Origin of the sequence: Streptomyces hygroscopicus subsp. hygroscopicus (genome assembly GCF_030269125.1) — a bacterium.
GTDB classification, from domain to species: domain Bacteria; phylum Actinomycetota; class Actinomycetes; order Streptomycetales; family Streptomycetaceae; genus Streptomyces; species Streptomyces hygroscopicus_C.
In genome coordinates this window covers 1-112,430 of record NZ_BSSM01000018.1, presented here as the reverse complement: position 1 = coordinate 112,430, position 112,430 = coordinate 1, and the positions used below count along the sequence as shown (strand labels likewise).

Here is a 112,430-nt window from a genome sequence, read left to right as displayed (position 1 = left end):
GGAGGCGGCCGAGGAGGAACCGGCGCCGACGGCTCCCGCGGGGGGAGAGCCGGTACGTCGCCGGGGGGCGGTCTCGCTCGTCCAGGGCGCCCGGCCGGACTCCAACCGGGACACGCACACCTCGATGCGGGTACCGGCACCGGACGAGCTGGCCGGCGGCGCCCACGGGACGGCCCGCGCGCCGCGGCCCACGGGCGCGCCCCGGCCGGGCTCGGCGAAGCACCGCGCGGCGGTACGGCGGCGGCGCATCACGCTGGGCGTGGCCGGGGTGGCCGTGGCGGCGCTGGTGTCGGTCGGCGCGTGGTGGGCGACGTCGGACGGTCCGGACGGGTCGCCGAGGCCGGGGTCCACGACGTCGGCGCCATGAGGGGCGGCGGCGTCGTCCGCGCCGTCCGCGCCGTCTCCTGCGGTCCCGGCGTGCCCTGCCCCCTCTTGTCCCGCCCGCCTGCCGGTCCTGGTCGGCCGGGAGGCGTCGTCCTCCGGTGCGGCCGTGTCGTGTGTTGCGGGGTGCCCCGGCGTGCCTTGTCTCTCTCTTCCCGCCCGCCTGCCCGTCTCGGTCGGCTGGGAGGTGTCGTCCCCTCGGTGTGACCGCATCGTCTCCCGCTGCGTGCCCCGGCGTGCCCCGACCCTCTTCTCCCGCCCGCCCTTTGCCGCCGGAGCCCGGAGGTTCCGGCCCCGGCGCGACCGATTCGTCTCGTGAGAGGTACGCCACTCCGCCCTCGCCGTACCCCGCCCTCCCCTCCGGTCGAGGCCACGCGGCCCGTGCCCGGTCGGCCGGCCGGGCAACCCCCGCCTCCCACCCGGCCGGCCCGGACCCCCTCGGCCCCGGCTGTCATCTCCACCCGCCCGGTCGGACGGGCGGGTGGGCAGGGCCCCCGCGAGAGCAGCGCGGCGGATGTCGCTTGCCACAGCCGTTACGCTTGAACCGTGGCAGTCGTCGATGTTTCCGAAGAGCTGAAGTCCCTCTCCTCGACCATGGAGTCGATCGAGGCCGTCCTGGACCTCGACAAGATGAGGGCAGATATCGCCGCGCTCGAGGAGCAGGCGGCGGCCCCGTCCCTGTGGGACAACCCGGACGAGGCGCAGAAGATCACCAGCAAGCTCTCCCACCTCCAGGCCGAGGTCAGGAAGGCGGAAGCGCTGCGTGGCCGCATCGACGACCTCGCGGTCCTCTTCGAGATGGCCGAGGAGGAGGACGACCCGGACACCCGCGCCGAGGCCGAGTCCGAGCTGACCGCCGTACGCAAGGCGCTGGACGAGATGGAGGTCCGTACCCTCCTGTCCGGCGAGTACGACTCCCGTGAGGCGCTGGTCAACATCCGCGCCGAGGCCGGCGGCGTCGACGCCGCCGACTTCGCCGAGAAGCTCCAGCGCATGTACCTGCGCTGGGCCGAGCAGCGCGGCTACAAGACGGAGCTGATCGAGACCTCGTACGCCGAAGAGGCCGGCATCAAGTCGACCACCTTCGCCGTGAAGGTGCCGTACGCCTACGGCACCCTCTCCGTCGAGCAGGGCACCCACCGCCTGGTGCGCATCTCGCCCTTCGACAACCAGGGCCGCCGCCAGACGTCCTTCGCCGGTGTCGAGGTGCTGCCGGTGGTCGAGCAGTCCGACCACGTCGAGATCGACGAGTCCGAGCTGCGCATCGACGTCTACCGTTCCTCCGGTCCCGGCGGCCAGGGCGTCAACACGACCGACTCCGCGGTCCGCATCACCCACCTCCCGACCGGCATCGTGGTCTCCTGCCAGAACGAGCGGTCGCAGATCCAGAACCGCGCCACCGCGATGAACGTCCTCCAGGCCAAGCTGCTGGAGCGCCGCCGCCAGGAGGAGCAGGCCAAGATGGACGCCCTCAAGGGCGACGGTGGCAACTCCTGGGGCAACCAGATGCGTTCGTACGTGCTGCACCCGTACCAGATGGTCAAGGACCTGCGCACCGAATACGAAGTCGGCAACCCCGAGGCCGTGTTCAACGGCGAGATCGACGGTTTCCTGGAGGCCGGCATTCGCTGGCGCAAGCAGCAGGAGAAGTAACTTTGTCGACATGACAACTGCCGCCCGGGTGGCGGCAGTTGTTGTTTCGCCTGGGTTTTACGACATACTCACAGCTTGCAACTCCCCCGAAAGCCTCTTGTCGGACAAAGCGCCTGAAGCGCCCTTGACGTTGCTTTGAAAAACGGGAAGGGTGACTTTGGCATGCGTGTCTGTGGGGCGCATGTGAACCGGGGGGACCGAATCGCTCGACCTTGTTTCGGGCGTCATCAGCTGCCTCCGTCGATCACGGCCGGCCCCGCGCGCTGCCTCATCGACGAACCGCTACTGGGGGTAGCAACTACATGACTAGGAAGACGCGGATCCGGATCGCCCGGGTCGCCGCGGGCGCCGTGGTCGCGGCCGGCGCTTCGCTGTGTGTCGCGGGGGTGGCCTCGGCCGACCCCATCTGCGACATCATCGTCACTCCCGACTGCCCGGACCCGGGCAGCGGCGACCCGGGCACTCCGGGTGACCCGGGCACTCCGGGCGACCCCGGTGACCCGGGCACCCCGGGTGACCCCGGTGACCCGGGCGTTCCCGGTGACCCGGGCACTCCGGGCGACCCCGGTGACCCGGGCACTCCGGGTGACCCCGGTGACCCGGGCACCCCCGGTGACCCGGGCACTCCGGGCGACCCGGGCAACAACTCCGGCGGTCAGGGCAACTCCGGTGGTCAGGGCAGCTCCGGTGGTCAGGGCAACTCGGGTGGTCAGGGCAACTCGGGTGGTCAGGGCAGCTCCGGCGGTCAGGGCAGCTCCGGTGGCCAGGGCAGCTCCGGCGGTCAGGGCAGCTCCGGTGGCCAGGGCAGCTCCGGCGGCAACGGCACCGGCGGCAGCACCGGCGGCGGTTCCCACCACGGTGGTGGCACCAGTGGTGGCTCCGGTACCGGCGGTGGCTCCGGCACCGGTGGCGACAGCCCCCAGGGCGGTGGCAACGACAACGTGTCGCAGGAGGAGGGCTCCTCGGCCCTCACCGACACCGGTTCCGACAACCCGAAGCCGCAGACCGGTGGCAAGCAGCTCGCCGAGACGGGTGCCGGGCAGACCACGTTCCTGGTCATCGGCGCCGCGACGATGATCGCCGGCGGTATCGGCTTCCGGATCCTGCCGCGCCTGGCGCGCCGGGGCGGCGCGGCCGCCTGACGGTGACCGTGCGGTAGGCGCCCGCGTACACGCTGTACGCGCACGAGGGCCCGGAGCTTCCCGCTCCGGGCCCTCACGGGTTTCCCGGGCCGTTCCCGGCCTGTCCTACGACTCGGCTCCCACGGTCAGGCGGTCTGGCGCGCCAGCAGCACCACCGCGGCGATCAGCACCGCCAGCAGCGCGATCAGCGCCATCGGGTTGATCCCGCCGAGAAAGCCCTCCTGCTGGAGTCGCTCGCGGTTGGCACGGCACACCGGGCACCGGCCCTCGCTCACGGGCGCCGCGCAGTTCGCGCACACCAACCGGTCGTACGTCATGCGCTCGCCCTCCTCGCACCGGCCGTATCACTTCGTACAACGCTCACAGGAACGCGAACGTTCCCCTCCCACTGTGCCAGTATCCACCCGGCAGTGCGCGAGGCCCGTGCCGCGGTGCCCGGAACGGTCACCGCCGCGCCCGCGCCGACGACCGGTGCAAAAGCGTACAAGTCTTGCCCAACCTCGGCCTGCGCCTGCGCTTGCGCACCCGGTTCGCGTATGGTCACGCTCATCTACCCCCGGCGACCCGTGGTGCATCCGTGATCCGATTCGACAATGTCTCCAAGGTCTACCCCAAGCAGACCCGTCCCGCACTCAGGGATGTCTCCCTGGAAGTGGAAAAGGGCGAGTTCGTCTTCCTCGTGGGGTCCTCCGGCTCCGGAAAGTCCACCTTCCTGCGGCTGATCCTCCGCGAGGAGCGGTGCAGCCACGGCCAGGTGCACGTGCTGGGCAAGGACCTCGCCCGTCTCTCCAACTGGAAGGTGCCGCAGATGCGCCGCCAGCTGGGGACCGTCTTCCAGGACTTCCGCCTGCTGCCCAACAAGACGGTCGCGGAGAACGTGGCCTTCGCGCAGGAGGTGATCGGCAAGTCCCGCGGCGAGATCCGCAAGTCCGTGCCCCAGGTGCTCGACCTCGTCGGCCTCGGCGGCAAGGAGGACCGGATGCCCGGCGAGCTGTCCGGCGGTGAGCAGCAGCGCGTGGCCATCGCGCGCGCGTTCGTCAACCGCCCCAAGCTGCTGATCGCCGACGAGCCCACCGGCAACCTCGACCCGCAGACCTCCGTCGGCATCATGAAGCTGCTCGACCGGATCAACCGGACGGGCACCACCGTCATCATGGCGACGCACGACCAGAACATCGTGGACCAGATGCGCAAGCGCGTCATCGAGCTGGAGAAGGGCCGCCTCGTCCGCGACCAGACCCGCGGCGTCTACGGCTACCAGCACTGACCCCGCGCCCCAGTTCGTCCACGGAAAGGCACAACCCGACGCCATGCGCCCCCAGTTCGTCCTGTCGGAGATCGGTGTCGGTCTCCGCCGCAATCTCACGATGACCTTCGCGGTCATCGTCTCCGTCGCCCTGTCCCTGGCCCTCTTCGGCGGCTCCCTGCTGATGAGCGACCAGGTGAGCACCATGAAGGGCTACTGGTACGACAAGGTCAACGTCTCGATCTTCCTGTGCAACAAGCACGACGCCGAACAGGACGTGCACTGCGCCAAGGGCGCGGTCACCGAGGACCAGAAGAAGCAGATCCTCTCCGACCTGCACAAGATGCCGATCGTCGAGAAGGTGTCGTACGAGTCGCAGGACGAGGCGTACAAGCACTACAAGCAGCAGTTCGGGAACTCCCCGCTGGCCGGCTCGCTCACGCCGGACCAGATGCAGGAGTCGTACCGGATCAAGCTCAAGGACCCGCAGAAGTACCAGGTGGTCGCGACCGCGTTCAACGGGCGTGACGGCGTGCAGTCGGTGCAGGACCAGAAGGGCATCCTGGACAACCTCTTCCAGCTGCTGAACCTGATGAACCGGGGCGCGCTCGGCGTGATGGCGCTCATGCTGTTCGTGGCGCTGCTGCTGATCGTCAACACCGTGCGCGTGTCGGCGTTCAGCCGCCGGCGTGAGACCGGGATCATGCGCCTGGTCGGCGCGTCCGGCTTCTACATCCAGGCGCCGTTCATCGCCGAGGCCGCGGTCGCCGGTCTCATCGGCGGCGGCCTCGCCTGCGTCTTCCTGGTGGTCGGCCGGTACTTCACCATCGACCACGGCATGGACCTGTCCCACAAACTCACGCTGATCAACTTCGTGGGCTGGGACTCGGTGCTGACCAAACTGCCGCTGATCCTCGCGACCAGCGTGCTGATGCCGTCCCTGGCCGCGTTCTTCGCGTTGCGCAAGTACCTGAAGGTGTGACGCAAACCAAGGCAGTGGCGGAGACAACGGGCCGTGGCGACGGGCCCGTTGTCCTAGACTCACCGCCATGTCCGGCCGAGACCCGCTCTGTCCGCCTCACCGAGCCCGCCAAGGGGCCACGCTGACCTTGGTCTTCGCCGGAGTTCTCGTCGCCGGGGCCCTCACCGGGGCCTTCCCGGAAGCCGATCACCCGGCACGCCGTACCACCACCGTGCCCGTGGGCGCCGTACGCGACGAGGACGTGCGGGAGGCCGCCGCCCGCGCCATGGCCGACGGCACGTCCCCGATGGAGGCCGCCGAACGGGCCGTCAGCCGCAGCGGCGACCGCTGGGGGGCCGTCTACTCCGAGGGCGAGTACCAGGAGTTCCAGGACGCCCTCGACGGCCGCTACACCGGCGTCGGCCTCTCGGCGGCCCGCGGACAGGACGGCCGCATCGAGGTCACCGGGGTCCGGCCCGGCTCGCCCGCCGCCGCGGCCGGCGTCCGCACCGGCGACCGGCTGCGCAGCGTCGACGGTGCGCGTGCCGACGGCCTGCCGGTCACCGAGGTGGTCTCCCGGCTGCGCGGCGACGCCGACGACGCGCCCGCCGGTACGACCGTCACGCTCGGTCTCCAGCGCGGCGCCCGCGCGTGGACGGAGACCCTGCGCCGGACCACGCTGACCACCGACTCCGTGACCGTGCGCCGGCTGTCCGGGCACGCCACCCTGATCAGGATCGCCTCCTTCACCAGGGGCACCGGCGCGCGGGTCCGCGAGGCCCTGCGGGCGTCACCGGCCGACGGCGGCACCGTCCTGGACCTGCGCGGCAACTCCGGCGGCCTGGTCACCGAGGCCGTGGCCACCGCCTCCGCCCTCCTCGACGGCGGCCTGGTCGCCACGTACGACGTCGACGGCGCCCAGCGCGCCCTGCACGCCACGCCCGGCGGGGACACCGCCCGTCCGCTGGTCGTCCTGGTCGACGGCGGCACCATGAGCGCGGCCGAGCTGCTCACCGGCGCCCTCCAGGACCGGGGCCGCGCGGTCGTGATCGGGTCGCGCACCTTCGGCAAGGGTTCCATCCAGATGCCGACGAGACTCCCCGACGGCTCGGTGGCCGAGCTGACCGTCGGCCACTACCGCACCCCCTGCGGACACGCCGTCGACGGCCGGGGCATCACCCCCGACCTGGAGGCGGGGGACGGCGTCCTGCGACGCGCCGAGGCCGTTCTCACCGGCTTGGGCGACGCCGATTAAAGGCTGGCCGCAGGCCCCCCGCGTAGTGCGAAAATGGACGGCACTATGAGCAAGGGAATGTACGTACCCAAGGAGTCCCAGCCCAAGCAGGGCGGCGGGGCGGGCAAGGCGAGGGACGGCGAGAAGGGCGGCAAGCGCAAGATCGTCGCCCAGAACAAGAAGGCCCGGCACGACTACGCGATCATCGACACCTACGAGGCCGGGCTCGTGCTCACCGGCACCGAGGTCAAGTCGCTGCGCGAGGGCCGGACCTCGCTGACCGACGGCTTCGTCCAGATCGACCGGGGCGAGGCGTGGCTGCACAACGCCCACATCCCCGAGTACCACCAGGGCAGCTGGACCAACCACTCCGCGCGCCGCAAGCGCAAGCTGCTGCTGCACCGCGAGGAGATCGACAAGCTGGAGTCCAAGGCGCAGGAGACGGGTCACACCATCGTGCCGCTCGCCGTGTACTTCCGGGACGGCCGCGCGAAGGCCGAGATCGCGCTCGCCCGGGGCAAGAAGGAGTACGACAAGCGACAGACCCTGCGGGAGAAGCAGGACCGACGCGAGTCGGACCGCGCCATCGCGGCGGCGAAGCGGAGGCAGCGCGGCGTGTAGCCGGGGAATACGCTGGCACGGAGCTGCGTTGTTCCCGTACGATGGCGACAGCATCGGACGCGAGCCCGGTGCGCACCTTGAAAAAACAACATGGGGATGATCGGTTTCGACAGCGGCTGTCGAAGCAGGGGAAGCGTGTCGAGGAAGCGGCCATGATCTCGTAAACCACAGGCCGAAAAAAATAATCGCCAACACCAAGCGCGATTCCTTCGCCCTCGCTGCCTAAGTAGCGACTTGCGAAGTGTCAGCCCGGGGCTGTTCCCGACCCGGATCCTGGCATCAGCTAGGGAACTAAACCTTGATCCCGGTCACGGGGTGAAGAGGGAAACCAAACAGTGACTGAGCCCGTCGGCGACTTGTTCGCGTGATCGCCGGGGCTGAGAAAATCACAGCGAACTGCACACGGAGAAGCCCTGATTCCGCACCGTTGGACGCGGGTTCGATTCCCGCCATCTCCACGAACCCCTCCGGGGGTAACCCCATGTGGGCAAAGGCCTCGTCGCTCGGAGCGGCGGGGCCTTCGCCATGTGCGTGCCGGATACCCACCCCTGTGCGCGGCGGCGTGCCGGGGCCGCGCCGGGACGGTGCGCGCACATGCCGAGACCGTCGACCGCCTCACCGCCGCCGGAGCCGTGTGAGTCCTCTCGCCGACACCGGCGTCACGCGAAAGTCGATGGCGATCTCGGGGGATCGCGGTCGACTATGAGCCGCATGACTGACCGACCCGTGCGATGGACCAAGGCGACCCTCTACCCCGACATGTGGGTCGACCCGGACGACGATCCGCGCGAGAGCGTGGGGGACCGGGCGGAGGGGGAGGCGGCGACGCTGCGGGAGTACCTGGCCGGCTACCGCATGACCTTGCGGATGAAGTGCGAGGGGCTGGACGCCGAGCAGTTGGCGCGGAGGTCGGTGCCGCCGTCGACGATGTCGTTGCTCGGGCTGGTGCGGCACCTCGCCGAGGTGGAGCGGGGCTGGCGGAACTGGCTCGGGGAGGGGGAGCCGCTGCCGAAGCTGTACGGCGGGCGGGACGCGGATTTCGAGCACGCCGTCGGGGAGCAGGCGCAGGTCGAGGCCGCGTATGCCGATCTCGCGCGTGAGCAGGCCGCGACCGACGCCGCGCTGGCCGCGCACCCGGATCTCGGGGAGCGGCTGGGCAGGGACCGGATCTCGGTGAGGGAGCTGCTGGTGCACCGGATCGAGGAGTACGCCCGGCACTGCGGGCACGCCGACCTGCTGCGCGAGTGCGTCGACGGCAGGGTGGGGCAGTGAGCGCGCGGCGCGGCGCGGCGGTCTCCGCCGAGGAGCGGTCGGACATCACCGACCTGGTGTCGATGCACGGGCATCTGGTCGACGACGGGGATCTCGGCCGGCTGGAGGAGCTGTTCACGCCGGACGTCGTCTATGACGTGAGCGACCTCGGGGGCGGTCGGCTGCTCGGCGTGGCCGCCGTTCGGGAGGCCGCCCTCGCGCTGGGCGCGGGCAACCCCGTCGCGCACCATGTGACCAACGTCGTCGTGGGCGAGTCGGCGGACGGCCGGGTGCGGGTCCGATCCAAGGGGCTGGGCGTCATGGCGGACGGGTCCTGCGGGTCCGTCACCTACGACGACACCGTGGTGCGGACCCCCGAGGGGTGGCGGATCTGTCACCGGAGGGTGTCGGCGCGGCGGGTTCCCCTGTCGGGGCTCGGTCCCCCCGCTTCGTGACCGGCCCCGGCGCGAGGGGTTCCGGGGACTCGTTCGGGCGGGCACTGTGGGAGGAGGCGGTCTGCACACTCCCCGTATGCCTAGGCGGTGACAGGCACATGGCGCTGCGGTTCGATGCCGGACGGGTCTGTCTGGATCTGCTGGCGACCAGCCATCCCGGTGAACGGCTCGATTCCGTCGGGGCGTTGTGCGCCTGGATCGAGGAGGTCGGACTGGTGCCGGCCGGTACGGGGCTCGCGCACGCCGACGAGTCCTGGATCGTCCAGTTCCGGGAAGTCCGTGAGTCCGTGGGCCGGTTGGTGCGGCACGGCGGAGGGTCCGTGTCGTACGGGAGGGCGCTCGGGCGGATCAACGAGGTGGCCCTGGGGGCGCCGCCCGCGCCCCGTGCCGTACGACACGACGACGGACGTCTCGTGCGGGAGCTGGCCGCGCCACCCGGCCCGGCCGCCCTGCTCGCGCTGCTGGCCCGGGACGCCGTGGAGCTGCTCACCGATCCCGTCGCGCGGGCCGCCCTGCGGGAGTGCGAGGGGGACAACTGCCCCCTCCTCTACCTCGACACCTCACGGGGGCGCCGGCGGCGCTGGTGCTCCAGCGAGGCGTGCGGCAACCGGGAGCGCGTGGCCCGGCACCGACGGCGGGCGGCGCTCACCCGCGCCTGAGCGCCGCGCCCGGCCCCTCCGGGCGCGTCCGGGCGAACGCCCCGTTCGGCAAAGCGCCCGCCTCCCGTAGCCTCCGGCGCCCCCCTTCGCGTACGGTTGACGGCTGCCCAGCACGTCAGAAGGGGGCCCGGTGGCCGCTCAGGTTCAGCAATCCGCGGTCGGCTCGGTACACGACGCACAGGATTCCGTCCGTGACCGAGAGATCAGCGTCGAACAGGCACACCTGGACCGGGTGTACCGGCGCCTCGAGGAGAAGATCCACGAGGCCGAGTTCCTGATGAACGACGCGGCCCAGCGCGGCCAGGTCGGCACTCCCGGCGCGCTCGCCGAGCGGGACGCCCAGGTCTTCCGCGCCGGTATCCACCTGAACCGGCTCAACAACGAGTTCGAGGACTTCCTGTTCGGGCGGATCGACCTGCTGCTCGGCAAGGACGGCAAGAAGGGGCCCGACGGCGCCTACACGGCGGTGGAGCCCGCCGAGGGCGCCGTGCGCGACGACGACACCGCCGACATCGCCGAGACCCTGCACATCGGACGCATCGGCGTCCTGGACGCGGAGTACGCGCCGCTCGTCATCGACTGGCGCGCGCCCGCCGCCGCGCCCTTCTACCGAGCCACCCCCGTGGAGCCCGGACGGGTGGTACGACGGCGTGTCATCCGGTCCAAGGGGCGCCGGGTGCTCGGCGTCGAGGACGACCTGATGCGGCCCGCGCTCACCGCCTACCTCGACGGCGAGGAACTGCCCGTCATCGGCGACGGCGCCCTGATGGCCGCCCTCGGCCAGGCCCGCGGCCACACCATGCGGGACATCGTCTCCTCCATCCAGGCCGAGCAGGACCTCGTCATCCGGGCCCCCGCCGCCTCGATCACGTACGTGGAGGGCGGGCCGGGGACCGGGAAGACCGCCGTCGCGCTGCACCGCGCCGCCTACCTGCTCTACCAGGACCGGCGGCGGTACGCCGGGGGCATCCTCATCGTCTCCCCGACCCCGCTGCTCGTCGCCTACACCGAGGGCGTGCTGCCCTCGCTCGGTGAGGAGGGCCAGGTGGCGATCCGCGCCATCGGCTCGCTGGTCGACGGCGCGCAGGCCACGCTGTACGACTCCCCGTCCGTGGCCCGCGCCAAGGGCTCGTACCGGATGCTGAAGGTGCTGCGGAAGGCCGCCAGGGGCGCCCTGGAGCTGGGCCCGGCCGCTCCGGCGGGCCACGAGGACGACGACGGCACGCCCCGGCAGCCCTTCGACGCCACCCGGCTGCGCGTCGTCGCCTTCGGCCGCCGGCTCGAACTCGAGGCCGAGGAGCTGGACCGCGTCCGCCGTACGGCCCTCGGCGGCACCGCCCCCGTCAACCTGCTGCGCCCGCGCGCCCGCAAGCTGCTGCTGGACGCCCTGTGGGCGAAGTCCGGCGCCGGGTCCCGGCACACCGACCCGGAGCTGGCCGCCGAGCTGCGGTCCTCCTTCGACGAGGACGTCACCGGCGAGGACGCCTTCATCGGCTTCCTGGACGCGTGGTGGCCGGAGCTGACCCCGGCGCGGGTGCTCGCCGCCATGGCCGACGAGAAGCGGCTCGGCCGCTGGGCGCGCCGGATCCTGAACCCGGGCGAGGTGCGCAAGGTGGCCCGTTCGCTGAAGCGGGACGGCCACACGGTGCACGACATCGCCCTGCTGGACGAACTGCAGGCGATCCTGGGCGTCCCGGCGCGGCCGCGCAAGAAGCGGGAGCTCGACTCGCTGGACCAGCTCACCGGACTGGAGGAGCTGATGCCGGTGCGCGAGGAGAGCCAGCGGGAGCGCGCCGAGCGGCTCGCGCAGGAGCGCACCGAGTACGCGCACGTCATCGTGGACGAGGCACAGGACCTCACGCCGATGCAGTGGCGGATGGTCGGCCGGCGCGGTCGGCACGCCACCTGGACGGTGGTCGGGGACCCGGCCCAGTCCTCCTGGTCCGACCCGGACGAGGCGGCCGAGGCCCGCGACGAGGCCCTGGGCAGCCGCCCCCGGCGCCGCTTCCAGCTCACCGTGAACTACCGCAACCCGGCCGAGATCGCCGAGCTGGCCGCCAAGGTGCTCGCGCTCGCCATGCCCGGTGCCGAGTCGCCGAGGGCCGTACGGTCCACCGGGGTCGAGCCGCGCTTCACCGTCGTCCAGGAGTCCCTCCAGGCCGCCGTGCGGGCCGAGGCGGAGCGGCTGCTCGGCCTGGTGGACGGCACGGTCGGCGTGGTCGTCGCGATGAACCGGCGCGAGGAGGCGAGACGCTGGCTGGCCGGGCTCGGCGACCGGGTGGTGGCTCTCGGCAGCCTGGAGGCCAAGGGCCTGGAGTACGACGCGACGGTCGTCGTCTCGCCCGCGGAGATCGCCGACGAGTCCCCGGCCGGGCTGCGGGTGCTCTACGTGGCACTCACCCGGGCGACCCAGCAGCTCACGGTGGTCTCGGGGGAGCGGGACGAGCCGGACGCGGCCGGGGTTCCGGACCTGCTGCGCGACTGAGTTTCCGGTGAACCCGGCACTCGGGGAATGGCACCCGGCATCCGTTTGTTAGCCTGGGTACGGCACCGGCTCGATCCAAGCCCCCGGGCCCAACCTTCGTCCCTGCGAGGGACCACTTGCCGCGAGGCGAGCATGGCGGGTCGGTGTCATCAACGTGGGAGGCCCACGTCACGGAAGTGACGTGGGCCTCTTTCTTGCGCCCATCGGATCTCGTATGGTGGAAGCAATTTTCCGAAGATGCGCGTCCTGGGGAATCCCGCATGAACAAAACGTCCGCAACCGAGGGCGACTACCACGTACTGAGCGGTAGGTGCGACGATCGGACGGCACAACTCGCGACACGGTGAAAGCAGAGGAAGTCGGCCATGGCAACGGCGCCCAGCGTCTCCTACTCGATGACCATCCGGCTGGAGGTGCCCGCGAGCGGAACCGCCGTCTCGCAGCTCACCAACGCCGTGGAGTCCTCCGGAGGCTCGGTGACCGGCCTCGACGTCACCGCGTCCGGGCACGAGAAGCTCCGCATCGACGTCACCATCGCGGCCACGTCCACGGCCCACGCCGAGGAGATCGTCGAGAAGCTGCGCGGCATCGAGGGCGTCACCCTCGGCAAGGTCTCCGACCGTACCTTCCTGATGCACCTCGGCGGCAAGATCGAGATGCAGTCCAAGCATCCCATCCGCAACCGTGACGACCTCTCCATGATCTACACGCCGGGTGTCGCCCGGGTCTGCATGGCGATCGCCGAGAACCCCGAGGACGCCCGCCGTCTCACCATCAAGCGCAACTCCGTTGCGGTCGTGACGGACGGTTCCGCGGTGCTCGGCCTCGGCAACATCGGCCCCAAGGCCGCGCTGCCCGTCATGGAGGGCAAGGCGGCCCTCTTCAAGCGCTTCGCCGGCATCGACGCCTGGCCGCTCTGCCTGGACACCCAGGACACCGACGCGATCGTGGAGATCGTCAAGGCGATCGCCCCCGGCTTCGCGGGCATCAACCTGGAGGACATCTCCGCACCCCGCTGCTTCGAGATCGAGGCGCGGCTGCGCGAGGCCCTGGACATCCCCGTCTTCCACGACGACCAGCACGGCACCGCCATCGTCGTGCTGGCCGCCCTGACCAACGCGCTGCGCGTCACCGACAAGGCGATCGAGAACATCCGGGTCGTCATGTCCGGCGCCGGCGCGGCCGGTACGGCCATCCTCAAGCTGCTGCTCGCGGCGGGAGTCAAGAACGCCGTCGTCGCCGACATCCACGGTGTGGTGCACGCGGGCCGCGAGGACCTGGTGGACGCCCCGGCCGACTCGCCGCTGCGCTGGATCGCCGACAACACCAACCCCGAGGGCCTCACCGGCACCCTGAAGGAGGCCGTGCGCGGCGCCGACGTCTTCATCGGCGTCTCGGCCCCGAACGTGCTGGACGGCGACGACGTGGCCGCCATGGCGGACGGTGCGATCGTGTTCGCGCTCGCGAACCCGGACCCCGAGGTGGACCCGGCGGTCGCCCGCCAGACGGCCGCCGTGGTGGCCACCGGCCGCTCGGACTTCCCCAACCAGATCAACAACGTGCTGGTCTTCCCGGGCGTCTTCCGCGGCCTGCTGGACGCGCAGTCCCGTACCGTCAACACTGAGATGATGCTCGCCGCCGCGAAGGCCCTCGCCGACGTGGTCGGGCAGGACGAGCTGAACCCGAACTACATCATTCCGAGCGTCTTCAACGACAGGGTCGCGGGCGCCGTCGCCGGCGCCGTCCGCGAGGCCGCCAGGGCGGTCGCCGCAACCGCCTGACCAGGGCGGATCGACTTACCACGGCGCGTCGTAGGGTGCCAGGGGCTGTGAGGATCGCCACGGCGGCCCCCGCGACGGCGCGTCGTGGAACCACCTGGTGCCGAGCGCCCTCTAGGGTGACGCCGATCAGGCGCTTTTCGTGTGACTCCCCAGGGTGTTCTCACGACTCCTACGGGTGCCGGATTGGCTTTCCCGCCGCAGGTAGGGGCAGGATGCGTCCCTGGGCGCGAGCGCATCGGCATCGCAGTGCCGCGGGCATAACCGCCGCGTGGCACACCCCAACGGCAAGAAAACACGGGAGTAACAACATGAACCGCAGTGAGCTGGTGGCCGCGCTGGCCGACCGCGCCGAGGTGACCCGCAAGGACGCCGACGCCGTGCTGGCCGCGTTCGCCGAGACCGTCGGCGAGATCGTCGCCAAGGGCGACGAGAAGGTCACCATCCCCGGCTTCCTGACCTTCGAGCGCACCCACCGTGCCGCTCGTACCGCGCGCAACCCGCAGACCGGCGAGCCGATCAACATCCCCGCCGGGTTCAGCGTGAAGGTCACCGCGGGCTCCAAGCTCAAGGAAGCGGCCAAGGGTAAGTAAGCGCTCCGCGCAGGCGCTCCGCGTCCTCACGACGCCGAAAGGGCGGCCCCCTCCGGTCGGAGGAGGCCGCCCTGTTTGCTGTTTGCTCGGGGTCGGTCAGCCGAGGGCCTTGCCCGGGAGTTCGACCTTGGCGCCCAGTTCCACGAGCTTCTCCATGAAGTTCTCGTAGCCGCGGTTGATCAGGTCGATGCCGTGGACCCGGGAGGTGCCCTCGGCGGCGAGGGCCGCGATCAGGTACGAGAAGCCGCCACGCAGGTCGGGGATGACCAGGTCGGCGCCCTGGAGCTTGGTCGGTCCGGAGACGACCGCGGAGTGCAGGAAGTTGCGCTGGCCGAAGCGGCAGTCGGAGCCGCCCAGGCACTCGCGGTAGAGCTGGATGTGCGCGCCCATCTGGTTGAGCGCCGAGGTGAAGCCCAGCCGGGACTCGTAGACCGTCTCGTGGATGATCGACAGGCCCGTAGCCTGGGTGAGGGCCACCACCAGCGGCTGCTGCCAGTCGGTCTGGAAACCGGGGTGCACGTCCGTCTCCAGCGCGATGGACTTCAGCCGGCCGCCCGGGTGCCAGAAGCGGATGCCCTCGTCGTCGATCTCGAAGGCGCCGCCGACCTTGCGGTAGGTGTTCAGGAACGTCATCATCGAGCGCTGCTGGGCGCCGCGGACATAGATGTTGCCGCTGGTCGCGAGCGCCGCCGAGGCCCAGGAAGCGGCCTCCAGACGGTCCGACAGGGCCCGGTGGGTGTAGCCGCCCAGCTTGTCCACACCGGTGATGCGGATGGTCCGGTCGGTGTCCATCGCGATGATCGCGCCCATCTTCTGCAGCACGCAGATGAGGTCCTCGATCTCCGGCTCGACCGCCGCGTTGGACAGCTCCGTGACGCCCTCGGCCAGCACGGCCGTCAGCAGCACCTGCTCGGTCGCGCCCACCGACGGGTACGGCAGCCGGATCTTCGTGCCCCGCAGCCCCTTCGGCGCCTCCAGGTACTGCCCGCCCTCGCGCTTCTCGATGGTCGCGCCGAACTGCCGCAGCACGTCGAAGTGGAAGTCGATGGGCCGGCCGCCGATGTCGCAGCCGCCGAGGCCGGGGATGAACGCGTGCCCGAGCCGGTGCAGCAGCGGACCGCAGAACAGGATCGGGATGCGGCTGGAGCCGGCGTGGGCATCGATGTCAGCCACGTTGGCGCTCTCGACGTGCGTCGGGTCCAGCACCAGCTCGCCGGGCTCCTCGCCCGGACGGACCGTCACGCCGTGCAGCTGGAGCAGCCCGCGTACGACGCGCACGTCGCGGATGTCCGGAACGTTGCGCAGCCGGCTCGGCGCGCTGCCGAGCAGCGCGGCGACCATGGCCTTCGGCACGAGGTTCTTCGCACCGCGGACACGGATCTCGCCCTCAAGCGGGTTTCCGCCGTGGACAAGCAGGACATCGTCGTTGACGGTCATCAATCTCGCGTTCCGATCAGATGGGCAGGGGACCGCCGATCACCGGGCGGGCCGTGGGACAGGGTAATCGCCGATCACCCCCCGCCCGTAAGTCCGCGGACCGCCCTGTCGCGTCATGGGTGTGTCACAACACGAACCGTTTGCGATCGGGCACATGGGGTCACCGTGCGGCAGGCGTGCGCCGGGGCTGCTTCCACGCTCCCTGAGCTGCGTTCACTCCCGCACGCCGATTGGCTCCCCACTCCCGGGGAAGATGCGGGATCATGTCTGGCATGACCGAGGTGTCCTCGCTCACAGGGCGGCTGCTCGTGGCCACCCCCGCCCTGGCGGACCCGAACTTCGACCGCGCGGTGGTGCTCCTCCTCGACCACGACGAGGAGGGTTCCCTCGGCGTCGTCCTCAACCGCCCCACCCCGGTGGGCGTCGGCGACATCCTGGAGGGCTGGGCCGAACTCACCGGCGAGCCCGGCGTCGTCTTCCAGGGCGGTCCCGTCTCGCTGGACTCGGCGCTCGGCGTCGCGGTCATCCCCGGAGGGGCGAACGGCGAGCGGGCCCCGCTGGGCTGGCGGCGGGTGCACGGCGCGATCGGCCTGGTCGACCTGGAGGCGCCGCCCGAGCTGCTCGCCCCAGCCGTCGGCTCGCTGCGGATCTTCGCCGGGTACGCCGGCTGGGGGCCCGGCCAGCTGGAGGACGAGCTGGCCGAGGGCGCCTGGTACGTGGTCGAGTCCGAGCCGGGCGACGTGTCGTCGCCGGAGCCCGAACGGCTGTGGCGCGAGGTGCTGCGCCGCCAGCGCAGCGAACTGGCGATGGTGGCCACGTATCCGGACGACCCTTCGCTCAACTGATACCCGGGCGTTTCAGTACCCTGGGCGGTATGAGCACTCTTGAGCCCGAGCGCGGGACTGGTACGGGGACCCTCGTAGAGCCGACGCCACAGGTGTCCCACGGCGACGGCGACCACGAGCGCTTCGCCCACTACGTCCAGAAGGACAAGATCATGGCGAGCGCCCTCGACGGCACCCCCGTCGTGGCGCTGTGCGGCAAGGTCTGGGTGCCGGGCCGCGACCCGAAGAAGTACCCCGTGTGCCCCATGTGCAAGGAGATCTACGAGTCCATGGGCAGCGGCGGCGACGACAAGGGCAAGGGCGGCGACAAGGGCAAGGGCAAGTAAGGCCCCCCGCCCCCGTTGAGACGGCGGTTTCCGGGGCCCCGGCGCGCTTCGGCGTGCGCCGGGGCCCTCCGCCCTGCGCAATCCGCGCGGCCCGGTGCGCCGAGTGGTCGAGTCCTCTTGTGGCCGCGGACCGGCGGTCCTGGCCTCCGTACGGACCGGCTGGTCGTGCGGGGCGAACGGCTGGTGCGCACGGTGCGACACGGGGCGTGGAGGTCACATGGGTGACATCGGCGGCGGGGGGACGGTTCCGGCCGAGGACGCGGTGGCGCTGATCCCGGCACCGGGCGAGGTCTCGCTGTCGGGCGCCCGCTGTGTGGTCGACGCGAGGACCCGGATCGAGGCCGCGGAGGGTACCGAGCGGGTGGCGCGCTGGCTGTGGTCCGCCGTCGGCGCGGCGACCGGGCTGCCCCTCGCGCCGTACCGCGAGGGGGAGAGTCGTATACGGGACGGCCGGGTACGGCTGCGGATCGTGCCCGCTCTCGCGGACGGACCCGGCGGCCCCGAGGCGTACCGGCTGTCCGCCGAAAACCGGTCGGTCACCCTCGACGGGGCGAGCGAAGCCGGGCTGTTCTGGGCCGCGGGAACCTTCCGGCAGTTGCTCGGGCCCGAGGCTTTCCGGCGTGCTCCCGTCAGCCGTCGCGACACCTGGGAATTCCCCGCGGTCACCGTGCGCGACGGTCCCCGGTTCGGCTGGCGCGGGCTGTTGCTCGACGTGGCCCGGCACTTCATGCCCAAGGACGGGGTGTTGCGCTATCTCGATCTGATGGCGGCGCACAAACTCAATGTGCTGCATCTGCATCTGACGGACGATCAGGGCTGGCGGATCGAGATCAGGCGGTATCCGAAACTGACCGAGACGGGCTCCTGGCGGGCGCGGACGAAATGCGGGCACCGGGCCTCGCCGCGATGGGAGGAGAAGCCGCACGGGGGTTACTACACCCAGGACGACATCCGGGAAATCGTGGCTTATGCGGCCGAGCGGCATATCACCGTCGTGCCCGAGATCGACGTGCCCGGACATTCGCAGGCCGCCGTCGCCGCGTACCCGGAACTCGGCAACACCGACGTCGTCGACACGACCGCACTCTCCGTCTGGGACACCTGGGGGATCAACCCCAACGTACTGGCTCCCGCCGACACCACCCTGCGCTTTTACGAAGGGGTGTTCGAGGAGGTCCTGGAGATGTTCCCCTCACGGTTCATCCACATCGGTGGTGACGAATGCCCGAAGGACCAGTGGCGGAAGTCGCCCGCCGCCCGGAAACGCATCGCCGAACTGGGCCTCGCGAACGAGGACCAGCTCCAGTCCTGGTTCGTCCGGCATTTCGACGCCTGGCTCGCCGCGCGCGGGCGCCGGCTGATCGGCTGGGACGAGATCCTGGAGGGCGGGCTCGCGCCGGGTGCCGCGGTCTCCTCTGGCGCGGCTACGAGGGCGGTGTCACCGCCGCGCGGGCCGGTCACGACGTGGTCATGTGTCCGGAGCAGTACGTGTACCTCGACCACCGCCAGGCCCCCGGCGAGGAGGAACCCGTACCGATCGGCTTCGTGCGCACCCTGGAGGACGTCTACCGCTTCGAGCCGGTACCGGCCGCGCTCACCGAGACCGAGGCGCGGCACGTCCTCGGCACCCAGGCCAACGTGTGGACCGAGGTCCTGGAGGACGCCGGGCGCGTGGACTACCAGGCGTTTCCCCGGCTCGCCGCGTTCGCGGAGGTCGCCTGGAGCCGGCTGCCCGCGCCCGCGGCACGGGACTTCGCGGACTTCGAGCGCCGGATGGGCGTCCACTACCGGCGACTTGACGCCCTGGGCGTCGCCTACCGGCCGCCGGCCGGACCCCGGCCGTGGCAGCGGCGCCCGGGAGTGCCGGGCCGCCCGCTCGACGGACCGCCGCCGCGCAGGTAGAGCCCAACAGGCCGGACCGAACGGAGGGATCACGCCACGTGGACCCCAAGGGTCGGGTCGGCCAACGCGGAGGGAACAGCCGGAAACAGCCGGAAACAGCCGGGACAGCCGACAGCCGGAACAGCCGGAGCGGTACGGAGCAGACGGAACAGGTGGCGCGGATAGAACAGATAACGGAAAAACCCCGGCAGCATCACCGAAGAGTGGCAATTCGTATGCACCGGTGATGCGGTGCGAAACCGGCTCATCTCCTCGGTGAGGTGGGCGAACGCCTCCTAGCGGACCCCCGCGTTCGAGCCTTGCGAAGATGTGCCAGAGTTGCCACGTCCGCCCTGTCAGCACGTACCGTACGGCGCAACAGGCGGGACCATGTGGGGCAGCGGGAAGGGGCAGCCGGGTTGACCACGCACGCACCGCAGGCGGGGCAGGCCGTCACGCTGCCCACGACGCTGGACGAGGCGGTGGCGGCGCTCGCCGCGATGCCCACCGCGGTCCCGGTCGCGGGTGGCACGGATCTGATGGCCGCCGTCAACTCCGGACAGCTCAGGCCCGCCGCCCTGGTCGGCCTCGGCCGGATCAGCGAGATCCGCGGCTGGCAGTACCAGGACGGCCACGCGCTGCTCGGCGCCGGGCTCACCCACGCGCGCATGGGCCGCCCCGACTTCGCCGCCCTCATCCCGGCGCTGGCCGCCGCCGCGCGCGCCGCCGGCCCGCCGCACATCCGCAACGCGGGCACCCTGGGCGGCAACATCGCCTCCGCCGCGCCCACCGGGGACGCGCTGCCGGTGCTCGCCGCGCTGGAGGCCACGCTCATCGTCGCCGGGCCGGGCGGGGCGCGCCGGGAGGTCCCGGTCTCGCACCTGCTGGCGGGCGTGGAGATGCTGGGCGCCGGCGAACTCATCGGCTTCGTGCGGGTGCCGCTGCTGCACGCGCCGCAGGTCTTCCTGAAGGCGACCGGACGCACCGGACCCGGCCGCGCGCTGGCCTCCGTGGCCCTGGTCCTCGACCCCGCCCGGCGCGGGGTGCGCTGCGCCGTCGGGGCCATAGCGCCGATGCCGCTGCGGCCGCTGGAGGCCGAGCAGTGGGTCGCGCAGCTCATCGACTGGGACAACGACCGCGCGCTCGTCCCCGAGGCGCTGAGCGCCTTCGGCGAGTACGTCGCCGCGGCCTGCATCCCCGACCCGGCGCCGGAGGCGGACGGCACGGTGCCGTCGCTGCCGCCCGCCGTACTGCACCTGCGGCGCACCGTCGCCGCGCTGGCCCGACGAGCACTGGGGAGGGCGCTGTCGTGACCGACGACCAGCACGGAGAGGGCACCCCCGAGGGCGGCGGACGCTGGAACCCGCTGCCCCAGGGCGACTACGACGACGGCGCCACCGCCTTCGTCAAGCTCCCCGAGGGCGGCATAGACGCCCTGCTGTCCGGCGACAGCCCGCTGGCCGCGCCGGGCCACGGCTACGTGCCGCCGCGCATCCCGCAGGCGCCCGCGGGCGGCTGGCCCGCGGCGGAGGGCGGCGGCGGGTGGCCCGACCCGAACGGCGGTCAGGGCGGCGGCCAGTGGCCCGACCCGAACACCGGACAGGGGGCCACGCAGGGCGGCGACCGCTTCACGTACGACCCCGCGGCCACGCAGCACTGGAACTTCGAGGAGCCCGCGGCTCCCGCCGCGCCCGGCCACGACGTCACCGGGCAGTGGTCGATCCCCGTCGCCGGAGGGGAAATCCCCGACGAATCGGGCGAGTTCACGACGTCGTCCCTGGTGGAGCAGTGGGGCGGCACCCCGCCGGCCACGCTCCCGGGCGGCGCGGCGGCGCCCTGGGCCACGAACGCGGGGCAGCCCTGGGGGGACCAGGGCGAGACCGCGCGGGGCACGGATTCGGGGCCGGACGGCCTCGGGACCGGCGAGGGGTACGGCGCGGGACCCGGGGGACACCCCGAGGGCGGGACGTACGGGGCCGAGGCCGGCGGACACGCCGAGGCGTACGGCCCGCGCGGGCACGGGGACTTCGGTACCGGGCACGCGGAGGGCGAGGCGTACGGCGCCGGGGCGTACGACCCCGGGTCCGGCGGACACGCGGACTTCGGCGCCGAGGGCGCGGAGGACGCGCGGCGGCGGGCCGGGGGCGCGCGCAGGGCGCGCCGACAGGGGCGTGCGCAGGGCGCGTATGAGCAGGTGGGGCCCGGACAGGCCGGGCAGGACCATCCCGGCCACGAGCAGGGCGTGCGGGAGCAGGCGGACCCGGCGCCGTATGGGCACGGTGCCCACGGGCAGGCCGGGGTCGTGCCGGACGCGCCGGAGCAGGCCGGTCACGCGCGGGGCGCGCAGGGGCGAACGGGCGCTGTGCAGGGCGGGTACGGCCAGGACACGCCGGGGCGCGACGCGTACGCGCAGGGCGGCCTGGGGCAGGACGGGCCGGCGCCGGGTGCGTACGACGGTGCCGGGCACGTTCAGGACGCGTCCGACGGTGCCGGGCACGCTCAGGACGCGCACGACCATGCCGGGCACGCGCAGGACGCGTACGGCCAGGGCGGCTACGAGCAGGCGGGGCAGACGGACGGCGTGGCCGTACCGGGTCCGCACGGGGCGCAGGAGAGCGCCGCGCACGGGCGGGACGGTCGCATAGAAGGCCCGCTCGGCGAGGCCGGGCACGGGCAGCCGGGGCACGCGGAGGCCGCGCACGGCCAGGCGCCCCAGGCCGGTCCCGCGCCGGCCGCGCACCCGCAGGGGCCGGGCGCCCGTCCGGGGTCCGGGCAGGACCGGGCGGACGCGCCGCGGGGCGCGCACGGCCGGGAGGCCCACGAGCAGGGCGCGTACGAGCAGGCCGGTCACCCCGATTCCGCGCGCACGGAGCCGGGCCACACCGAGTCGGACCACACCCGGCCGGGCCACCCCGACCCCGCTCACCTCCCGTCGGCCCCCGGCGAGACGTCGTACCCCTCCCCGGGCGGCCACCCGCAGGCCGGGCAACCGGAGGAGGCGGACCGGCAGGGTGCCGCGGCGGAGCACCACACGCCGCCCGCCGGCGTCCCCGTGGACGGTGACCAGGCGGCCCCCGAGCACCCCGCGGACGGCCCCGCCGGACACGCGGACCCGGCCGCCGCGCCCGAGGCCGCGCAGCCGGGCGCGGCGCGGGACACAGCCCCCGACCCGGCCGCCACGCCGGCGTACGGGACCCCCTCGGCCACCGGCGACCCGGCCGCACCCCTCGTGCCCGAACAGCGCTCCGGCGCGCCCGTGCCCGGTGTCCCGGAGCAGCGGTCCGACACGCCCGCGCCCCCGGCCGCCGCGCCCGCGGTCCCCGCACCGGCGCACGACGGCGACACGCCGGCCCCGCCGTCGGACGCGGCCGGACACGCCGACGCCGCGGAGGCCGAGCGGCCCGAACAGCCCGAGGAGCCCGCCCCGCTCCCGCCCCACGACGACCATCCCCTCGCCTCCTACGTCCTGCGCGTCAACGGCGCCGACCGGCCCGTCACCGACGCCTGGATCGGGGAGTCGCTGTTGTACGTGCTGCGGGAGCGGCTCGGGCTCGCGGGGGCGAAGGACGGTTGCTCGCAGGGCGAGTGCGGAGCCTGCAACGTGCAGGTCGACGGGCGGCTCGTGGCCTCCTGCCTGGTCCCGGCGGTCACCGCGGCCGGTACCGAGGTGCGCACGGTGGAGGGGCTGGCCCAGGACGGGCAGCCCTCGGACGTGCAGCGGGCGCTGGCCCGTTGCGGCGCCGTGCAGTGCGGCTTCTGCGTGCCCGGCATGGCGATGACCGTGCACGACCTGCTGGAGGGCAACCCCGCGCCGACCGAACTGGAGACCCGGCAGGCCCTGTGCGGCAACCTGTGCCGCTGCTCCGGCTACCGGGGCGTCGTACAGGCCGTCCAGGAGGTCGTCGCCGAACGCGAGGCCGCGCACGCCACCGAGGCGGAGACGGACGCGGACGCCGACGACGCGCACGTGCCGCACCAGGCGGGCCACGGCGTCGGCCCGTCGCTGTTCGAGGCGCCGGGCGCGTTCGACACGCCGCCACCCACCCCTGACGGCTACGGCGACACGCCCGGCCCGTACGACCAGCACTACGGCCAGGACGGAGGCCAGGCGTGAGCAACGAAGCCGCCACCGCGACCACCGCCACCGAGTCCGCTCCCGAGCCCGAGGCGGCACCGCACGGCCTCGGCGTCTCGCTGCCGCACGCGGACGCCCGCGCCAAGACCGAGGGCACCTTCCCGTACGCCGCCGACCTGTGGGCCGAGGGCCTGCTCTGGGCGGCCGTCCTGCGCTCTCCGCACGCGCACGCGCGGATCGTGTCCGTCGACACCTCGCACGCCCGCGAGATGCCCGGCGTGCGCGCCGTCATCACCCACGAGGACGTGCCCGGCACCCCCCGCCACGGCCGGGGCGTCCCCGACCGGCCGGTGTTCGCCGCCGAGGTCGTACGGCACCACGGCGAGCCCATCGCCGCCGTCGCCGCCGACCACCCGGACACCGCGCGGATGGCCGCGGCCGCGATCATCGTCGAGTACGAGATCCTCGACCCGGTGACCGATCCCGAGCAGGCGTTCGAGGCCGAACCCCTGCACCCGGACGGCAACCTGATCCGGCACATCCCGCTGCGCCACGGCGACGCGGAGGCGGTCGGCGAGGTCGTGGTCGAGGGGCTGTACCGCATCGGCCGCCAGGACCCGGCCCCGATCGGCGCCGAGGCCGGTCTCGCCGTGCCGCGTCCCGACGGCGGCGTGGAGCTGTACCTGGCCTCCACCGACCCGCACCACGACCGCAACACCGCCGCCGCGTGCTTCGGGTTGTCCCCGGATCGGGTGAAGATCGTGGTCACCGGGGTGCCCGGCGCCACCGCCGACCGCGAGGACCAGAGCTTCCAACTCCCGCTCGGCCTGCTGGCGTTGCGCACCGGCTGCCCGGTGAAGCTCACCGCGAGCCGCGAGGAGTCCTTCCTCGGCCACCCCCACCGCCACCCCACCCTCCTGCGCTACCGCCATCACGCCGACGCCGAGGGCAGGCTGGTGAAGGTGGAGGCGCAGATCCTGCTGGACGCGGGCGCGTACGCCGACACCTCCGCGCAGGCGCTGGCGGCCGCGGTCTCCTTCGCGTGCGGGCCGTACGTCGTCCCGAACGCCTTCATCGAGGGCTGGGCCGTACGCACCAACAACCCGCCCTCCGGCCATGTGCGCGGCGAGGGCGCGATGCAGGTGTGCGCCGCGTACGAGGCCCAGATGGACAAGCTCGCCCGGAAGCTGGACGTGGACCCGGCCGAACTGCGGCTGCGCAACGTCCTTTCGACGGGTGACGTGCTGCCCATCGGCCAGACCGTGACCTGCCCGGCCCCGGTCGCCGAACTCCTCCAGGCGGTACGGGACTTCCCGCTCCCGGCGCTGCCCAAGGACACCCCCGAGGACGACTGGCTGCTGCCCGGCGGGCCCGAGGGCGCGGGGGAGCCGGGCGCGGTGCGCCGGGGCGTCGGCTACGGCCTCGGCATGGTGCACATGCTCGGCGCGGAGGGCGCCGACGAGGTGTCCACGGCGACAGTCAAGGTCCACGACGGCGTCGCCACCGTGCTGTGCGCGGCCGTGGAGACCGGCCAGGGATTCACCACGCTGGCCCGGCAGATCGTGCAGGAGACCCTCGGCGTCGAGGAGGTGCGCGTCGCCCCGGTCGACACCGACCAGCCGCCGTCCGGCGCGGGCTGCCGGGGACGGCACACCTGGGTGTCGGGCGGCGCGGTGGAGCGGGCGGCGAAGATGGTCCGCACCCAGCTCCTCCAGCCGCTGGCCCACACGTTCGGCATGTCGACCGAGCTGCTCCAGATCAACGACGGCAAGATCACGTCGTACGACGGCGTGCTGTCGACCACCGTCGCCGAGGCGCTGGACGGCAAGGAGCTGTGGGCGACCGCGCAGTGCCGGCCGCACCCCACCGAGCCACTGGACGCGGCCGGGCAGGGCGACGCGTTCGTGGGCCTCGCGTTCTGCGCGATCCGCGCCGTGGTGGACGTGGACATCGAGCTGGGCTCGGTCCGGGTGGTGGAGCTGGCCGTCGCCCAGGACGTGGGCCGGGTGCTCAACCCCGCCCAGCTGGCGGCGCGGATCGAGGCGGGTGTCACCCAGGGCGTGGGCATCGCGCTCACCGAGAACCTGCGCACCCCGCGCGGGCTGATCCGCCATCCCGACCTGACCGGCTACGCCCTGCCGACCGCGTTGGACGCGCCGGACATCCGGATCGTCAAGCTGGTGGAGGAGCGGGACGTGGTCGCGCCCTTCGGCGCCAAGTCGGTCAGCGCTGTGCCGGTGGTGACGTCCCCGGCGGCCATCGCCTCCGCCGTCCGCGCGGCCACCGGCCGCCCGGTCAACCGGCTCCCGATCCGCCCCCAGGCGGCCGTGGTCACCGCCCAGTGACCACCGGCGGGCAACGCGTCGGCGTCGTCTGACGTCCTTTCCCGCGAGGGGCGTTGTCAGTGGGGCGGCGTAGTGTGCTCAGCGGTGGGGGAGCCGCGCACGGGCGCCCGTACTTTGTCACGCACGGGCACGTCCGCGGGGGAGCGATGGGTACGACGACGGATGCCGGGACGGCGGCGATCACGCTGACCGAGGCCGAGCTGGACCGCCATGTCACGCATGCCGCGACGCGCGGCCTGCTCGCGGGTGCGGGGCTGCCCGCCGTCACCGATGTGCTGACGTTCTCCCCGCTGCGCGCGCACGGCCTGCGCACCCTCGCGGACGCGGCGGACGGGCCCTTCCACCTGGCGGAGGAGCTGCGGGACCGCCTGGTGATAGGCGAGCTGCTCAACCCGGCCGGCATGGAGCGGGAGTCGATCCTGCTCGACGGCGACACGGGCGAGGTCACGACGGCGTACCTGCGCGACCCGTCCGAGTGGCGCCCCTTCGCGCCCTCCCTGCCCACGCTGCTGCGCTTCGCGGCGGTCACCGAGGAACTGGCGGGCCTGCGCGGCCGGTTCGCCTCCCTGGCCGGCCAGTACGGCCCGAAGACGGTCGCCGAGGCGTCCCGCCGGCTGCTCGCGCTGTTCGAGGAGGGCACCGACGGCCGGGTGCCGCCGTACTGGAAGGCGGCGGCGCTGATCCGTCCGCTCGCACTGGTCGCGGGGCCGGGCACCGCGTCCGGGCTCACCCTGGACGTTTCCGCGCGCGTCCTCGACCAGGAGTTCGGGCACGGCCGGGTGGCGCGCTTCGAGGACGTCGACTTCCCGGCGACGCTCACCCACGAGCCGACCCGCCGCTTCCTGCGCGAGGCCGGACTGCCCGAGGAGGCCGTCCTCTTCTTCACCGACCCGGACGCCCCGCTGCCGACCCTGCGCGAACACTTCACCCAGGACCACGGCGACTACCGCCTCGCCGAACTCCCGGCCCACTGCGACCACTTGATCCGTCTGGGTTACCTGGTCGAGGACACCAGCCTGGTGGTCGACGGCCGCACCGGCGCGGTTCTCACCTTCTCCGAACCCGACGCCGCCCTGTGCCCCCTCAACACCGACGTCTCCACCCTCGCGTTCACCCTCTGGCTCCTCCACCACGAACGCACCATCGACCACCACCTCTCCCACGAGCTGACCACGGACGCCTACGACCAGCTGGCCGCCGCGATGCTCCACACCCTGACCACGATCGACCCCACGTCCACCCTGCCGGGCGCCACCTGGCACTACTGGACGGAGTCCTTCCAGGACGAGGCGGGCGGGGTGCTCTGAGAACACCCCGCCCGGACAGGACGCCGTGGCGGGACGCGAACCCGCGTGACTCCCCGCGGGCGGAGCCCGCTGCCGGATGCCGCGCGGGCGGGCCCTTCGGCCGCCCGGGTGCGTCCGGTCGCTGTTGTGAGGCCGTGGCGGGAATCGAACCCGCGTAACTCGCTTTGCAGGCGAGTCCCTGAACCACTCGGGCACACGGCCGTGCCGACGAGAAGACCGTAGGGCGGAGCGGAAGGGGGACTCAAGGGATCCGGCGCGGCTGCAATGTGACTGCCATACGGCGTTCACCGGAGGGGGACGTAGGTCCAAGGTCGCAGGGGAAGGGAGGCTTCGGACAGGGGTCATCCGAGGTTGCGCGCCTTACGCTGACGGGCATGAGTGTGCTGGGGTCCCGTGTCGAGGACGTGGTGGAAGGCGCCGTCGAACAGGACGGCGGAGTGCTGGGGCGGTCGTTCCGGGCGCTGAGTGTCGGCATCGTGTCCGTCGTGTTCCTGATCGCCTTCGAGGCGACCGCCGTCGGTACGGCGATGCCCGTCGCGGCTCGTGAGCTGGACGGCGTCGCGCAGTACGCCTTCGCGTTCTCCGGGTTCTTCACCACCAGCCTCTTCGGCATGGTCCTCGCCGGCCAGTGGGCCGACCGCCGCGGCCCGCTCGCCGCGCTGACCACCGGCATCGGCGCCTTCGCGGCGGGCCTGGTGATAGCCGGGACCGCGGGGACGATGTGGGTGTTCATCCTCGGCCGGGCCGTGCAGGGGCTCGGCGGTGGGCTCGTCATCGTCGCGCTGTACGTGGTCGTCGGCCGGGCCTACCCCGAGCGCCTGCGCCCCGCGATCATGGCGGCGTTCGCGGCCGGCTGGGTCGTACCCTCCATCGTCGGCCCCCTCGCCTCCGGCGCCGTCACCGAACAGCTCGGCTGGCGCTGGGTGTTCCTCGGCATCCCGGTCCTGGTCGTGTTCCCGCTGGCCCTCGCCCTGCCCCAGATACGCCGCCGGGCGTCCGGACCGGTCGACGCGGACGCCGCCGCCGCGCCCCTCGACCGCCGGCGCATCCGGCTCGCCCTCGGCATCGCGCTCGGCGCCGGCCTCGTCCAGTACGCCGCGCAGGACCCGCGTCCCCTCTCCCTGATCCCCGGCGCGGCCGGCGCCGCCCTGCTCGTGCCCGCCGTCCTCGGCCTGCTGCCCCGCGGCACCTACCGCGCCGCCCGCGGCCTGCCCTCCGTCGTGCTGCTGCGCGGTGTGTGCGCCGGTTCCTTCGTGGCCGCGGAGTCCTTCGTGCCGCTGATGCTGGTCACCCAGCGCGGCCTGTCGCCGACGCTCGCGGGCCTCTCGCTCGCCGCGGGCGGCGGCACCTGGGCGCTGGGCTCCTGGTTGCAGTCCCGCCCGCGCCTCGCGCCGTACCGGGAACGGCTGATGACCGCCGGCATGGTCCTGGTCGTCGCCGCGCTGCTGAGCGCGCCGAGCGTGCTGCTGCACTCCGTGCCGGCCTGGATCGTCGCCGTCGTCTGGGCCTTCGGCTGCCTCGGCATGGGCCTGGTGATCTCGTCCACCAGCGTCCTGCTGCTGCGTCTGTCCGCCCCGGAGGAGGCCGGCGCCAACTCCGCCGCGCTCCAGATCTCCGACGCCCTCTCCAACGCCCTCCTCCTCGCCGCCGCGGGCGCCGCCTTCGCGGCCCTCGGCGGGGGCACCTCCGCCACCTCGGCGGCCACCTCCGCCCATCCCGCCGCCTTCGCCGTCGTCTTCCTGTCGATGGCGGTGGTGGCGCTGGCGGGCGTGTGGGTGACGACGCGGTGCGGGAGCGGCGAGCGGGTGAGACGGGCGGCGCCGGAGGGCTCGTGAACCCGTGGCCGGTCCGTGACCACGCGTCTGCGGCGGCTCCCGTGCGGCCGCTGACCGTGACACGGTCCCACCACCCGCCAGGCCCTGTCCGCCCTCGCCGACGCGCAGGGGCGCACCCCGGAGCAGGCGGTGGCGGAGGCCGTACGCCGGTACCTGGCCGCGGAGGAGGCGGGCGTGCGCGGGACCGCCGAGCGGCTCGCCCCCGCCCCCGCCGCGCCGCTGCGCAGGCTCGGCGGACGACCGGCCGCAACACCCGCCGTCTTACCGTCGCCGACGGCATCACCTTCGCCGCGCTCGCTTCGCCGCGCTCGCTTCGCCGCGCTCGCTTCGCCGCGCTCGCTTCGCCGCGCTCGCTTCGCCGCGCTCGCCTTCGGCGGCCGGACGCCGCGGGCGCGGGAGCCGGGGCCGTTCGCGTCCGCCGTGCACCGGCCGCGCGCCCGGATGTCCGGCACGGCCGCCGACGAGGACCGGTACGAACAGGCCGCCACCCTGCCGCACGCCCTCGCCGCGAACCACCCGCTGGTGGACGGCGACAAGCGCACCGCGCGGCTCGCCATCGCCGCCTTCCTCGCCCTCGACGGGGTCGGTCTCGCCGGGGTCGACCAGGACGCGGCGTACGCGCTGGTCATCGATGTGGCGGCCGGGGGCGCGGGGCGGCGTGGGTCTGATCGCGGGGCGGCTGGGGCCGTTGTGACGTGAATCCCACCCCGAGGCGGCGCGGGGGCGTTCGGGGCCGGAGGGGCGGGCGGCGCCGGTAGGGTGGCCCGGTTGTCATACGTAGCCGACTGAACCTGACCACGGAGACCGTGACTACCACCGCCCGCCCGTCACCCACCACCGCCCTCAACGGAGGGCCCTCCGGGCCCGCCCCCATGTCTGCCTCCGCGCACTCCCACCATCTGTCCCCCGCCTTCCCCGGCCGCGCGCCGTGGGGTACCGCCAGCAAGCTGCGTGCCTGGCAGCAGGGGGCGATGGAGAAGTACATCCAGGAGCAACCGCGTGACTTCCTCGCCGTCGCCACACCCGGCGCCGGCAAGACCACCTTCGCGCTGACGCTGGCCTCGTGGCTGCTCCACCACCACGTGGTGCAGCAGGTGACCGTGGTCGCGCCCACCGAGCACCTGAAGAAGCAGTGGGCCGAGGCGGCGGCGCGCATCGGGATCAAGCTCGACCCCGAGTACAGCGCCGGGCCGCTCGGCCGCGAGTACGACGGGGTCGCGGTCACGTACGCCGGTGTCGGTGTGCGGCCCATGCTGCACCGCAACCGCGCCGAGCAGCGCAAGACCCTGGTGATCCTGGACGAGATCCACCACGCCGGCGACTCCAAGTCCTGGGGCGAGGCGTGCCTGGAGGCGTTCGAACCGGCGACCCGGCGGCTCGCGCTGACCGGTACGCCGTTCCGGTCCGACACCAACCCGATCCCGTTCGTGACCTACGAGGAGGACAACGCGGGCATCCGCCGCTCCTCCGCCGACTACACCTACGGGTACGGCTCCGCGCTCTCCGACGGCGTCGTGCGGCCGGTCATCTTCCTCTCGTACAGCGGCCAGATGCGCTGGCGCACCAAGGCCGGCGACGAGATCGCCGCGCGGCTCGGCGAGCCGATGACCAAGGACGCGGTCAGCCAGGCCTGGCGCACCGCGCTCGACCCGCGCGGCGACTGGATGCCCAGCGTGCTGCGCGCCGCCGACCAGCGGCTCACCGAGGTCCGGAAGGCCATCCCGGACGCCGGTGCCCTGGTCATCGCCTCCGACCAGGACTCCGCCCGCGCCTACGCCAAGCTGATCCGCGAGATCACCGGCACGAAGGCCACGCTCGTCCTGTCCGACGACGCGGGTGCCTCCAAGCGCATCGACGACTTCAGCGCGAGCCACGACCGCTGGATGGTCGCGGTGCGCATGGTGTCCGAGGGCGTCGACGTGCCCCGCCTCGCGGTCGGTGTGTACGCCACGACGATCTCCACGCCGCTGTTCTTCGCGCAGGCCGTCGGTCGTTTCGTGCGGTCCCGGCGGCGCGGCGAGACGGCCTCCGTCTTCCTGCCGACGGTGCCCGACCTGCTGACCTTCGCCAACGAGATGGAGAAGGAACGGGACCACGCCCTCGACAAGCCGAAGAAGGAGGGCGAGGAGGACCCGTACGCCGAATCCGAGAAGGAGATGGAGGAGGCGAACAAGGAGCAGGACGAGGACACCGGCGAGCAGGAGCAGTTCTCCTTCGAGGCCCTGGAGTCCGATGCCGTCTTCGACCGGGTGCTCTACGACGGCGCCGAGTTCGGCATGCAGGCGCATCCGGGCAGCGAGGAGGAGCAGGACTACCTCGGCATCCCCGGACTGCTGGAGCCCGAGCAGGTGCAGATGCTGCTCCAGAAGCGGCAGGCCCGGCAGATCGCGCACAGCAAGAAGAAGCCGGACACCGAGGCCGACCTGCTCGAACTGCCCGCCGAGCGGCGGCCCGTCGTCTCCCACAAGGAGATGATGGAGCTGCGCAAGCGGCTCAACACGCTCGTCAGCGCGTACGTCCACCAGAGCGGCAAGCCGCACGGGGTGATCCACACCGAGCTGCGGCGGGTGTGCGGCGGCCCGCCGAGCGCGGAGGCGACGGCGGGACAGCTGAAGCAGCGGATCGCCAAGGTGCAGGAGTGGGCCACGCGGATGCGGTGACGCTGCGGACGGGGTGCTGACGGGTACCCACGGGTACGGACCGGCGGAGTTACGCTGCCGTACGTATCCGGACCAATACCGTCAGTTCGCCTCCGTCCCTGCCCGGATTCTGGACGAAGGCTTTCGCTCAGCGAACCCCCTTCGCTACTGTCCCGCTACGCAACGCCCCGTGGCAGCGCCGCCGCGGAGCGCAGCCGTGAAAGCGACAGGGTCCGGAGCCGCCGGGCCGTCCTGCCGATCGGCGGCCTCTGGAGCGCGTCGCCGACGGGACTCGGTGACGCATTGTCCGCTCGGGGGCTCGCCGACCTACCCGCCGAAGGAGTGGGGGTCGTGACCGCGGAGACCTCTCAGACGCTCGACCGGGGACTACGGGTCCTCAAGCTGCTCGCCGACACCGACCACGGGCTCACCGTCACCGAGCTGTCCAACAAACTGGGCGTGAACCGGACCGTGGTGTACCGGCTGCTCGCCACCCTGGAGCAGCACGCTCTGGTACGACGGGACCTGGGCGGCCGGGCCCGGGTCGGACTGGGGGTGCTGCGGCTCGGGCGCCAGGTGCATCCGCTGGTGCGCGAGGCCGCGTTGCCCGCGCTGCGGTCGCTGGCGGAGGAGATAGGGGCGACGGCGCATCTCACGCTGGTCGACGGCACGGAGGCGCTGGCGGTGGCGGTGGTCGAGCCGACGTGGACGGACTACCACGTGGCGTACCGCGCGGGCTTCCGCCACCCCCTGGACCGGGGCGCGGCGGGCCGGGCGATCCTCGCCGCGCGGCGGTTCCCCTCGGCGGAGCCGGCGTACACCCTGACCCAGGGCGAACTGGAGACCGGCGCGTGCGGCGCGGCGGCCCCGCTGGTGGGTGTGACCGGTGTGGAGGGCAGCGTGGGCGTGGTGATGCTCGCGGACTCCGTCCCCGAGCGGGTGGGCCCACGGGTGGTGGAGGCGGCACGGGAAGTGGCGGAAGCGCTGCGCTGACGGTTCCGCCTCGGTGTCCTGTGGGGCGGTCGGCGGGGGTGGTCTGGCTCACGGGCGTGGGCCCGGTGCGATCTGGCGCACGGGCGTGGGCCGGGTGTCTGGCCGGGTGCTCGCCCTTTCCGTCGCCTCGGTGGTCACAAGGGCTCAGGTCGGGGGCGCGGGGAGCCGCGTGACCAGCCGTCGCGCGGCCGCGGACGAAGACGACGCTCGGCGCTCGGGTCGCGGCCCCTGCGCTCGGCCCCCCGGCTCGGCGCTCGGGCCGCGGTTCCGTGCTCGGCTCCCACGGCGCAGCCCGCACCCACCGTGCTCAAGCCTCCCGGCGCGGCGAACCCACCCGCCGCCTCGGGCCGCGCCGCGCCGTACATCCCCGTCACGTAAATTGAACCCGTGCTCTCACGTCTCACCCGCCCCCAGGCCCTCGCCCTGTGCGCGCTTCCCGTCGTCGCGCTGCTCGCCACCGCGGCGTTCGCGCCGTTGCCGTTCTCCGTGGCGCAGCCGGGGATGACGGCGAACGTGCTGGGGGCGAACCGGGGCGCGCAGGTGATCACGGTCAAGGGGGCCGACACCCGCAGGACGAGCGGGCAGCTGAGGATGGTCACCATCGAGGCGACCGGCCCCGAGACCCGCCTCTCCCTGCCGCGCGTCGTCGACAACTGGTTCCGCACCGACCGGGCCGTGATGCCCCGCGACGCGGTCTATCCGAGCGGCAACACGCTCAAGGAGATCGAGCAGCACAACACGGCGCAGATGCGGCAGTCCCAGGACGCGGCGACCAGCGCGGCGCTGAAGTACCTCGACCTGAGCCCCGACAAGGTCAAGGTCACGCTGAAGCTCGCCGACGTGGGCGGCCCGAGCGCGGGTCTGCTGTTCACCCTGGGGATCATCGACAAGCTGCGCGGCGACGGCCACGGCGGCGACCTCACCGGCGGCCGCACCATCGCCGGTACGGGCACCATCGACGCCGCCGGGAACGTCGGCGCGGTCGGCGGCGTGGGCCTGAAGACGCAGGCCGCCCGCCGGGACGGCGCCACCGTCTTCCTGGTCCCGAAGGCCGAGTGCGCAGACGCCCGCGGCCAGCTGCCCAAGGGTCTGCGCCTGGTCCCGGTCACCACCCTGAAGAGCGCGGTGGACTCCCTGCGCGCCCTGGAGAGCGGAAAGGGCTCGGTACCGAGCTGCTAGGGCGCGAGCGCCGCGGACGGACGGGGCGCGGACACGAGCCGCGGCCCCGGTTCGACCAGGGGTCCGGCCGACGCGGGTCCGCGGGTCCTTCGCCGGTCTCGCCCCGGCGGCGAGCCGGTCGTCAGCGGCCTCCGCGCGCGGAGCCGCACGGTGCCGCCGGGCGAGTCGGGCGGAGAGGCACACGGCATGGCTCCCGGATCGGCTCGGTTCGACGCACGTCGACGCAGCGACAGGCGAGTCGCGGCGCGCCGTTCGGGAACAGGCGCGGGCGGACGCGTACCTGACGCGCCCCCGGGGCGTCCGCGTCGGTCACCCGGTTCCGGTGACCGCCGATCAACTCGTCCCTCCCGGCTCCTTCGCATCGCTCGGTCGCGTCGACTCCCGCGCCGCGCCGGCTCGTCGGCCGAGGCCGCCTGCTCCTCCGCCGCCTACTCCTCCGCGGCCTGCTCCACCAGCGGGATGATCCGCAGCGGCACCGGGTTCTCCATCACGATCGCCGTCGACGCCCGCACGATGCCCTCGAAGCCGACGACCCGGTCGATCACCCGTTGCAGATCGGCGTTCGAGCGCGCCACGAGCCGGCACAGCATGTCCCCGCTGCCGGTCGTGGTCAGCAGTTCCAGCACCTCCGGCACCGTCGCCAGGTACGCCCGTACGTCCGCCCCCTGCCCCTGCCGGATCTGGAGCGTGGCGAACGCCGTGACCGGGTAGCCGAGCGCCGCCGGGTCCACCTGGGGGCCGAACCCGCGGATCACGCCGTTCGACTGGAGCCGGTCGAGCCGGGCCTGCACCGTGCCCCGCGCGACCCCCAGCCGCCGGGACATCTCCAGCACGCCGACGCGCGGCTCCCGTGCCAGCAGCACGATGATCCGCCCGTCCAGATGATCGATCGCCACGGCCCCTCCCGAGGTGGTCATGATGTACAGAAAGCCTGAGGTCTCGCCCGTTTCGCCTGACAAATTGCCCAGTGAATACGGAAACTATTGCGCACCTTGCAGAGCCCGGTCACCCTTCCGCTATGACGCAGACCACACAGCACACTCCCGACACGACCGCCCGGCAGGACGACCCCTTCCCGGTCAAGGGAATGGACGCGGTCGTCTTCGCCGTGGGCAACGCCAAGCAGGCGGCGCACTACTACTCGTCCGCCTTCGGCATGAAGCTGGTCGCCTACTCCGGACCGGAGAACGGCAGCCGTGAGACCGCCAGTTACGTCCTGGAGAACGGCTCGGCCCGGTTCGTCTTCACCTCGGTGATCAAGCAGTCCAGCGACTGGGGCCGCTTCCTCGACCGGCACGTCGCCGAGCACGGCGACGGTGTCATCGACCTGGCGATCGAGGTCCCGGACGCCCGCGCCGCGTACGAGTACGCCATCGCGCAGGGCGCCCGCTCGATCGACGAGCCGTACGAGGTCAAGGACGAGCACGGCACCGTCGTCCTCGCCGCCATCGCCACCTACGGCGAGACCCGCCACACCCTGGTCGACCGCTCCGGCTACGACGGCCCCTACCTCCCCGGATACGTGGCCGCCCAGCCGATCGTGCCGCAGCCCGCTCACCGCACCTTCCAGGCGATCGACCACTGCGTCGGCAACGTCGAACTCGGCAAGATGAACGAGTGGGTCGGGTTCTACAACAAGGTCATGGGCTTCACGAACATGAAGGAGTTCGTGGGCGACGACATCGCCACCGAGTACAGCGCCCTGATGTCGAAGGTCGTCGCGGACGGCACCCTCAAGGTGAAGTTCCCGCTCAACGAGCCCGCGATCGCCAAGAAGAAGTCCCAGATCGACGAGTACCTGGAGTTCTACGGCGGTCCCGGCGTCCAGCACATCGCGCTGAACACCAACGACATCGTGCAGACCGTCCGCGACATGCGCGCGGCCGGCGTCGAGTTCCTCAACACCCCGGACTCGTACTACGAGACCCTCGGCGAGTGGGTCGGCGAGACCCGGGTGCCCGTGGAGACCCTGCGCGAGCTGAAGATCCTCGCCGACCGCGACGAGGACGGCTACCTGCTGCAGATCTTCACCAAGCCGGTCCAGGACCGCCCGACCGTGTTCTTCGAACTCATCGAGCGGCACGGCTCGATGGGCTTCGGCAAGGGCAACTTCAAGGCCCTGTTCGAGGCGATCGAGCGCGAGCAGGCCAAGCGCGGCAACCTCTGAGGAAGCGGCGGCCCCCTCGGGAGGCCGCCGCCACGGCGGGGACCGCCCGGTGCCGCACCCACCGGCCGGTCCCCGTCGCACGCCCGTACGGATGTCTCACCCGGGCACCTGCACATCCGGCGGGTCCCCCAGCGCCGCCAGCGCCGACCTGGCCTCCCGCGCCCACAGCGGCGAGAACGCCGGACTGATCCGCAACGCCTCCTCCAGGCTGCGCCGCGCGGGCCCGTCCAGCCCCAGCGCCGCCTCGATCGCGCCCCGGTGGTAGGCGAACAGCGCGCTGCGCACCCCGCCGCCCTGCGTGCCGTCCGTGGCCTTCGTGGCGTACTCCAGCGCATCGTCGTCCTGGCCCACCCGGTGCAGCGCCCAGCCGAGCGCGTCGGCCACCTCGGTCCCGGGCTGGCGGTCGTACTCCTCCTGCAACCGCTCCACGGCCTGCTGCGCGTCCCCGTGGTCGGCCTCGTACTGCCCGAGCACCAGCGCGTCGTCCACCCCGCCGGACGTCTCCCGCCGCGCCAGCTCGCGCACCCGGTCGTACTGCTCCCGGGCCTTCGGGGCCATGCCCAGCGACTCGTACAGCTCGCCCAGGTCGAGCGCGTCGCGCGGGGTCGGCCGGCGGGCGAGGGCCGCCTGGTACGCGGTCACCGCCTCGGTCGTACGGCCCAGTGCCGCCAGCACCCGGGCCCGCCCCGCCGGCGCCGCCGGCTGGTCGGCGTCCCGGCGCAGGGCCGCGTCGTAGTGCCGCAGCGCGTCCTGCAAGTCCCCGCGCTCGAAGGCCAGCTGCCCCAGCCGGGTCAGATAGGCGGCCTGCTCGGCGGGGGTGCGGGCGGCGGCGGCCGCGTCGGTCAGCTGGGCCACCGCGTCCTCGCGCCAGCCCCGGTCCCGGTAGACCGCCGCGGCCTGGGCCATCACGGCGGGCCGCTCGGCCGCGTCCGGCTTCAGCGCCATCAGCTGCTCCAGCGACGTGCCGACCGCGTCGTGGTCGCCGAGCCCGGTGTAGGCGTCGATCAGCCGGGCGTACGACGACCACCGCTTCGGCGCCAGCTCCTGAGCCTGCTCGGCGTAACGTTTCGCCTCGGGGAAGTCCCGGCGGGCCAGCGACAGCGCGGTCATGCCGTCCAGCGCCTGGAGGTTCTTCTCCTCGTCCAGCACCTGGAGCGAGGCGTCCAGCGCTCGCTCGGCCCGCGGGAAGTCCGCCGCCGCCGCCGTGGCGCGCCCCCGTTCGACGTACGCCGTCCCCAGCACCGCCCACGCCCGCGCGTCCTGCGGCTGGGCCCGCACCCGCTGCTCCTGCTGTCCGATCAGTGCCGTCAGGGCGGGCAGCGCGGCCGGCATCCCTGAGGTCACGGCGGTCAGCGCCTGCGCCGCCCGCGCCGGGGCGCCCAGCTGCACCCCGTGCGCCCGCGGCCCCGGCGCGGGCGCACTCGCCGCGCCGGTCCGGAGCCCCGGCCACACGGCGAGGACCGCGCCCGCGACCACACCGCCGCTCAGCGCGGTGACCAGTACCCGCCGCAGCAGCCGCCGGTTCCGGCGCGGCGCGGACGGCCCGCCCCCGGGGGACGTACCCGGCTCGCTCACTCGGTTGTCCATGGCGCTCACTGTGCGTCAATACGACAAGAAGATCGCGCCGGGCGTGGCGAGAGGCTGACGGGGTTCACACCGATGGCCGTGAGTGCGAACCTGTGATCATGAGCCGTATCGAAGCACCTCGCGATGGAGCCATCGCAGCAACCGGCAGCCTCACCGACCGGCTCCTGGCCGGCCTGCCCCCCGAGGCCGTGCTGACCGACCCCGACGTCACGGCCGCCTACGCCAACGACATGGCGAGCTTCTGCCCGGCCGGGGCCCCCGCCGTCGTGGTCCTGCCGCGCACCGTGGAACAGGTGCAGCACGTCATGCGCACCGCCACCGAACTGCGCGTCCCCGTCGTCCCCCAGGGCGCCCGCAGCGGCCTGTCCGGCGCGGCCAACGCCTCGGACGGCTGCATCGTGCTGTCCCTCACCAAGATGGACCGGATCCTGGAGATCAACGCCGTCGACCGGGTCGCCGTGGTCGAACCGGGCGTGATCAACGCGGCCCTCTCCCGGGCCGTCGAGGAACACGGCCTGTACTACCCGCCGGACCCCTCCAGCTGGGAGATGTGCACCATCGGCGGCAACATCGGCACCGGCTCCGGCGGCCTGTGCTGTGTGAAGTACGGCGTGACCGCCGAGTACGTCCTCGGACTGGACGTCGTCCTCGCCGACGGCCGCCTCATGTCCACCGGCCGGCGCACCGCCAAGGGCGTCGCGGGCTACGACCTCACGCGGCTGTTCGTCGGTTCCGAGGGCTCCCTCGGCATCGTCGTGCGCGCGGTCCTCGGCCTGAAGCCCAAGCCACCCGGGCAACTGGTCCTGGCCGCCGAGTTCCCCTCCGCCGCGACGGCCTGCGACGCCATCTGCCGGATCATGGAGCGCGGCCATCTGCCCTCCCTGCTCGAACTGATGGACCGTACGACCGTCAAGGCGGTCAACGACATGGCCCGCATGGGTCTGCCGGAGACCACCGAGGCACTGCTGCTCGCCGCCTTCGACACCCCGGACCCCGCCGCCGACCTCGCCGCCCTCGGCGCCCTGTGCGAGGCGGCCGGAGCCACGGAGGTCGTCCCGGCCGAGGACGCGGCCGAGTCCGAGATGCTCCTCAAGGCCCGGCGGCTCTCGCTGACCGCGCTGGAGGCGGTCAAGGGCACGACGATGATCGACGACGTGTGCGTACCCCGCTCCAGGCTCGGCGCCATGCTGGAGGGCATCGACCGGATCGCCGCCAAGTACGGCCTGACGATCGGCGTCTGCGCCCACGCGGGCGACGGCAACACCCACCCCACCGTCTGCTTCGACGCCCAGGACGAGGACGAGTCCCGGCGGGCCCGCGAGTCCTTCGACGAGATCATGGCCCTCGGCCTCGAACTGGGCGGCACGATCACCGGCGAACACGGCGTCGGGGTGCTGAAGAAGGAGTGGCTGGCACGGGAGATCGGGCCCGTCGGGCTGGAGATGCAGCGTGCGGTGAAGCAGGTCTTCGATCCGCTCGGCATCCTCAACCCGGGCAAGCTCTTCTGAGGCCGTCGTCGGGCCGGCCGGGCTCACCGGGCGAGCAGCTGGTCGAGGGCGTCGTCGATGCCCAGCTGCCCGCCCTCGGTGCCCGGGGGGACCGCCCGCAGTGTCCGCTCCAGCCAGGCCGACACCTGCGGGGTCGGCGCCTCCAGGAGCGCGTCCCCGTCGGGTGAACTCAGCGCCATCAGGACGACGCTGCGCCCGTCCGTCTTCGTCGGCCACACCCGCACGTCCCCGTGCCCGCACGGCCGGAACACCCCCTCCACCAGCAGGTCCCGGGCGAACGTCCAGTGCACCGGGAACTCGGAGTTGATGTGGAAGACGATGTGGACGGCGTACGGGTCGTCGGAGCGGTAGGCGAGCCGGGCCGGCACCGGGATGCTCCGCTCGGGCGACAGGACCAGCCTGAGTTCGAGTTCCCGCTCCACCACGGTGTACTGCATGACCTGGGTTTCCTTTCCGGCCGGGGACCGCTCGGTGCGGGCCCGTACCAGGGGAGAGGGGGCGGTGGCGCGGGCATTACGCGGGTTCGGAGATATTTTTTTCGGCCCGGCCGGGGGAGCGGGCACGGCGTTGCCCGGATGGAGTGGGTCCTGCGGGACTGGCGGTGGCGCGTGCCCGCGTCTGATAGATGTGGGAGGCCCATCCCACCCACGAGCAGATACGGGACGACGGACATGAGCGCCCCAACCCCGGCCCCCGGTGACGAACGGCCCCGCGAGGGCTACTACCCGGACCCGTCCATCCCCGGCTACGTCCGGTACTGGAACGGCGCCGCCTGGGTGCCCGGCACCAGCCGCCCGGCGCCGAAGGACGGCGAACCGCTCGCCCCGCCACCCGGCGTCACCCCGGTCGTGGAGGAGACCGGCCCGCACTTCTTCGACGAGGAACCCGGCGCCCCCTCGGCCTCCGGTCCGGCGGTCACGGGCAACCCCGGGCCGGGCGTGGGGAGTTCGGGGGTGGCCGGGCAGTGGCCCGCGGCGGACGGGGCGGGCGCCTCGGGTCCCACGGGCCTCCCCGGCCACGGGAGCGGCGCGGATGTTCCCGGTCGGCAGGCGGGCGCGGGTCTCCCCGGTCAGCAAGGGGGCGCGGGCGTACCCGGCCGGCAGGCGGGCCGGGCGGGTGTCTCCGATCGGCCGGCCGGTGGGGCGGGCATGTCCGGGCCGGCGGGTGCGGGGGAGTGGGGCCGGCCGGGGCAGGGCGCCGACCCCCGGCAGGCATCCGTGCCCCCGCAGAGCGGTGCGCCGTGGGGCGCTGACCCCCGGCTCGCGGAGGGGAAACCGGGCCGGCCCGACGGGAGTTCGGCGGGGACCGACGGCACCGCGACGATCCCGCCGGCCGAGAGCGACGTGCCCGATCCCGGCACCTTCGTCTTCCGGCGGCCGGTCACCGGTCGTACGGACGACGGCACGATGACGATGCGTCCGGTGCCGCCGAAGCGGACCGACGTGCCCGGCTTCGGCACCCAGGGCCCGGTCGCCGCGCCGACCCCCGCGACGCCTCCCGCGTCCGCCGCGCCCGCCACCCCCTCCCCGCAGCCCGGCTTCGGCGCCGTGCAGACGCCGCGGAACCCGCGGCCCGCACCGGCGAGCCCGCAGGTTCCGCAGCAGGGCGGCCCCGGGCAGGGGTCCTGGGCACAGCAGGTGCACCGACTGGCCGGGGGCGGCGCGGAGGAGCGGCCGGTGGCGCCGTGGAAGCCGCCGGTGGAGGACCCGTTCCAGGCGGCGGCGCGCAGGCAGGCCGCCGCCCGCCCCGCCGGTCTCGGCAGGCGGCTGGCGGCCCGGCTGATCGACACCGTCGTCGTGGGCGCCGTGACCGCCGCGGCGGCCGTACCCCTCGGCACCCGGGCCCTCGACCACATCCAGCGGAAGGTCGACGCGGCCGAGCAGTCCGGGCACGAGGTCACCGTCTGGCTGCTCGACGGCACCACCGGCACCAGCCTCGGCATCGTCCTCGCCGTCCTGCTCGTCCTCGGCGTCCTCTACGAGGTCCTGCCCACCGTCAAGTGGGGCCGCACCCTCGGCAAGAAGCTGTGCGGCATCGAGGTACGGGACATCGAGGGGCACGAGCCCCCGGCCTTCGCCCCGGCGCTGCGCCGCTGGCTGGTGTACTGCGTCCCGGGGCTGCTCGGCATCGGGATCGTGGGCGTGCTGTGGTGCCTGTTCGACCGGCCCTGGCACCAGTGCTGGCACGACAAGGCGGCCCACACCTTCGTGGCGGGCTGAACCGGGGAGCCGGCCGGGGCCACCGGGTACCCCGTACGGCCGTCCGCCGGATGCGGAGCCGGGGCGTTCGCGATCCACTCGGGCCATGAGCAGCGCACCGCCCCCCGGCTCCGGAGAGCAGCCACCCGAGGACGACCCGTTCAGGAAGCCGCCCCCGCCGAACCAGGGGCAGGGCTCACCGTACGACTCCCCGCCCCCCGGCGAGGACAGGCAGCCCCCGCCCTACGGCGGGGGCCAGGAACCACCCCCTCACGGAGGCCGGCAGCCCCCGCCCGGCGGCGGCCCCTACGGCGGTGGCCAGCCCCCGCCCGGCGGCGGCTCCTACGGCGGCGGCCCCCACGGTGCCGGCGGCTACCCCGCCGACCCCCTCGCCGGCATGCCCCCGCTCGCCGACAGCGCCAAGCGGACCCTCGCGCGCATCATCGACATGATCCTGGTCGGCATCGTCGTATGGCTGCTGACGTGGGCGTTCAACGTCCGCGAGTACGACGTGAACGGCAACAACATCGATGCGGGCCGCTCGTTCGCCCAGTCCGTCGTCGCCGCCGTGCTCTACATCGCCTACGACACGTTCCTCATCCACAAGACCGGTCAGACCCTCGGCAAGAAGTGGCTGCACATGCGGGTGGCCAACCTGTCCGACGGCGCCACGCCCGGCGCGCGGACCTCGCTCGTCCGCGCCCTCGTGCTGTGGCTGCCGTTCGCCTTCTGCTGCGCCTGCGTCTGGACCGTGATCTGCGGCGGCTGGAGCTTCTTCGACAAGCCCTACAAGCAGGGCCTGCACGACAAGGCGGCCAAGACGGTCGTGGTCAGCACCGACGCCGAACGGTCGCGCTGACCGCGACGGCCGTACCGGCCGGACGGCGTCACAGGGCCGTCGGGACGCGCTCCCCCTCCGGGGCCGTCTCGGCGGCCTCGCGCTGTGCGCCGCGGGACCCCGGCGCCGGCACCGTCATCGCGACCAGCAGCCCGAGCGCGAGTGCCGCGAGCGCGATGACGGTGATCCCGAGTCCCGAACTCGTCTGGGAGAGCAGCAGCATGGCGACGGTCGAGAAGATCACGGTGCTCGCGCCGTAGGCGAGCTGGGCGACGGTCGGACGAGGCATGGCAATCGTGTCCTCGGAGGTCTTCGGGTATCGGGGGTGCCGTTCGACTCTCTCCTCGCCTGCATGCCCGAGCGGACCCGCAGGTAAGCGTGACCTCACCCACGCCGCCGGTGCATGCGGGGGCGCACAGGAAGCACGGCCTGTCTAAAGCGCGCGTCAACTCCGCATAGTCCACCACACCTTGCCGAGTCAAGATCTGTCTTTTCTCCTAAACCTCTAGTCAAATTACGTCACTTGAACACGCGCTTGTCATGCGCGCACGGACCTCCGAACACGGGAACCCCCTGTCCGCGCGCGGGGCGCGGGGGAGGAACTCAAGTGACCAGCAGATCCTGGACGTTCAGAGCGGCCGCGGTCGGTGTGACGCTCGCGGCGGCCTCCGCCACGTTCGCCACCTTCGCCGTCGCCGAGGCGAGCACCCGGCAGGGCGCGGCCGGAGCCGTGAACCGGCACGACCCGGCCCCGGTGGCGCAGCAGTCGCACGACCTCGACGGCCCGCTGAGCAAGACCCGCAAGGCCCAGCGCGAAGAGGCCCTCAACCAGATCATCGCGGGCGAGGCGAGCCCGCAGGAGCGCGACGGCTCCCAGGTCGTCAAGCTCAAGAGCGGCAAGGGCAAGAGCAAGTACGTCGAGCTGAGCCGCGAGAAGACCGACAAGATCTTCACGATCCTGGTGGAGTTCGGCGACAAGACCGACCCCAAGTACGGCGGCACCCCCGGGCCGCTGCACAACGAGATCGCCGCGCCGGACCGCGCCAAGGACAACTCCACCGCCTGGCAGCAGGACTACGACCAGAAGCACTTCCAGGACCTCTACTTCGGCACCGGCAAGAACACGGAGTCGCTGAAGAAGTACTACGAGAAGCAGTCCTCGGGCCGCTACTCGGTGGACGGCGAGGTCTCCGACTGGGTCAAGGTCCCGTACAACGAGGCCCGTTACGGCAACGACGCCTGTGGCTCCACCAACTGCACCAGCGTGTGGAACGTGGTCAGCGACGGCCTGAACGCCTGGGTCGCCCAGCAGAAGGCCGCCGGCAAGTCGGACGCCGACATCAAGACGGACCTGGCCAAGTACGACCAGTGGGACCGCTACGACTACGACGGCGACGGCGACTTCAACGAGCCCGACGGCTACGTCGACCACTTCCAGCTGGTGCACGCCGGTGAGGACGAGTCGGCGGGCGGCGGCGTCCAGGGTACGGACGCGATCTGGGCCCACCGCTGGTACGCCTTCGGCACCGACGCCGGCGCCACCGGCCCCGACGCCAACAAGCTCGGCGGCGCGCAGATCGGCGACACCGGTGTCTGGGTCGGCGACTACACCATCCAGCCGGAGAACGGCGGCCTCGGCGTCTTCGCCCACGAGTACGGTCACGACCTCGGCCTGCCGGACGAGTACGACACCGACGGCGGCGACAACTCCACCGGCTTCTGGACCCTCATGTCCTCCGGCTCGTGGCTGGGCACGGGCAAGGAGGCCATCGGCGACCTGCCCGGCGACATGAACGCCTGGGACAAGCTCCAGCTGGGCTGGCTGAACTACGACACCGCCAAGGCCGGCACCGCGTCCTCGCACAAGCTGGGCGTCGCCGAGTACAACACCAGGCACAAGCAGGCCCTGGTGGTCAGCCTGCCCGACAAGGCGGTCACCACCACCGTCACCGAGCCGGCGCAGGGCGCCACCCAGTGGTGGAGCGGCAGCGGCAACGACCTGAAGAACACGCTGACCCGGTCCGTCGACCTCACCGGCAAGTCCTCGGCCACGCTGAGCCTGGACGGCTGGTGGGCCATCGAGGACAACTACGACTACCTCTACACCGAGGTGTCCACCGACGGCGGCGCCAACTGGACCGCGCTGGACGGCACCGCGGACGGCCAGGCCATCCCGCGTGACGCCAGCGACAAGCCCGCGCTGACCGGCTTCTCCGAGACCAACAAGAAGCTGTCGTACTCCCTGGACGCCTACGCCGGCCAGAAGATCCAGCTGCGCTTCCGCTACCTCACGGACGGCGGCGTCGCGGAGAACGGCTTCACCGCCGACGAGATCACCGTGACGGCCGACGGCACGCCGGTCTTCGCGGACGACGCCGAGTCGGCGGACGACGCCTGGACCTCCAGCGGCTTCACCCGCATCGGGGCCTCCTTCACCAAGGACTACCCGCAGTACTACATCGCCGAGAACCGGCAGTACGTGTCGTACGACACCACGCTCAAGACCGGCCCGTACAACTTCGGTTCGGCGGCGCGGCCCGACTGGGTGGAGCACTACCCGTACCAGAACGGCCTGTTGATCTGGAAGTGGGACACCTCCCAGGTCGACAACAACACCAACGTCCACGACCACCCGGGCGTCGGCCAGATCCTGCCGATCGACTCCCACCCGACCGCGCTGCGCTGGTCCGACGGCACGCTGATGCGCAACCGGATGCAGGCGTACGACTCCCCGTTCAGCCTGTACACCACGGACGGCATCACCCTGCACAAGAAGGACGTCGCGACGACGATCGAGCCGTCGCGTGGCGTCCCGGTCTTCAACGACCACGCCAGCACCTACTACGACCCGGCGAACCCGTCCGGCGGCGTGAAGGTAACTGACACCAACACCAAGATCGCGATCGTCAAGGAGGCCGAGAACGGCTCGACGATCTCCCTCAAGGTCGGACCCGCGGTGAAGTAACTTCGCATCTTCGCAGGTCAGACGCGTATCGGCGGCAACCCCTTGGCGGGTCGCCGCCGATCGTGTTTAGGTGCGTCCTGTGACTCGCTTATTGACACCGACCGGAACGGGGATGTGACCGCATGGCCGCTGGAGGCTTCTGCAAACTGCCGAACGGCACGGTCGTCGTCGCGCTGAACCTGCCGTACGACTCCGCCGGCGTGCGGGTCCTGGTGCACGCCGGCAACCGCGCCCGCGCGCTGACCCGGCTGCGCAACCTGGGCTTTCGCGCGATCTACCTGCGCGGCAACACCGCACCTCCGACGCCGGACGAGATCACGGCGGTGCTGCACCACCCGGACGGGCTCATATGGCGCACGGCGCCCACGGGCAACGGGGTCGTGCCCCCGGAGCTATGGCACCCGATCCGAGCGCTTCTTCGCAGGTCAGCGGTGGTTCAGTAGAGGTTCAGCCGCTCACCACGGGCTTGCCGGCGAGTTCCACGCCCGCCGCCCGCAGCTCCTCCAGGGCCCGTTCCGTCGTCTGCGCCGAGACGCCCGCCGTCAGGTCCAGCAGGACCTGGGTGCGAAAGCCCTCCCGCGCGGCGTCCAGGGCCGTGGCGCGGACGCAGTGGTCGGTGGCGATGCCCACCACGTCGACCTCGTCGACGGCGCGGGCGCGCAGCCAGTCGGCCAGCGGGGTGCCGTTCTCGTCGGTGCCCTCGAAGCCGCTGTAGGCGGCGGAGTAGGCGCCCTTGTCGAAGACGGCGTCGATGGCGCCGGAGGCGACCGCGGGGGCGAAGTTCGGGTGGAAGCCCACGCCCTCCGTGCCGGCGACGCAGTGCGCCGGCCAGGAGCGGACGTAGTCCGGGTCGTCCGCGAAGTGGCCGCCCGGCGCGATGTGGCAGTCACGGGTGGCCACCACGTGGCGGTACCCGGTCCCCGCCGCCTGCCCGACCAGCTCGGTGATCGCGGCGGCGACGTCCGCGCCCCCGGCCACCGCGAGGCTGCCCCCCTCGCAGAAGTCGTTCTGCACATCGACGACGATCAAGGCGCGGCGCATGGTGGTTGTCCTTCGACTGGTGGTGAAGTATCGAGCCTAGAGACTCGACGGCCCGGAGGGGAGGGGGCGGCGGACGACGGTTCCGCTCTAGCTACCCGAGCGCTCGTGGACGTACTCCGTCGGAAGCACCGGTTCCCCCCGCGAGAGCTGCGTCGCGGAGAGGGGGAGGTTCGCCCGAGCGGCGATGTGCCGGTCCCGGGGCACGTCCAGCGGCTCGCGGGCCACCACCCGGCCGCCGTCGACCAGCCGCACCAGCAGCTGTCGGTCCGCCAGCTCCGCCGGCACCGGACCGGTGCCCACGACCTCCGCCTCGGCCACCCCGTCCGCGTCCACCCGCCGCGCCGCCCACTTGCGGCCGCCCACGGACACCTTGCCTCCGCTGGACTTCTTCGCCACCGGCACCAGCGGCGCCCCCGGGTCGGCGGTCTCCGCGCGCGCGACCAGCTTGTAGACCATGGACGCGGTCGGATGCCCGGAACCGGTGACCAGCTGGGTGCCGACGCCGTAGGCGTCCACCGGCGCGGCGGCCAGCGAGGCGATGGCGTACTCGTCCAGGTCGGAGGTGACCACGATCTTGGTGCGGGTCGCGCCCAGCTCGTCCAGCTGCTGCCGCACCCGGTGCGCGACCAGGAGCAGGTCGCCGGAGTCGATGCGCACCGCGCCCAGCTCCGGCCCGGCCACCTCCACCGCGGTACGGACCGCCTCGGTGACGTCGTACGTGTCCACCAGCAGCGTGGTGCCGGGGCCGAGGGTGTCCACCTGGGCCTGGAAGGCGTCCCGCTCGTGGTCGTGCAGCAGGGTGAAGGCGTGCGCGGACGTCCCGACGGTCGGGATGCCGTAGCGGAAGCCGGCCGCGAGGTCGGAGGTGGTGGCGAAGCCGCCGACGTAGGCGGCGCGGGCGGCGGCGACGGCCGCCAGCTCGTGCGTACGGCGGGCGCCCATCTCGATCAGGGGGCGGTCGCCGGCGGCGGAGGCCATCCGGGAGGCGGCGGCCGCGATGGCCGAGTCGTGGTTGAGGATGGAGAGGATCACCGTCTCCAGCAGCACGCACTCGGCGAAGCTGCCCTCCACGCGCAGGATCGGGGAGCCGGGGAAGTACACCTCGCCCTCGGGGTAGCCCCAGATGTCCCCGGTGAAGCGGTAGCCGGCGAGCCACGTGAGGGTCTCCTCGTCGACGATCCGCTGCTCGCGCAGGAAGCGGAGGAGGTTCTCGTCGAAGCGGAAGTTCTCCACCGCGTCCAGGACGCGTCCGGTGCCCGCGACCACGCCGTAGCGCCGCCCGTCGGGCAGCCGCCGGGTGAAGACCTCGAACACGCTGCGGCGCTCGGCCGTACCGGCCTTCAGCGCGGCCTGCAGCATGGTCAGCTCGTACTGGTCCGTGAAGAGCGCCGTCGAGGGAACATCCACCGGCAGCCCAAGGTCCGCTACATCCACGACAGCTCTCCTAGCTATTGCTCTCCGCGAGTCCCCGGGGTGGCCGGGGGTCCGGGGGTTGTCCCCCGGTGTATGCAGCATGGCGAGGATGGTACCCCCTATTCGTCAGTGTGACGATTTCCGGGGTGCGTGGCAGCATGGGCACTGTGACGTCACCCGCGCCCGTAGAGATCGAACGCACCGAGTCGGCGGAGGAGGTCTTCGCCGTACCCGAACCCGACGTCCCCTGGGTCACGATCGTGCATAACGACCCGGTCAACCTCATGAGTTACGTGACGTACGTCTTCCAGACGTACTTCGGCTACTCCAAGGACAAGGCCACCAAGCTCATGCTCGACGTCCACCACAAGGGCCGGGCGATCGTCTCCAGCGGGACCCGCGAGGAGATGGAACGCGACGTGCAGGCGATGCACGGCTACGGTCTGTGGGCCACCCTCCAGCAGGACCGGAAGTAGCGAACCGACTTACATGCCCGGACAATTCGAACCGCTCCCCGGCGGCGGCGCGGCCGTCGCGCTCGACGACGTCGAGATCTCCATCATCCGCTCGCTCGCCGTCCAGCTCCTGGAGCTGATCGGGCCGGGCCCCGGCGGCGACGCCCCCGGCGACCCGCTCGCGGAGCTGTTCGCCGAGGGGCCGAGCGAGCCACCCGCCGACCCGGTGCTGCGCCGGCTGTTCCCGGACGCGTACAGCGACCCGGAGAAGGCCCCGGACTCACCCGCCCAGGCCGAGGAGCGGCGCGCCCACTCCGCCGAGTTCCGCCGCTTCACGGAGAACGACCTCAGGGCCGGAAAGCGGGAGAACGCGCTCGCGGTGATCCGCAGCCTCGACGCCCTCGCCCCGGTGGACGCCGGCGGCGCCGTGCTGACGCTGTCCCCGGAGGAGTCCCGGCGCTGGCTCGGCGCGCTCAACGACCTGCGGCTCGCGATCGGCTCCCGCCTGGAGATCACCCACGACGAGGACACCGAGCTGCTCTACGGGCTCCCGGACGAGGACCCGCGCAAGCCGATGGTGATGGCCTACCTGTGGCTGGGCGGCCTCCAGGAGACCCTGGTGTCGACCCTTATGCCGTGATTCCCGTGATTCCGGCGCGTGTGGTGTTCGCTCAGCGGACGCTCAAATCCGGATAACGATCCCGTCACCACTGCGGCCGGGTTTGCCGCACTCACTCGCTCTTTGTCCGCTTTTCCCTGTGAAGCGCGCCACAATCCCTTTCCGCGATCAATATTGCGGTCGTGATAAATCTTCACGACCGCCCGGCGAACACCACCCATGTTCCGCCGGGTGCGCCACCGAGCCGACGACCGTCGGCCAGGCACCGACTCCATCAATCCGGGGGGATTCGAGACCCGGTCCGCGGCCGACGAAAGGCTGGGGCCGGAATGGAGAAAGGCGCACCACCATGACCTCAGCGCAGGTCGACCAGCGTTCCGACGGCGCGGAGACGCGGCCGGCGGAGGGCGGCGAGGGCGAGGGTTATCAGCGCGGGCTCGGCTCCCGCCAGATCCAGATGATCGCCATCGGCGGTGCCATCGGCACCGGTCTGTTCCTCGGCGCGGGCAAGGGCATCTCCAAGGCGGGCCCCAGCCTGATCCTGGCCTACGCCATCGCGGGCCTCGTCATCTTCTTCATCATGCGCGCGCTCGGCGAACTGCTGATGTACCGCCCGGTCTCCGGCTCGTTCTCGGAGTACGCGCGCGAGTTCATCGGCCCCTTCGCGGGCTTCGTCACCGGCTGGACGTACTGGCTGTTCTGGGTGGTCACCGGCATCACCGAGGTCACCGCCGCGGCCGCGTACATGACGTACTGGTTCGACATCCCCCAATGGGCGTCGGCGCTGATCTTCACGATCGTGCTCTACGCCGCGAACCTGATCTCGGTGAAGCTCTTCGGTGAGCTGGAGTTCTGGTTCTCCATGGTCAAGGTGACCGCGATCATCGGCATGATCCTGATCTGCGCGGGCATCCTGACGATCGGCTTCTCCGACGCCGGCAAGACCGCCTCGGTCGGCCACCTGTGGAACGAGGGCGGCTTCTTCCCGCACGGCGTCGGCGGCACCCTGATGACGCTCCAGATGGTCATGTTCGCCTTCCTCGCCGTCGAGCTGGTCGGGGTGACCGCGGGCGAGTCCAAGGACCCCAGGAAGGTGCTGCCCAAGGCGATCAACACCGTGCCGTGGCGGATCGCCGTCTTCTACGTCGGCGCGCTGATCATGATCCTTTCGGTGGTGCCGTGGACCGAGTTCCACGCCGGGGTGAGCCCCTTCGTGGCCGCCTTCCAGAAGATGGGGCTGTCGGTCGGCGCCGGCATCGTCAACTTCGTGGTCCTGACGGCCGCGCTGTCGTCCTGCAACTCCGGCATGTACTCCACCGGCCGCATGCTGCGCGACCTGGCGCTCAACAGCCAGGGCCCCAAGCTGTTCACCAAGCTGACGCCCAGCGGTACCCCGCTCGTCGGCACCACGTTCTCCGCCGCGCTGATGCTCGTCGGTGTCTGGATCAACTACCAGTGGCCGGGCAAGGCGTTCGACTACGTGGTCTCCTTCGCGACCATCTCCGGCATGTGGGCGTGGATCGTCATCCTGGTCTGCCACATCCGCTACCGCAGGGCGTCCGACCGCGGCGACCTGCCCCGCTCGGAGTTCCGGGCCCCCGGCGCCCCGTACGCCAGCGTCCTCGCCCTGCTGTTCATCGGCATGGTGATCGTGCTGATGGGCATCGACAAGGACGCCCGGGTCTCGCTGTACTGCGCGCCGCTGTGGGGTCTGATCCTCGGCGTCTCCTACGCGGTGCTCAGGCGCCGCAACCCGGAGGCCGCGGCCTTCGCCAAGCGCTGACGCCGCCGCGAGCCATCCCTCCCGGGACGTCCGGCCGTCGGGAGCACTCGTGGCGCCCCCGGCGGCCGCCGCTCAGGACGTCCAGCATGCGGGCCGCCTCGTACCACCCCTCGGTACGAGGCGGCCCTGTGCTTATCCTGGCGACCATGCTGACCATCACCCAGGCCCTGTACGACCAGATCGTCGACCACGCCCGCAAGGACCACCCCGACGAGGCGTGCGGCGTCGTCGCGGGTCCGGCCGGTTCGGACCGCCCCGAGCGGTTCATCGCGATGCTGAACGCGGCCATGTCGCCGACCTTCTACGAGTTCGACTCGGGCGATCTGCTCAAGCTCTACCGCGAGCTGGACGACCGCGACGAGGAGCCGGTGGTCATCTACCACTCGCACACCGCGACCGAGGCCTACCCGTCGCGCACCGACATCTCCTACGCCAACGAGCCGGGCGCGCACTACGTCCTGGTCTCCACGGCGGACACCGACGGCCTCGGCGACTTCCAGTTCCGTTCCTTCCGGATCGTGGACGGAGAGGTCACCGAGGAGGAGGTACGGGTCGTCGAAACCTACTGATCTCAGCATCCGGCCCGGATTCGTCCGCCAGATGGGATCACCTTCCGGTCCGCGGACCGGGAATCGATACGATGAGCCCATGGTTACGACTGTGGTGCGCGCCCTCGGCCTCTGAGGCGGTGCGCCCCTCGGCTGACGTACCGAGCCCGCAGCCCCGAAGACCCCTTCCGACAGGAGCCCGCAACCATGGCCATCGAGGTCCGCATCCCGACCATCCTCCGCACGTACACCGACGGTCAGAAGGCCGTGGAGGGCAGCGGGAACACCCTCGCCGAGCTGTTCGCCGACCTGGAGAGCCGGCACGCGGGCATCCAGGCCCGCATCGTGGACGGCGACCAGCTGCGCCGCTTCGTCAACGTCTACCTGAACGACGAGGACGTCCGCTTCCTGGACGGCATCAACACCAAGCTGTCCGACGGCGACAACGTCACGATCCTGCCGGCCGTCGCCGGCGGCATGCGCTGATCGGTCGCTGAGCAGCATGCGCTACGACTCCCCCCTGGCCGCGGTGGGCAACACCCCTCTGGTGCGCCTGCCGCGGCTGTCGCCCTCCCCCGAGGTCCGCATCTGGGCCAAGCTGGAGGACCGCAACCCCACCGGTTCGGTCAAGGACCGGCCCGCGCTGCACATGATCGAGCAGGCGGAGAAGGACGGCCGGCTCACCCCGGGCTGCACCATCCTGGAGCCCACCTCCGGCAACACCGGCATCTCCCTCGCCATGGCGGCCAAGCTCAAGGGCTACCGGATGGTGTGCGTGATGCCGGAGAACACCTCGCAGGAGCGCCGGGACCTGCTCGGCATGTGGGGCGCGGAGATCATCTCCTCGCCGGCCGCGGGCGGCTCCAACACCGCGGTGCGCGTCGCCAAGGAGCTGTCGGCCGAGCACCCCGACTGGGTGATGCTCTACCAGTACGGCAACCCGGACAACGCGGGCGCGCACTACGCCACCACCGGCCCGGAGATCCTCGCGGACCTGCCCTCGATCACCCACTTCGTCGCGGGCCTCGGCACCACCGGCACCCTGATGGGCGTCGGCCGCTACCTCCGCGAGCACAAGCCGGACGTCAGGATCGTGGCCGCCGAGCCGCGCTACGACGACCTGGTCTACGGCCTGCGCAACCTGGACGAGGGCTTCGTCCCCGAGCTGTACGACGCCTCCGTCCTCACCACCCGCTTCTCGGTGGGCTCCGCGGACGCGGTCACCCGCACCCGTGAACTCCTCCAGCAGGAGGGCATCTTCGCGGGCATCTCCACCGGTGCCGCCCTCCACGCCGCGATCGGCGTCGGCAAGAAGGCCGTCAAGGCGGGTGAACCCGCCGACATCGCCTTCATCGTGGCCGACGGCGGCTGGAAGTACCTCTCCACGGGCGTCTACACGGCTCCCACCACGGAGGCGGCCATCGACACGCTCCAGGGCCAGCTCTGGGCCTAGTTCCCGACCGAGCCCCGTTCCAAGCGCTCGCCAGCCCCCTCTCACGAGGGGGCTAAGCCGTTCCTATGGCCGAGCAAAGAATTCCTTCGGGCACTGCCGGGTGAAGCGGGTGCGGGGCTAGGTTCCCCGTGAGCCCTGTCATGTCACGTCCAGCGGCGTACAGGGCCGTCGAAGTGTCATGCTCATGACTGCGTGGTCGCCGCTACGCGCGTCACGGGCCTGCCCACCAGTGCGAGAAACCCCACTTCCCGATGGAGGCAGTACCCCATGCGTGAGTCACGCCCGAGCGGGCGAACCCGAAGCGTGCGAAGGCTTCTGGCCGTCGCCTTCCCCGCCCTCTCCCTGACCGTCGCCGGGTTCGCCGCCGCTCCGACGGCCGGCGCGGCCCAGCCCGCCGTCACGGCCCACCCGGCGACCGGCAAGGTCACCACGAACAACCGGGCGCTGACCGCCCCCGAGCGGCAGACCTTCCACTCGACCGGCAAGGCCGGGCAGAAGGTCCCCACGACCCACCTGTGCGCCGCGGACCACACGCCGGGCCACGCGAGCTGCTTCGCCCAGCGCCGTACCGACATCAAGCAGAAGCTGGCCTCGGCGCTCGCCGCCGCCACGCCCTCCGGCCTCTCCCCGGCCAACCTGCACAGCGCCTACAACCTGCCCACCACGGGCGGTTCGGGCATGACGGTCGCGGTGGTCGACGCCTACAACGACCCCAACGCCGAGTCGGACCTCGCGACGTACCGCTCGCAGTTCGGCCTGTCCTCCTGCACCAAGGCCAACGGCTGCTTCAAGCAGGTCAGCCAGACCGGCTCCACCACCTCGCTGCCGACCAACGACACCGGCTGGGCCGGTGAAGAGGCGCTCGACATCGACATGGTCAGCGCGGTCTGCCCGAACTGCAACATCATCCTCGTCGAGGCCAACTCCGCGAACGACACCGATCTCGGCATCGCCGAGAACGAGGCCGTCGCGCTCGGCGCCAAGTTCGTCTCCAACAGCTGGGGCGGCTCCGAGGCGTCCACGCAGACCACCGAGGACTCGCAGTACTTCAAGCACCCGGGCGTCGCGATCACCGTCTCCGCCGGTGACTCCGGCTACGGTGCCGAGTACCCGGCGACCTCCCAGTACGTGACCGCCGTCGGCGGTACTGCCCTCACCACCTCCTCCAACTCCCGTGGCTGGAGCGAGTCGGTGTGGAACACCAGCTCCACCGAGGGCACCGGCTCCGGCTGCTCGGCGTACGACCCGAAGCCGAGCTGGCAGACCGACACCGGCTGCTCCAAGCGCATGGAGTCGGACGTCTCCGCGGTCGCCGACCCGGCCACCGGTGTCGCGGTCTACGACACCTACGGCGGCAGCGGCTGGGCGGTCTACGGCGGCACCAGCGCCTCCTCGCCGATCATCGCCGGTGTCTACGCGCTCGCGGGTACCCCGGGCTCCAGCGACTACCCGGCGAAGTACCCCTACAGCCACACCGGCAACCTGAACGACGTCACGAGCGGCTCCAACGGCTCCTGCACCACGTCGTACTTCTGCACCGCGACGACCGGCTACGACGGCCCCACCGGCTGGGGCACCCCGAACGGCACCGCCGCGTTCACCTCGGGCGGCAGCACCGGTGGCAACACCGTGTCCGTCACCAACCCGGGCAACCAGTCGACCACGACCGGCGGCTCCGTCAGCCTCTCGATCAGCGCCTCGGACAGCGCGGGCGCGGCCCTGACCTACAGCGCCTCCGGCCTGCCGACCGGCCTGTCGATCAACAGCTCCACCGGCGTGATCTCAGGCACCGCGTCCACCGCGGGCACCTACCAGGTCACGGTCACCGCCAAGGACTCCACCGGTGCCACCGGCTCGACCTCCTTCACCTGGACCGTGGGCACCAGCGGTGGCGGCTGCTCCTCGTCGCAGCTGCTGGCCAACCCGGGCTTCGAGTCGGGCAACACCGGCTGGACCGCGTCCAGCGGCGTCATCACCAACGGCACCGGTGAGACGGCCCACGGTGGCTCGTACTACGCCTGGATGGACGGCTACGGCACCTCGCACACCGACACGGTGTCCCAGTCGGTGACGATCCCCGCGGGCTGCAAGGCGACCCTGACCTTCTACCTGCACGTCGACACGGCCGAGACCACCACCACCTCGGCGTACGACAAGCTGACGGTCACCGCCGGTTCGACCACCCTGGCGTCGTACTCGAACCTGAACGCCAACTCGGGCTACGCCCTGAAGACCTTCGACCTGTCCTCGCTGGCGGGCCAGACGGTCACCCTGAAGTTCAACGGTGTCGAGGACTCCTCGCTCCAGACCAGCTTCGTCGTGGACGACACCGCCCTGACGACCAGCTGATCACCCGCACCACCCGCACCACCAGCGATCCCGCACGCGGCAGCCGCCGCGTGCGGGATCCGTTCGTCGGCCGGCTCCCCGCCGGTCGGCGGGATCCGTTCGCGGCCGCGGAACGTCCCATCCGTACCAGGCGGGCCAACCGGCGGCCCCGCGGAAAGGCGGTCCCCCCATGCGCCGTACGACACTCCTCGCTCTCGTGGCCACCCCCCTGCTCCTCGCGGGCTGCGGCACCCACACCAGCTCCACCGGGAGCCAGAAGGTCTCCTCGGCCCCCGGCGGCCAGGCCCCGGTGTGCATGAACCAGGTGCGGCTGACGGCCGCCGACAGCGGCCGCACCGTCTGCGTGGCCAAGGGCGGAGAGGTACGGATCAGCCTCGGCGGCGCGAAGGACCGCCCCTGGAAGCCGGTCACCGCCACCGGTGGCGCGCTCGAGGCGATCAACTCCGGCTTCGTCATCCGGCCGGGCGACGCCGAGGCCGCCTACCACGCGAAGGCCGCCGGCACCGGCAGGCTCACGTCCTCCCGCCCCCTGTGCGCCACCGCTCCCGGGCAGATGTCCTGCAAGGGCATCCAGGAGTGGACGGTCACCGTGACCGTGAAGAACTGACGGAACCGGCAAAGCCGTCGGAACCGGTGCGAACGTCTCAACTGCCGGGAGCCGGGCGGTTGTCCGAGCTATCGGGCGAGGTGGCGCACCTGGTCCCACAGGACCGGGTCGACCACCCCCACCCGGCGGCGGAGGTCGCCCACCGGCACCTCGCGCAGCTCGTCGGTCCGCAGGAAGCTCGGGCGGCCCCGCGCGTCACCGACCGCGCCGGGCGGCAACGGGATCACCCCGGCGCGCTCGTCGTGGTACTTCGTGGTGATCTTCGCGACCGTGGCCCGGTCGCCCCGCACGGCCAGCACCAGACAGGGCCGGTCCTTCGTCTCGGCACGGTCCTCCCAGGACACGTTCGCCCACCAGATGTCCCCCGGCGACGGGCGCCCGCCGCCCGCCCGCGCCCCTCGGGTGCTCGCCCGGCCCGGTGGCCGCAGCCGCCGCCCGCCCGGCCGACGGCCGCGCCCCCAGCCGTCGATGACCGTGGCGACCAGGGCGAGCAGCACCACCGCCGCGAGCGCCAGCCACCAGGACGTGTCCATACGACGACGTTACCGGCGCGCGGCGCGGGGCGCGCGCCCTTGCGCGGATCCCATGCGCCCCAAGGGCCAGCCGAACCGGTGACAGCACGGGTGAGTTCGCCCACAACGGCCCCTGGCAGAGGAGCGACCCACCCGAAGGCGCCGTAGGCTCGACAGACCGCACGACCCCCGTCAGCCCTTTCCCGAGGTTCCTCACCCCTTCGAGGACCCTCCGCTCACCCGTCTTCGCCTACGGAGGTTTCTGCTTCATGAAGCTCACCGTCGTCGGCTGCTCGGGGTCGTTCCCGTCCGCGGAATCGGCCTGCTCGAGCTACCTCGTCGAGGCCGACGGCTTCCGGCTGCTTCTCGACATGGGCAACGGCGCCCTGGGCGAGCTGCAGCGCCACTGCGGTCTCTACGACCTCGACGCGATCTTCCTCAGCCACCTGCACGCCGATCACTGCATCGACATGCTCGGGTATTTCGTCGCCCGCTACTACCGCCACGACGGCGGCCGCTGCGAGGCCCTGCCGGTCTACGGCCCCGAGCGCACCGAGCACCGTCTGACCACGGCGCACGGCGACACCCCCTCCGCCTCCTCGATGAGCGAGGTCTTCGACTTCCGCACCGTCAAGCCGGCCACGTTCGAGATCGGCCCCTTCACGGTGCACACCGACCGGGTCCGCCACCCCGTGGAGGCGTACGGCATCCGGCTGGAGCACGGGGGCAGGTCCCTCGTGTACTCCGGGGACACGGGCGTCACCCCCGCGCTGGACGAGCTGGCCCGGGACGCCGATCTCTTCCTGTGCGAGGCCGCGTTCACGCACGGCAAGGAGGACATCCCCGACCTCCACCTCAACGGCCGCGAAGCCGGCGAAACCGCCACCCGCGCCGCCGTCCGCCGCCTGGTCCTCACCCACATCGCCCCCTGGACCGACCCCCAGGTCAACCTCCGCGACGCCCGCGAGGCGTTCCGGGGGCCGGTGGAGCTGGCGGCGCGGGGCGCGGTGTACCAGATCTGAGGCCCGGCACGGCCCGAAACGCGGACGAAGGCCCCGGAACCATCGAGGTTCCGGGGCCTTCGCGCAGGCGCTGGCCCTTACTTGGCCTCCGCCTTCCGGAGTTCGGCGAGTTCCTCGTCGGACTCGCGGCCAGGGGTGGGCAGGCCGAACCTGGTGATGGCGAAGCGGAAGACGACGTAGTAGACCGCGGCGAAGCACAGGCCGACCAGGACCAGGCCCCAGGGGTTGGTCGCGATACCGAGGTTCAGGCCGAAGTCGACCGCGCCGGCCGAGAATCCGAAGCCGTCCTTCATGCCCAGCGCCCAGGTCAGCGCCATGGAGACACCGGTGAGGACCGCGTGGATCGCGTACAGGGCTGGCGCGATGAACATGAACGTGAACTCGATGGGCTCCGTGACACCGGTGACGAAGGACGTCAGGGCCAGGGAGAACATCATTCCGCCGACGGCCTTGCGGCGCTCCGGGCGGGCGCAGTGCACGATGGCGAGGCAGGCGGCCGGCAGGGCGAACATCATGATCGGGAAGAAGCCGGTCATGAACTGGCCCGCGTGGGGGTCACCGGCGAGGAAGCGCGCGATGTCGCCGCTCTTGCCGTGGTACTCGCCCGCCTGGAACCAGGGGAAGGAGTTCAGCAGGTGGTGCATGCCGATCGGGATCAGCGCGCGGTTGGCGACACCGAAGATGCCCGCGCCGATCGCGCCCGACCCGACCAGCCACTCGCCGAAGCCGTGCAGACCCGTGCCGAGCACCGGCCAGATGTAGCCGAAGACGATGCCGATCAGCAGACCGGCGAAGGCGGACAGGATCGGCACCAGCCGGCGGCCGCCGAAGAAGCCCGCCCAGTCGGGCAGCTTGGTGCGGTGGAAGCGCTGGTAGAGCAGCGCCACGACTATGCCCATCACCACGCCGCCGAGGACCTTGGCGTCCACCGGGGCGTCCACCATGACGACCTTGCCGTCGACGGCCGTGGCCACCTTGGGCAGGTTCTTGTCGGTGAACGTGCCCAGGACGTTCTTGAAGACCAGGTAGCCGACCACCGCGGCGAGCGCCGTGGAGCCGTCCGACTTCTTCGCGTAGCCGATCGCGATGCCCACCGCGAACAGCAGCGCCATGTTGTCGAGGATGGCGTTGCCACCCGCCGCCATGAAGGACGCGATCTTCGTCAGGAACGCCGGGAAGTCCGGGCGGCCCAGCATGTCGTCGTTGCCGAGGCGGACCAGGAGGGCGGCCGCCGGCAGCACCGCCACCGGCAGCATCAGGCTGCGGCCGATGCGCTGCAGCACCGCCATCGCGCCGGCGCCCTTCTTCTTCTCGGCCGCGGGAGCGGCGGTCGCCGTGGTCACGTGTTCCTCCTGGGGGTCCCCCCGGCCGGGGACCGGGGGACGGGCAAGGCGCCGCCCGGGAACCATGGAAGGGACGGCGGCGTCTCTGGTCTACACCAGCAGTGGTGTAGACCTGTTGTAGCACGATGAAGGTGCCGTAAGGAACCGTGGGATCCGCTACCGCGGGGTCACGCACCGTACCGGTCCCGGGTGCTTCGGGCCGTCGTGCCGTCCCGTGCCGCCCTCAGCCCCCGGTCACGTCCTCGACCTGCTCCTCCGCCTCCCTGCCGGGGGTCTTGAGGTCGAAGGCGGTGATGGCGAAGCGGAAGACGGCGTAGTAGACGGCGGCGAAGCACAGGCCGATGGGGATGATCAGCCAGGGCCTGGTGGCCAGGTGCCAGTTGATGACGTAGTCGATCAGGCCCGCGGAGAAGCTGAAACCGTCGTGCACACCGAGCGCCCAGGTCGCCGCCATGGAGACGCCGGTGAGCACCGCGTGGATCGCGTACAGGACCGGCGCGATGAAGAGGAACGAGTACTCGATCGGCTCGGTGATCCCCGTGACGAACGACGTCAGCGCCACGGACAGCATCAGCCCGCCGACCTCCTTGCGCCGCTGCGGCTTGGCGCAGTGTGTGATGGCCAGCGCCGCCGCCGGCAGCGCGAACATCATGATCGGGAAGAATCCCGAGGTGAACTGCCCCGCGTGCGGGTCCCCCGCCAGGAACATGCTGATGTCCCCGTGCACCACGGTCCCGTCCGGCTGCGTGTAACTGCCGAACTGGAACCAGATGGGCACGTTCAGGAACTGGTGCAGGCCCACCACCAGCAGCGCCCGGTTCGTGACGCCGAACAGCCCCGCCCCCCATGCCCCCGCCGCGTGCAGCCAGCGGCCGAAACTCTCCAGCCCCGCACCGATGGGCGGCCAGATCCACAGGCACAGTGCCGCGAACAGGATGGCCACGAAGGCCATGAGGATCGGCACCAGTCGGCGGCCGTTGAAGAAACCCAGCCAGTCCACCAGCCTCGTGCGGTGGAACCGCGCCCACAGGAAAGCGGCCAGCAGGCCCATCACGATCCCGCCGAACACCCCCGGGTTCTGGAAGGTGAACGCCGCCACCGTTCCGTCCCCCGCCCGGCAGCCCACCCCCGGCAGCACCGTCGAACCGCCCGGACAGTCCTGCGGGAACTGGTGCAGCACCCCGTAGTAGACGAGGAACCCCGCCACCGCCGCGAGCGCCGTCGAACCGTCGGCCTTCTTCGCCATGCCGATCGCCACGCCCACGCAGAACAGCAGCGGCAGCCCCAGCGAACCGTCCAGCAGCGCCCCGCCCGCCCCCCGCATCACCTTCGCGACCGTCGTCCAGCCGAGCCCGCCCGCGCCCACGACCCCCGGCTGACCGAGCCCGATCAGCAGACCCGCGGCGGGCAGCACCGCGATCGGCAGCTGGAGGCTGCGCCCCATCTTCTGCAACCCCTGGAACAGCCGGCCCCAGCGCTCCCGCGCCACGCTCCCCTCGCTCATGGGCGTCCTCCGGCCACTCGACTCGGACGCGGTTTGGCGACCGTCACCCCGCTGGTGTAGACCAGTTGCCCGGACGGTTCCGCTGTCGTGATCGCCATCATCCGGCACGGACGGCACGACCGCTCGCGAAGATGGGCCAACTGTGGGTTACTGCGACAAAGCGGTTCGGATCAGGGGAGAAGCACATGGCCACCAAGGCTGAGAAGATCGTCGCCGGCCTCGGCGGGATCGACAACATCGAGGAGATCGAGGGCTGCATCACGCGCCTGCGCACCGAGGTGTCCGACCCCTCGCTGGTGAACGAGGCCGCCCTGAAGGCCGCCGGCGCCCACGGCGTCGTCAGGATGGGCACCGCCGTCCAGGTCGTCATCGGCACCGACGCCGACCCGATCGCCGCGGAGATCGAAGACATGATGTGACGTCCCCCCGGACTCACGAACAGGGGCTCCTCCCGACGCGGGAGGAGCCCCTTCCGTATCTACGGCTAGGCTCCATGTCATGTCTCGCATCGACGGCCGTACCCCCGAACAGCTCCGCCCGGTCACCATCGAACGCGGATGGAGCAAGCACGCCGAGGGCTCCGTCCTCGTGTCCTTCGGCGACACCAGGGTCTTCTGCACCGCCTCCGTCACCGAGGGCGTCCCGCGCTGGCGCAAGGGCAGTGGCGAAGGGTGGGTCACCGCGGAGTACTCCATGCTGCCCCGCGCCACCAACACCCGCGGCGACCGCGAGTCCGTCAAGGGCCGCATCGGCGGCCGCACCCACGAGATCTCCCGCCTCATCGGCCGCTCCCTGCGCGCCGTCATCGACTACAAGGCGCTCGGCGAGAACACCATCGTCCTCGACTGCGACGTCCTCCAGGCCGACGGCGGCACGCGCACCGCGGCCATCACCGGCGCGTACGTCGCCCTCGCCGACGCCGTCGCGTGGGCGCAGGGCAAGAAGCTGGTCAAGGCCGGCCGGCAGCCGCTGACCGGCACGGTGAGCGCCGTCTCCGTCGGCATCGTCGGCGGCGTCCCGCTGCTCGACCTCTGCTACGAGGAGGACGTGCGCGCCGAGACCGACATGAACGTCGTCTGCACCGGCGACGGCCGCTTCGTCGAGGTCCAGGGCACGGCGGAGGCGGAGCCGTTCGCCCGCGACGAGCTGAACGCGCTGCTCGACCTGGCGGTCAGCGGCTGCGACGCGCTGGCCGCGCACCAGCGGGCGGCCCTGGAGGCCACGCTCGCGTCGTAGCGGGCGAGCGGAGCGGGCAACCCGGTGGCCCTTCCCCGCGTCCTACCTCTACGCAGTAGAGGGACATCCGGGGAGGGGATCATCACCATGGCCGCCAGCCGAGGCCGTCTCGCCGTCATCGTGGCGACCGCCGTGCTCACCGCCGGCCTCGTCGGGGGCTGCGACACCGTGCACAAGGCGATGGACTGCGTCCAGACCGCGGACACCATCGCCGACAGCGTCACCGATCTCCAGCAGGCCGTGGAGAACGCCGCCCATGATCCGGGGCAGGCCGACTCCGCGCTCGACGCCATCGAGGGCAACCTGGAGAAGATAGGGGACAAGACGGACGATGCCGACGTCAACAAGGCGGTCGACGACCTCGGCAAGGCCGTGGGAAACGTTCGTACGGCCATCCGTGAGGGCGATCGCACGCCGGACGTCGGGCCGGTGACGGACGCGGCGGGGGAGCTGACGAAGGTGTGCACCAAGTAGCGCGGCCGCCAACTCCCCGCGGCTAGTCGAGCAGTTCCCCCCGCTCCCGTGGGGCGCGCTTCAGGGATCGCCTGCCCGCCTTGCGGCTGACGCCCACCCCGCCCCACAACGCGAACCCCCCGATGACCACCCTCGGGGCGCCCGGCTCGGGCGGACCCTCGTCCCTCGGGTGCTCGAACGCGCCCATGACGCCGACGCCGCGCACGACCACCTCGACGCCCGGCGGCACGGTCACCTGCACGCCGCCCATGACGGCCACGACGTTGATCTCCACCTCGTGGTCGGCGAAGTCCGCGTCGCGCAGGTCGATGTCGGCGCCGCCCAGGACGGCCAGGCAGTCGAAGCGCTTGGGCATGGTCCAGCGGCCCTTGCGCTCGAAGCCGGACAGGATGGCGACGCCGCCGGCGGAGGAGCCCTCGCCGCCGACGACGCGGGAGGACCAACCGCCTGCCGCCGCCGGTTCCTTGGTGAAGGAGACCGGCGCCGGGGCGGTGCCCGTGGGCAGGTCCCGGGTGATCGGGGCCAGCTCGCCGTACGTACGCGCCCGGTACGTCGCCTCCAGCCGCTCCTCGAACTCGTCCATGTCGAGGCGCCCCTCGGCGAGGGCGTCCCGCAGCACCTCGGCGACCCGTTCCCGGTCGGCGTCCGAGGCGCGCAGTTCCGGACGTGTGTCGTCGGTCATGGCAGCAGCCTACGAGACCGCCTTCTCCGCGTACATCTTCGCGATGACGGCCTCGATGTCCGGCTCCCGCACCGACAGGTCCACCAGCGGGTACTCCGCCGCGAGATGCGCGACCACCGGCGCCGCCGACTGGCCCGCCGGAAACGCCAGCCACTGCCGGGGGCCCTCCACCCGCACCACCCGCGCCGACGGCACCCGGACCGGCGGCAACTCCCGCTCCAGGTCCACCACCAGGGTCCGCTCGCTCTCACCGGCCTCGTGCAGCCCGGTGAGCGGACCGTCGTACATCAGGCGCCCGTGGTCGATCACCATCACCCGCGAGCACAGCTGCTCGATGTCCTGGAGGTCGTGGGTGGTCAGCAGTACGGTCGTACCGCTCGCGGTGTTCAACTCCCGCAGGAAACCCCGCACCTTGGCCTTCGACACCACGTCCAGGCCGATCGTCGGCTCGTCCAGGTACAGCACCTCCGGGTCGTGCAGCAGCGCCGCCGCGATGTCCCCGCGCATCCGCTGACCCAGGGAAAGCTGCCGTACCGGGGTGTCCAACAGGGTGCGCAGTTCGAGGAGTTCGACGAGGCGGTCCAGGTTCTCCCGGTAACGGGCGTCCGGGATGCGGTACATGCGGTGGGCGAGCCGGTAGGAGTCGATCAGCGGCAGGTCCCACCACAGGGTGGTGCGCTGCCCGAACACCACCCCGATGCGTCGCGCGAGCCGCGTGCGCTCGCGCGAGGGGTCGATCCCCGCGACCCGCAGCCGGCCGCCGCTCGGCGTCAGGATGCCGGTCAGCATCTTGATCGTGGTCGACTTCCCGGCGCCGTTCGGCCCGATGTAGCCCACCATCTCCCCGCGCGCCACGGTGAACGACAGCGAGTCGACCGCCCGCACCTCGTGCCGCTCCCGCCGGAGGAAGCCGGTCTTGCGGCGCACCGAGAAGACCTTCTCCACCTTCTCCAGCGCGATGAAGTCGTCCATGAGGTCCTAGCTCCCTGTGCTCCGGTACGAACGAAGTCCCGCCCGCCAGGCCAGCCCGGCCAGCGCGCAGCAGGCCGCCGCCACCAGCGGGGTCGCCCAGGCCAGCCGGCCCGGCAGGTCCAGCGGATAGGGCCGCCCGAGGATGTAGCTCGCGGGCAGCCAGTTGACGAAGGCCAGCGGCAGCAGGAAGGTGACCCCGCGCACCAGGTCCTTCGCGAACACCGACGGCGGGTACTGCAGCAGCGTCGTACCGCCGTACGTGAACGCGTTCTGCACCTCGGCCGCGTCCTGCGCCACGAACTGGAAGGCCGCGCCCGCCACGAACACCGCGCAGAAGATCGCGCAGCCGCTGAGCAGCGTGAGCGGCATCAGCAGCAGCCTGTCCGCCGTCCACCCGACGTCCAGCCGGCTCAGCGCCCAGCCCAGCACCAGCGAGCCCTGGGTCACCCGGCCGAGGCGCCGCAGCGCGAACCGGTCGGCGGCCACCTGCGCCAGTACCGGCGCGGGCCGCACCAGCAGCGCGTCCAGCGTGCCGTCCCGCAGCCGCCGCCCCAGCCGGTCCATCGAACCGATCACCAGGTCCGCCAGGCCGAAGGAGACCGCCGACAGGCCGTACAGGAAGGCCACTTCGGGCAGCGACCAGCCACCGAGGGCGTGCACCCGGGAGAACATCAGCATGATCGCGACGAAGTCGAAGAAGGTCGCCGTGAAGCTCCCGAACGTGGTCATGACGAACGACGCCCGGTACGCCATCGTCGACCGGATCCACATCCCGGCGATCAGCCCGTACACCCGGGCGCCCGCCACGAACCGCCCGCGCTCAGCCACCCTGCACCACCACCCGCCGCGTCGCCGCCGACTGCAGCAGCCGCCCGGCCCCGAGCAGCACCACGGCCCACGCGCCCTGGAACAGGTACGTGCGCAGCGGTTGCCCGTGCCCGAGCAGGATGTCCGCGGGCGCCTGCAGCAGCGAGGACCAGGGCAGGGCCCGTACGACGGTGCCGAGCCCGCCCGGGAACACGTTCAGCGGCAGCAGCATCCCCGAGCAGAAGTAGCCGAGCAGCCACGTCATCTGGCCCATCCCGGTGCCGTCGAGCATCCAGAACGTGCTCAGCGCCACCAGGTACCGGATGCCGAAGCCGACCAGCATCGCCAGCAGCACGGCGACGAGGAACGCGGCCCAGGTGCCGGCGTCCGTGGGCAGGTACGCCGGGAAGACCAGCGCGCCGAAGACGAACGGCAGCACGCCCCGCCCCAGCAGCTGGAAGAACGCCCGGCCCAGGTCCGCGGCCAGCCACCACAGCTGGAGGTCGGCGGGGCGGTACAGATCGATCGCCACGTCCCCCGTGCGGATGCGTTCCATCAACTCGTCCTCGACGCCCCCGCCGCTGATGGCGAGCGTCGACAGGAAGGCCTGGCCCAGCCACACGTAGGTGACGGCCTGCGCCTGGTCGTATCCCCCCAGATGCGGTCTCAGTTCCCACAGGGCCTTGTAGGTGTAGACGAGAATCAGCCCGAAGACCGTGTTGGTGAAGACCCCTGCCGCAGTGGCGGCCTTATACGTCGCGTACCGTCTGAATCCCCCTAACGCGACGGTGGCGTACAACCGTCCCGCGCCCACGTCAGTCGACCTCCTCGGACCGCTCGACACCGAAGCGCAGGAGCCTAGTCCGGAGCCCCGGCGGCCGGCCACGCATTTTGTGGCCGAAGCGTGCCGTAATCCGGGAACGGAACGCCAGGTGCGAGAGTCTTCAAACGGGGGGCGCAGAAGGCGTACGAGGCGTACGGGAACGTACGACGCGAAACAGGAGTCCGTGCACGACATGAGCGACGAGCCACAGCCGCAGCAGCCGAACGAAGGCGTGGCACCGGATAAGCCGCTGCCGGCTGCGAGGCCCGGGACCCCGACGCCGGGATCCCCCGCCACCCCCGGGAAGGGGACCGGCCAAGTGAAGGACACCAGGGACACCAGGGACACCGAGGGGTCCGGGAGGGCTGAGAAGGCCGGGAAGGCGGAGCGGGCCGACAGGGCCGAGGAGCGGGCCGGGGAGACCGGCCCGGCCGAGGGTGCGCGGAGGACCGGGGGCGCCGAGCGCGAGCGCGCCGGGCGGGCCGAGGACCCCGAGGCCGCCCGCGGGGGCGGTGGCGCCGCCGGGAAGGCCGGGGGCGCCGGTAGGACCGAGGACTCCGGGCAGGCCGAGGACTCCGGGAAGGCGCAGGGCGCCGACGGTACGGCGGCCGCCGACACGGCCCGCCGTTCCGTTCCCGCGCCCCAGGACCGTACGGCCTCCATCGCGCGCGCCCGGCAGGCGGCGCGGGACGCGCGTACGGAGAAGGGCGCGACGACGGCCGCGGAAAGCGAGGGCACAGGGGAGCGCGGCGGGTCCGGCAAGCCGGCCGGCGCCGCGAGGCCGCAGGTGCCCGGCGCCCGCGCGCCCGAGAAGCCGGCCGAGAGCACCCAGGTGCTGCGCCGCATCACGCCGCCCCGGGCGCCCCAGGACTCCGCGGACTCCGCGAAGGGCCCCGGCAAGCCCGGCCAGGACGCGCCGGCGGCCGAGACCACCCAGGTGCTCCGCCGCGTCAACGCCCCGCGCAAGGGCGAGCCCGGCGGACCCGCCGAGCCCGGTTCCGCCGCGGGCCGGCCGAACGCGACCGGCCCCACCGCCCACACGACCGGTTCCCGGCCGGGCGGCCCCCGTCCCGCCGCCCGTGCGGCCGGTGCGGCCGCCGCCGGCGCCGCGGGCGCCGCGGCCTCGGCCTCCCCGGCGAGCGCGGCGGGCGCCGCCGGTGCCGCGAAGGCGCCGGGCGCGGCAGGTGCCGCGGGGCTCGCCGGTGCCGCGGCAGGCGCCGCCACCCCCGGCCCCCGTACCGGCTCCGGCCCCAAGGCGACCCGCCCCGGCACCGGCCCGGACCCCCGGCCGGCCCAGGACCCCGCCACCCCCGAACCCGAGACCACCGCCCTCGCCGCCGCCTCGGAGGAGACCCCCACCGGCAAGGGCAAGGGCAAGAACAAGGCCAAGAAGCCCAAGCGCACCGGATGGCGGCGGCTGCTGCCGACCTGGAAGATGGTGCTCGGCACCTTCGTCTTCCTCGTCCTCGCGGTCGTCGCGCTCTTCTTCGTCGGCTACTCGCTCGTCAACATCCCGCCGGCCAACGCCCTCGCCAACAAGCAGGCCAACGTCTACCTCTACGCGGACGGCTCCCAGATCGCCCGCGACACGCGCGACAGCCAGGTCAACCGGGAGAAGGTCACCCTCGCCGAGGTCTCCAAGGACGCCCAGCACGCCGTACTGGCCGCCGAGGACCGCGACTTCTACACCGAGTCGGCCATCGACCCCAAGGCGATGCTCCGCGCCGCGTGGAACACCGCGACCGGCAAGGGCAAGCAGTCCGGCTCCACGATCACCCAGCAGTACGTGAAGAACTACTACCTCGGCCAGGAACAGACGGTCACCCGCAAGGCCAAGGAGTTCTTCATCTCGATCAAGCTCGACCGGACCAAGTCCAAGGACGAGATCCTGGAGGGCTACCTCAACACCAGCTACTTCGGCCGCAACGCCTACGGCATCCAGGCCGCCTCCCAGGCCTACTACGGCCGCGACGCCCAGAACCTCGACCCGGCCCGCGCCGCCTACCTCGCCGCGCTCGTCAACGCGCCGAGCGAGTACGACGTCGTGGCGCACCCGGAGAACAAGGCCGCGGCCGTGGCCCGCTGGAACTACGTCCTGGACGGCATGGTCAAGCAGGGCTGGCTCGGCCAGTCCGAGCGCGCCGGCATGAAGTTCCCGATGCCCAAGGAGCAGACGCTCTCCACCGGCATGTCCGGCCAGCGCGGCTACCTCGTGGACGCCGTCAAGCACTACCTGATCGCGAACCACATCCTCGACTCCGACCAGCTCGAGGCCGGCGGCTACCGCATCACGACGACCATCCAGAAGGACAAGCAGAACGCCTTCGTCAAGGCGGTGAACGACCAGCTGATCTCCAAGCTCGACAAGAAGAACAACAAGGTCGACAGCTATGTCCGCGCGGGCGGCGCCTCCGTCGACCCGAAGACCGGCAAGGTCGTCGCGATGTACGGCGGCATCGACTACGTGAAGCAGTACACCAACGGCGCGACCCGCGGTGACTTCCAGGTCGGCTCCACCTTCAAGCCGTTCGTCTTCACCTCCGCCGTGGAGAACGGCTCCACCACCCAGGACGGCCGCCGCATCACCCCGAACACCCAGTACGACGGCACCAACGAGCGTCCCGTGCAGGGCTGGAACGGCGGCGCGTACGCCCCGCAGAACGAGGACCAGAAGTCGTACGGCCAGATCACCGTCACCAAGGCCACCGACCTCTCGGTGAACGCGGTGTACGCGCAGATGGCGGTCGACGTCGGCCCGACCAAGGTCAAGCAGACCGCGATCGACCTCGGCATCCCCTCGGACACCCCCGACCTCCAGCCGTACCCGTCCATCGCGCTCGGCACCGCCACCGCCAGCGTCCTGGACATGGCGGAGGGGTACGCCACGCTCGCCAACCACGGCAAGCACGGCGCGTACACCCTGGTCCAGAAGATCACCCGCAACAGCACCGACGAGGTCAAGCTGCCCGACGCGCCGGTCAAGCCGGCCGTCAGCCGCGCCGCCGCCGACACCACCACCGCCATGCTGAAGAGCGTGGTCCAGGGTGGCACCGCCACCGCCGCGCAGGCCGCGGGCCGTCCGGCGGCCGGCAAGACCGGTACCGCGGAGAACGACACCGCCGCCTGGTTCGCCGGCTACACCCCGGACCTCGCCACGGTGGTCTCCGTGATGGGCCAGGACCCGGTGACGGCCAAGCACATGCCCCTGTACGGCGCGCTCGGCCAGGCCCGTATCAACGGTGGTGGCGCGCCCACCCAGATCTGGGCCCAGTACACCCACGACGCGCTGAAGAACGCCCCGGTGGCCTCCTTCGACCTCCAGCTCCAGGCGGGCGCCGACCAGCCGCAGCCGCCCGGCCCCGGCGACCCGAGCCAGTCCGCCACCACGGACGGCCAGAGCACCGGCGGCGCCACCCAGCCCGGCGGCACCCCGAGCGGCACCCCGACCGACGGCACCACCGGCACCCCGAGCGACGGCGGCGTGACGACCGGCGGTGACACCACCGGCGCCACCACCACGGGCGGCACCACGACCGGCACCGACCCGACCACCGCCGGCGGCACGACCGGCGGCACCACCACGAGCGGCGGCGCGGCGGGCGGCGCACCCGGCGGCGGCGGCACGACCACGAGCGGCGGCGGTACGACCACGAGCGGTGGCAGTACCGGCACCATCGCGGGCGGCGGCCCGGGAGGCGGCCCCGGCACCTGAGCCGCGTCCGGGGGAACCCGGCGGGAAGTGCACGAAGAGGGCTGGTGACCGTGGTCACCAGCCCTCTTCACTCATCGACCGCGGCGGTTCACGGCCTCACAGATAGAGCCCGGTCGAGTCCTCCGAGCCCTCGAAGCGGTCCGCGGCCACGGCGTGCAGGTCGCGCTCGCGCATGAGGACGTACGCCACGCCCCGCACCTCGACCTCGGCCCGGTCCTCCGGGTCGAACAGGACGCGGTCGCCGGGCTCCACGGTCCGTACGTTCTGCCCGACCGCGACGACCTCGGCCCAGGCCAGCCGGCGTCCGACCGCCGCGGTGGCGGGAATCAGGATGCCTCCCCCCGACCGCCGCTCGCCCTCACCGGTCTCCTGCTTGACCAGCACCCGGTCGTGCAGCATCCGGATGGGCAGCTTGTCGTGCTGCGGGGTGCTCTGCGTGTGTCTGTTGGCGCTCACACCTCGAACCTACCTGCCTTCACCGCGCCCGTGGTCCCCCGGGTGGCCGTCACGTCGGTGCCGTGCCCGCCGGGGGCCTTTCGGCCGCGGCCGCCCGGGGCCGTGGCGTCCGTGCGCCCACGACCGTCCGGGACGACCGCCGCGCAGGTGTCCGTGCCGTCCCGGGGGCCGCCGGGTCAGCGCCCGCGCCGCCGGGACAGGGCGACCAGGCCCACGACCCCGGCCACGACGAGCGCCGCCGGCACGACCCGCTCCGTCCGCAACCGGCCGTACTCGTCCGTGAACTGCGCCCTGACGTCACTGACCACCCGGTTGACCTGCACGTACGCACGTCCCACGGTGTGGTCGACATGGGCCACGGCCTTGGCCTTCACATCCCCGACGATCGTCTTCGGGTGCACCCGCACCCCGATCTCGTCGAGCGTCTCGGCCAGCACTTCGCGGCGGCGCCTGATGTCCGCCTCGATCTGCGCCGGGGTTCTGGTGTCCGCCGTGTCCGCCACCGTACGGCCTCCGAAGTCTGCCGAAATCCTGCTGTTGCTGTTCCGGACAGTCTGTCAGCTCCTGTCCGAGCCGCACCGCAAGGGCCCCCGGTTACGCTGGTCCGATGAGCGAGCGACTCCAGCCGGGGGACGTGGCCCCCGCCTTCACCCTCCCGGACGCCGACGGCCACGAGGTCTCCCTGGCGGACCACAAGGGCCGCAAGGTCATCGTCTACTTCTACCCCGCGGCCCTCACACCCGGCTGCACCAAGCAGGCCTGCGACTTCACCGACAACCTCGACCTGCTGGCCGACGCCGGCTACGACGTCATCGGCATCTCCCCGGACACCCCGGAGAAGCTCGCCAGGTTCCGCGAGAAGGAGTCCCTCAAGGTCACCCTGCTCGCCGACCCCGACAAGAAGGTCACCGAGGCGTACGCCGCCTACGGCGAGAAGAAGAACTACGGCAAGACCTACATGGGCGTCATCCGCTCCACGATCGTCGTCGACGAGGCCGGCAAGGTCTCCCACGCCTTCTACAACGTCCGTGCCACCGGCCATGTAGCCAAGATCATCAAGGATCTGGGCATCTGACCCGCTGCCCGGCCGCTAGCATGGCCGGGCAGCACCAGGCGGCCGTGGTGGAATTGGCAGTCACGCTGGGTTTAGGTCCCAGTGGGGTAACTCCCGTGAGGGTTCGAGTCCCTCCGGCCGCACCGGAGCCCGGCCGCGCGCGTGCTCAGCCGAGCAGCTCCCGCACCACCGGCACCAGCGCCCGGAACGCCTTCCCCCGGTGGCTGATCGCGTTCTTCTCCTCGGGGCTCAGCTCGGCGCACGTCCGGCTGTCGCCGTCGGGCTGGAGGATCGGGTCGTAGCCGAAGCCGTTCGTGCCGGCGGGGGCGTGGCGGAGGATGCCCCGCAGTCGGCCCTCGACCACGCGTTCCGTGCCGTCCGGCAGGGCGAGGGCCGCGGCGCAGGCGAAGTGCGCGGCGCGGTGTTCCTCGGCGATGTCGGAGAGCTGGGCGAGGAGCAGGTCGAGGTTGGCCCTGTCGTCGCCGTGGCGGCCGGCCCAGCGGGCGGAGAAGATGCCGGGGGCGCCGTTCAGGACGTCCACGCACAGGCCCGAGTCGTCGGCGATCGCGGGCAGCCCGGTGGCCTGGGCCAGGGCGTGCGCCTTGAGCAGGGCGTTCTCGGCGAAGGTGACGCCGGTCTCCTTGACGTCGGGGATCTCGGGGTAGGCGTCGGCGCCGACCAGCTCGTGGGGGAGCCCGGCGTCGGCCAGGATGGCCCTCAGCTCGGTGATCTTTCCGGCGTTGCGGGTGGCGAGGATCAAGCGGGTCATGCCGCCCAGTATTCCTCGCCCGGGATTCACAGCCGCGCCTGCCCCGCGCCCTTCAGCGCGTGCAGGTCGAACACCCCGGCCATCCTCGCGAAGCCCGGGTCGCTGGGGTGCAGATGGTCGCCGGAGTCGTAGTCGGGGCGCAGGCGGCGGGGGTCGTACGGGTCGCGCAGGGCCTTGTCGAAGTCGGCCACCGCGTCGTACACCCGCCCCGCGCGGATCTGCGCGTTGATCCGCTGCCGCACCGCCTCCCGGGCGGGGGTCCAGCCCCGGTGTCCCCGGAACGGCATGAGGGTCGCCCCCACGACCTTCAGCCCGCGCGCGTGTGCCTCGCGGACCAGGGTGCGCAGTCCGGTGAGGACGCGGTCGGGCCCGTCGAGGTGCGGGTCGCGCAGGATGTCGTTGACGCCGAGGTCGACGACGACGACTTTGACGTCGGTGCGGGCGAGCGCGTCGCGTCCGAAGCGGCCGAGCCCGCTCTGGTTCTCCGGGGGGCGGCCGAGGCCGTCGGTGAGGACCTGGTTGCCGCTGATGCCCTCGTTCACGACGCTGTAGCGGGGCAGCCGCTGTCCGCTTTCGAGGGCGGAGCGCAGCCGGTCGCCGAGGACGTCGGGCCAGCGGCGGTTGGCGTTGACGGTGGAGGTGATGCCGTCGGTGAGCGAGTCGCCGAAGACGACGACGGTGCCGTCGGCCTCGTTGCTCAGCACGTCCAGTGCGGTCAGATAGCGCCAGTAGGGCGTCCGCCGGGTGTAGGGGGCACCGGTGGCGTCCTCGGTGCGGTCCCCGGTGGCGACGTAGGAGGTCTGCCGCGCGTGCGGGTGGTAGGTGACCGGCCCGGACGGGGTGGGGGAGTAGGTGGTGACGAGGACGTCGGTGTCGTGGGGGACGAGGAGGCGCACCGCGTCGCTGACGACCTGTTCGCCGGCGGGTATCACGACGCCGGTGGCACCGTCGAAGGTGAGCCGCCGCATCGAGTCCGCGTCGGCCGCGGCGGTGGCGTCGCCGGCGGACAGCGCGATCGTGGCGTGGGTGATGTCCAGCGGTGTCTGGCCGTAGAGGTTGGACAGCGTGACGCGGGCACTCGTACCCCCGGCGTCCGCGTGGACGACGTTGCGCACCGAGTGGCCCGCGAGGCCGGCGGTCTCGGTGCCGGGCTCGCCGCCGACGGGGGCGCTCGCCCAGGAGCCGACCCAGGTGCCGGTGGAGACGGGTGCGGCGGAGGAGTCGCGGTGCGGGCGGCCGTCGGCGAGGGCGCCGCCGGTGGCGTGGTCGCCGGCCCCGGCGGTGACGTAGATCCCCGCGCTCACGGCCAGCACCAGCGCGACGAGCGCGCCGATCAGGGCGAGGTACTTCGCGCGGTGCCGTGCGCGGGGCGCCTGCGGGGCCGCGTCCTGCCGCCTGTCCACGCTCGTGCCGTTCTCCTCGGGCGAGGGAGCCCCGGGCTCCGATCTTGATGAGTCCATGATGCTTCATGGGCCGGGCGGACCGGCGGGGCCCTGGACCGGGCCCCGGGGCCCGTGTCCCCGCCGGAACAGACGCCGGGAACTCCTGTTCCGTTCCGGGAGTAGGTCAGGAGGGGACAATTGTGCGCGGGATCACCGAACGGGTGGAGCTGATGGAACCTACCGAGACGGGTGCGGCGGCGTCGTACCGGACCATGACGGCCTTTACGCCGGCCGACGAGGAGCGCCGGCGCGGGGTGCGGCGGATGAAACTCACCGCGACGGGTCTGCTGCTGTTCGTGGCCGTGGTCTACGTCCTGTCCAAGCTGGCCGGGAGCGCGGGTGCGGGGGCGTGGGCGGACTACGTCTCCGCGGCGGCGGAGGCGGGCATGGTGGGCGCGCTGGCGGACTGGTTCGCGGTCACCGCGCTCTTCCGGCACCCCCTGGGGCTGCCCATCCCGCACACCGCGATCATCCCGACCAAGAAGGACCAGCTGGGCGTCTCGCTGGGCGAGTTCGTGGGGGAGAACTTCCTGTCCCAGGACGTCGTACGGCAGCGGCTGCGCGCGGTCGGCATCGGCGCGCGGCTGGGCGCCTGGCTGGCGGAGCCGGAGCACGCGGACCGGGTGACGGCGGAGCTGGCGACCGCGTTGCGCGGGGCGCTGACGGTGTTGCGGGACTCCGACGTCCAGGCGGTGGTGGGCGAGGCGATCACCCGGCGGGCGGGGGCGCGGGAGATCGCGCCGGGGCTCGGCAAGATGCTGGAGAAGGTCGTCGCCGACGGCGGCCACAAGCGGGCCGTGGACCTGGTGGTCTCCCGAGCCCATGACTGGCTGGTGCTGCACGGCGACAACGTGATGGGCGCGGTGCAGGGCGGGGCGCCCGGCTGGACGCCGCGGTTCGTGGACCGCAAGGTCGGCGAGCGGGTGTACCGGGAGCTGCTGCGGTTCTGCGCGGAGATGCGGGACATGCCGTCCCATCCGGCGCGCGGCGCGATCGACCGCTTCCTCACCGACTTCGCCTCGGACCTCCAGTCCGACACCGAGACCCGGGCGCGGGTGGAGCGGCTGAAGGGCGAGGTGCTGGGCCGCGGTGAGGTGCAGGACCTGATCGCGTCCGCCTGGACGGCCGTGCGGTCGATGATCGTCGCGGCGGCGGAGGACGAGCGCAGCGAACTGCGGACGCGGCTGCGGTCGGCGCTGCTGTCCCTGGGCACGCGGATGGCGGGCGAGCCGAAGATGCAGGAGAAGGTGGACAGCTGGCTGGAGGGCGCGGCGGTGCACGTGGTGACCACGTACCGGGCGGAGATCACCTCGCTGATCACGGACACGGTGGCGGGCTGGGACGCCGAGCACACCACCCGGAAGATCGAGGCGCACATCGGTCGCGACCTGCAGTTCATCCGGATCAATGGCACGGTGGTGGGATCACTGGCGGGACTGCTGATCTTCACGGTGTCGCGGGCGGTGGGTGGCTGACGCGGGGTCACCGGACGCCTGGAACGGGGTGACGAGGGCACCCGTCGTCCTGCCGTCCCTCCCCGTGGAGGGGCGTTCTCGACGAGGAGGGAGCCCATGACAGGAGCCGAGAAGGCGTCGCCGGAAGCCGGAAGGACCATCAGCACCGCCATCCCCGCCCGTCTCGACCGCCTCCCCTGGTCCCGCTGGCACTGGACGATCGTGATCGGCCTGGGCACGGTGTGGATCCTGGACGGCCTGGAGGTCACGGTCGTCGGCAACATCGCCAGCCGTCTGGCCGAACCGGGCAGCGGCCTGTCGATCACCTCCGGCCAGATCACGGGCGTGGCCGCCGCGCTGTATGTGGCGGGCGCCTGCGTGGGCGCGCTGTTCTGGGGCCGGCTGACCGACCGCTACGGCCGCAAGAAGCTCTTCATGATCACCCTTGCGGTGTATCTGGCGGCGACGGCTCTGACGGCGGTCTCCTGGGAGGCCTGGTGGTTCTTCCTGTTCCGCTTCCTGACCGGCTTCGGCATCGGCGGCGAGTACGCGGCGATCAACTCGGCGATCGACGAGCTGATCCCGGCCCACTACCGCGGCCGGGTGGACCTGATCGTCAACGGCAGCTTCTGGCTGGGCGCGGTGGGCGGCTCGCTGCTGTCGATCGTGGCGCTGGACACCGGCCTGCTGCCGATGAACGTGGGCTGGCGGCTGACCTTCGCGCTGGGTGCCGTACTCGCCCTGGTCATCCTGCTCGTACGACGGCACGTTCCGGAGAGTCCGAGGTGGCTGCTGATCCACGGGCGGGACGAGGAGGCGGAGGAGATCGTCGCCGGCATCGAACGGCGGGTGGAGGCGGAGAAGGGCGTCCGGCTGCCGGCGACGGATGCCCGGCTCGCCGTCCACCAGCGCAGGAGCATCACCTTCCGGGAGATCGCCCGTACGGTCTTCGGCCACTACCGCAGGCGGGCGGTGCTCGGTTTCTCCCTGTTCATCGGGCAGGCGTTCCTGTACAACGCGATCACCTTCGGCTTCGGCGCGATCCTGACGCGCTTCTTCGCGGTGCCGGCGGACCGTACGGGCTACTACTTCGCGGTCATCGCCATCGGTAACTTCTGCGGCCCGCTGCTGCTCGGCAAGCTCTTCGACACGGCCGGCCGGCGGGTGATGATCTCCTCGACGTACCTGCTCTCGGGTCTGCTGCTGTTCGGCACGGCGTGGTTGTTCGACCGGGGGGTGCTGAGTGCGGCGACGCTGACGGCGTGCTGGTGCGCGGTCCTCTTCTTCGCCTCGGCGGGCGCGTCCAGCGCGTACCTGACGGTGTCGGAGATCTTCCCGATGGAGACGCGCGCGATGTCCATCGCCTTCTTCTACGCCCTCGGCACGGCCGCCGGCGGCATCAGCGGACCCCTCCTCTTCGCCGACCTGACCGGCACGGGCCGGGTCGGCGACACGGTCCTGGCGTTCTCCATCGGCGCGGCGCTGATGTGCGCGGCCGGCTTGGTGGCGGCGGCACTGGCGGTACGGGCGGAGCGGCGGTCGCTGGAGGACGTGGCGCGGCCGCTCACGGCGGTGGGGGAGGGGGCGGGGGCGCCGGGGGCCTCGGGGCCCGGCGGGCGGGGGCCGGGTGCTCCGGGGGCTTCCCCCGGCTCCCAGGGACCGTCCGCACCCCCACCCGCGGCGAGCAGGCCGTAGCCCTCTCGGGCGGTCTCCCGCCTGCTCAGGCCCTGCGGTCGGCGACGGCCCAGGAGGCGAGGGCGACGGCACCGGCGACACCGAGGACGGAGGGCCAGGCGCCGATCTTCTTGGCGAGCGGGTGGGATCCGGCGAAGGCGGCGACGTAGGCGGCGCCGAGCACGCCCGCGGCCGTGGCCCCGGCCTGCTTGCGCCACTGCTGCGCCGCGGCGGCGCCGGCGACGGCGAGCACGGCCCCGCCGAGCGGCCGCTTCTTCGTCCACCGGGCGACCCCGTACCCGCCGACGAGTCCGCTCGCGGCGACGACAGCGCTGGGAACCTTGGCCATGAGTGCCTCCGAATGTCGTAGAGGATGCCGAGGCTAACGCGCAGACCGCTCGACTTACGTAACCTGAGTCGTGGCTTGTCAACTTTCCGGCTTCGAGCTATATAAGTAGCCGTAGGGCATCGCACCCAGTGCCAGAAGAAGGGAGTGACCCGTGATGCTCATGCGTACCGACCCGTTCCGCGAATTCGACCGACTCGCGCAGCAGGTCCTCGGCAACACCGCTCGTCCGTCCGCGATGCCGATGGACGCCTACCGTTCCGGTGACGATTTCCTGGTCCACTTCGACCTCCCCGGCATCGACCCGGAGACGATCGAGCTGGACGTCGAGCGCAACGTCCTCAACGTCCGCGCCGAGCGCCGGAGCCCCGCCCCCGAGGACGCGCAGACGGTGGTGGCCGAGCGGCCGACGGGCACCTTCACCCGCCAGCTCTTCCTCGGCGACACCCTGGACACGGACCGCATCGACGCCTCGTACGAGGCCGGCGTCCTGACCCTGCGCATCCCGGTCGCCGAACAGGCCAAGCCCCGCCGCATCCAGATCACGGGCGGATCCGCGCCCCGTAAGCAGCTGAGCAGCTGACGGATCCCGCCCACCGGACCGGGGCGAGGGCGGGACCGGCGCTCCCGAAGTCCCGCCCTCGCCAAGGCCGTTCGGCCCCAACGAAGTGCCCACATGTCTCGAACTGCCCTCCGCGTGGCGGGGTACCCCATGGATGCCCAGCGCCCTGGAGAAGGAGCCACCACGATGACCACGACGGTGACCAAGCCGCAGCCGACGACCACCCCGACCTCCACCCCGTCGCCCCGCTGGAGGGAACTGACGGAGGCCGTCCGCGAGGCGGGTCAGTACCCGACGAGCGCGGAGGCGGAACGCATCACGCGCATCGTCCTGTCCGCCCTGGGCGGCCATGTGACCGGCGACGAACGAGTGGCCCTCGCCCAGGCCCTGCCCCCCGAGGCCGGCCACGTCATCGCCTCCCAGATACCCGCGACCCATCCCCTGACGGCCCGCGAGTTCGTCGAATCGGTCTCCACCCGCATCGAGGGTTCCACCCCGGCCACGGCCCGCTGGGACGTCAGCTCCGTCCTCAGCGCCCTCGCGACCCAGGTGGGCACCCCCCTCACCACCCGCGTCCTGGCCCAACTGCCGCCGGGGTACGCGCTGCTGTTCGGGAGGGCGGATCTGTCGGCTACGGCCTGACCGGCGGAAGCTCCGCGGGGGCCTGCTCGGCCAGGCTCGGGGCGGGTCCCAGCCGGGGGTGCTTCCGCTGCGCGTACGGTCCGACGATCTTCGTGCGGACGAGCAGCGTCATCGCCCTGCCGTCCCGGCTCCCGAGGCCGGACCGGCGCTCGCGCCGTACGCGATCGGCCAGAGCCGGGACAGCGGGGGAACCGGCCCCCCGGAGGGCACCGCCAGACCCGGCATCTGCGGATGCCGCAGAAGCTGCTCACCCCCGCGGACACGCAGCCTGAACATCTCGGGTCCTGGTCTTCCGGAGGCATCGAAGGCGTCGACAACGGCTTCCACACGCTCCCACAACCCCACCGTCCCAGCCTCGCGCACCTCCCACCCGCACCCACTCGGAACGAGGGAGGCGGCGGAACCGCTGACGACGTCGACCAGCACCACGGTGTCGCCGGCGGTGGTGAGCTGCGCGTCAGGCACGGCGCACTGGGCGAGGTAGCGCAGGTGAAACGCCTCCGCGGTGGCAGCCGTGATCCTCTCGGGTCCGTACCGCGCGGGCCTCGCCTTCTCCGGTAGTCCCGCCACCCAGTGGGCGGGATTGCCGAAAGCGGGTGCGGCGTGGGCGCGGGCGGACATGAAGGAGACCGTGCCCGGCAGCAGCGGCCCCTCGGCGGTGCCGTCCTCGGCGACGGTGAGAAGGACGCGCGCATAGCCGTACAACCAGCCGGACAGAGTCAGCAGGACCTTCCCGCCCGGCCTGGTCTGCGCGATGAGCGCGGGCGGCACGGCGCGAAACGAGCAGGTTGCCACGACGCGGTCGAAGTGCGCCTCCGGCCAGTAGCCGTACCGCCCGTCGGCCACCGCGAGCGTAGGCGTGTAGCCGCAGCTGTGCAGCGCCGTCGCCGCTGTCTCCAGCCGCCGCGGGTCGACTTCGAGACTCGTGATGTCGGCGGAGCCGAGCCGTTCGCAGGCCAGTGCCGTCGAGTAGCCGCTCCCGGTACCGATCTCCAGCACGGTGTGTCCCTCCGCCACTTCCGCGTCGGCCCACATGCGCAGGACGAGCGAGGGCAGGGTGGACGACGAAGTGGGCGCCCCGCCGTGCCGTACCCGGGGTGCGGCCCAGTCGGGCTCCTGGTCGTCGAACTGTGTGATCAAGGTGCTGTCGGAGTACGAGGCTGCCAGCCAGCGGCCGTAGTCGAGGTCGGCGGTGACGGGCTCCCATACGGTCAACCCGTGTTCGTCGGGCTCCTGCGCGGGGAGGTAGAAGCCGGGTACGAAGCGGTGCCGTGGCACCGCTGACACCGCCGCTCGCCAAGCGGGGTCACCCAGCGCGCCGCTTGTTCCGAGCGACTCCGTCATCGCCTCGCGCAGCCTGACGGCATCGGTCTCAGGGGCAGCGGGCATCATCATGGGCTGTGCTCTCCTCCACGCTCAGAATGTCGGCGAACGCCTCGGCAATGGCTGGGGCGTCCGGCAACCAGCCCCACTGGCCGTTCGGATTGCACTCGATCGCCCACCAGTCCTCCGGGTCGTCGCCAGAGCCGGTGAGAGCGAAGTCGAAGCACCCGAAGACCAGACCGAAGGACGCCAAGTAGCTCAGCAGTGCGGTGTGGACCGAAGCCGGTACGCCGACGGGAGAGTGGACCAGGTGGTCCCAGTCGCCCTTGCGCCAGTCCAGAGCGCCGCTCGGGTTGGTGATCACGTGCGCGAAGACCCGGCGGCCGACGACGGTGACCCGCACATCACCGGTCTTCGGGATCTCCGCCTGGAAGAGATGCGCCGTCACGACGACCGTCTCGTCCAGGGTGCACGGATCGATCCGCTGGGTCCAGATGGCCCCGGCTCGGCCGTCCTCGCCCGGAGGCAGCCCGCGGAACGTCTTGTAGACGATGTGCTCGTGATCGGCGGCGAACTTACGCGCCTCTTGTACGTCGTTGGTGATGAGCGTCGGCGGAACTCGCAGCCCGAGTGCGGCGAACTGCCGAAGCTGGGCGGGCTTGAAGTCCGCACGGGCCACGGCGGAGGGGTGGTTGACGTACCGCGCGCCGTGCAGAGCACCGAGGACACCGCCGAGTCCGTGCCGCGCCTCGGCGACGACGAAGTCGCGCTGCTGCCGTGGAAGACACCCGGGGGCGGCGTACGGGCTGGGACGACGCCAGTAGACCGCTGCTACCTCCTCGATCCCGACCTCTCGGGTCGGGGTACGCAGTCGTCCGTGCCAACCCGGCAACTCCTCACCCAGGTGGAACCCGAACATGAGCGCAGGCCCGATGTCCGCGGGGTCGACACGGACGACCGGTACGCCCCTCTCGTTCAGCACCTCGACGACCCGGTCCGCGGTCAGGTCCTCCAGCGCGGTGACGACCAGTACGGTCGAGCCCATCACTCAGTCCGACTCGTAGTCGGTGGTGTGGTCGTCCTGCGTCTGAGGCTGCGGTCCCTGCCCGTCCCCACCCCCGGACACCGAAGTCGTACCCGTCGTCCTGGACGTGCCGTGCTTGCCCATCTCGACCAACTGGCCTTCGGCGTCCGTGTAGCGGGCGGTCAGGGAGACGGGGTCCAGGGCGACCGAGGCGTACAACGGGGGCCCGACGGGGAGCCGGTCGGTGACGAGCCTTAGGGCCCAGGGAGCTTGAGGAGTCGGAGTACGCATGGGTTGGTTCACCTTCCGTGTTTCCTGTAGGTCAGAGGGATTGCATGCTGGCGGGGTCCGGTAGCCGGGATCGGCCACGCGTGATCAACGAGACGATGGCTCGTGGTGCGCAGAGGTCGCCCTCGTAGCGCGGGGGAACGACCCAGTACGTGCCGGGCGGTTGCTGCTGGTCGAGTCGCGGGACTCCGAGGTAGGTGCCTCGCCCAAGGCACGTGGCGATGGCCTCGTACGCCCAGGCCAGACCGGCGTCCGCCTGGATCAGGGCGTAGTACGTGCCACCCGAGGCCCGACGGTCGTAGATGATCGAGCCGCCCAACAACTCCCCGACCGCGCAGGCCACCTGGTCCCGGTCACAGAAGTCGACGGCGGCATGCACCACGTCCTCCGGCATCCGCACCGCGGCAAAGCGAACGCCGAGAGGCAGTAAGGCAACGCCCTGGGTGGTCCACTCGGCTCGGGCCTGTTCCGGAGCCGGATGTACCCGGGCCAGCCATTCGCCGATGGCTCGGTCCAAGGCTCCTTGGGTGTCCAATGAGCAGCCTCCTGTTCTGATTCCCCTCTGGGATACGCAGCCCAGAGTTCTGTAACCAGGTGGCAGATACGAGGACTTGAGGAGGTCGCCGTAAGGGCGCAGTCCGGTCTTCCATGCCCTCTTGCGAGGGAAAGCCTGCCCAAGTGAGGACCGGATGTGCGACTGTTGAAGCAGCCGCCGCAGCAGGAGGTGTCCAAGTGCCCAGGCCCACCGGCAATGTCCGACTCAAGGCCGCTCGTGTGGCCGCCGGATTCAGCTCACAGCAGGACTTGGCAGATGCCCTCGCTCGGCATGCCAAGGACATGGGCATCCGAGGGCTGTCGATCGGGGTACGGCAGGTGCGCCGATGGGAATCGGACACCCCACCCTGGCCACAGCCCGACTGCCAGCGGGTGCTCGTTCACCTCCTCGGGCAGAGCATGGAGGCGCTCGGCTTCACACCCCCGTGGGGTTCCGGCGGCGCGCAGGTACCTGATCATGCACAGCGCGTTCTTGTAGCCAGTGGTGCGGCTTCCCTCGGCCTGTCAGCCCCGCATGGTCGAGCTGTCGCGGCTTCACAGCCATCCACTGTTGGCGCCGACTTTCAGGCTGTCACCCGATCTCATCGCCGTCTCTACTGGTCTGTCGCCCCACCCCAGTTGCACCCTGCCGTAGTCGCACACGCCATGCTGGGCTGCGCCATCCTGCCTGAGACGGCGGACCTGACACGCCGTACGATCGCGGCGGCACTGGCAGAGACCTACCTTCTGGCAGGGCGGATCGAGTTTTTCGACCTCAGCGAACCGAGCACCGCCCACGACACCCTTCTCTTGGCGCTGCAAGCTGCGGGTGAAGCCGACGATCCACTGCTCGGCTCGGCCATTTTGGCGCACATGGCGTTTATTCCGGCCTGGGCGGCGGACCGCGACGGAGCCTTGGAGCGAATGACAGCCGCACGCACGTACGCTCGCCGCACCTCCGCATCCGCCGAGTTCCTTGCCTGGCTTGATGCAGTGGAGGCTGAATGCGAGACGCGGTGCGGTAACATCCGCACCGCGTTGCACCTGATCCATCATGCCGAAGACGTCCTGATGGTTGGGAACGATCACGCGTCGCCGGACTGGCTTGACTGGTTCTCCCCAGCTCGCTTGGCGGCCTTCAAGGGAAACACTCAACTGGTGGCGGGCCACCTTCCACAGGCCCGCGAGAGCCTGCTCCATGCTCTGGCCGCAATGACTCCCGCGGAGGACAAGCAACGCTCAGTGATTTATGGCGACTTGGCGGCAGTGGAGACAGCATCAGGAAACCCGGAGCAGGCATGTGAGTATGCGGGTAAGGCATTGGATCAGTTGGCCGTCACTTGGTATGCGACGGGCATGGATCGAGTGCGCGGTGTCCGCCGTGCACTGTCCCCCTACCAGCACGAGCGTTGTGTCCGTGACCTTGATGACCGGTTGTACGACTGGGGAACGACGCTCAACGTGTTGACCCGTTGAACTCCTTGATCAACGCAGACAGTTCGAGCAGGCTGTCCACCCGGAAGGTAGGCAGTTCCCTGGCTTCAGTGCTGCTCCACTGAATGGTTGCCCAGGGCCCGCGATGCACGAGTGCAGTGCGCATGCCTGAGCGGTGGGCCGGCTGGATGTCATTGTCGCAACGATCCCCGACGTAGAGGATCTCATCAGCGTCGAACGGCACAGCCTCCGCAACCCGCTTGAAGAACTCGGGGTCGGGCTTGCTGGCGCCCCAGTCGTCCGAGGTTCCGATCAGGTCGACGTCGTTGGAAAACAGTTTGCGCAAGATGTGTCCTGCTCGGACGGTCTGATTCCCCGCGATACCCAGCCACACCCCGTCGGCCCGGAGCTGCGCCAAGGCCGGTCGGACGTCGGGGTACACGTCTTCCTCCCCGAAGGTCTCCGGCTGCCCTGCGGCGGCCCGCTTCTCGCGCTCCTCGTAGAGGTCGAACCCCGGACGGAACTCCTGGAAGACCTCCCGGTAGTCCCGCCCCTGCGCGATGACAGCTCCGAACATGGCATGGAACGTGTGTCGAGGCACCCCCAGCCAGTCGGCCCAAGTCCCGTACTCCCGGGTCTCGTCTACCAGGCACTCACCTACGTCGAAGACGACCGCGTGCATCATGCAAGGCAGGGTACCGCCGTGTAGGACTGCTCTCCTTCGGGTAATCAATGAGGGGACTATGAGCAATAACTAGCCAGCTTTGAGCGATCGCGTGACACAAGTGATCACCTTGCTTCACCATGGTGCGATGGGTGAGCGAGTCATTGGTCACATTGAGGGCGTAGCCTCAGGGGCAATCTTCCGGCGTCGGACCGACGTGCGGCGTGCCCATCTGCATGGCGACACGCAGCGGGGTATCTCTCGACTGAAAGACGCCGACGGCATTTATGTAGCGGACGCCATCGTCTTGAATGGCGGTTATGAAGACGATCGGGATGACTGGGTTCGAGTTAAGTACACCGGGGCCTCTCCCGACAAGGATAAGGCGCCAGATGGTAAGAGGCTTCTGCGGAGCCAGTCGTGGGAGTATCGAGATAACGCTGCGCTCAAGCTGAGCTTCGAGCGTAAATATCCCGTCCGCATCATCCGTGGTCCGGAAGGAGACGAGCGGTACTCGTTGCCTGACGACTACAGGTATGACGGGCTCTATGAGATCACGGAGATCCGCACTGCCGTGTCTATCTCCCCTGCTCCGGACGGATCGCCCATACATATATGCCAGTTCGAGTTGGAGCGGCTTCCGCAACCTGAACAGGAGTTGACAGATGCTGAGCGGGGCATCGCATCCGTGTTGCAGCAGCAAGAGCTGATCCAGGAAGAGGATGATGTCGCTGTTCAGGGGGAACCTGGGTGGTCGGACTCGGAGAAGTTCCCCAGGGTGCGGCCTGCCTCGATCCAGCGGATCGTCCGCGATGCTGCCACGGTGCGTCGTGTCAAGGAACTCTACGGGCATGAGTGCCAGATGTGCGGCTTGCGATTGGTTGGGTCAGATGAGAGGCCCTATAGCGAGGGTGCCCATATCAAGCCGCTGGGTAAGCCGCACAATGGACCGGACGTCGAGAGGAATATCCTCTGCCTCTGTCCTAATTGTCATGTAGCCCTTGACATAGGGGCAGTTGTTATAGATGACGATTGGTCGATCGTCGTCCGCGCAGGATTGTTTGGTGACAACGTCCGAGCGAAGCTCAACCGACACAAGAGGCATCGAGTGCACGAAGAGTATGTGCGCTACCACCGAGAGTGGTGGCAACAAAAGCGAGGCTCCAGCCGGCCGTAAGGCTGGAGCCATCTATATGGAGAATTAGGTCGGCGCGGGGTTGAGTTAGTCACTCGCCCCCGTGGCACTCCCCATATCCCCGCCCCACCCCACACCAACACTCCGCCCCCCTCCCCGGCGGCCAAGCCACCGCCCGCCCCCTCGCCGCCAGTGTCGTCGCGTACTGGGGGAGCAGGGTCGGGTCGTCCGGGGACGTCGCCTCGGAGGCGGCGAAGGCCTCGTAGGAGGGGACCGTGCCCGTGACGATGCCGAGGTTGGGGGTGCCGGAGGTGGAGAGTTCGCGGAGGGAGGACTCTATGGTCGACAGGTGGGCGGAGTGGGAGGGGTACTCCGCGGAGAGGGTGGGGTAGGCCGAGAGGAGTTCGGCCAGTTCCGGGGCCGGCCAGTGGAGGACGGCGACCGGGAAGGGGCGGGACAGGGCCTCGCGGTAGGCGCCCAGTTCGGTGCGGAGGCGGGAGATCTCGGCCTCCAGCTCGGCGGGGTTGTCGGAGCCGAGGGACCAGACGCGCTTGGGGTCGTGCAGTTCGTCCAGGGTGACCGGGGCGGTGTGGAGGGTGTCGGCCAGGGTGTCCCAGTCGTCGTGCGGCAGGCCCCGCATGCGGCGGACGCGGTGGCGGCCGTAGAGGAGGGGGTGCAGGGAGAGCGGGGGCTCCGCGGAGTCCGGGAGCAGCAGTCGCGCGGCCTGCGTGAACGTCTCCTCCGCCGACTTCAGCTCGTCGTGCGACTCCAGGGACTCCGCGATGATCACCCAGGGGCCCGGGTCGTGCGGGGCCGTGGTGCGGATGCCCTCGATGATGGCCCTGGCCTCCGCCTCATGGCCGTACTCCCAGAGGTTGGACGCCTTCAGGGCCCGTACCAGCGACGGGTTCTCCAGGGTGGCCGGGGTGGACAGCAGGCGGTCGTAGACGGTGGTGGCCGCGGGGCGGTCGCCGGACAGCTCCAGGTGGGCCGCCGCCCGCAGGAGCAGGGTCTCCGCGTCCTCCGGGTACAGGCCGGCGGTCCGCTCCAGGCGTGCCGCTTCGGCGGTGTGGTCGACATTCTCGGCAGGCGTGTCGGGGCGCATGGGGGACACCGTACTGCCGGGCGCCGACAAACGTGAGGGCGGTCCGGCGGGGGTGATCCCCCAGGGGGACACCCCGCGTGCACCGGATCCTCGGGGGCATACCCCGGGGCGCATCCCGGGCGCACAGGGCCACTCGCTATCTTCTGTGCGGACGGAGACATCCACGCGGACATCCGTCCGTGGGGACACCTGGACGTGGGGTCGGGATGCGGGTGACGGGGGAGCTGGTCCACGCCGATCGGGAGGGGCTGCGAGCGGCCCGGCCGGAGGAGGAGGGCGGGGACGCGGGCGCGCTGCCCCGGTACTGGCCGCTGCTCCTCGTCGGTGCCGCCGTCGTGCCCGGCACCCTTCTCTTTCTCGTCGGGCGGTGGGGTGACGCCCCGGCCGTGCAGGCGTGGCGGACGGTCGCACTCGCGGTCACCGTGCAGGCGCTGCCGTTCCTGCTGCTCGGCACGGCCCTGTCCGGGGCGATCAACGCGTTCGTGCCCGAGCGGGTGTTCCGGCGCATGCTGCCCCGGCGGCCCGTGCTCGCCGTGCCGGTGGCGGGGGTGGCCGGGGTCGTGCTGCCCGGGTGCGAGTGCGCGTCCGTGCCGGTGGCCGACAGCCTGATCGGCCGGGGGGTCACCCCGGCCGCCGCGTTCGCCTTCCTGCTGTCCGCGCCGGCCGTCAACCCCGTCGTCCTCACCGCCACGGCGATCGCCTTCCCCGGCAACCCGGCCATGGTGCTGGCCCGGCTGCTCGCCTCGCTCGCCACGGCCGTCGCCATGGGGTGGCTGTGGCTGCGGTTCGGCAGGACGGAGTGGCTGCGGCCCGCCGTACGGCACACCGGGCACCAGAGCGGACACAGCCGCCTGGACGAGTTCCGGACCGGGTTCCGGCACGACTTCCTGCACGCAGGCGGGTTCCTCGTGCTCGGGGCGATGGCGGCCGCCACCTTCAACGTCGCCGTGCCGCGCTCCGTACTCGCCACCTTCACCGGCACGCCCTGGCTGTCCGTGCTCTTCCTGGCCGCCCTCGCCGTGCTGCTCGCCGTCTGCTCCGAGGCGGACGCCTTCCTCGCCGCCTCGCTGACCGGCTTCCCGCCGGTCGCGCGGCTGGCGTTCATGGTGGTGGGGCCCATGGTCGACCTGAAGCTGATCGCGCTCCAGGCGGGGACCTTCGGGCGGGCGTTCGCCGTACGGTTCTCCGCCGCCACCCTCGTCGTCGCCGTCGCGTGCAGCGCGCTGGTCGGAGGTGCCCTCCTGTGAAGCGGACGCTCCAGTCGGGCCTGCTCGTCCTGTGCGGACTCGGCCTGCTGCGCATCTCCCTCGTCACCGACCTGTGCCTCCGCTACGTCAAGGAGAGCATGCGGCCCCTGCTCATCGTCTCCGGGTGCGTGCTGGTGCTGCTCGGGATCGTCAGTGCGGTCCTCGACCGGAAGCGGCACGATCAGGAGTACGACGGCCACGGGCACGATCACTCCCGGGTGCCGCGCGTCGCCTGGCTGCTGCTGCTCCCCGCGGTGAGCCTGCTCTGCTACGCCCCGCCCGCCCTCGGCGCGTACACCGCCTCCCGGCAGCCACCCGAAGCCATCGCCCACCAGGGCGGGTTCGGGCCGTTGCCCGCCGTCTCGCCGTTGCCCATGACCCTGTCCGACTTCACCAGCCGGGTGCGGCAGGACCGGGCGGGGGCCGTCAAGGGGCGCACGATCCTGATGACCGGCATCGTCACGCCGCACGGCAAGGGCGGCTGGGACCTGACGCGGATCATCATCAGCTGCTGCGCGGCGGACGCCCAGTCGGTGAAGGTACGGGTCTACGGCGGGCCCGTGCCGCCCGCCGACACCTGGGTCGCGGTCACCGGGACCTGGCACCCGGGCGGCACGCTGGGTACCGGTTCCGCGGCGGTCGCCCTCGACGCCCGTACGGTCGAGAAGGTCCCCCGGCCCGTCAACGGCTATCAGGACGCCCTTCCGCTGCCCACCACCCGCACCCGCTGAAGCCGGCGCCGGCCATGGCTGGTCGGGGACGCCCCGCCCGTCGTGCGGGCGACTGCCGGCGCAGCTGGGCGCAGGGGGCCGAGCGGGAGGCCGAGGCGGTGGAGCGGGAGAGTGGAGAGGGGGCCGCGCTGCTCACGCCCTGGGCACCGCTGACGCCCCGGGCACTGCTTTCCCCGGCACCGCTTCCACCCCCCCGGCACTACTTCCGTTCCCGCAGCACCAGCACCCCGACCGCCCCCGTCAGCGCCAGGCCCGCCGAGACCAGGAGGGCGAGGTTCGTGCCGTGGGCGAGGTGGCCGTCGGAGGTGGCGAGGGCGATGGTGAGGGCGACGCCGACGCTGGAGCCGATGTAGCGCAGGGTCTGCTGGGCGCCGGAGCCCATGGCGGCGCGTTCGCGGGGGACGGAGTCGACGGCGAGGAGGGGGAGGGCGCCGTTGAGGAGGCCGCTGCCCACGCCGCCGACGACCAGGCCGGGCAGGAGACGGGTCCAGGAGCCGGAGCCGATGGCGCCGAGCATGGTCAGCACGCCGACGGCGTGCAGGGCGAAGCCCAGCGCGAGTTGGACGCGTGGGGCGATGGGCAGGCGCTTGACCTGGAGGGCGACGGCGAAGCTCAGGCCGGACCAGAGCAGGAGCAGGCCGGCCGTGGCAGGCGGGGAGAGGTGCATGGTCTGCTGGACGACCGCGGGCAGATAGCTGAAGACGGCGATCACCGCGAGGCCCGTGAACAGGCCGCCCGCCGAGGAGGCGAGGAAGCCGGGGCGGCGCAGCAGGCCCAGGTCGATCATCGGGGTGCCGGAGCGCCGTTCGACGGCCACGAAGAGGGCGATCAGCGCCACGGCCGCCGCCAGCAGCAGGCCCACCGGCGCGCGCAGCCAGCCGTCCCGGCCGAGGGTCAGCGCGGCGACCAGGGCGACCAGGGCCAGTCCGAAGGTCAGCGCGCCGGGTATGTCGGGGCGGCCGCCGCGGGGCGCGCGGGACTCGGCGAGGGTGCGGGTGCCGAGCGCGGCCAGGAGGAGGGCGGCCGCACCGAGGACGCCGTAGCCGACGCGCCAGTCCGGGAGCGCGGACGCCACCAGGGGGCCCGCGGCGATGCCGCCGCTGACGAACGCGCCCCACACGCCGGTCGCGTGCAGCCGGCCGCGCGGGCTCGGGAAGGCGTGCACGATCAGGCCGAGGGCGCTGGCCAGCAGGGCGGCGCTGGCGGCGCCCTGGGCGATGCGGGCCAGGGTGAACTGCCAGGTCGACGTGGTCAGCGCACCGAGCGCGGTGGTCAGACCCAGGGCCAGGGTGCCGGTGAGGAAGATCCGGCGGCGGCCGTAGTCGTCGGCGAGGCTGCCGGCCACCAGGAGGAGGGCGGCGAGGCCCAGCGGGGTGCCGTTCAGGAGCCATGCCTGGCCGGAGAGCGGGGTGTGCAGGGCGGCCGCCGTCTGGGGGAGCGTGACCATCGGGGCCGTGTAGTTCATCAGGGTCACGGCGGTCGCCGCGCTGACGAGGGCGAGGGTGGCGCGGGGGCGTGCGGGGACGTCGGGCCCGGCGTGCGGGGCTCCCGCCGTGCGCGTCGTACGCGTCCCAGGCACCCCATGCGCCCCGTGCACCCCGTGCGCCTCGCCCACTGCGGCGGAATCGAGCCCGGTCATGGCAAGTCCTCAGTTCGGTGATTGAACCTAGCTGTCCCGCTCACCGTAACACGGTCGGTTCGGTCACTGAACCTAACGTCGGAAAGTGGCTACAGTGGAGGCATGGCACTGGGCAAGGACTACGCGACACAGGAGTGCTCGATCGCCCGCGCGCTCGAGATCGTCGGCGAGCGCTGGACGCTGCTCGTCGTGCGGGACGCGCTCTACGGCGTGCGGCGCTACAACGACTTCCTCGTCCACCTCGGCATCCCGCGCGCCGTCCTGGCCGCCCGCCTCCAGACGCTGACCGCGGAGGGGATCCTGGAGAAGCGCCGGTACCAGGAGTCGCCGCCCCGGGACGAGTACGTGCTCACCGAGCGCGGCATCGCGCTGTGGCCCACCCTGCGCGCCCTCGGCGCCTGGGGCCGCGACCACTTCGTCGGCGGCCGGCTGCGCTACTTCCGGCATGCCGCGTGCGGCACCGAGATCGGGCCGTACGGCGAATGCGCCCTGTGCGGAACCGTGGTGCCGGTCTCCGACGTTGTCATGGAACCGGGTCCCGGGCTCGATCCGGACCCGGCGGACCCGGTCAGCCGCGCCCTGCTCAAGCCGAAGCGGCTGCTGGAACCGCTGGAGACCGAGCAGGCATAATCGGCGAGACGCCGGTCGGGGAAGGGAGGGACGACGATGAGCCGCGCTCGTAGCCGTGCCGTCGCGTTCCTGCCGGCTCCCCTGTTCCTGCTGCTTCCCCTCGCGCTCCTCGACACCGGCGGCCTCACCACCGCCGTCGCGCTCGCCGCGACCGCCGCCGCCGGTTCCGCGCTCGCCCTGTGCGCCGTGCTCGCGGCCGGCCGCGTACCGGCCGTGCCACGCACCCGCGTCCGTACGGCGATACGCGACCGCGCCCGGCGTACGGCCTTCCTGCCCCAGCGCGATCCCGACGCGCCCGGCCGCCGCAGGCCCCGGGCGCCCGGACGGACCCTCCCGGCGACCACCGCGTAGGGCACGTCCGCACTCCGTGACCCCGCGCGGGTCGTCCTGCCGACATCACCTCCCACCCGGCACGACGAGACCCCCGGAGGGCTCACCCATGTCCGTCTTCTCCGTGTTCGCACACCTGGTCGAGCGGCTCGCCGACCTGCTCGCACCGGTCTGCCACGGCGCCGCGACCGCCGCCGCGATCGTCCTGTTCACCGCGCTCGTACGCCTCCTCGTCCACCCCCTCTCCCGCGCCGCCGCCCGGGGCCAGCGGGCGCGGGCCGCCCTCCAGCCGAGAATCGCCGAGCTGCGCCGGCGGCACGCCAAGGACCCCGAGCGTCTGCGGCGGGCGGTCCTCGAACTGCACGCCGAGGAGAAGGTCTCGCCCCTGTCCGGAATCCTGCCGAGCCTGCTCCAGCTCCCCGCGTTCTTCCTGCTCTACCACCTGTTCTCCGGCACCTCGGGCAACGCGCTGCTCGCCCACCGGCTGTTCGCGGCGCCGCTCGGCGGACGATGGGCCGACGCGCTCGCCGACGGAGGGGCGTTCGGCGGGGCCGGGGCGGTCTACCTGGGGCTCTTCACGCTCGTCGCGGGCGTCGCCTTCTTCACCTACACGCGCACGAAGAAGCAGATGGCGCAGAACCCGGTCATGGCCGCCGCCGGTGGCGAGGAGCAGGTGCCGGGGCTCGGCGCGGTCGGCAGGGTGATGCCGTTCCTGTCCTTCCTCACGCTGGTCACCGTGGCCGTCGTACCGCTCGCCGCCGCGTTGTACGTCGTCACCAGCACGACGTGGAGCGCGGTGGAACGGGCCGCGCTGTACCGGCGGCCGTAGCCGGGGAAGCCGGAGTCACGGTCCAGTACGTGAACAGGGTCTTGCCCGGTGGACGGGGGAACCGGAGGATCGTCCGGTCCTCCGACGGCTGCACACGTCGGCCGGGCGCCCGCGACCGAGGGAGATGGTGACCGTGAAGCTGCTGCGAGTGGGGACGGCCGGGGCGGAGCGGCCCGCGCTGCTCGACGCCGACGGGACCCTGCGCGATCTGTCCGCACTCGTGGACGACATCGACGGGGCGTTGCTCGCCGACGAGGCCGCGCTCGGCCGGGTGCGGGACGCCGCCGCGGCCGGTGGGCTGCCCGAGCTGGACGCGGCGGGGCTGCGGATCGGGCCGCCGCTCGGGCGCGTCGGGAAGATCGTGTGCATCGGGCTCAACTACCACGACCACGCGCGCGAGACCGGCGCCGAGCCGCCCGGCGAGCCGGTCGTCTTCCTCAAGGCGCCGGACACCGTGGTCGGGCCGAACGACACCGTGCTCGTGCCGCGCGGCTCCGCCAAGACCGACTGGGAGGTGGAGCTGGCCGTCGTCATCGGGCGCCCGGCGCGGTACCTGGAGTCGGCCGAGGAGGGGCTCGCGCACGTCGCCGGGTACGCGGTCGCGCACGACGTCTCCGAGCGGGAGTTCCAGATCGAGCGCGGCGGGACGTGGGACAAGGGCAAGAACTGCGAGACGTTCAACCCGCTCGGGCCGTGGCTGGTGACGGCCGACGAGGTGCCGGACCCGCAGCGGCTGTCGTTGAGGCTGTGGGTCAACGGGGAGCTGAAGCAGGACGGTACGACCGCGGAGCAGATCTTCCCCGTGGGCGAAGTGGTGCGGTACGTCAGCCGTTTCATGACGCTCCACCCCGGCGACGTGATCAACACGGGCACCCCGGCGGGGGTGGCGCTGGGGCGGCCCGAGCCGAAGCCGTATCTGCGGGCCGGGGACGTGGTGGAGCTGGAGGTCGAGGGACTCGGGCGGCAGCGGCAGGAGTTCCAGGACGCGTAGCCGCTCCACCGGAGCGCGGGGGAGCTGCGACTTCGTCGTCGGGCGCGGGTGGTCCGCGCGCCCACGCGGCGGAGCCGCAGATCAGCCCCGCGCCCCGGGGGCGGGGCCGGTCACCTCAACAGCAGTGCCAGCCTGCGCCACTGCTCCCTCGGGAGGTCGGCGCCGGGGTTCTCCGTCACCACCTGGAGGGCCACGTGGTCGGCGCCCGCCTGGTGGAAGGCGCGGATGCGCGAGCTGATCCGGTCGTCGGTGCCCCAGGCGAAGACCGCGTCGATGAGGCGGTCGCTGCCGCCGTCGGCGACGTCGTCCTCGCTGAAGCCGAGACGGAGGAAGTTGTTGGTGTAGTTGGGGAGTTCGAGGTAGCGGGCCAGGTAGGCGCGGGCGATGTCGCGGGCGCGGGTCGGGTCCGACTCCAGGACGACCTTGAACTCCGGGGCGAGCAGCGGTCCCCGGCCGAGGATCTCGCGGGCCTTCGCGGTGTGCTCGGGGGTGACGAGGTAGGGGATGGCGCCGGCCGCGCGGTCGCCGGCCAGGTTCAGCATCCTGGGGCCGAGCGCGGCGAGGACGCGGCGGCCGGCCGGGACGCCCGCCTTGTCCAGCTCGTCCAGGTAGTCGACCATCGCGGAGTACGGCCGGTGGTAGCCCTCCACCCGGGGGCCGTGGCTGACGCCGAGGCCCAGCAGGAAACGGCCGGGGTGCGACGACTCCAGCCGGGCGAAGTCGGCCGCGGTCGTGGCGGCGTCCCGCTGCCACACGCTCTGGATGCTGGTGCCGACGGTGATGTGACGGGTGACCCCGATGAGCGGGGCGGCGTTCTCCGCGGTGCTGTTGCCGCCGAGCCAGATGGCGCCGAAGTCGAGTTCCTCCAGCTCGGCGGCGGCGTCCTCCTGCTCGCCGCGCCGGGCGGGGTCCTCGGCGCGCAGCCCGACGTCCCAGACGCCGTGCCGGCCGAGGCGCTCCTTCAGCCGTCCTGTGGTGTCACTCATGCGTGCGATCCCTCCGGGTGGTGGGGCGGTGCTGCTGCGATCATCACGTCTGTGCCCACTGCCAACCGGAGGGCGGTCCGGCTGATTCCCCGGGTTCCCTCAGTCGGTTGATCCCCTGGTTCCGTCAGTCGGTCGAACGGCCGAGGAACTCCTCCAGCGCCGCGACCACCAGCCGGTGGTCCTCGATCTGCGGCAGGCCCGAGACGGTCACCGCGCCGACGACGCCCACGTGTGCCACCCGGATCGGGAACGAGCCGCCGTGGGCCGCGTACTCGCCCGGGTCGAGGCGGGAGGAGTCCTCGAAGGTGGTGCCCTTGGCGCGGAAACGGGAGCCGACCAGGTAGGAGGAGGCACCGTAACGCTCGACCACCCGGCGCTTGCGGGCGATCCAGGCGTCGTTGTCCGGGGTGGAGCCGGGCAGCGCCGCGTGGAAGAGCTGCTGGCCGCCGCGGTGGATGTCGACGGCGACCGGCGCCCGGCGCTCGCGGGCCAGCTCGACCAGCAGGGACCCGAGGGCCCAGGCGTCGTCGTACGTGAACCGGCGCAGGACCAGGCGGTCCTCCTGGGCCTCCAACTCCTCGACGGAGGGGGCGAGCCGCTGGTCCGCCATCAGAGGGTCACCGCCACCTTCTCCTGGGCGGACCTGCGGGCCGCCTCCAGTACGTCGAGGGCGGCGGCCGCCTCCAGGGCGGTCACCGGGTTGGGTCCCGCGCCGGTGAGGGCGGCGGCGACGGCCGCGTAGTAGGCGGGGTAGTCGCCGGGCAGGGTCTTCACCGGGGTGCCGCCGCCGGTCAGCGGGGATTCTCCGGCGCCGATGCGGCCGTACAGCGACTCGGGCTCGGCGCCCCACCTGGGCCCGGGGCGCAGGCCCTCGCGCAGGGCGGCCTCCTGGGGGTCGAGGCCGTACTTCACATAGCCCGCCTCGGAGCCCGACACGCGGAAGCGCGGGCCGAGTTGGGGGGCCGTCGCGGAGACGTGGAGGTGGGAGCGGACGCCGCTGGTGTGGGTGAGCGCGATGAAGGTGTCGTCGTCGGTCTCGGCACCCGGGCGGCGCACGTCCGTCTCGGCGTACACCGTCGCGGCCGGGCCGAACAGGACCAGGGCCTGGTCGACGACGTGGCTGCCGAGGTCGTAGAGCAGACCGCCGATCTCGGCCGGGTCGCCGGACTCGCGCCAGCCGCCCTTGGGCCGCGGGCGCCAGCGCTCGAAGCGGGACTCGAAACGGCGTACGTCACCGAGCGCGCCGTCCTCCAGGAGGGTGCGCAGGGTCAGGAAGTCGTTGTCCCAGCGGCGGTTCTGGAAGACCGACAGGAGCAGGCCGCGCTCCTCGGCGAGGGCGGCGAGGGCGCGGGCCTCGGCGGCGGTGCCGGCGACCGGCTTGTCCACGACCACGGGGAGGCCCGCTTCGAGCGCCGCGGTGGCGAGCGGGACGTGCGTCTTGTTCGGGGAGGCGACGACGACCAGGTCCAACTCGCCCGCGCGGGCGAGGAGTTCCTCGGGGGTCCGGGCGAGCGTCACGTCCGGGAACTCGTCGCGGGCCTGCCGCTGCCGCTCCGGGTTCGAGGTGACGACCGTGTCGAGGGCGAGGCCCTCGGTGGCGGCGATCAGGGGGGCGTGGAAGACGGAGCCGGCGAGGCCGTAGCCGATCAGGCCGACGCGGAGGGAGGTGCTCATGCCCTCCACTTTGGCAACGCTGTTGCCAAAGTGCAAGCGGCGGGGAGAATGGGCGTGTGAGCGAGGACAGGGTGAACAGTGGGCGGGCCGGAGCGAACCTGGGCGTGGTGCGGTCGCACAACAGCGCGCTGGTGCTGTCCCTGCTGCGCGGGGCCGGGGCGGACGGGATCAGCCGGCTGGAACTGGCCGAGCGGACCGGGCTGACCCCGCAGGCCGTCAGCAAGATCACCGGTCGGCTGCGGGAGGCGGGGCTCGCGGCGGAGGCGGGACGGCGGGCGTCCACCGGCGGCAAGCCGCGGACGGTGCTGCGACTGGTGCCGGAGGCGGGGCACGCGGTCGGGGTGCAGATGGACCGCGACGCGCTGCGGGTGGTGCTCGTGCGACTGGACGGGGCCGTGGTGGGGGAGCGGCGGGAGGGGCTGGACCTCGGGGCGGGGGCGGAGGCCGTGCTCGGGGTGGTCGTGGCGGCGGTGCGGGAGACCGTCCGGTCGTTCCTGGGGTCCGGGGAACTCACGGAGGCCGGGTCGCTGCTGGGGGTGGGGGTGGCACTGCCGGGGCCGCTCGACCACGCGCGGGGGGTGCTGCACCGGGTGACCGGGTTCCCGGGCTGGGACGGGTTTCCCCTGCGGGACGCGCTCCGCGAGCGGTTGGGCGTGCCGGTGGTCGTGGACAAGGACACGAACGCGGCGGCGGTCGGGCTCGCGGCGGGAGGCGAGGGCGGATCCTTCGCGTATCTCCATCTCGGTACGGGGCTCGGCGCCGGGCTGGTGATCGGCGGCCGGGTGCACCGGGGGGCGCGGACCGGGGCGGGCGAGTTCGGGCACCAGGTCGTGCAGCTGGACGGTCCCCGCTGCGAGTGCGGGGACCGGGGGTGCCTGGAGGTGCTGTGCCTGTCCGCCGTGGCGCGGGGCGAGGTGGAGACGGCGGCGCGGGTGCTGGGGGTGGGGGCCGGGAACCTGGTGGGACTGCTGGACATCGACCGGGTGCTGCTCGGTGGGCGGACGGTACTGCGCGATCCCTCGCCGTTCGTGCGGGGCGTGTCGGAGGTGCTGGACGCGCGGGCGCGGCGGGAGGGGCTGCGGGAGGAGGCCGCGGTGGGGGTCGTGCGGCAGGGGGAGCGGGTCGTCTCCCTGGGCGCGGCGGAGATGGTGCTGGGGGTGGGGGTCTTCGGGCGGGGGGAGGGATGAGCGGCACGACTGCCCGCGGGGGGCGTCGGCGGGCACGCCTCGCGGTGCCCGCCCCGAAGGGGCGCGGGAACCGCGGCCTGATCACCGAGGGGAATCTCGTCTCGGCGGTGCGCATGACCGGCAGGTAGGACGACGCGACCACGGCGCCGCACGGCCGCGTCCTGGAGCAGCTCGGCCGCCAGCGCGGGATCCGCACGTCCTTGCCTCGGCGACTCGGTCCGGCGGCACGGTAACGGCGACCGGAGGCGCCCGGCCACCGGTTTTCGCCGCCTCATGGCCGACCCCCCCCGCCCTCATGGCCGACCCCGTCGCGTCGCGAACGCCGAACCCGTATGTGGGTACTCATGCTGGTGGAGTGGCTCGCGGGAACGGAGGTGCTTGCGATGTCGGTGATGTCTCTGAAGGCGAGAGTGGCCGTCGGGGTGGTCGGGACCGGCCTGCTCTGTGTCTCGGGCGGCGGAACGGCCGTCGCGGCCCAGGGCGCGAGCGTCAGGTACTGCGGGGTCGATCCCGCTTCCGGGCTCGGCGTGCTCGCGGGCGAGGGGGTGGCCTGCGGCGTGGCCATGCGGGTCGCCGCCGCGTACACGAAGGTCTGGCACGGCTCGGCCGGGGCCGACGTGCAGGCGGCCGGTGCACGGTGGAAGTGCCGGGAACGGCAGGGGGATCCCAACCCCTACCAGGCATGCGTGGATGTCCGGGACCGCGGACGGGTGGTCACGCTGTCCTCCTGAAGCGCGCGCCCTTTCGAACCGTACGAACCGCCAAATCGGAGGTTCCCATGAGGTCCCTGCGCCCGTGCGCGGCCGGTGCCGTCGCGCTCCTCGCGTTCTCCGCCGCCGCCCCCGCCGCCCCCGCCGCCCCCGCCGTCCCCGTCGCCCACGCGGCCGACTGCGACAAGGCCCTGGCCGCGGCCCAGAAGGCGGAGCGGGATGACGACGACCTGAAGGCGGACCTGCTGCGCAGCGTCGCCGACGGCGGGCATCCCGACGCCTCCCAGCGGCAGGCGGCGCAACAGGCCGAAAGCCTGCGCGACTCGACGGCCGTCGAGGCCGAGCACGTCTGCGCCGGCGCCTCCTGACCGACCGCCCCCTGGTTACCCGCTCCCCCGCCTGATCGCTTCGCGGCCGGCCCCCTCCTGGCGGGTCACTTCCTCACCGGCCGCCTCCCGGCTGGTCGCTTTCTCACTGGTCGCTATCTGACCGGTTGCTTCCTTGCTGGTCGTCTCCTGGCTTGCCCCCTCCGGGCTTGTCCCCCTCCTGGGCGGCCCCTGGGTGACCGCCTTCTGCCAGCCGCCTCCTGACCGCCCCCGGCTGACCGTCACCTTGGCCGACCGCTCTTGGCTGGCCGCCCCCGGCTGACCGTCACCTTGGCCGACCGCCCGTGGCTGGCCGCCCCCGGCTGACCGTCACCTTGGCCGACCGCCCGTGGCTGGCCGCCCCCGGCTGACCGTCACCTTGGCCGACCGCCCGTGGCTGGCCGCCCTTGGCTGGCCGCCCCCGGCTGACCGTCCCCGGCTGACCGTCCCCGGCTGACCGTCCCCTTGGCTGATCGCCCTGGCTGGCCGCCCCCGGCCCGCCGCCACGGCCGACCGCCTCCTGAACGACCGTTTCTGCCGCCGTGATCCCCGTCCCCGTCCCCGTTTCCGCCGCCGCGACCCCCGCCTCCGCCTCTGCCTCTGCCTCTGCCGCCGTGACCCCCGCCTCCGCCACCCCTCCCTCCACCCCTTCCGCCACCCCCTCCCTCCACCCCCTCCCTCCATCCCGTCCCCCGGACCGGTACCCGATCCCCGCTCGCCCGGTCCGCCGATCGAGGGGCGGCCAGGGCTGCTCCGGAGTGGCATCGTGCGCCCGCGCCCCCGGCCCGGCATGGTCATGTGTCCATGCGACTGTGCACGTCCCCGTCCTCCGGCCGCATCGCCCTCCGCTCCCTCGGCCTCGCCGCGGCCGCCGCCCTCGTCCCCCTTCCGGTCGCCGCCCTCCCCGCGGCCGCCACCGGTACCACCCCCACCCCGGTCCCCTCCTGCGCCTCCCCCGGCGAGCACGCCTTCCCGCTCGCCACCCGGATCCGCGGCGGCCCCACCGAGTACCGGCCCGGCGGCGACCACAGCACCTGGTACATCGACCTCACCAACACCACCAGCCGCTCCTGCGCCGGCATCCACCCGGTCGTCGTCCTCGTCGACGACCGGCACCTCCTGACGGCGGAACAGGCCCGGCTGGACTTCCACGACGGCACCCGGGTCCGGCCGGTGACGTTCGAGAGCACCGACGAGAAGGAGTTGGTAGGCGTGTTGGACGCACCCGGATTCGGCGGTTTCGGCGTGCCGCCCGGCAAGACCGTCAGCGTGCGGGTCCGCCTCGCGCTCACCCACGACGCCGCCGTCCCCGACCAGGTCACGGCCCACGCCGCCGCCGTACAGCGCCGCGGCCGGGACGGCGACTGGGTCGGGGAGTCCAACGCCTACCGGTTCGGGGTCGGCACGGAGGCTTCCCCGGCTCCCGGGCAGTCCACGGAACAGGACCCGGACGCGGAGCGGACCCCGGTCGCCCAGGACCTGCCGGGTACGGGTACGGGCACGGGTACGGGCACCGGCACGGGTACGGGCACGGACCCGCGACGACCGCAGGCCGCCGCCCCCACCGGGGCCTCTCCCTCCGACCCCCCGGCCACCGCCCCCGACTCCTCCCTCCCCTTCGCCCAGGACGCCCGGGAAGCCGGCGAACGCGCCCGCGAACTCGCCCGCACCGGCCCCGCCCTCACCCACGGCCTCCTCGCCGCCGCCGGCACCCTGCTCGCCGTGGCGGGCGCCGCGTTCCTGTCGGCCCGCAGGCGTCGCTGACTTGAGGTGCCCCCACCCCCGTCTGCGACGATCCCCGCGTGGACTACCCCTATGAGCAGGCCCCAGGCGCCCCCGTCCGGTCCGGCATCCCCGAGCACGGCAGGATCCCGAAGTACTACGCGGTGAAGGCGAGGATCGCCGCGCTGCTGGAGCAGCTGGGGGAGGACAGCGTCATCCCGACCGAGCGGGATCTCGCCGAGCGGTACGACGTCGCCCGCGAGACCGTGCGCCAGGCGGTGCGGGAGCTGGTCCTGGAGGGGCGGCTGCGCCGGCGTGGGCGCGGGACCGTGGTGGCCGGGCCGAAGCTCGCCCAGCCGCTGTCCCTCGCGAGCTACACCGAGGGCGTGCGCCGCCAGGGCCGTACCCCCGGTCGTACGCTCGTCACGCTCGACCGCTTCCCGTGTCCGCAGGCGCTGGCCGACGAGACCGGGCTGACGAAGGGCGAGCCCGTCTGGCACCTGGAGCGCGTGCTGCTCGCGGACGAGGAGCGGGTCGGCCTGGAGAGCACGTACGTCGCCGTCGAGCGGGTGCCCCGGCTGGACTCGGACTTCGACGCCGACTCCTCCTTCTACGGCTATCTCGCCGACCAGGGCATCAGCTTCGGCGACGCCGACGAGCGCCTGGAGACCGTGCTCGCCACCCCCCGCGAGGCCCTGCTCATCGGCACCCCGCCCGCCCTGCCGATGCTGCTGATCCACCGGGTGTCCCGGGACACCGACGGCCGGCCGCTGGAGCGGGTGCGGTCGCTGTACCGGGGGGACCGGTTCTCCTTCACCGCCCACCTCCAGGGCTGAGGCCACCGGGGGAGATCCGCTTCCGCCGCGAAGACACCGGTACACCGACTCCTCGATACATCACGTTAGGATAACGGGTCTAGCCCAAACGTGATGGGCAGTTCACGCCTCCGTCGACCGGCGGACGTTTCCGGTTACCGGCCCCCGAGGAGCGTTGACGTTGTGAGAGTGACAGTCGTCGGAGGCGGCGTGGTCGGCACCATGCACGCCTGGCAAGCAATCGAACGCGGCCACGAGGTCGTACAGATCGAGCGGGGGGCCGAGGCGCGCGGCGCCTCGGTGCGCAACTTCGGCCAGATCTGGGTCAGTGGCCGGGCTGGGGGAGAAGAGCTGGAGACCGCGCTGCGGGCGCGGGAACTGTGGGAGGGCATCGGCCGCCGGGTGGCGGGGCTGGGCTTCCGCGCCAACGGCTCCCTGACCCCGGTGCGCACGGACCTGGAACTGGCCGTCGCCGAGGCCGCCGTGGCCCGCCCGGACGCCGCGGCCCGCGGCTACAAGCTGCTGACCCCGGACGAGGCGCGCGCGGTCAACCCCGCCCTGCGCGGCGAGTTCATCGCCGCCCTGCACTGCGAGCGGGACGCCGCGGTCGAGCCGCGCACCGCGCAGCTCGCCCTGCGCGAGCAACTGCGCGAGTCCCCCGCCTACACCTTCCTGCCGGGCCGTGAGGTCCGCGAGGTGGTCGGTGCCGGAACCGTCCGGGACGACCACGGCGACGTGCACCACGCCGACGCGGTCGTGCTGGCCACCGGCGCCTGGCTCGGCGGTCTGGTCCGCGAGCTGGCCGGCCCCGAACTGCCCGTGCGCCGGGTCCGCTTGCAGATGATGCAGACCGAACCTCTGGGCGAGACGCTGCCCACCTCGGTCGCCGACGGCGACAGCTTCCGCTACTACCCGGCCTACGCCTCCCCGGCACTGGACGCGCTCAACGCGGGCCAGCCGCAGCCGCGGACCGCGGCCGCGCACGGGATGCAGCTGCTCATGGTCCAGCGCGCCGACGGCGGCCTGACCATCGGCGACACCCACGAGTACGAACACCCCTTCGCCTTCGACACCGTGGAGGAGCCCTACGAGCACCTCACCGGTGTCGTGGAGGGCCTGCTGGGCCGGCCGCTTCCGCGCATCCGGCACCGCTGGGCGGGCGTGTACGCGCAGTGCACCGACAAGACCCGCGTCGTACACCGCCAGCAGGTCGGCGACGGGGTATGGCTGGTCACCGGTCCCGGTGGCCGGGGCATGACCTGCTCCCCCGCGATAGCCGAGACCACCGCGAACGAACTGGGCTGGTGAGCACCCCGATGACCCACGCAGAGACCACCCCCGACATCCGGCTCCTCGTCCTCGACATGGCCGGCACCACCGTCGCCGACGGCGGGCTCGTGGAGCGCGCCTTCGCCGTGGCCGCCGCCGAACTCGGCGTCCGTGAGGGCACGGCCGAGCACGCCGGGCACCTCGCCCACGTTCGGGCCACCATGGGCGAGTCCAAGATCTCCGTCTTCCGGCACCTGTTCGGGGACGAGGAACGGGCCCGGCGTGCCAACGCCGCCTTCGAGAAGGCGTACGGCGAACTGGTCGACGGCGGCCTGATCGCCCCCGTCCCCGGCGCCCGCGAGGCCGTCGAGGAACTGCTCGCGAGCGGCCGTACCGTCGTCCTGACCACCGGCTTCGCCCGGATCACCCAGGACGCCATCCTCGCCGCCCTCGGCTGGCAGGACCTGGTCCCGCTCACCCTGTGCCCGGCCGACGCCGGCGGGCGCGGGCGGCCCTTCCCGGACATGGTCCTGGAGGCGTTCCTGCGCACCAAGGCCGCGGAGGACGTACGCCAGGTCGCCGTGATCGGGGACACCTCGTACGACGTGCTCAGCGGGGTGCGCGCCGGGGCCGGTCTCGTCGTCGGGGTGCGTACCGGGGCCCACGGCGACGACGAGTTCCGCGCCGCCGGTGCCACCCACGTCCTGGACTCGGTGGCCGGCCTGCCCGCCCTGCTCACGGGAGCGCGGTGAGATGAGCATCCGTTTCGATTCCGTCACGGTCGCCTACGACGGCGATGTCGTCCTCGACGCCCTCGATCTGACCGTCGAGCCCGGCGAGGTCATGGCGCTCCTCGGGCCCTCCGGCTCCGGCAAGACCACCGCGCTGCGGGCGGTCGCCGGGTTCGTCCGGCCCGCGTCCGGGCGGGTGCTCCTCGGCGGCCGGGACGTGACGGACCTGCCGCCGTACCGGCGGGGCGTCGGGATGGTCGTCCAGCAGTACGCGCTCTTCCCGCACATGCGGGTCGACGAGAACGTGGCCTTCGGCCTCAGGGCGCGCGGGACGGCCAGGAGCGAGATACGCCGACGGGTCGCCGAGGCCCTGGAGATGACCGGTATGGCCGCCTACGCCCGCCGCCATCCGCGCGAGCTGTCCGGCGGACAGCAGCAGCGCGTCGCCATCGCCCGCGCGCTCGCCATCCGGCCCGGCGTACTGCTCCTCGACGAGCCGCTGTCCGCGCTCGACGCCCGGCTGCGCTCCGGGATGCTCGCCGAACTCGCCCGGCTCCACCGGGACCTGCCCGACGTCACCATGCTCTACGTCACCCACGACCAGGTCGAGGCGCTGACCCTCGCGGACCGGATCGCGGTGATGGACAAGGCGCGGCTGCGGGCCTGCGGAACCCCGCGGGAGCTGTACCGGGCACCGGCCGACGAGTTCACGGCGTCCTTCGTCGGCGGCGCGAACCTGCTGCCGGTGACGGTGGGTCGTGAGGGTGTCGGTTTCGCCGGTACCGAGGTGAAGGTCGACACGGCGGCGGCGGTCGCGGGGGCGCGGGCCACGCTGTGCGTACGGCCGCATCTGGTCGGGCTGGGCGAGGGCCCCAACCGACTCACCGGTGTCGTCCGGGAGATCCAGTGGCGGGGAGCCACGCACCGGCTCTACGTCAGGGTCGGTGAGCACGATGTCATGGCGGACGTACGGGAGCTGAAGGACCCGCCGGGTCGGGGCGACGAGGTCACGCTGCACTTCGCGTCCGACGACGCGGTGCTGCTGCCCGCGGGAGTGGGTCATGGCTGAGGCCGTCCGGACGGCGCGGGCCGTGGGGGGAGGGGCGCGCCGCCCGCGGCCGTTCGGCGCGCTGGTGTGGGCGCTGCCCCCCGTCGCCCTCCTCGCCCTCTTCTTCCTCTACCCCCTCGCCCTGGTCGTCCAGCAGTCCTTCCGGCCGGACAGCGGCGGGACCTCGGTCCAGCCGTACGCCGACGTGTTCGCGTCGGAGGCGTTCCGCAAGGCGCTCTGGACCACCGTGTGGCTGGCGCCGGCCTCCACCGCCGGGTGTCTGGTCCTCGGGTTCCTGCTCGCGCTGGTGATCGCGTTCGTGCCGTTCCCCGGGGCGAAGGCGGTGGCGCGGTTCGTGGACGTGTTCCTGTCCTTCCCGTCCTTCCTGATCACGCTGGCCCTGCTGTTCGTCTACGGCACCGTCGGCATGGCCAACGGGGCGTGGACCGGTCTCACGGGCGCCGCGCAGGGGCCGTTCCAGTTCCTGAACACGCCCTGGGGCGTGCTGCTCGCCGAGACCACCTACTTCACGCCGTTCGTGATGCGCCCGCTGCTCGCCGCGTTCTCGCAGCTGGACACCGCCCAGCTGGAGGCGGCCAGTTCGCTGGGCGCGCGGGCGCCGCGGATCGTGCGGAAGGTGATCCTGCCGGAGGCGCTGCCCGCGCTCGCGGCCGGCGGCAGCCTCGTCCTGGTGCTCTGCCTCAACGAGTTCGGCATCGTGCTCTTCACCGGAGCCAAGGGGGTCACCACCCTGCCGATGCTGGTCTACAGCAAGGCGATCCTGGAGTCCGACTACCCGGGCGCCTGCGTGGTCGCCGTCGTCAACGTCCTGATATCCGTGGGTCTTTACGGCCTCTACCGGGTGGTGAGCCGCCGTGCTGGTGCATAGCCGAGGGGCCAGGTGGGCCCTGTGGGCGGTGTTCCTCGTCCTCTTCCTGCCGCTGTTCGCGCTGCCGCTGCTCGTGGTGCTCGGCGCCTCCCTCGCCACGCACTGGTCCAGCGTCCTGCCCTCGGGCCTGACGCTCGCCAACTACCGCTCCGCGACCCGGGGCGAGGCCCTCCAGGCGCTCCTCACCAGCCTGCTCACGGCCGCCGGCGCCAGTGTGCTCGCGCTGGCCACGGGCACCTGGGCGGCGCTCGCCGGGGCGTCCCTGAAGAAGCGCGGCAAGCGGGTGCTGGACGCCCTGTTCATGCTGCCGGTCGCCGTTCCCTCGGTGGTGGTGGGGCTGTCGGTCCTGGTGGCCTTCTCCAAGCCGCCGCTGCTGCTCAACGGCACCCGGTGGATCGTGATCCTCGCGCACACCGTGCTGGTCACCGCCTTCGCCCACCAGTCCGTGTCGGCGGCGGTCACCCGCCTCGACCCGGCCTACGAACAGGCCGCCGCCTCCCTCGGCGCCCGGCCCTCCTACGTGCTGTGGCGGGTACGGCTGCCCCTGCTGCTGCCGTCGCTCACCGCGGCCGCCGGCCTCTGCTTCGCCCTGTCGATGGGCGAGTTGAGCGCCACGATGATGCTCTATCCGCCGGACTGGACCCCGCTGCCCGTCCTGATCTACGCGGCCACCGACCGCGGCGCGCTGTTCAGCGGCTCCGCCGTCGCCGTGGTGCTGATGGCCGCGACCCTGCTCGTCCTGTTCGCCGTCTCCCGGGTCCGTACCCGGGCGTCGTACCGCTGATCGCTCCCCCCGATCCCCCGAAAGCGCCAGGAGTTCCTCTCGCCATGTCCAGAACCCGACTCTCGCTCGCCATAGCCGTCACCCTGCTCGCCGCCCCCGCGCTGTCCGCCTGTGGTTCCTCCTCCGCCGCCTCCGACGCCAAGGAGGTCACCGTCTACAGCGCGGACGGCCTCAAGGGCGAGAACGGCGACGGCTGGTACGACAAGGTCTTCGCGGACTTCACCAAGAAGACCGGTATCAAGGTCAAGTACGTCGAGGGCGGCTCCGGCGAGATGGTGCAGCGCGCCGTCCGCGAGAAGAGCAACCCGCAGGCCGACGTGCTGGTCACGCTGCCGCCGTTCATCCAGCAGGCCGACGCCAAGGGCCTGCTGCAGAAGTACGAGCCCGAGGGATCCACCGCGGTCAGCGGGGCCGACAAGGCGCCCGACGGCACGTGGACCTCCGTCGTCAACAACTACTTCGGCTTCGTCTACAACAAGAAGGAGCTGACGCGGGCGCCGAAGACCTGGGACGACCTGCTCGACGCGAAGTACAGGAACAAGCTCCAGTACTCCACCCCGGGCGTCGCCGGCGACGGTACGGCCGTGCTGATCCAGACCATGCACGACCTCGGCGGCAAGGACCAGGCCCTCGCCTATCTGAAGAAGCTCCAGGCCAACAACGTCGGCCCCTCCGCCTCCACCGGCAAGCTCGCGCCCAAGGTGGACAAGGGCGAGCTGCTCGTCGCCAACGGCGACGTCCAGATGAACTACGCCCAGTCCAAGAGCATGCCCAACCTGGGCATCTGGTTCCCGGCGGGCAAGGACGGCAAGCCCTCCACCTTCGCCCTGCCCTACGCGGCGGGCCTGGTCACCAGGGCGCCGCACAGCGCGGCCGGCAGGAAGCTGCTCGACTTCATGCTGTCGCGGCAGGCGCAGACCGAGGTCAGCTCCATCGGGGGCGGGTTCTCCGCCCGCGAGGACGTCAAGGCCACCGACGCCAACGCCGTCGCCCTCACCCAGCTGATGGACGGCGTCCAGTTCTTCCAGCCGGACTGGAGCGACATCGACAAGAACCTGACGTCGTACGTCGAGGACTGGAAGTCGGCGACCGGAAGCTGATTGATTGACATCGCACCGCCCCTGGTCCGCACCGGGGGCGGTGCCATGCCGCCCTCTCCACCCGGAGGTTTCCGTGCCCCGTACACCGAAGGTGCTGGTCATAGGTCTGGACGGCGCGCTCCTCAGCCGTATCGAGGACGCCGGCGCCCCGCACCTGGCCGCGCTGATGGCCGCCGGGCTCACCGCGCCGAGCCGTATCGAGCCGCACGCGCCCACCCTGTCCGGTCCCGGATGGGCCACCGTCCTCACCGGTGTGTGGCCCGACAAGCACCACGTGCGGGACAACACCTTCAGCGGCGGCAGATTCGCCGAGTACCCGGACTTCCTCAGCCGGGTGTCGACGGCCGCTCCCGGCCTGAACACCTGCGCGGTCACCTCCTGGGCCCCGCTCGCCGAGACCGTCTTCTCCGCGAAGGTCGGCACGCGGGTGGCCACGCCGCGCGCCGAGTACGACGCCGGTACGACGTCCCGGGTGGTCGCCGAGCTGCGCGGCGGGGCACCGGACGCCCTGTTCGTGCAGCTGGACGGCATCGACCAGGCGGGTCACGAGCACGGCGCCGCCTCGCGGCAGTACCTGGAGGCCATCCGCGGCGCGGACGTCCACGTCGGACAGCTCGTGGCCGCCGTCGGTGCGCGCCCCGCGGACGAGGACTGGCTGGTCATGGTCACCGCCGACCACGGCCACACCGACACCGGCGGCCACGGCGGCCCCAGCCCGCAGGAGAGCCGGACCTTCCTGATCGCCGTCGGCGGCGGCCTCCCGCCCGGCTCCGTCCGCGACGACGTGCGGATGCCGGACGTCGCCGCCTGCGCCCTCACCCATCTCGGCATCGCCCTCGACCCGGCCTGGGGCCTGGACGGCCGCCCCCTGCACACTCCGTCGGCTACCCGCCGAACGACGGGGTACGGATCAGCCACGGCTGACTAGGCTGGGGGCGTCGGTACGCCGTGGTTCCGGCGCCCCCGCTCGTAGATCCCACGCATGCCAGGAGACGCACAACATGGCAGACCGCAAGCCGATCGAATCGTGGCTCACCGACATGGACGGCGTCCTGATCCACGAGGGCGTGCCGATCCCCGGTGCCGAGGACTTCCTGAAGAAGCTGCGCGACTCGGGCCGCCCCTTCCTCGTCCTCACCAACAACTCCATCTACACCGCCCGCGACCTGCACGCCCGGCTGCGCCGGATGGGCCTGGACGTGCCGGTGCCGAACATCTGGACCTCGGCGCTCGCGACCGCCCAGTTCCTGAACGACCAGCGGCCCGGCGGCAGCGCCTACGTCATCGGCGAGGCCGGCCTGACCACCGCGCTGCACGACGTCGGCTACGTCCTCACCGACCACGAGCCCGACTTCGTGATCCTCGGCGAGACCCGCACCTACTCCTTCGAGGCCATGACCAAGGCCGTCCGGCTGATCAACGACGGTGCCCGGTTCATCGCCACCAACCCCGACAACGTCGGCCCCTCCACCGAGGGCGCCCTGCCCGCCACCGGCTCGGTCGCCGCCCTGATCACCGCCGCGACCGGCCGCAAGCCGTACTTCGTCGGCAAGCCCAACCCGCTGATGATGCGCGCGGGCCTGAACGCGATCGGGGCCCACTCCGAGACCTCCGCGATGATCGGCGACCGGATGGACACCGATGTGCTGGCGGGCCTGGAAGCCGGCATGCGCACCTTCCTGGTGCTCAGCGGAGTGACCCGGTCGGAGGACGTGGACCGGTATCCCTTCCGGCCCTCCGAGATCGTGGACTCGATCGCGGGCCTGGTCGACCTGATCTGAAACCCGGCCTCACCCGGATGGAGCAACGGGGCACCCCCCGGGATGCGGGGGCGCCCCGGCCGGGAGAACCTCCTGAGTGTCTGGAGGTTCACGATGGGCTCACTACCCCTCACTGTGTGCGGCGGCCTCCTGGCCGTCGCCGCGCTCGGCACGTCGGCCCCCGCGGCGCACGCCGCGGACGGCGGCACCCTCGCCGCGGCGCCCGAAGCTCCCGCACCGGGGGCCGATGTGACCCTGTGGGTCACCGGCTGTACCGGACAGCAGGCCACCGCCGCCTCCCGCGCCTTCACCGCCGACGCCCGCCTCACCGGCGGCCAGGGCACGCTGTCCGGAAGGACCCGGGTCGGCTCCGCGGTCGGGCCGGGGTCCTACGACGTCAGGGTCACCTGCGCCGACCGGGTGGTCAGCGGCACGATCAGGGTCGTGGCCGGGAACGAGGCCGTGACCGGGAGCGAGGCCGTGGCCCAGGGCAAAGGAGCCTCCGCAGTCCCGGTCGACGCGGGCGCGGGCGCCGGGGCCACCGCGCACTTCGCCACCGTGGCCACCAGCGGCTCCGGACCGGACACCGCCCAGGCCGTGACAGGGCTCGCGCTCGCCTCGATCGCCGCCGTCGCCGTGGGCCTGCGCGCCCGCCGCCGGCGGCCCCGCTGAGCCGGCCTCGCTCCGGCGGACGGAGCCCGGCTCACCCCGACAGCCGTGTCCGCACGTTCCCGAAGTGGTCCCTTGCGGCACGCTCCGCCCGCGGCGAGTCCCCGGCGCGGACCGCGTCCGGGATCTCCCGGTGCCGGCGGCAGGTGACGTGGGTTCCTGCGGCACGTCCACCAGGTCCCGGCGCACCCGGTGGAAGGCGTCCCAGAACGCCTCCAGCACCTCGCTGAGCAGGGCGTCGTCCAGGCTTTGGTAGAGCGTGGCGTGGAAGGCACGGTCGGTGTCGGCGAGGCCGGCGCCCTGCGCCACCTGCTGTTCCATGCGGTCGACCAACGCGTTTGGCGATGCCCATCGCCTGGAGAGCCTTCAGCGCCTCGCGCGCCGAGTTCCGGCTCGCGCCGAGGAACTCCATCAGCTCAGGCTCGGTCGGCAGCGGTGCCCCGGGGTCAGCCGCCGGTCCACGATCAGCTTCTTGATCCGCTCCTGGAGGTCCCGCGCTGCCATGGCCGGAGGGGAGCGGCCCGGCGTCCGGGAAGACCCTCCGTCGTGCGGGGGCAGGTTCCGGCCACCGGGGCGCGGTGGCGAAGCCAGCCGCCGACGACGCGTCCGCGCGGACACGCGACAGACCGTCGCGGGGCGGGACGGGCCGGCCGGCCCGTCCCGCCCCGCGATGCGCCGTGCGGCCCCCGGCCCGCTCGCCGTCCGGGCACGGAGGTCACCGCTGCGAGACGGTGCCGTCGCTCAGCCGACGGCCACACCACTGGGGGCGGTGCCCACGGGGATCGTGACGATCACCTTCCTGGTGACCGGGTTGATCACCGAGACCGTGTTGGACAGGAGGTTGGTCACGAAGATGTGGCCGCACAGCGGGTCGGCGGCGACTCCCGTCGGCGCCTGGCCGACCGGAACCGTCCCCGAGACCGTCTCGGTCTGCCTGTTGATGACGGACACGGTGCCGGCGCCCTGGTTGGCGACGTACGCGTTGCCGCGCCACAGCGCCAGCGCGATGCCGAAGGGGGTGGCGCCCACCGGAATCGTCTTCGTGACCGAGTTGGTCCTCGTGCTGAAGACGGAGACCGCGTTGGCAGCCTGATCGGTCACGTACGCGAGGTGCCTGGACTCGTCCACGGCCACCGCGACCGGAGTGTCGCCCACGGGAACGGTGGCTGTCACCGCGTTGGTGGAGGATTTGATGACGGACACCCTGTCGGCGTTGATGTCGGTCACGTAGACACGGCCGAGCCGCCCGGCGGCGGCTACGGCGAACGGGCTGCCCCCGACGTTGATGGTCGCCGTGACCGCGTTCGTGGCCGTGTTGATCACCGAGACGGTGCCGGAGGTCTCATTGGCCACGTAGACCCGTCGCCGAGCGGAGTCCACCGCGACGCCGTAGGGCCCCGTTCCGACGGGGATGGTGGCGGTCACCGTGTTGGTGGCCGTGTTGATCACGGACACCGAGTTCCCGCCGTGGTTCGTCACGTACGCGCGCTGGAGGTCCTCGGACACCGCCACACCGAAGGGCGTCTCACCCACCGGGATGGTGCCGATCACCCTGTTGGTCGCGGTGTTGATCACGGACACCGCGTCGTCGGCCTGGTCGGCCACGTAGACGCGGTGGTCTCGCCAGCCGTCGTTCCCCCCGGAATGCCACGTCGACACCCCCGCCCCCGCATGCTCCGTCGCGGCCTGCGAGCCGGTGGCGGGGAGGACGAGGGCGAACAGCGTGACCGCCGCGGTGGTGAGCGAGAGCCCGCCGCGTCGGGCGAGGGCCCCGCGGAGAGTTCGGGTTCGGGAGGTACGCGCCGCCCGCGGGTCGTGTGTGACGTGCATGGACAACTCTCCTGACAGTCAGTGGGGTGACCGAGAACGAAGGACCGCTGCGGACGTGAGGGGCACGCTGGCGCTTCTTCACCGTTCTCTCACATGTGATCTTGGGGGGTGGGTCCGGGCCGCGCCACAGGAGATCGCCTGGATGAGCAACGGAATCACACGGGCAGGGGAGGCGGGGTGTGAGTCCCGGGGTGCTCGGGGCGGTCCGATCGCGGGTGACGCGGCGCCTCGGGCCTTGGTCGGCGGTGCGGGCCACCTGCCGCCGTGGTGAAGGGAGATGGGCCGAGCGGATGACATCGGCACCCGGGCACGAAAGGGCGGTGGTACGACGTCGCCGCACGTCGCTCACCACCCTGCCCCGGCACCTTGGAACAAGGGAGCGGGTGACGGGCCGACAGCGGGCGCGGAGGAGGGCCGGGTGCACGCGCCACCATGCCGGGTCCGCGTCGATCCGGGCGGCATCGGCACTCACCGGGCCGTGGTTGCCGTCGTCCGGTGAACGCGCGTCAGTCGGCGCCCTCCGAGCTGGCACCGACTGACGGATCCACCGTCCCCAGGGCAGAGCTGCCCACCGGCATACGGCGGCGTCGCCTTGGTCCTTCCGTTGACGGGAAAGCCGACGGCCGTTTGCCGAGCCCCGTCCGGGGGCTGTCGACCGGCGTGGATGTTTCCATTGCAGCACTCGGCGCCGGACCTCATCAAGAATTCACCGGTACCTCTCGCGCCCGTCGGATGCACACAAGAGAAATCGCCGATGTACCACCCCTGTCACGCGTAGGCGCGCGAGGTGGCGGCCTCCTGATTCCGCTTTTCCGTACGGGCGTGCATGAGTGCTTCTTCGAACTCGCGGGCGGCGGCCACCCGGGATGAATCCGCCAGCAGTGACTGAAAATGATCCATATATCCGCTGCACAGGCTGGACCGTAAATCGACGGACAGCCGGACGGCCGACGTGGCGGCGGCGCAGGCCTCCTCCACTTCCCCCGCCCGCAGTTGAGCCGTGGCCAGGAGAAGGAGGTCGATGGCCCGTCTGCGCTTGCGGGACCCGGGGTGGGCCGAGAGGGCTCGGCTCGCCTCCCGCACCGCGAGGTTCGGCCGGCCCAACGCGAGACAGCAATGAGCCAGTTCGCCGGCGAGATACGCCTGGTCGAAGTTCTCGGCCCACTCCGGTTCGCTTTCCGTCCCGGCCTGCGCCAGCGCCTCCTGGGCCTGCGCCGCGGCGTTCCGGTAGGCCGCTAGGTCGCCGGTGACGGCGTGCCCGCGGGCCTCCGATGCGTGCAGGAGCGCGCGGAGCGTCGGTGTGGCCGGCTGGGGCGTGCCCTGGAGGGCGATGCGTGCCGCCTGAACGACCATCCGATCGTGCCCGGAGGAGACCGCGAGCTGACAGATGCTCCTCGCGATGATGTAGGCGCCGTAGCCGCGATCGTCCGCCGCCTGCGAGAGCCGCAGGGCCTGGATGTAATAGCGCTGTGCGAGTCCCGGTCTGCCGACGTCGACCGCCATGTAACCCGCCAGCTCCGTCAATCGGGCCGCGCAGGCGAAGAGCCGGCGTCCCGTGCGCTGGCTGTACGAGCCCTTGAGGAGTTTCGCGACCAGGGTGTTGAGGCAGTGGACCGCCATCGGCCTTATGTGGCCGCTGCCGAAACGGTGGTCGGCGGCGGCCAGGTCCTGGGTGATCACGCGCACCGTCTCGATGTCCGCGGCGCCGACGCGGCATCCGGCCGACCGGGAGACGTCCGCGTCGGCGTGGCCTGCCAGCCAGTCCCGGCACGATGCGAGAAGCCGGGGGGTGCCCACCCTGGAACCTTGTGCGTAGGCGGGCCGACCCGCGTCGGCTCGCCATAAGCCGCAGACCTGGTCGATCGCTCCGGCCAGGGGCGGAACGAAGGTGAGTCCCGCCTTGGGCGAGTGCCGTGCCGTGAGGTCCGCCATGCCGATCTCGGCGACGGTGACCTCACGGTTGAGCTTCCTGCTCAGCACCTCGGCGACGATCTGGGGGGTCAGCCCACGTGCTTGCTGGCCCCGCAGCCAGCGGCTGACGGACGTCTTGTCGTAACGGAGGTCGAGTCCGTATTCGGCACCGCACAGGTTGATCCGGCGTGCCAGCCCGGCATTGGACACACCGGTTTCCTCGACGAGAGCCTGTAAAAGTCGATTCGGTTGACGGCCCAACAGGGGTCGAGCGGCCATGACACGCTCCTGGATATTTCGCTGATTCTCCGCGTGTTCGGCATAGCATACTCCGCCCCCTGTCCTTGTCCTGGGCATATGCGAAGGGGTGATCAAGGGGAGCCGGTGGGTGTTCGCGGTGTTGACATCCGTCCACCGAAATCACGAAAAGCCGAACGCGGACCGGGTATCCCGGTCCGCGTTCGGCGTCGGCAGTTCCCGGCTAATCGGTCAGGCAGGTGTCCCCGGCCGTTCCGGAAAGGAGGCTCGCGCCCGCCGGAGTGTAGTTGCCGCAGTTGTTCAGCGGGTTGGAGGCGACGGTGGGAGCCGCGAACCCGGAGAGAAGGCCGGGGTTGTTGTTGGTCACCGCGATCGCCCCGGTGTCGGCCGACGCGATCCCGGCGCCCGTCATCACCAGACTGCCGACGGCAACGGCGGCGAAGGACATCCTTTTTGCGAAAGTCACAGGAGTCTCCTGAGTGAAGTGCCCCGCTCGGCTTGGCGGGGTGTGGTCACACGGGAGAACGAGCGTCGATTTTCCGCAGTAACGCGGACCAAGTGCTCTCGCTCGTTTGGCCGATGGTACTTCGGTGCGGGTCTGCCGTGTCGCTACCGCGCGCGGCCGGTACCGGACGAGCCGGCTTGCCGGAGCCGCCGTGGTGACGGTGGTCGCCACGGCGGCTCGCGGAGGAGGAACGGTTGCCCGAGCGGCACCGCGGAGGGTGCCGCTCGGGCGTTTTGCGGCGTCTCTGTGAGAACGATCCGCCTTCGAGGGGCCGATCAGGCGAGGACGAGTGAGGCGGTGGCGCTGGACGGCGCGAAGGAGGACGTTCCCGCGAAGGTCGCCGTGTAGCGGCTGCCCGCCCGGATGATGGTCTGCGGGTCCACGGTCGCGTTGCTGAGCTGCGCCACGCCCGAGGCGTTCGTCACGGCCGTACCCAGCGTGGTGGTACCGACCTTGAAGGTGATCGTCTGCCCCGGCACGGGCGCGCCGGAACTGCTCACCGTCAACGTGGCCTTCAACGTGGAGACATGGGCGAGGCCGTCGGAGCCGATCGTGGCCGTCCCCGCCGTCGCCGTCAGGGTCGTCGCGGCCGGAGTCCCGCTCGTGACCGTCTGGGTGACCACCGGCGAGGTGGAGGGGTTGTAGTTGGCGCTTCCGTTGTAGACGGCGGTGAGGGAGTGGGTGCCGACGGTGAGGCTGGAGGTGGTGAGGGTGGCGGTGCCGCCGACGAGGGCGCTGGTGCCCAGCAGGGTGGCACCGTCGAAGAAGCTCACGGTTCCGGTCGGCGTGCCGGTACCCGGCGGCACGGCGGTGACGGTCGCGGTCAGCGTGACGGCCTGACCGGCGATGGACGGGTTGGGGGCGGAGGTGAGGGTGGTGGTGGTCGAGGCCTTGGTGACGGTCTGGGTGTCGACGGGGGACGCGGAGCTGCCGAAGGTGGCGTTGCCGCTGTAGACGGCGATGAGGGAGTGCGTCCCGACCGGGAGTGCGGAGGTGGTGAGGGTTGCGGTGCCGCCGCTGAGTGTGGCGGTGCCGAGGAGGGTGGCGCCGTCGAAGAAGCTGACGGTGCCGGTGGGGGTGCCGGCGCCCGGTGGTACGGCGGTGACGGTGGCCGTGAGGGTCTTGGCCTGGCCGAAGACGGAGGGGTCGGGCGCGGAGGTGAGGGTGGTGGTGGTCGCCGCCTGGGTGACCGTCTGGGTGTCCACGGGTGAGGTGGACGGGTTGAAGTTGGCGTTGCCGTTGTAGACGGCGGTGAGGGAGTGGGTGCCGACGGCGAGGGTGGAGGTGGTGAGGGTTGCGGTGCCGCCGCTGAGTGTGGCGGTGCCGAGGAGGGTGGCGCCGTCGAAGAAGCTGACGGTTCCGGTGGGTGTGCCTGCGCCCGGCGGTACGGCGGTGACCGTCGCGGTCAGGGTCTTGGCCTGGCCGAAGACGGAGGGGTCGGGGGCGGAGGTGAGGGTGGTCGTGGTCGCCACCTGGGTGACGGTCTGGATGTCTACCGGGGACGTCGATCCGGCGAAGTTTGTGCTGCCGTTGTAGACGGCGGTGAGGGAGTGGGTGCCGACGGCGAGGGTGGAGGTGGTGAGGGTTGCGGTGCCGCCGACGAGTGTGGCGGTGCCGAGGAGGGTGGCGCCGTCGAAGAAGCTGACGGTGCCGGTGGGTGTGCCGGCTCCCGGCGGTACGGCGGTGACGGTCGCGGTCAGGGTTTTCGCCTGGCCGAAGACGGAGGGGTCGGGGGCGGACGTGAGGGTGGTGGTGGTCGCCACCTGGGTCACCGTCTGGGTGTCCACGGGTGAGGTGGACGGGCTGAAGTTGGCGTTGCCGTTGTAGACGGCGGTGAGGGAGTGGGTGCCGACCGGGAGTGCGGAGGTGGTGAGGGTTGCGGTGCCGCCGCTGAGTGTGGCGGTGCCGAGGAGGGTGGCGCCGTCGAAGAAGCTGACGGTGCCGGTGGGGGTGCCGGCGCCCGGTGGTACGGCGG

At 72.1% G+C, this 112,430-nt stretch carries 105 protein-coding genes, 2 tRNA genes, 1 other RNA gene and 2 pseudogenes (1 of these 110 running past the window's edge); 73 read left to right on the top strand and 37 right to left on the bottom strand.

Going from position 1 to position 112,430, the window contains the following annotated elements; all coding sequences use genetic code 11:
- The 3 genes from QSK45_RS31870 to QSK45_RS31860 form a co-directional block, all read left to right on the top strand.
- Positions 1-367, top strand: the 3' end of a protein-coding gene (locus QSK45_RS31870) for a serine/threonine-protein kinase (protein WP_285562367.1). The gene continues 863 nt to the left of window position 1, outside the view; the window shows 367 of its 1,230 coding nt (coding positions 864-1,230); its start codon lies off the left edge, out of view; it ends in the stop codon at positions 365-367.
- Positions 368-927: 560 nt separating this feature from the next.
- A complete protein-coding gene (prfB, locus tag QSK45_RS31865) occupies positions 928-2,034 on the top strand; it encodes a peptide chain release factor 2 (RefSeq protein WP_285562366.1) in 1,107 nt (368 codons plus the stop codon).
- A 302-nt stretch (positions 2,035-2,336) separates the two neighbouring features.
- On the top strand, positions 2,337-3,176 hold the full coding sequence (locus QSK45_RS31860) for a hypothetical protein (protein ID WP_285562365.1): 840 nt from the start codon (positions 2,337-2,339) through the stop codon (positions 3,174-3,176).
- A 125-nt stretch (positions 3,177-3,301) separates the two neighbouring features.
- On the opposite strand, the gene QSK45_RS31855 is transcribed toward QSK45_RS31860, so the two are convergent.
- Positions 3,302-3,493 carry a hypothetical protein gene (locus QSK45_RS31855; RefSeq protein WP_285562364.1) on the bottom strand — a complete coding sequence of 64 codons (192 nt, stop codon included), beginning with the start codon at positions 3,491-3,493 and terminating at the stop codon, positions 3,302-3,304.
- Positions 3,494-3,753: 260 nt separating this feature from the next.
- Between QSK45_RS31855 and ftsE the strand changes: the two genes are divergently transcribed.
- The 11 genes from ftsE (at position 3,754) to QSK45_RS31800 (ending at position 14,459) form a co-directional block, all read left to right on the top strand.
- Positions 3,754-4,443: a cell division ATP-binding protein FtsE gene (gene ftsE / locus QSK45_RS31850; protein ID WP_070022695.1), complete on the top strand. Its 690-nt coding sequence runs from the start codon at positions 3,754-3,756 to the stop codon at positions 4,441-4,443.
- A gap of 43 nt (positions 4,444-4,486) precedes the next feature.
- Entirely contained in the window at positions 4,487-5,404 is a 918-nt protein-coding gene (gene ftsX, locus QSK45_RS31845; RefSeq protein ID WP_285562363.1) for a permease-like cell division protein FtsX, read from the top strand.
- A gap of 67 nt (positions 5,405-5,471) precedes the next feature.
- Positions 5,472-6,638 carry a S41 family peptidase gene (locus QSK45_RS31840; protein WP_285562362.1) on the top strand — a complete coding sequence of 389 codons (1,167 nt, stop codon included), beginning with the start codon at positions 5,472-5,474 and terminating at the stop codon, positions 6,636-6,638.
- A gap of 57 nt (positions 6,639-6,695) precedes the next feature.
- Positions 6,696-7,238: an SsrA-binding protein SmpB gene (gene smpB, locus QSK45_RS31835; RefSeq protein ID WP_257585909.1), complete on the top strand. Its 543-nt coding sequence runs from the start codon at positions 6,696-6,698 to the stop codon at positions 7,236-7,238.
- Positions 7,239-7,330: 92 nt separating this feature from the next.
- Positions 7,331-7,699: a transfer-messenger RNA gene (ssrA, locus tag QSK45_RS31830) on the top strand.
- A 250-nt stretch (positions 7,700-7,949) separates the two neighbouring features.
- Positions 7,950-8,510, top strand: a complete 561-nt coding sequence (locus QSK45_RS31825) for a DinB family protein (RefSeq protein WP_285562361.1) — start codon at positions 7,950-7,952, stop codon at positions 8,508-8,510.
- A complete protein-coding gene (locus QSK45_RS31820) occupies positions 8,507-8,944 on the top strand; it encodes a nuclear transport factor 2 family protein (protein ID WP_285562360.1) in 438 nt (145 codons plus the stop codon). The genes QSK45_RS31825 and QSK45_RS31820 overlap by 4 nt, the downstream gene beginning before the upstream one ends.
- Positions 8,945-9,042: 98 nt before the next feature.
- The gene (locus QSK45_RS31815; protein WP_285562359.1) at positions 9,043-9,603 is read left to right on the top strand and encodes a CGNR zinc finger domain-containing protein; all 561 of its coding nucleotides are present in this window, start codon (positions 9,043-9,045) and stop codon (positions 9,601-9,603) included.
- 130 nt (positions 9,604-9,733) lie between these two features.
- Positions 9,734-12,088 carry a HelD family protein gene (locus QSK45_RS31810; protein ID WP_285562358.1) on the top strand — a complete coding sequence of 785 codons (2,355 nt, stop codon included), beginning with the start codon at positions 9,734-9,736 and terminating at the stop codon, positions 12,086-12,088.
- Between the two features lie 365 nt (positions 12,089-12,453).
- Positions 12,454-13,869 carry an NAD-dependent malic enzyme gene (locus QSK45_RS31805; protein WP_285562357.1) on the top strand — a complete coding sequence of 472 codons (1,416 nt, stop codon included), beginning with the start codon at positions 12,454-12,456 and terminating at the stop codon, positions 13,867-13,869.
- Positions 13,870-14,177: 308 nt separating this feature from the next.
- Positions 14,178-14,459 carry an HU family DNA-binding protein gene (locus QSK45_RS31800; protein WP_014673024.1) on the top strand — a complete coding sequence of 94 codons (282 nt, stop codon included), beginning with the start codon at positions 14,178-14,180 and terminating at the stop codon, positions 14,457-14,459.
- 96 nt (positions 14,460-14,555) lie between these two features.
- On the opposite strand, the gene murA is transcribed toward QSK45_RS31800, so the two are convergent.
- Entirely contained in the window at positions 14,556-15,896 is a 1,341-nt protein-coding gene (gene murA / locus QSK45_RS31795; RefSeq protein WP_285562356.1) for a UDP-N-acetylglucosamine 1-carboxyvinyltransferase, read from the bottom strand.
- A 272-nt stretch (positions 15,897-16,168) separates the two neighbouring features.
- On the opposite strand from murA, the gene QSK45_RS31790 reads away from it, so the two are divergent.
- The 7 genes and pseudogenes from QSK45_RS31790 to QSK45_RS31760 all read left to right on the top strand — a co-directional run bounded on the left by QSK45_RS31790 (position 16,169) and on the right by QSK45_RS31760 (position 26,675).
- The gene (locus tag QSK45_RS31790) at positions 16,169-16,741 is read left to right on the top strand and encodes a YqgE/AlgH family protein (protein WP_285562355.1); all 573 of its coding nucleotides are present in this window, start codon (positions 16,169-16,171) and stop codon (positions 16,739-16,741) included.
- A gap of 29 nt (positions 16,742-16,770) precedes the next feature.
- A complete protein-coding gene (locus QSK45_RS31785; protein WP_285562354.1) occupies positions 16,771-17,067 on the top strand; it encodes a DUF3039 domain-containing protein in 297 nt (98 codons plus the stop codon).
- A gap of 217 nt (positions 17,068-17,284) precedes the next feature.
- Positions 17,285-18,969, top strand: a pseudogene (locus QSK45_RS31780) (beta-N-acetylhexosaminidase).
- A 398-nt stretch (positions 18,970-19,367) separates the two neighbouring features.
- Positions 19,368-20,261 (top strand): FAD binding domain-containing protein, encoded by an 894-nt coding sequence (locus QSK45_RS31775; protein ID WP_285562353.1) that lies wholly within the window; start codon positions 19,368-19,370, stop codon positions 20,259-20,261.
- Positions 20,258-23,062: a 2Fe-2S iron-sulfur cluster-binding protein gene (locus QSK45_RS31770; RefSeq protein ID WP_285562352.1), complete on the top strand. Its 2,805-nt coding sequence runs from the start codon at positions 20,258-20,260 to the stop codon at positions 23,060-23,062. The genes QSK45_RS31775 and QSK45_RS31770 overlap by 4 nt, the downstream gene beginning before the upstream one ends.
- Positions 23,059-25,368, top strand: a complete 2,310-nt coding sequence (locus QSK45_RS31765; RefSeq protein ID WP_285562351.1) for a xanthine dehydrogenase family protein molybdopterin-binding subunit — start codon at positions 23,059-23,061, stop codon at positions 25,366-25,368. The genes QSK45_RS31770 and QSK45_RS31765 overlap by 4 nt, the downstream gene beginning before the upstream one ends.
- A 146-nt stretch (positions 25,369-25,514) precedes the next feature.
- On the top strand, positions 25,515-26,675 hold the full coding sequence (locus QSK45_RS31760; RefSeq protein WP_285562350.1) for an SUKH-4 family immunity protein: 1,161 nt from the start codon (positions 25,515-25,517) through the stop codon (positions 26,673-26,675).
- Between the two features lie 129 nt (positions 26,676-26,804).
- On the opposite strand, the gene QSK45_RS31755 is transcribed toward QSK45_RS31760, so the two are convergent.
- Positions 26,805-26,876 (bottom strand) — tRNA-Cys (locus tag QSK45_RS31755).
- A gap of 173 nt (positions 26,877-27,049) precedes the next feature.
- On the opposite strand from QSK45_RS31755, the gene QSK45_RS31750 reads away from it, so the two are divergent.
- From QSK45_RS31750 to QSK45_RS31730, 5 genes are all read left to right on the top strand, one after another.
- Entirely contained in the window at positions 27,050-28,510 is a 1,461-nt protein-coding gene (locus QSK45_RS31750) for an MFS transporter (protein ID WP_285562349.1), read from the top strand.
- 129 nt (positions 28,511-28,639) lie between these two features.
- Complete coding sequence (locus QSK45_RS31745; protein WP_285562348.1) at positions 28,640-29,209, top strand: type II toxin-antitoxin system death-on-curing family toxin; 570 nt, start codon at positions 28,640-28,642, stop codon at positions 29,207-29,209.
- 173 nt (positions 29,210-29,382) lie between these two features.
- Positions 29,383-31,170 (top strand): DEAD/DEAH box helicase, encoded by a 1,788-nt coding sequence (locus QSK45_RS31740; RefSeq protein ID WP_285562410.1) that lies wholly within the window; start codon positions 29,383-29,385, stop codon positions 31,168-31,170.
- Positions 31,171-31,500: 330 nt separating this feature from the next.
- Positions 31,501-32,142: an IclR family transcriptional regulator gene (locus QSK45_RS31735; RefSeq protein WP_285562347.1), complete on the top strand. Its 642-nt coding sequence runs from the start codon at positions 31,501-31,503 to the stop codon at positions 32,140-32,142.
- 387 nt (positions 32,143-32,529) lie between these two features.
- Complete coding sequence (locus tag QSK45_RS31730; protein ID WP_285562346.1) at positions 32,530-33,321, top strand: S16 family serine protease; 792 nt, start codon at positions 32,530-32,532, stop codon at positions 33,319-33,321.
- 428 nt (positions 33,322-33,749) lie between these two features.
- Here the strand turns inward: QSK45_RS31730 and QSK45_RS31725 are convergent, their stop codons facing one another.
- Positions 33,750-34,217, bottom strand: a complete 468-nt coding sequence (locus QSK45_RS31725; protein ID WP_285562345.1) for an Lrp/AsnC family transcriptional regulator — start codon at positions 34,215-34,217, stop codon at positions 33,750-33,752.
- Positions 34,218-34,339: 122 nt separating this feature from the next.
- On the opposite strand from QSK45_RS31725, the gene hppD reads away from it, so the two are divergent.
- Positions 34,340-35,488 (top strand): 4-hydroxyphenylpyruvate dioxygenase, encoded by a 1,149-nt coding sequence (gene hppD / locus QSK45_RS31720; RefSeq protein WP_285562344.1) that lies wholly within the window; start codon positions 34,340-34,342, stop codon positions 35,486-35,488.
- A 96-nt stretch (positions 35,489-35,584) separates the two neighbouring features.
- On the opposite strand, the gene QSK45_RS31715 is transcribed toward hppD, so the two are convergent.
- Complete coding sequence (locus tag QSK45_RS31715) at positions 35,585-37,075, bottom strand: tetratricopeptide repeat protein (RefSeq protein WP_285562343.1); 1,491 nt, start codon at positions 37,073-37,075, stop codon at positions 35,585-35,587.
- A gap of 92 nt (positions 37,076-37,167) precedes the next feature.
- Between QSK45_RS31715 and QSK45_RS31710 the strand changes: the two genes are divergently transcribed.
- The gene (locus tag QSK45_RS31710; protein ID WP_285562342.1) at positions 37,168-38,583 is read left to right on the top strand and encodes an FAD-binding oxidoreductase; all 1,416 of its coding nucleotides are present in this window, start codon (positions 37,168-37,170) and stop codon (positions 38,581-38,583) included.
- A 23-nt stretch (positions 38,584-38,606) separates the two neighbouring features.
- On the opposite strand, the gene QSK45_RS31705 is transcribed toward QSK45_RS31710, so the two are convergent.
- Positions 38,607-39,020 (bottom strand): SsgA family sporulation/cell division regulator, encoded by a 414-nt coding sequence (locus QSK45_RS31705; RefSeq protein ID WP_285562341.1) that lies wholly within the window; start codon positions 39,018-39,020, stop codon positions 38,607-38,609.
- 234 nt (positions 39,021-39,254) lie between these two features.
- Between QSK45_RS31705 and QSK45_RS31700 the strand changes: the two genes are divergently transcribed.
- Both QSK45_RS31700 and QSK45_RS31695 read left to right on the top strand, forming a co-directional pair.
- The gene (locus QSK45_RS31700) at positions 39,255-40,802 is read left to right on the top strand and encodes an RDD family protein (protein ID WP_285562340.1); all 1,548 of its coding nucleotides are present in this window, start codon (positions 39,255-39,257) and stop codon (positions 40,800-40,802) included.
- 85 nt (positions 40,803-40,887) lie between these two features.
- Positions 40,888-41,640 (top strand): RDD family protein, encoded by a 753-nt coding sequence (locus tag QSK45_RS31695; RefSeq protein WP_285562339.1) that lies wholly within the window; start codon positions 40,888-40,890, stop codon positions 41,638-41,640.
- A gap of 28 nt (positions 41,641-41,668) precedes the next feature.
- Here the strand turns inward: QSK45_RS31695 and QSK45_RS31690 are convergent, their stop codons facing one another.
- Positions 41,669-41,908, bottom strand: coding sequence for a hypothetical protein (locus QSK45_RS31690; RefSeq protein WP_285562338.1), 240 nt, complete (start codon positions 41,906-41,908; stop codon positions 41,669-41,671).
- Positions 41,909-42,226: 318 nt separating this feature from the next.
- Between QSK45_RS31690 and QSK45_RS31685 the strand changes: the two genes are divergently transcribed.
- Both QSK45_RS31685 and QSK45_RS31680 read left to right on the top strand, forming a co-directional pair.
- Positions 42,227-44,584 (top strand): immune inhibitor A domain-containing protein, encoded by a 2,358-nt coding sequence (locus QSK45_RS31685; protein ID WP_285562337.1) that lies wholly within the window; start codon positions 42,227-42,229, stop codon positions 44,582-44,584.
- A 122-nt stretch (positions 44,585-44,706) separates the two neighbouring features.
- Positions 44,707-45,027: a hypothetical protein gene (locus QSK45_RS31680; protein WP_285562336.1), complete on the top strand. Its 321-nt coding sequence runs from the start codon at positions 44,707-44,709 to the stop codon at positions 45,025-45,027.
- Between the two features lie 4 nt (positions 45,028-45,031).
- Here the strand turns inward: QSK45_RS31680 and QSK45_RS31675 are convergent, their stop codons facing one another.
- Positions 45,032-45,625, bottom strand: coding sequence for an isochorismatase family protein (locus tag QSK45_RS31675; RefSeq protein WP_285562335.1), 594 nt, complete (start codon positions 45,623-45,625; stop codon positions 45,032-45,034).
- An 87-nt stretch (positions 45,626-45,712) separates the two neighbouring features.
- A complete protein-coding gene (locus QSK45_RS31670; RefSeq protein WP_285562334.1) occupies positions 45,713-47,059 on the bottom strand; it encodes a nicotinate phosphoribosyltransferase in 1,347 nt (448 codons plus the stop codon).
- A 137-nt stretch (positions 47,060-47,196) separates the two neighbouring features.
- Between QSK45_RS31670 and clpS the strand changes: the two genes are divergently transcribed.
- The 8 genes from clpS to QSK45_RS31630 all read left to right on the top strand — a co-directional run bounded on the left by clpS (position 47,197) and on the right by QSK45_RS31630 (position 54,852).
- Positions 47,197-47,514, top strand: a complete 318-nt coding sequence (gene clpS / locus QSK45_RS31665; protein WP_285562333.1) for an ATP-dependent Clp protease adapter ClpS — start codon at positions 47,197-47,199, stop codon at positions 47,512-47,514.
- A gap of 13 nt (positions 47,515-47,527) precedes the next feature.
- Positions 47,528-48,133 (top strand): DUF2017 domain-containing protein, encoded by a 606-nt coding sequence (locus QSK45_RS31660; RefSeq protein WP_285562332.1) that lies wholly within the window; start codon positions 47,528-47,530, stop codon positions 48,131-48,133.
- Between the two features lie 328 nt (positions 48,134-48,461).
- Positions 48,462-49,895, top strand: a complete 1,434-nt coding sequence (locus tag QSK45_RS31655) for an amino acid permease (protein ID WP_285562331.1) — start codon at positions 48,462-48,464, stop codon at positions 49,893-49,895.
- Between the two features lie 146 nt (positions 49,896-50,041).
- A complete protein-coding gene (locus QSK45_RS31650; RefSeq protein ID WP_285562330.1) occupies positions 50,042-50,464 on the top strand; it encodes a M67 family metallopeptidase in 423 nt (140 codons plus the stop codon).
- Positions 50,465-50,650: 186 nt separating this feature from the next.
- Positions 50,651-50,929, top strand: coding sequence for a MoaD/ThiS family protein (locus QSK45_RS31645; protein WP_285562329.1), 279 nt, complete (start codon positions 50,651-50,653; stop codon positions 50,927-50,929).
- A 16-nt stretch (positions 50,930-50,945) separates the two neighbouring features.
- Positions 50,946-51,896 carry a PLP-dependent cysteine synthase family protein gene (locus QSK45_RS31640; protein WP_285562328.1) on the top strand — a complete coding sequence of 317 codons (951 nt, stop codon included), beginning with the start codon at positions 50,946-50,948 and terminating at the stop codon, positions 51,894-51,896.
- A gap of 267 nt (positions 51,897-52,163) precedes the next feature.
- Positions 52,164-54,245, top strand: coding sequence for a putative Ig domain-containing protein (locus tag QSK45_RS31635; protein WP_285562327.1), 2,082 nt, complete (start codon positions 52,164-52,166; stop codon positions 54,243-54,245).
- Between the two features lie 169 nt (positions 54,246-54,414).
- The gene (locus QSK45_RS31630; RefSeq protein WP_285562326.1) at positions 54,415-54,852 is read left to right on the top strand and encodes a hypothetical protein; all 438 of its coding nucleotides are present in this window, start codon (positions 54,415-54,417) and stop codon (positions 54,850-54,852) included.
- Between the two features lie 68 nt (positions 54,853-54,920).
- Here the strand turns inward: QSK45_RS31630 and QSK45_RS31625 are convergent, their stop codons facing one another.
- A complete protein-coding gene (locus QSK45_RS31625; protein ID WP_285562325.1) occupies positions 54,921-55,385 on the bottom strand; it encodes a type II toxin-antitoxin system PemK/MazF family toxin in 465 nt (154 codons plus the stop codon).
- A 248-nt stretch (positions 55,386-55,633) separates the two neighbouring features.
- Between QSK45_RS31625 and QSK45_RS31620 the strand changes: the two genes are divergently transcribed.
- Complete coding sequence (locus QSK45_RS31620) at positions 55,634-56,386, top strand: MBL fold metallo-hydrolase (protein WP_285562324.1); 753 nt, start codon at positions 55,634-55,636, stop codon at positions 56,384-56,386.
- Between the two features lie 77 nt (positions 56,387-56,463).
- On the opposite strand, the gene QSK45_RS31615 is transcribed toward QSK45_RS31620, so the two are convergent.
- Positions 56,464-57,729 carry a PTS transporter subunit EIIC gene (locus QSK45_RS31615; protein ID WP_285562323.1) on the bottom strand — a complete coding sequence of 422 codons (1,266 nt, stop codon included), beginning with the start codon at positions 57,727-57,729 and terminating at the stop codon, positions 56,464-56,466.
- A 223-nt stretch (positions 57,730-57,952) separates the two neighbouring features.
- Complete coding sequence (locus QSK45_RS31610) at positions 57,953-59,233, bottom strand: PTS transporter subunit EIIC (RefSeq protein ID WP_285562322.1); 1,281 nt, start codon at positions 59,231-59,233, stop codon at positions 57,953-57,955.
- 185 nt (positions 59,234-59,418) lie between these two features.
- Between QSK45_RS31610 and QSK45_RS31605 the strand changes: the two genes are divergently transcribed.
- The 3 genes from QSK45_RS31605 to QSK45_RS31595 all read left to right on the top strand — a co-directional run bounded on the left by QSK45_RS31605 (position 59,419) and on the right by QSK45_RS31595 (position 60,943).
- The gene (locus tag QSK45_RS31605) at positions 59,419-59,652 is read left to right on the top strand and encodes a PTS sugar transporter subunit IIB (protein ID WP_285562321.1); all 234 of its coding nucleotides are present in this window, start codon (positions 59,419-59,421) and stop codon (positions 59,650-59,652) included.
- A gap of 79 nt (positions 59,653-59,731) precedes the next feature.
- On the top strand, positions 59,732-60,469 hold the full coding sequence (gene rph, locus QSK45_RS31600) for a ribonuclease PH (RefSeq protein ID WP_285562320.1): 738 nt from the start codon (positions 59,732-59,734) through the stop codon (positions 60,467-60,469).
- 87 nt (positions 60,470-60,556) lie between these two features.
- Positions 60,557-60,943 carry a hypothetical protein gene (locus QSK45_RS31595; protein ID WP_285562319.1) on the top strand — a complete coding sequence of 129 codons (387 nt, stop codon included), beginning with the start codon at positions 60,557-60,559 and terminating at the stop codon, positions 60,941-60,943.
- Positions 60,944-60,965: 22 nt separating this feature from the next.
- On the opposite strand, the gene QSK45_RS31590 is transcribed toward QSK45_RS31595, so the two are convergent.
- The 4 genes from QSK45_RS31590 to QSK45_RS31575 are packed head-to-tail and all read right to left on the bottom strand — an operon-like array spanning position 60,966 to position 64,218.
- Positions 60,966-61,625: a DUF1707 SHOCT-like domain-containing protein gene (locus QSK45_RS31590; RefSeq protein WP_285562318.1), complete on the bottom strand. Its 660-nt coding sequence runs from the start codon at positions 61,623-61,625 to the stop codon at positions 60,966-60,968.
- A gap of 9 nt (positions 61,626-61,634) precedes the next feature.
- Positions 61,635-62,597: an ABC transporter ATP-binding protein gene (locus QSK45_RS31585; RefSeq protein ID WP_285562317.1), complete on the bottom strand. Its 963-nt coding sequence runs from the start codon at positions 62,595-62,597 to the stop codon at positions 61,635-61,637.
- Positions 62,598-62,603: 6 nt separating this feature from the next.
- On the bottom strand, positions 62,604-63,368 hold the full coding sequence (locus QSK45_RS31580; RefSeq protein WP_285562409.1) for an ABC transporter permease: 765 nt from the start codon (positions 63,366-63,368) through the stop codon (positions 62,604-62,606).
- 49 nt (positions 63,369-63,417) lie between these two features.
- Positions 63,418-64,218: an ABC transporter permease gene (locus QSK45_RS31575; protein ID WP_285562316.1), complete on the bottom strand. Its 801-nt coding sequence runs from the start codon at positions 64,216-64,218 to the stop codon at positions 63,418-63,420.
- An 841-nt stretch (positions 64,219-65,059) separates the two neighbouring features.
- Between QSK45_RS31575 and QSK45_RS31570 the strand changes: the two genes are divergently transcribed.
- Entirely contained in the window at positions 65,060-67,939 is a 2,880-nt protein-coding gene (locus tag QSK45_RS31570) for a transglycosylase domain-containing protein (protein ID WP_285562408.1), read from the top strand.
- 96 nt (positions 67,940-68,035) lie between these two features.
- Here QSK45_RS31570 and QSK45_RS31565 read toward each other — a convergent pair whose 3' ends face one another.
- Both QSK45_RS31565 and QSK45_RS31560 read right to left on the bottom strand, forming a co-directional pair.
- Complete coding sequence (locus tag QSK45_RS31565) at positions 68,036-68,338, bottom strand: GroES family chaperonin (RefSeq protein ID WP_143638545.1); 303 nt, start codon at positions 68,336-68,338, stop codon at positions 68,036-68,038.
- Between the two features lie 233 nt (positions 68,339-68,571).
- On the bottom strand, positions 68,572-68,898 hold the full coding sequence (locus QSK45_RS31560; protein WP_285562314.1) for a DUF3618 domain-containing protein: 327 nt from the start codon (positions 68,896-68,898) through the stop codon (positions 68,572-68,574).
- Between the two features lie 104 nt (positions 68,899-69,002).
- On the opposite strand from QSK45_RS31560, the gene bcp reads away from it, so the two are divergent.
- Both bcp and QSK45_RS31550 read left to right on the top strand, forming a co-directional pair.
- The gene (gene bcp / locus QSK45_RS31555) at positions 69,003-69,470 is read left to right on the top strand and encodes a thioredoxin-dependent thiol peroxidase (protein WP_285562313.1); all 468 of its coding nucleotides are present in this window, start codon (positions 69,003-69,005) and stop codon (positions 69,468-69,470) included.
- 38 nt (positions 69,471-69,508) lie between these two features.
- Positions 69,509-69,592, top strand: a tRNA-Leu gene (locus QSK45_RS31550).
- A 23-nt stretch (positions 69,593-69,615) separates the two neighbouring features.
- On the opposite strand, the gene rdgB is transcribed toward QSK45_RS31550, so the two are convergent.
- Both rdgB and QSK45_RS31540 read right to left on the bottom strand, forming a co-directional pair.
- Positions 69,616-70,218, bottom strand: coding sequence for an RdgB/HAM1 family non-canonical purine NTP pyrophosphatase (rdgB, locus tag QSK45_RS31545; RefSeq protein WP_285562312.1), 603 nt, complete (start codon positions 70,216-70,218; stop codon positions 69,616-69,618).
- A 26-nt stretch (positions 70,219-70,244) separates the two neighbouring features.
- Positions 70,245-71,621, bottom strand: coding sequence for an SGNH/GDSL hydrolase family protein (locus QSK45_RS31540; protein ID WP_490993647.1), 1,377 nt, complete (start codon positions 71,619-71,621; stop codon positions 70,245-70,247).
- A 179-nt stretch (positions 71,622-71,800) separates the two neighbouring features.
- Between QSK45_RS31540 and QSK45_RS31535 the strand changes: the two genes are divergently transcribed.
- Both QSK45_RS31535 and QSK45_RS31530 read left to right on the top strand, forming a co-directional pair.
- Positions 71,801-73,135 carry a DUF445 domain-containing protein gene (locus QSK45_RS31535; protein ID WP_490993646.1) on the top strand — a complete coding sequence of 445 codons (1,335 nt, stop codon included), beginning with the start codon at positions 71,801-71,803 and terminating at the stop codon, positions 73,133-73,135.
- 96 nt (positions 73,136-73,231) lie between these two features.
- On the top strand, positions 73,232-74,809 hold the full coding sequence (locus QSK45_RS31530; protein ID WP_285562311.1) for an MFS transporter: 1,578 nt from the start codon (positions 73,232-73,234) through the stop codon (positions 74,807-74,809).
- Between the two features lie 25 nt (positions 74,810-74,834).
- Here QSK45_RS31530 and QSK45_RS31525 read toward each other — a convergent pair whose 3' ends face one another.
- On the bottom strand, positions 74,835-75,137 hold the full coding sequence (locus tag QSK45_RS31525; RefSeq protein WP_285562310.1) for a hypothetical protein: 303 nt from the start codon (positions 75,135-75,137) through the stop codon (positions 74,835-74,837).
- 154 nt (positions 75,138-75,291) lie between these two features.
- Between QSK45_RS31525 and QSK45_RS31520 the strand changes: the two genes are divergently transcribed.
- Together QSK45_RS31520 and QSK45_RS31515 are read left to right on the top strand one after the other, a co-directional pair.
- The gene (locus QSK45_RS31520; protein WP_285562405.1) at positions 75,292-75,717 is read left to right on the top strand and encodes an Hsp20/alpha crystallin family protein; all 426 of its coding nucleotides are present in this window, start codon (positions 75,292-75,294) and stop codon (positions 75,715-75,717) included.
- A 165-nt stretch (positions 75,718-75,882) separates the two neighbouring features.
- A complete protein-coding gene (locus QSK45_RS31515; protein ID WP_285562309.1) occupies positions 75,883-76,338 on the top strand; it encodes a DUF2267 domain-containing protein in 456 nt (151 codons plus the stop codon).
- Here QSK45_RS31515 and QSK45_RS38675 read toward each other — a convergent pair.
- The 5 genes from QSK45_RS38675 to QSK45_RS31490 are packed head-to-tail and all read right to left on the bottom strand — an operon-like array spanning position 76,328 to position 79,490.
- Positions 76,328-76,450, bottom strand: coding sequence for a hypothetical protein (locus QSK45_RS38675; protein WP_490993645.1), 123 nt, complete (start codon positions 76,448-76,450; stop codon positions 76,328-76,330). The two genes, QSK45_RS31515 and QSK45_RS38675, sit on opposite strands and share 11 nt — an antisense overlap.
- Positions 76,447-77,733, bottom strand: coding sequence for an ATP-grasp peptide maturase system methyltransferase (gene tgmC, locus QSK45_RS31505; protein WP_285562308.1), 1,287 nt, complete (start codon positions 77,731-77,733; stop codon positions 76,447-76,449). Before tgmC ends, QSK45_RS38675 begins: the two co-directional genes overlap by 4 nt.
- The gene (gene tgmB, locus QSK45_RS31500) at positions 77,711-78,706 is read right to left on the bottom strand and encodes an ATP-grasp ribosomal peptide maturase (protein WP_285562307.1); all 996 of its coding nucleotides are present in this window, start codon (positions 78,704-78,706) and stop codon (positions 77,711-77,713) included. Before tgmB ends, tgmC begins: the two co-directional genes overlap by 23 nt.
- Positions 78,707-78,709: 3 nt before the next feature.
- Positions 78,710-78,976 (bottom strand): putative ATP-grasp-modified RiPP, encoded by a 267-nt coding sequence (locus QSK45_RS31495; RefSeq protein ID WP_285562306.1) that lies wholly within the window; start codon positions 78,974-78,976, stop codon positions 78,710-78,712.
- Between the two features lie 31 nt (positions 78,977-79,007).
- Positions 79,008-79,490, bottom strand: coding sequence for a hypothetical protein (locus tag QSK45_RS31490; protein WP_285562305.1), 483 nt, complete (start codon positions 79,488-79,490; stop codon positions 79,008-79,010).
- 215 nt (positions 79,491-79,705) lie between these two features.
- Between QSK45_RS31490 and QSK45_RS31485 the strand changes: the two genes are divergently transcribed.
- Positions 79,706-80,983: an NsdA family TPR-like regulatory protein gene (locus tag QSK45_RS31485; RefSeq protein WP_285562304.1), complete on the top strand. Its 1,278-nt coding sequence runs from the start codon at positions 79,706-79,708 to the stop codon at positions 80,981-80,983.
- Here QSK45_RS31485 and QSK45_RS31480 read toward each other — a convergent pair.
- Complete coding sequence (locus QSK45_RS31480; protein WP_285562303.1) at positions 80,964-81,626, bottom strand: HAD family hydrolase; 663 nt, start codon at positions 81,624-81,626, stop codon at positions 80,964-80,966. The two genes, QSK45_RS31485 and QSK45_RS31480, sit on opposite strands and share 20 nt — an antisense overlap.
- 127 nt (positions 81,627-81,753) lie before the next feature.
- Here QSK45_RS31480 and QSK45_RS31475 point away from each other — a divergent pair, with 127 nt between their 5' ends.
- On the top strand, positions 81,754-82,782 hold the full coding sequence (locus QSK45_RS31475; protein ID WP_285562302.1) for a YDG/SRA domain-containing protein: 1,029 nt from the start codon (positions 81,754-81,756) through the stop codon (positions 82,780-82,782).
- 49 nt (positions 82,783-82,831) lie between these two features.
- Here QSK45_RS31475 and QSK45_RS31470 read toward each other — a convergent pair whose 3' ends face one another.
- Complete coding sequence (locus tag QSK45_RS31470; protein WP_285562301.1) at positions 82,832-83,845, bottom strand: tetratricopeptide repeat protein; 1,014 nt, start codon at positions 83,843-83,845, stop codon at positions 82,832-82,834.
- Positions 83,846-84,051: 206 nt separating this feature from the next.
- On the opposite strand from QSK45_RS31470, the gene QSK45_RS31465 reads away from it, so the two are divergent.
- Positions 84,052-85,092, top strand: a complete 1,041-nt coding sequence (locus QSK45_RS31465) for a permease (protein ID WP_285562300.1) — start codon at positions 84,052-84,054, stop codon at positions 85,090-85,092.
- Positions 85,089-85,823, top strand: coding sequence for a TIGR03943 family putative permease subunit (locus QSK45_RS31460; RefSeq protein ID WP_285562299.1), 735 nt, complete (start codon positions 85,089-85,091; stop codon positions 85,821-85,823). Before QSK45_RS31465 ends, QSK45_RS31460 begins: the two co-directional genes overlap by 4 nt.
- Before the next feature lie 199 nt (positions 85,824-86,022).
- On the opposite strand, the gene QSK45_RS31455 is transcribed toward QSK45_RS31460, so the two are convergent.
- On the bottom strand, positions 86,023-87,462 hold the full coding sequence (locus QSK45_RS31455) for an MFS transporter (protein WP_285562298.1): 1,440 nt from the start codon (positions 87,460-87,462) through the stop codon (positions 86,023-86,025).
- Between the two features lie 102 nt (positions 87,463-87,564).
- On the opposite strand from QSK45_RS31455, the gene QSK45_RS31450 reads away from it, so the two are divergent.
- From QSK45_RS31450 to QSK45_RS31435, 4 genes are all read left to right on the top strand, one after another.
- A complete protein-coding gene (locus tag QSK45_RS31450; protein WP_285562297.1) occupies positions 87,565-88,092 on the top strand; it encodes a winged helix-turn-helix transcriptional regulator in 528 nt (175 codons plus the stop codon).
- Positions 88,093-88,128: 36 nt separating this feature from the next.
- Positions 88,129-88,443: a DUF6412 domain-containing protein gene (locus tag QSK45_RS31445; protein ID WP_285562296.1), complete on the top strand. Its 315-nt coding sequence runs from the start codon at positions 88,129-88,131 to the stop codon at positions 88,441-88,443.
- A gap of 88 nt (positions 88,444-88,531) precedes the next feature.
- On the top strand, positions 88,532-89,251 hold the full coding sequence (locus QSK45_RS31440) for a YidC/Oxa1 family membrane protein insertase (protein WP_285562295.1): 720 nt from the start codon (positions 88,532-88,534) through the stop codon (positions 89,249-89,251).
- 133 nt (positions 89,252-89,384) lie between these two features.
- Entirely contained in the window at positions 89,385-90,242 is an 858-nt protein-coding gene (locus tag QSK45_RS31435) for a fumarylacetoacetate hydrolase family protein (RefSeq protein WP_285562294.1), read from the top strand.
- Positions 90,243-90,352: 110 nt separating this feature from the next.
- Here the strand turns inward: QSK45_RS31435 and QSK45_RS31430 are convergent, their stop codons facing one another.
- From QSK45_RS31430 to QSK45_RS31420, 3 genes are all read right to left on the bottom strand, one after another.
- On the bottom strand, positions 90,353-91,228 hold the full coding sequence (locus QSK45_RS31430; RefSeq protein ID WP_285562293.1) for an LLM class F420-dependent oxidoreductase: 876 nt from the start codon (positions 91,226-91,228) through the stop codon (positions 90,353-90,355).
- A 124-nt stretch (positions 91,229-91,352) separates the two neighbouring features.
- Positions 91,353-91,838 carry a heme-degrading domain-containing protein gene (locus QSK45_RS31425; RefSeq protein ID WP_285562292.1) on the bottom strand — a complete coding sequence of 162 codons (486 nt, stop codon included), beginning with the start codon at positions 91,836-91,838 and terminating at the stop codon, positions 91,353-91,355.
- Positions 91,838-92,902 carry a Gfo/Idh/MocA family protein gene (locus QSK45_RS31420; protein ID WP_285562291.1) on the bottom strand — a complete coding sequence of 355 codons (1,065 nt, stop codon included), beginning with the start codon at positions 92,900-92,902 and terminating at the stop codon, positions 91,838-91,840. Before QSK45_RS31420 ends, QSK45_RS31425 begins: the two co-directional genes overlap by 1 nt.
- Before the next feature lie 56 nt (positions 92,903-92,958).
- On the opposite strand from QSK45_RS31420, the gene QSK45_RS31415 reads away from it, so the two are divergent.
- From QSK45_RS31415 to QSK45_RS31350, 14 genes are all read left to right on the top strand, one after another.
- On the top strand, positions 92,959-94,089 hold the full coding sequence (locus tag QSK45_RS31415) for an ROK family transcriptional regulator (protein ID WP_285562290.1): 1,131 nt from the start codon (positions 92,959-92,961) through the stop codon (positions 94,087-94,089).
- A gap of 383 nt (positions 94,090-94,472) precedes the next feature.
- The gene (locus QSK45_RS31410; protein ID WP_285562289.1) at positions 94,473-94,820 is read left to right on the top strand and encodes a hypothetical protein; all 348 of its coding nucleotides are present in this window, start codon (positions 94,473-94,475) and stop codon (positions 94,818-94,820) included.
- A gap of 47 nt (positions 94,821-94,867) precedes the next feature.
- Positions 94,868-95,167 (top strand): hypothetical protein, encoded by a 300-nt coding sequence (locus tag QSK45_RS31405; RefSeq protein WP_285562288.1) that lies wholly within the window; start codon positions 94,868-94,870, stop codon positions 95,165-95,167.
- A gap of 801 nt (positions 95,168-95,968) precedes the next feature.
- Positions 95,969-96,928, top strand: a complete 960-nt coding sequence (locus QSK45_RS31400; RefSeq protein WP_285562287.1) for a hypothetical protein — start codon at positions 95,969-95,971, stop codon at positions 96,926-96,928.
- Positions 96,929-96,966: 38 nt separating this feature from the next.
- Complete coding sequence (locus QSK45_RS31395; RefSeq protein ID WP_285562286.1) at positions 96,967-97,722, top strand: GntR family transcriptional regulator; 756 nt, start codon at positions 96,967-96,969, stop codon at positions 97,720-97,722.
- A gap of 162 nt (positions 97,723-97,884) precedes the next feature.
- Positions 97,885-99,009 carry a TIGR03364 family FAD-dependent oxidoreductase gene (locus tag QSK45_RS31390; protein ID WP_285562285.1) on the top strand — a complete coding sequence of 375 codons (1,125 nt, stop codon included), beginning with the start codon at positions 97,885-97,887 and terminating at the stop codon, positions 99,007-99,009.
- An 8-nt stretch (positions 99,010-99,017) separates the two neighbouring features.
- On the top strand, positions 99,018-99,722 hold the full coding sequence (locus QSK45_RS31385; RefSeq protein ID WP_285562284.1) for an HAD family hydrolase: 705 nt from the start codon (positions 99,018-99,020) through the stop codon (positions 99,720-99,722).
- 1 nt (position 99,723) lies between these two features.
- A complete protein-coding gene (locus QSK45_RS31380; protein ID WP_285562283.1) occupies positions 99,724-100,770 on the top strand; it encodes an ABC transporter ATP-binding protein in 1,047 nt (348 codons plus the stop codon).
- A complete protein-coding gene (locus QSK45_RS31375; RefSeq protein WP_285562282.1) occupies positions 100,763-101,638 on the top strand; it encodes a 2-aminoethylphosphonate ABC transporter permease subunit in 876 nt (291 codons plus the stop codon). Before QSK45_RS31380 ends, QSK45_RS31375 begins: the two co-directional genes overlap by 8 nt.
- The gene (locus QSK45_RS31370) at positions 101,625-102,422 is read left to right on the top strand and encodes an ABC transporter permease (RefSeq protein WP_285562281.1); all 798 of its coding nucleotides are present in this window, start codon (positions 101,625-101,627) and stop codon (positions 102,420-102,422) included. The genes QSK45_RS31375 and QSK45_RS31370 overlap by 14 nt, the downstream gene beginning before the upstream one ends.
- 44 nt (positions 102,423-102,466) lie before the next feature.
- On the top strand, positions 102,467-103,522 hold the full coding sequence (locus tag QSK45_RS31365) for a 2-aminoethylphosphonate ABC transporter substrate-binding protein (RefSeq protein ID WP_285562280.1): 1,056 nt from the start codon (positions 102,467-102,469) through the stop codon (positions 103,520-103,522).
- A gap of 73 nt (positions 103,523-103,595) precedes the next feature.
- Positions 103,596-104,450: an alkaline phosphatase family protein gene (locus QSK45_RS31360; RefSeq protein ID WP_285562279.1), complete on the top strand. Its 855-nt coding sequence runs from the start codon at positions 103,596-103,598 to the stop codon at positions 104,448-104,450.
- Positions 104,451-104,523: 73 nt separating this feature from the next.
- Entirely contained in the window at positions 104,524-105,303 is a 780-nt protein-coding gene (locus QSK45_RS31355; protein ID WP_285562278.1) for an HAD-IIA family hydrolase, read from the top strand.
- A gap of 93 nt (positions 105,304-105,396) precedes the next feature.
- On the top strand, positions 105,397-105,954 hold the full coding sequence (locus QSK45_RS31350) for a hypothetical protein (RefSeq protein ID WP_285562277.1): 558 nt from the start codon (positions 105,397-105,399) through the stop codon (positions 105,952-105,954).
- Positions 105,955-105,985: 31 nt separating this feature from the next.
- Here the strand turns inward: QSK45_RS31350 and QSK45_RS31345 are convergent.
- From QSK45_RS31345 to QSK45_RS31325, 5 genes and pseudogenes are all read right to left on the bottom strand, one after another.
- A pseudogene (locus tag QSK45_RS31345) lies at positions 105,986-106,455 on the bottom strand (FadR/GntR family transcriptional regulator).
- A gap of 237 nt (positions 106,456-106,692) precedes the next feature.
- Positions 106,693-107,781 carry a choice-of-anchor I domain-containing protein gene (locus tag QSK45_RS31340; protein ID WP_285562276.1) on the bottom strand — a complete coding sequence of 363 codons (1,089 nt, stop codon included), beginning with the start codon at positions 107,779-107,781 and terminating at the stop codon, positions 106,693-106,695.
- 768 nt (positions 107,782-108,549) lie between these two features.
- On the bottom strand, positions 108,550-109,971 hold the full coding sequence (locus QSK45_RS31335; RefSeq protein ID WP_490993644.1) for an NsdA family TPR-like regulatory protein: 1,422 nt from the start codon (positions 109,969-109,971) through the stop codon (positions 108,550-108,552).
- 202 nt (positions 109,972-110,173) lie between these two features.
- Positions 110,174-110,416, bottom strand: a complete 243-nt coding sequence (locus tag QSK45_RS31330) for a chaplin family protein (RefSeq protein ID WP_285562274.1) — start codon at positions 110,414-110,416, stop codon at positions 110,174-110,176.
- A 314-nt stretch (positions 110,417-110,730) separates the two neighbouring features.
- On the bottom strand, positions 110,731-112,430 hold a 1,700-nt coding region (locus QSK45_RS31325), incomplete at its 5' end, for an Ig-like domain-containing protein (protein ID WP_285562273.1).

What these genes read in the sequence shown, in the direction of transcription:
- QSK45_RS31860 (WP_285562365.1), top strand. Translation starts at nt 2,337, where the DNA reads ATGACTAGGAAGACGCGGATCCGGATCGCCCGGGTCGCCGCGGGCGCC.
- QSK45_RS31855 (WP_285562364.1), bottom strand. Translation starts at nt 3,493, where the DNA reads ATGACGTACGACCGGTTGGTGTGCGCGAACTGCGCGGCGCCCGTGAGC.
- ftsX (WP_285562363.1), top strand. Translation starts at nt 4,487, where the DNA reads ATGCGCCCCCAGTTCGTCCTGTCGGAGATCGGTGTCGGTCTCCGCCGC.
- QSK45_RS31840 (WP_285562362.1), top strand. Translation starts at nt 5,472, where the DNA reads ATGTCCGGCCGAGACCCGCTCTGTCCGCCTCACCGAGCCCGCCAAGGG.
- smpB (WP_257585909.1), top strand. Translation starts at nt 6,696, where the DNA reads ATGTACGTACCCAAGGAGTCCCAGCCCAAGCAGGGCGGCGGGGCGGGC.
- QSK45_RS31825 (WP_285562361.1), top strand. Translation starts at nt 7,950, where the DNA reads ATGACTGACCGACCCGTGCGATGGACCAAGGCGACCCTCTACCCCGAC.
- QSK45_RS31815 (WP_285562359.1), top strand. Translation starts at nt 9,043, where the DNA reads ATGGCGCTGCGGTTCGATGCCGGACGGGTCTGTCTGGATCTGCTGGCG.
- QSK45_RS31805 (WP_285562357.1), top strand. Translation starts at nt 12,454, where the DNA reads ATGGCAACGGCGCCCAGCGTCTCCTACTCGATGACCATCCGGCTGGAG.
- QSK45_RS31800 (WP_014673024.1), top strand. Translation starts at nt 14,178, where the DNA reads ATGAACCGCAGTGAGCTGGTGGCCGCGCTGGCCGACCGCGCCGAGGTG.
- murA (WP_285562356.1), bottom strand. Translation starts at nt 15,896, where the DNA reads ATGACCGTCAACGACGATGTCCTGCTTGTCCACGGCGGAAACCCGCTT.
- QSK45_RS31790 (WP_285562355.1), top strand. Translation starts at nt 16,169, where the DNA reads ATGACCGAGGTGTCCTCGCTCACAGGGCGGCTGCTCGTGGCCACCCCC.
- QSK45_RS31785 (WP_285562354.1), top strand. Translation starts at nt 16,771, where the DNA reads ATGAGCACTCTTGAGCCCGAGCGCGGGACTGGTACGGGGACCCTCGTA.
- QSK45_RS31760 (WP_285562350.1), top strand. Translation starts at nt 25,515, where the DNA reads ATGGGTACGACGACGGATGCCGGGACGGCGGCGATCACGCTGACCGAG.
- QSK45_RS31750 (WP_285562349.1), top strand. Translation starts at nt 27,050, where the DNA reads ATGAGTGTGCTGGGGTCCCGTGTCGAGGACGTGGTGGAAGGCGCCGTC.
- QSK45_RS31740 (WP_285562410.1), top strand. Translation starts at nt 29,383, where the DNA reads ATGTCTGCCTCCGCGCACTCCCACCATCTGTCCCCCGCCTTCCCCGGC.
- hppD (WP_285562344.1), top strand. Translation starts at nt 34,340, where the DNA reads ATGACGCAGACCACACAGCACACTCCCGACACGACCGCCCGGCAGGAC.
- QSK45_RS31715 (WP_285562343.1), bottom strand. Translation starts at nt 37,075, where the DNA reads ATGGACAACCGAGTGAGCGAGCCGGGTACGTCCCCCGGGGGCGGGCCG.
- QSK45_RS31705 (WP_285562341.1), bottom strand. Translation starts at nt 39,020, where the DNA reads ATGCAGTACACCGTGGTGGAGCGGGAACTCGAACTCAGGCTGGTCCTG.
- QSK45_RS31700 (WP_285562340.1), top strand. Translation starts at nt 39,255, where the DNA reads ATGAGCGCCCCAACCCCGGCCCCCGGTGACGAACGGCCCCGCGAGGGC.
- QSK45_RS31695 (WP_285562339.1), top strand. Translation starts at nt 40,888, where the DNA reads ATGAGCAGCGCACCGCCCCCCGGCTCCGGAGAGCAGCCACCCGAGGAC.
- QSK45_RS31690 (WP_285562338.1), bottom strand. Translation starts at nt 41,908, where the DNA reads ATGCCTCGTCCGACCGTCGCCCAGCTCGCCTACGGCGCGAGCACCGTG.
- QSK45_RS31680 (WP_285562336.1), top strand. Translation starts at nt 44,707, where the DNA reads ATGGCCGCTGGAGGCTTCTGCAAACTGCCGAACGGCACGGTCGTCGTC.
- QSK45_RS31675 (WP_285562335.1), bottom strand. Translation starts at nt 45,625, where the DNA reads ATGCGCCGCGCCTTGATCGTCGTCGATGTGCAGAACGACTTCTGCGAG.
- clpS (WP_285562333.1), top strand. Translation starts at nt 47,197, where the DNA reads ATGGGCACTGTGACGTCACCCGCGCCCGTAGAGATCGAACGCACCGAG.
- QSK45_RS31660 (WP_285562332.1), top strand. Translation starts at nt 47,528, where the DNA reads ATGCCCGGACAATTCGAACCGCTCCCCGGCGGCGGCGCGGCCGTCGCG.
- QSK45_RS31655 (WP_285562331.1), top strand. Translation starts at nt 48,462, where the DNA reads ATGACCTCAGCGCAGGTCGACCAGCGTTCCGACGGCGCGGAGACGCGG.
- QSK45_RS31650 (WP_285562330.1), top strand. Translation starts at nt 50,042, where the DNA reads ATGCTGACCATCACCCAGGCCCTGTACGACCAGATCGTCGACCACGCC.
- QSK45_RS31645 (WP_285562329.1), top strand. Translation starts at nt 50,651, where the DNA reads ATGGCCATCGAGGTCCGCATCCCGACCATCCTCCGCACGTACACCGAC.
- QSK45_RS31640 (WP_285562328.1), top strand. Translation starts at nt 50,946, where the DNA reads ATGCGCTACGACTCCCCCCTGGCCGCGGTGGGCAACACCCCTCTGGTG.
- QSK45_RS31635 (WP_285562327.1), top strand. Translation starts at nt 52,164, where the DNA reads ATGCGTGAGTCACGCCCGAGCGGGCGAACCCGAAGCGTGCGAAGGCTT.
- QSK45_RS31630 (WP_285562326.1), top strand. Translation starts at nt 54,415, where the DNA reads ATGCGCCGTACGACACTCCTCGCTCTCGTGGCCACCCCCCTGCTCCTC.
- QSK45_RS31625 (WP_285562325.1), bottom strand. Translation starts at nt 55,385, where the DNA reads ATGGACACGTCCTGGTGGCTGGCGCTCGCGGCGGTGGTGCTGCTCGCC.
- QSK45_RS31620 (WP_285562324.1), top strand. Translation starts at nt 55,634, where the DNA reads ATGAAGCTCACCGTCGTCGGCTGCTCGGGGTCGTTCCCGTCCGCGGAA.
- QSK45_RS31610 (WP_285562322.1), bottom strand. Translation starts at nt 59,233, where the DNA reads ATGAGCGAGGGGAGCGTGGCGCGGGAGCGCTGGGGCCGGCTGTTCCAG.
- QSK45_RS31605 (WP_285562321.1), top strand. Translation starts at nt 59,419, where the DNA reads ATGGCCACCAAGGCTGAGAAGATCGTCGCCGGCCTCGGCGGGATCGAC.
- rph (WP_285562320.1), top strand. Translation starts at nt 59,732, where the DNA reads ATGTCTCGCATCGACGGCCGTACCCCCGAACAGCTCCGCCCGGTCACC.
- QSK45_RS31595 (WP_285562319.1), top strand. Translation starts at nt 60,557, where the DNA reads ATGGCCGCCAGCCGAGGCCGTCTCGCCGTCATCGTGGCGACCGCCGTG.
- QSK45_RS31590 (WP_285562318.1), bottom strand. Translation starts at nt 61,625, where the DNA reads ATGACCGACGACACACGTCCGGAACTGCGCGCCTCGGACGCCGACCGG.
- QSK45_RS31585 (WP_285562317.1), bottom strand. Translation starts at nt 62,597, where the DNA reads ATGGACGACTTCATCGCGCTGGAGAAGGTGGAGAAGGTCTTCTCGGTG.
- QSK45_RS31580 (WP_285562409.1), bottom strand. Translation starts at nt 63,368, where the DNA reads ATGTGGATCCGGTCGACGATGGCGTACCGGGCGTCGTTCGTCATGACC.
- QSK45_RS31565 (WP_143638545.1), bottom strand. Translation starts at nt 68,338, where the DNA reads ATGCTGCACGACCGGGTGCTGGTCAAGCAGGAGACCGGTGAGGGCGAG.
- bcp (WP_285562313.1), top strand. Translation starts at nt 69,003, where the DNA reads ATGAGCGAGCGACTCCAGCCGGGGGACGTGGCCCCCGCCTTCACCCTC.
- rdgB (WP_285562312.1), bottom strand. Translation starts at nt 70,218, where the DNA reads ATGACCCGCTTGATCCTCGCCACCCGCAACGCCGGAAAGATCACCGAG.
- QSK45_RS31530 (WP_285562311.1), top strand. Translation starts at nt 73,232, where the DNA reads ATGACAGGAGCCGAGAAGGCGTCGCCGGAAGCCGGAAGGACCATCAGC.
- QSK45_RS31525 (WP_285562310.1), bottom strand. Translation starts at nt 75,137, where the DNA reads ATGGCCAAGGTTCCCAGCGCTGTCGTCGCCGCGAGCGGACTCGTCGGC.
- QSK45_RS31520 (WP_285562405.1), top strand. Translation starts at nt 75,292, where the DNA reads ATGCTCATGCGTACCGACCCGTTCCGCGAATTCGACCGACTCGCGCAG.
- QSK45_RS31515 (WP_285562309.1), top strand. Translation starts at nt 75,883, where the DNA reads ATGACCACGACGGTGACCAAGCCGCAGCCGACGACCACCCCGACCTCC.
- QSK45_RS38675 (WP_490993645.1), bottom strand. Translation starts at nt 76,450, where the DNA reads ATGACGCTGCTCGTCCGCACGAAGATCGTCGGACCGTACGCGCAGCGG.
- tgmC (WP_285562308.1), bottom strand. Translation starts at nt 77,733, where the DNA reads ATGATGATGCCCGCTGCCCCTGAGACCGATGCCGTCAGGCTGCGCGAG.
- tgmB (WP_285562307.1), bottom strand. Translation starts at nt 78,706, where the DNA reads ATGGGCTCGACCGTACTGGTCGTCACCGCGCTGGAGGACCTGACCGCG.
- QSK45_RS31495 (WP_285562306.1), bottom strand. Translation starts at nt 78,976, where the DNA reads ATGCGTACTCCGACTCCTCAAGCTCCCTGGGCCCTAAGGCTCGTCACC.
- QSK45_RS31480 (WP_285562303.1), bottom strand. Translation starts at nt 81,626, where the DNA reads ATGATGCACGCGGTCGTCTTCGACGTAGGTGAGTGCCTGGTAGACGAG.
- QSK45_RS31475 (WP_285562302.1), top strand. Translation starts at nt 81,754, where the DNA reads ATGGGTGAGCGAGTCATTGGTCACATTGAGGGCGTAGCCTCAGGGGCA.
- QSK45_RS31470 (WP_285562301.1), bottom strand. Translation starts at nt 83,845, where the DNA reads ATGCGCCCCGACACGCCTGCCGAGAATGTCGACCACACCGCCGAAGCG.
- QSK45_RS31465 (WP_285562300.1), top strand. Translation starts at nt 84,052, where the DNA reads ATGCGGGTGACGGGGGAGCTGGTCCACGCCGATCGGGAGGGGCTGCGA.
- QSK45_RS31455 (WP_285562298.1), bottom strand. Translation starts at nt 87,462, where the DNA reads ATGACCGGGCTCGATTCCGCCGCAGTGGGCGAGGCGCACGGGGTGCAC.
- QSK45_RS31450 (WP_285562297.1), top strand. Translation starts at nt 87,565, where the DNA reads ATGGCACTGGGCAAGGACTACGCGACACAGGAGTGCTCGATCGCCCGC.
- QSK45_RS31445 (WP_285562296.1), top strand. Translation starts at nt 88,129, where the DNA reads ATGAGCCGCGCTCGTAGCCGTGCCGTCGCGTTCCTGCCGGCTCCCCTG.
- QSK45_RS31440 (WP_285562295.1), top strand. Translation starts at nt 88,532, where the DNA reads ATGTCCGTCTTCTCCGTGTTCGCACACCTGGTCGAGCGGCTCGCCGAC.
- QSK45_RS31430 (WP_285562293.1), bottom strand. Translation starts at nt 91,228, where the DNA reads ATGAGTGACACCACAGGACGGCTGAAGGAGCGCCTCGGCCGGCACGGC.
- QSK45_RS31425 (WP_285562292.1), bottom strand. Translation starts at nt 91,838, where the DNA reads ATGGCGGACCAGCGGCTCGCCCCCTCCGTCGAGGAGTTGGAGGCCCAG.
- QSK45_RS31420 (WP_285562291.1), bottom strand. Translation starts at nt 92,902, where the DNA reads ATGAGCACCTCCCTCCGCGTCGGCCTGATCGGCTACGGCCTCGCCGGC.
- QSK45_RS31410 (WP_285562289.1), top strand. Translation starts at nt 94,473, where the DNA reads ATGTCGGTGATGTCTCTGAAGGCGAGAGTGGCCGTCGGGGTGGTCGGG.
- QSK45_RS31405 (WP_285562288.1), top strand. Translation starts at nt 94,868, where the DNA reads ATGAGGTCCCTGCGCCCGTGCGCGGCCGGTGCCGTCGCGCTCCTCGCG.
- QSK45_RS31400 (WP_285562287.1), top strand. Translation starts at nt 95,969, where the DNA reads ATGCGACTGTGCACGTCCCCGTCCTCCGGCCGCATCGCCCTCCGCTCC.
- QSK45_RS31385 (WP_285562284.1), top strand. Translation starts at nt 99,018, where the DNA reads ATGACCCACGCAGAGACCACCCCCGACATCCGGCTCCTCGTCCTCGAC.
- QSK45_RS31380 (WP_285562283.1), top strand. Translation starts at nt 99,724, where the DNA reads ATGAGCATCCGTTTCGATTCCGTCACGGTCGCCTACGACGGCGATGTC.
- QSK45_RS31375 (WP_285562282.1), top strand. Translation starts at nt 100,763, where the DNA reads ATGGCTGAGGCCGTCCGGACGGCGCGGGCCGTGGGGGGAGGGGCGCGC.
- QSK45_RS31365 (WP_285562280.1), top strand. Translation starts at nt 102,467, where the DNA reads ATGTCCAGAACCCGACTCTCGCTCGCCATAGCCGTCACCCTGCTCGCC.
- QSK45_RS31355 (WP_285562278.1), top strand. Translation starts at nt 104,524, where the DNA reads ATGGCAGACCGCAAGCCGATCGAATCGTGGCTCACCGACATGGACGGC.
- QSK45_RS31350 (WP_285562277.1), top strand. Translation starts at nt 105,397, where the DNA reads ATGGGCTCACTACCCCTCACTGTGTGCGGCGGCCTCCTGGCCGTCGCC.
- QSK45_RS31340 (WP_285562276.1), bottom strand. Translation starts at nt 107,781, where the DNA reads ATGCACGTCACACACGACCCGCGGGCGGCGCGTACCTCCCGAACCCGA.
- QSK45_RS31335 (WP_490993644.1), bottom strand. Translation starts at nt 109,971, where the DNA reads ATGGCCGCTCGACCCCTGTTGGGCCGTCAACCGAATCGACTTTTACAG.